This is a genomic window from Larkinella punicea (assembly GCF_003334855.1).
Lineage (GTDB): Bacteria > Bacteroidota > Bacteroidia > Cytophagales > Spirosomataceae > Larkinella > Larkinella punicea.
The window spans coordinates 296,529-401,131 of sequence record NZ_QOWE01000004.1 but is presented as its reverse complement, the minus strand read 5'-3'; the positions used below and the strand labels follow the sequence as shown (position 1 = coordinate 401,131).

Here is a 104,603-nt window from a genome sequence, read left to right as displayed (position 1 = left end):
CCGAAGCTAAAACCGACTGACTCTGAATAATTGGTTTATCCATCGCTTTTGAAAATCCAGTAGATCAAAGAACAACAAACTTTTAACTTTTTATCCCGTAAGGCCAAATCCTTCGTACAGTACTGATTCATCATTTTACATTGAGACTTCTTTTCCTCCTTCACTTCTTAATCGTATTATAATACACCTCGAGGTGTTTGTGCATCGCTTTCCGGAACGCTTCCGGTGTTCCGTCCTTGAGAATGTTGAACAGGTCGGCGTGGGAAACCGGGTCGACGAGCACGTAGTTATCTTTCTGGTTGGTCATGGAAGCGAAAACGTGTTCAAAAACCGGGAACAGCAGGCTTTGAAACCGCTGGAACGTCTCATTGCCCGTCATATCGTACAGTTTGCCGTGAAATTCAATCTCATCTTCTTTCGAGAGAACCGGCAGCGTCTTCTGCTTTTCGACAATTTGCTCCAGTTCGTCCAGATCCTTCTGCGTTTTTCGGGCAAATAAAAACTCGGCGATTCCCATTTCCAGAATCAGCCGCAATTCGAAAATATCCTTCTGGTTGCTCTGGCTGAGTATAAACGGATTCAACACTTTTTCGATCCCGGCCAGTAAATCGGGCTGCGACATAATCATGCCGCGCCGGGGCCGGGCTTCAACCATGCCCAACATCCGAAGCCGACTCAGGGCCTCCCGAACCACATTCCGGCTTACGTTCAGTTTCTGAGCAATTTCCAGTTCGTTCGGAAGCGCATCGCCGGGTTTAAAAGCATTCTCCGTAAAGTATTCACGTAGTATATTTTCGACACGATCGGTCATCGAAACACTCTCCAGCGGTTCCAGCAATCCTAATTTACTATTCATGTTTCATTTTTTGGTGCAAATGTAATGCAATGACCCGGTATTTTGGCACTTTTTGAAGTACTATATCTTTTTTGATACAATTTCATTGTAATTAAAATACGACTATTATATTTGTAGGACAAATGTAAAGATAGAATATAATTCGCTCAAAGGCCCTGATTCCATTCCTTTCTTCTATGATTCTAATCATCTACTTCCATGAAGACACTGCCCAAAATCTATTGTAGAGTCCTCGTTCTCTGTTGCTGGCTGGTAATGGGATATGGTGCGAAAGCCCAGGCCCAATCGGTCAGAGGAACCGTTACATCGAGTGCCGACCAGGCCCCGCTTCCTTTTGTTACCGTGGTGGTGAAGGGCACCCAGATCGGGGTTACGACGGATGGGAACGGAAAATTCACGATCAATGCATCCAACGACAAAACGCTGGTCTTTAGTTACATCGGCTACCAGACTAAAGAGGTTGTGGTCGGCAACCAGACAGACGTGAGTGTGGTGCTGGAACCCGATCTGAAAACGCTGAACGAAGTGGTGGTAGTCGGTTACGGTTCCCAATCCCGCGAAACCATAACGACCTCGATTTCCAAGCTGGATAACAAGGTGTTGGAAAACATTCCGTATGCCAATGCCGCTTCGGCCTTGCAGGGAACCTTGCCGGGTGTGCGGGTGCAAACGACGACGGGCCAGCCCGGAGCCGCTCCCCGGGTCATCATCCGGGGCGGAACGTCAATCAACAATCCCGACGGTTCTTCGCCACTCTACATCATCGACGGTGTTATCCGGTCTGATATGAACGACATCAATGCCGACGACATCGAAACCCTGCAAGTCCTGAAAGATGCGTCATCTACTTCCATTTACGGGGCCAGAGGAGCCAATGGGGTGGTGATTATCACGACCAAAAAAGGCAAATCCGGCAAAATGCTGATCACCTTCCGGCAGAATACCACGTTTTCGCAACTCGCCAAACGCTACAATATGATGTCGGCCCGCGACTACGTATACTATGGTCGGTTAGGGGTGCTGAACTCGGCCAAGAAGATTCCGGAACGCATGAACGTGCTGACCCTCGCCAACAGTTTCGGTACCGGAAACGATCTGTCCAACCGTACCTATTCGACGGTTCAGTACCTCACGCCCCAGAATCAGTACAAACTGGGCGAAGGCTGGGAAAGTATTGCCGACCCCGCCGATCCGACCAAAACCCTGATTTTCAAGAATACCGACTGGCAGGATGTGTTGTTCCAAACCGGTATCTCCCAAAACTATTACCTGGGCGCCATGGGCGGCACTGACAAAGGAAGTTACAACCTGGGCGTCGGCTACCTCAAGTCACAGGGCATTGCCATCAATACGGATTTTCGGCGGTTCACCTTTGATTTCAGCGGTGACCTGAAGATTCGGGAAAAGCTGAAAGTCAATGCGTTTACCAACTTTACCAATTCGGGCAACAACCAGGTATTTAACGATAACCAGATTTTTCAGCGTGCGCTGGCCCTGCCGCCCACAGCCAAACTGTATTTTGAAGACGGCACCATGTCGCCCGGTTTTAACCGATCCATTGGCAACCCGCTCTATCAGTTGAACCGCTATGCGACCGATAACCACCTCTACCGGCTGACCCTCGGGGGCGGTTTGACCTGGAATATCTTGCCGGGGCTGACATTTGAGCCTTCTACCTCTCTTTACGTCATTGAAACCAATAATAACTCCTTCCAAAAATCATATCTGAACGGTCCGCTGGCCTTCATCGATTCGCGGGTGGCTACCGGAGCCCGCTCGACGCACTGGCAGCAGCAGGTCGACGCCATTCTGAATTATACCAAAAGCTTCAACCAGCATGGATTGGATTTTATGCTCGGTAGTTCGTATTTCGACCGGAAAATATCGGCATTGTCGGCAACGGGTCAGGGCGCTTCTACGGACATTATTCCGACCCTCAACGCTTCGGCCACTCCAACCGCTGTCAGCAGTTCGGTTACACAGCAGCGGATTCTGAGCTTTTTCGGCCGCGCCAACTACAATTTCGCTCAGAAATATTTACTCTCGCTGAACGCCCGCTACGACGGTGCGTCCAATTTAGGTCAGAACAACAAATGGGGGTTGTTTCCAGGTGCGTCGGTGGGCTGGAATATTCACAACGAATCATTCTGGAAAGAAGCCGGGCTGGCGCGGGTAGTGAACACGCTGAAACTGCGATCCAGTTACGGAGTCAATGGAAATCTGGGTCAACTGGGTGATTTTCAGGCGCAGGGAACCTACAGCGTGGGTTCGCGGTATGACGGCACGGCGGCTATCCAGAATACCGTCATTCCGAACTCGAACCTCAAGTGGGAACAGACCCAAACCTATGACATCGGGATGGACATTGGCTTGTTCAACGGGCGGGTGAATCTGTTGGTGGACTATTTCCGGAAACGCACCGACAACCTGCTCACCAACCTGGAATTGCCGCTGGAAACCGGTTTTCAATCCATTCTAACCAACTACGGCAGTCTGCAAAACCAGGGGATTGAAGTGGAAGTGGCGGGGACGATCATCCGTTCGGAGTCGGGTTTTAACTGGAACGCCAGCTTCAACATTGCCACCAATCAGCAGAAAATTCTGAAATTGCCGGACAACGGAAACGACCGGAACCGGGTCGGCGGAGTGCTGGTCTATGACCCCGAAACGGGAAAAAATGAATGGCGCGGAGGGCTTCAGGAAGGGGGCCGGATCGGTGATTACTACGCCTACAAACAACTCGGAATTTTTGCCACCGACGAAGAAGCGGCTGCAGCACCGCGCGATATTATTGTGCCACTGGCCAGTAAAACGAAGTTTGGGGGCGATGTCAACTGGCTCGATGTGGACGGCAACGGCGAGATCAACTCGTTCGACCGCGTCTATCTCGGCAACATTTATCCGACGGTGACGGGCGGTTTTACCACCTCGCTGGCGTACCGGAATTTCAGCCTGACGGCCCGGGCCGATTACACGCTGGGACACACCATCTACAACTACACCCGGGCGTTGTATAACGGTCAGTTTGTGGGCGAAAACAATGCCTCGACCGACATCCTGCGCTCGTGGCAGAAACCGGGCGATCAGACCGATATTGCCCGCTATTACTACGCCGACCAGCAGGTGCAGAGCAACCTCTTCCGGCAGAATTCCTACTATTTCGAGAAAGGCAATTTTCTGGCCATCCGGGAAATTTCGCTGGGCTACAGCCTGCCATCCGGTCTGACATCGAAGCTCGGCCTGAGCAACCTGCGGCTGAATGTGACGGCGAACAACCTGAAGTATTTTACGAAATATTCCGGACTCAACCCTGAGGAAGGCGGGCAGGACAACGGCCGCTATCCGGTTCCGAGAAATTTCATCGTGGGTCTGAATGTGTCATTCTAATCAAGAAACGATCATGAAAAACAACCTCATCGCCCTGTTGTTCATCTCTTTGCTGTGTTCCTGTGACAAAGAACTGGATGTTCAACCCGAAAGCCAGATTACGGCGGCTTCTTACTGGAAAACGCAGGAAGACGTAACAGGTGCCAAAAGTGGGATGTACGCCCGTTTTCGAAACTTTACCAATTTTAATCTCTACTATCTCGGCGAGTCCCGCAGCGAAATCATGGGAACCGGCATCCTGAATGCCGATTTCCGGATTCCCTACTTTCAAAACCGCCTGCACAAAATTACCGCGCCCGGCCCCGACTGGGGGACGATTTACACGGTGATCCACGACATCAACCTGATTCTGAAATACACACCGGCCATCGCGTTTACGTCGGAAAGCGCCAAAAATACCATTCTGGCAGAAGCGTATACCATGCGGGCGTATCTCTATTTCGTGCTGGTGCGCACCTGGGGCGGAACCCCTATGCTGTTGGAGCCCACGGAATCGTCGGACCCGGAAACGATTTACAAACCGCGGGCTTCGGAAGAGGAGATGTTCAAACTGATCACCGACGATCTGGCCAAAGCCCTGGAGCTTTTCCCCGCCAATACCTACCCGACCCGGCGTGGTGCCTGGTCGAAACCGGCGGCCAATGCCCTGAAAGGCGATGTGTATCTCTGGATTGCCAAACGCAGAAACGGCGGAGAAGCGGCCCTCAACACGGCTCTGGCGGCATTGCAGGAAGTTCAGAAAAGCGACGTCGCCCTGTTGCCGAATTTTGCAGATGTGTTCAGTTATACCAACAAAGGCAACAAGGAAATCGTGTTTGCGGTACGCTACCAGGATCTGGAAGCCATCAACAACTACAGTGGCGATATGTACATCCGCGACAGCGACCTGCCACCGGGAACGGATGCCGCAACCCTCCAGAAAATCGGTCTGGGGGGCGGCATGAACTGGTGGGCGCCCTCCGAAACCATGCGCAAACAGTTTACGACGGACGACAAACGCAAGGACAAATCGTTCGTGGAAATCTACGGCAAAGATGCCCAGGGGAAAGCAACCTTCTACACGTCGATCATGACCAAGTTTAGCGGTTTTATCGATGCGAACGGCCGACGGTTTCTGGACGATGTCATCATTTACCGCTACGCCGACGTGCTGCTGATGATTGCCGAAGCCAAAAACGCACTGGGGCAGGACCCGGCCACCGAAATCAACCTGGTTCGGCAGCGGGCCTACGGCGATCAGTTTGAGAAACACCGGTTTGTGTCGACGACCAAAGCCGCCAACGACGACGCCATTCTCAAGGAACGCCTGTTCGAACTGGCTTTTGAAGGCAAACGCTGGTGGGATTTGGTTCGGTTTAACAAGGCGTTCGATCTCGTTCCTTCACTCGCCGACCGCAAAGGACAAACCAACCTGCTGCTGTTCCCGCTCTCCGAAACCGTCATGAGCCGGAATTCCAAACTTGTCCAGAATCCGGGATATGAGTAACGTAAACCGTAAACTGAATACCGTAAACCATAAATAAAATTCAAGTACACAAACACCATGACGCATTCACCAATCGGTGGCCTGTGGCCAGCCTTGTTCACACCGGTCGATCAGAACGGCAACCCTGATTTTCAGCAACTGGAAAAAATTGTAGAACTCTGTATCAAACAAAAACTGGATGGCCTGTATGTGCTGGGTTCCACCGGACAGGGATTTCTGTTTTCGGAAAAACAGCGGATGGCCATCACCCAAACCGTCATGGAAACCGTCAACGGAGCCATGCCGGTGATTGCCCAGGTGGGCGCACTGAACACGCGGGAGTCGATCCGGCTGGCGCAGGCCGCTCAGGAGCAGGGCGTATACGGGATTTCGACCGTTGGGCCGATTTATTACCAGTCCGGTGTTCGCAATGCGCTGGAACACTACAAGGCCATTGGCTCGTCCATCGACATTCCTTTTTTTCCGTATCACATCGGTAACCACAGTGTGTTTGGGGGCGACGCCCGGCACTACATCGAGCAGATTCTGACCCTGCCCAACATTGCCGGCATGAAGCTCACCACCCAGAATCTGTATGAAGTGAGCCTGATTCATATTCTGTCGCAGGACAAGCTGATTCTGTTCAGCGGGGCCGACGAACTGTTCTGTCAGGCCACCCTGTGCGGAACCGTAGGGGCCATCGGAAGTTTTTTCAACCTATGGGGAGAAGAGTGCAAATTTGTGCGGGAGGAATTTATCAAGGGGAACTTTGAACTGGGAAACCGCTTCATGCTGACCTTCCAGGAAATTATTCATGACGTGTTGCCCAACATCTGGTCGTTCTTCCACCAGGCCATGCTGCTCAAGCATAACATCAACATCGGACTGCCCAACCCGCCTTTGGGCCTGGGCAACGGCGAATGGAACGAAAAAGAAGTGATGGAAATCTGCGACCGGATTTCGGCGGTTAGTGGGTTGGTTAGTAACTAGTTGAGAAAACCGCTAAACCTGTAAGGTCTTCAAGACCTTGCAGGTTTGATACACAGGTTTAGTATCAGAAAAATGACCGCTTTCTTTTTAAATACATCCCTGAAACGGACACTCCGAATTTTGGAGTGCGGTCTTGCCGTGTCTTTTGGGCTGTCATTACAGGGAGGCTATGCTCAAGTTGCCGAAGCATCTGCCGGAATGCGACTGCGTCCGGTGCCGCAGCGAGTAACCAATCTCTACGAACCGGTTAGGGTGACTACCGCACCGGGCAACGAAGCGACATTGATCCGACGGAAAAACGGCGGACTGACGATCTTTTACATCAACCGCCCCGGCGATGCCAATCAACTCCGGTCCATATCATCGTCAGATGGCATTCATTGGGAGCCACCGGTGACCGAATTCAATTTGCCGGGACAGGCGTATTACGCCAACCGGGTGCTGGAAGACCCGCAGGGCGAGCTGCACGGCATTTTCCATCTGTGGGGAACCGGTACCAACGGCTACCGGGGGCGGCATCTGGATGTGTGGTATTGCCGGACAACCGGCGCCGAAAAACCGTGGAGTCAGCCCCAAAAGATTTACGACGGCTACGTGGGTTCGATCCGGAGTTTCATCCGGCTCAGCACCGGACGCCTGTTGGTGTCTTTTGCCAAAGCGGTTCCCGAACGGCAGGAAAAACCGGGGGTAGGGCAGGTTGATTACGGCTGGAACGACATCATTTCACTGCATTCGGACGACAACGGGCAAACCTGGAAACCGTCGGCTAGTTCGGTTCAGGTCGAAATCGACAATGCCATGCCGGTTCGGTATGGCGGTATTGAGCCGGATGTGGTGGAATTAACCGACGGGCGGTTGTGGATGCTGATTCGAACCAACAAAGGGCATTTGTATGAATCATTTTCCAGTGATCACGGCCAAATCTGGCAGGCGGCCCGGCCAACCCGGTTTATTTCGTCGGACTCCCCGGCCGAACTGCTCCGTCTGTCGGACCGCCGTCTGGTGCTGCTGTTGAACAGCAACCAGCGTTGGGACAATCCCCGGAGTTATGCCGCCGGAGGCCGGGAAATGCTGCATGCCGCCATCAGCCGCGATGAGGGCAAAACCTGGCAGGGCTTTCGGGAAGTGCTGACGATGCCTGCGGCCAAACCGGGTCGGGTTGAAAAAAACGACCGGGGCACCGCCTACGCATCGGCAGCAGAAACGGCGGAGGGCAAGGTGGCGCTGGTGGCCGGACAGGGTGACGCCAAATCGGTGGTGCTATTTGACCCCGACTGGCTCGAGCAAACCGAAGCCCGCGATGAGGGGAAAACCGCCCTGAATTCGACAACCGAACACCCGGCCCTGGTCTGGAATTTTCCGGCGACGCGGCAGGGAACGCTGAAAGCCGATCTGGAATTCCCGCCCGATGCGCAGGCGGTTTCACTGGCGCTAACCGACCATTTCTCGGTGCCGGACGACTCGCTGGCGGCTGATCATGCCATAGCCGAATTCAAGATTAAATCCGCCGAACTGGCCAAAACCGGAGCGGAATCGTCCCGGATGATGGTGGAAATCCGGTGGGATTGCCAGAAACAAGAGGCTCTTTTCGTGATGAACAACCGAATCGTAGCCCGGACGAATTTTCGTCGCCAACCAGATTTTGGAGTGAATTACCTGCGAATTGGAATGCGCGACCAACGGGGAAAACCTGTCGGGGTGTCGCTTCACGCGGTCAAAATGACGGGTATAAAAAAGACAAACTGACTATCCTAAACCTTAAACCACCTGCTTTGTATGAAAATAGCGCATCGAATAAAAGTAGCTAGCCTGCTGGCACTGATGGCCAGCGGTTCTCTGCTCGCTCAGATCAATAAAGACGCCGGAAAAACCACCGCGTCGGGGTCCTGGATTGCGGAGAATGTTCAGGAAATACCGGGCCTAAAAATGGGGCCGTTTGTACGGCTGGCCGACGGCAGTATTCTGACCGTCGACAAAACCAAAAGCCTGATCAGCAAAGATGATGGCAAAACCTGGACGGAATACACGATCTTTAAAGACCCGGCGAAATTTGAAATCAGCGACGAACGGGCGTTGATCCGTACCAAACGGAATGTGATCATTCTGGCCTGTATGAACCTGAAAGAGCGGGCCAACTGGAACTGGCAGAAGGAAATCTCGGACTCGCCCGACGCCAAACTGCCGACCTACGCCGTCCGCAGCCTTGACGGCGGAAAAACCTGGCAGGACGCCCAGAAACTGCACGACGACTGGACCGGTGCCATTCGTGACATGATCGAAACCAAAGACGGCAGCATCGTTTTTACCTCCATGATGATGAGGCACAACCCCGGACGACATTCGGTGCTGACGTATTCGTCGAAGAACGACGGCAAAACCTGGACCCGCAGCACCATCATCGACCTGGGCGGAACCGGCCACCACGGGGGCGTCACGGAAGCCACGCTGGAACAGTTGAAAGACGGACGTTTGTGGCTGCTGCTGCGGACCAACTGGGGGACGTTTTGGGAAGCCTATTCCAAAGACGACGGCGTAACCTGGAACAGCTTTAACCCCACCAACATCAGCGCCAGTTCGGCCCCCGGCTTGCTCAAACGGTTGCAGGATGGCAAGCTGGTGCTGGTCTGGAACCGCCGTTTTCCGGACGGCCAGGTGTCGTATAAGCTGAGCGGGGGGGATAACCAATGGTCGGAAATTCCGGCCAGCAACCACCGCGATGAACTGTCGATTGCGTTTTCGGACGATGAGGGCAAAAGCTGGAGCAAACCAGTGGTCTTTGCCGAACGCGGAAAGCAGCCCCGGATTTCGTATCCGTACGTTTTCGAAGAAAAACCGGGCGTGCTCTGGATCACCGTCATGCAGGGCGAATTACGGGTTAAGCTGAATGAAAAAGACTTTTTACGGTAATCATGTTTGAATGAACGGATCAATCGGTATGCAAAACAGTCGAAGAGTAATTCAGATCGGGTTTGAAAAATGCCCCCCACCCCCTAAAGGGGGCTTTAGTCATCCGAGAGAAGCCCCCTTTAGGGGGTGGGGGGCATTTTTGCGAATAACGGTTTTCTGCTTTTTCCTTGGTTTTCCGGTTTTTGCGGCAAAACCGCCGGGCGGTGGTGATGGAAATTTGACCATTGTCGCTTTCGGCAATTCCATCACGGCCACCCGCAAAACCATCAATCAGGTTTTTGCGCAAAGATTGCCCCACCTGCTGGCTCAGAAAGGCGTCAGTGCCACGGTCATCAATGCCGGGATTCCCGGTAGCCACACCGGCCGTCAGACGGACCATAACCTGTTCAAAATCAGGCACGCCCTCGACCGGTTTGAGTCGGATGTGCTGGCGGTTCACCCCGATCTGGTGATCTTCGGGTTCGGCATCAACGACGCCCACATCGACAGCGGAGGAGCTACCGGACCCTCGCGGATTCCGCTGGAAAACTACCGGCAGAATCTGGCGTACATGATCGAATCGTTGCAAAAAACCGGGAGTCAGGTCATTCTGACGGTTCCGAATCTGCTGGGCAAAAAATACGCAGATTACCAGAACGAACGCCTGTTGCAGTACGTCGAGGTGGTGCGGAACTATTCCCGGAAATACCGAACCGGGCTGGTCGACAACTACAAAGCGTTTGTGGATTACCAAAACCGGACGGGCGTCAGTTTCGATTCGCTGATGCTCGACGGTGTTCACCCCAACGACAAGGGCCACGAGTTGATTGCCGGGAACATGGTGGACGAAATCCTGCGGGTGACCAAGCTCAACGGAAAGAACAAGGTCGGTGAAAAAAGCCTGGTGTTGCAACTCAATCCGGGTCCCGACAATCCGCGCAACAGCGAGGGCGATTTTGTTACCCTGAAAGATGGCCGGATTCTGTTCATTTACTCCCGTTTTGCCGGCAACTCCTCCAGCGATTTTGCAGCAGCTACGCTGGTGGGGCGGTATTCAGGCGACGGCGGCAAAACCTGGACGCCGGACGACCAGCTTATCGTTAGCAATGAAGGCGGCATGAATGTGATGTCGGTTTCGCTGCTGCGGTTGAAAGATGGCCGAATTGCCCTGTTTTACGCCCGGAAAAATTCCATGGACGACTGCATTCCGATGATGCGGATTTCGACCGACGAAGCCAAAACCTGGAGCGAGGCCGTTCCCTGCATCACCGACCGGAAAGGCTATTTTGTGTTGAACAACAACCGCGTGATTCAGTTGCAAACCGGTCGACTCCTGATGCCGGTCGCCTTGCACGAAACGCCACCCGGTGGCCGGTTTAATGGAAAAGGTCGCTTATTTTCGTATTATTCCGACGATACCGGCAAAACCTGGAACGTGAGCCAGGAGGTGGCCAATCCGGATGCGATTACCCTGCAGGAACCGGGGCTGGTTGCTTTGAAAGACCGGCTGATGATGATCATCCGGACGGATGCCGGTGTGCAGTATGCGGCTTATTCGACCGATCAGGGGCAAACCTGGAGTCCGTCACAACCGACCACCATTGCGTCGCCGGTTTCGCCGGCCACCATCGCCCGAATCCCGGCTACCGGCGATCTGCTGATGGTCTGGAACAACAATGGCAACCAGGAAGGCAACCCGATCAAAGGCCGACGGACGCCCCTGAACATCGCCGTTTCGAAAGACGAGGGGCAAACCTGGACACACGTCAAAACGCTGGAAGCCGATCCCGATGGCTGGTATTGTTACACGGCCATCCATTTCGTAGGGAAAAAGGATGTTTTGTTGAGTTACTGTGCCGGAAACCGCCCCAAAGGCACGGGACTCTCGGTCACTAACGTCACACGCCTGAACCTGGACTGGATTTATAACACGAAGAAGTGAGACAAGAGAAGTGAGACAAGAGACACGACTAATTGCTAAACCCATGACCAAACCACTGTTCATCCTATCATTCTTATTACTGGCTTTTGGAGCCGCCCGGGCGCAGCCCGATACCGAATCCGTTGGCACGGTTGCCCTGGAATTGAACCCCGGCGACAACAACCCCCGCAACAGCGAGGGCGATTTCATCACGCTGAAAGACGGTCGCATTCTGTTCGTCTACAGCCACTACACCGGCGGAAGCACGAGCGACCATGCCCCGGCCTATCTGGCGGGGCGGTTTTCGAAAGACGGCGGCAAAACCTGGACGCAACAGGATCAGCTCATTGTGGAAAAAGAAGGTGACATGAATGTGATGTCGGTTTCGTTGCTACGGCTGAAAAACGGCAAAATCGCCCTGTTTTACCTAAAAAAAAACTCCGAGCAGGACTGCATTCCCCAGATGCGGATTTCGACGGATGAAGCCAAAACCTGGAGCAAACCCACGCCCTGCATTACCGACCGGGAAGGCTATTTTGTGCTCAATAATAGCCGCGTCATCCAACTGAAAAATGGCCGTTTGCTGATGGCGGTAGCCCAGCACAAATCCCCCGGCGGCAAATGGCAGGGAAACGGAACGCTGTACAGCTATTATTCCGACGACAACGGAGCCACCTGGAAAAGCAGTGAAGCCGTTCCGAAACCGGCGGATCTGGTGACGCAGGAACCCGGTTTGATCGAGCTGAAAAATGGGACGATTCTGATGTTTATCCGCGCCAGTGGCGGTTTTCAGCAGTTTTCGTATTCCAAAGACAAAGGGCAGTCCTGGAGTCACGTTGAGCAAAGCACGCTAAAATCGCCCCTGTCGCCCGCTTCCATTGCCCGCATTCCTTCGACCGGCGATCTGCTGGTGGTCTGGAACAACAACGACGGCAGCATTCCCGCCATCAAAGACAAGCGCACCCCGCTGTCGGTGGCCATTTCGAAAGATGACGGCAAAACCTGGCAACACGTCCGCAACATCGAAACCGATCCAGACGGCTGGTACTGCTACATCGCTATTCATTTTACCAAAAAAGAGGCCCTGTTGAGCTATTGTGCCGGTAGCCAGAAAGCCAAAACCCATTTGTCGACCACCCGAATCAACCGGCTGAATCTGGCGGCCTTGTACCAATAAACCGGTTTTCGCATGAAAAAAGAGTCGGACTTTTCCCGTCGGAAATTCATCAAAATGGCCGGACTGGGTGTTGTTCTGCCGACGGTTTCAGTGTCAGCTTTTTCCACAATGGCGTCGAGCGATGGGAAAAACCGGGCAACGGTTCCGGACCTGGAACGGATTAAAGGGCTGTTTGCTCAAAAAGAGCCCAGTGTCTGGCTTTTCACCGGCGACAGCATTACGCACGGTGCCAAGCACACGCACGGTTTTCGCAGCTACCCCGAAATTTTCGCCGAACGGCTTCGCTGGGAGTTGAAACGGGTGCGCGATCTGGTGGTCAATACGGGCATCAGCGGCAACACAACCAGCAACATCCTGAGTGATTTCGACTGGCGGGTTGCGCAGTTCAAACCGGCGGTGGTGTCGCTGATGATCGGAACGAACGATTGCGCGCGAAAAGAAATCACGACCGCCATTTTTGAGCAAAACCTGATCAGCCTCGTTGAGAAAATCCGCGCGTTGGGCGCGATTCCGATTCTGCATACGCCGAATCCGATCATCATCCAAAAAGCCCCGGAACGTAAAACGCTGCCGGATTACATTCCAGTCATTCGAACCGTGGCAGAAACGAAACAGGTGATTTTGGTCGATAATTACCACCATTGGCAAACCACGACCGGCGTCGATGTGAACCGCGAATGGCTCAACGATCCGTTGCATCCGGGCGCGCGGGGCCATCAGGAAATCGCCCGTCAGTTGTTCAAAGCATTATCCATTTTTGACCCCAAAGAACCGACTTGTGGAGGGGCTTATTATGAAGGGGAACACTAAGATGATTGAGTATAAGCGAATAATCGGAACATCGCCAGGGCCACGCGTCCTGCTTTCGGCGGGTGTTCACGGCGATGAATACGAACCGATGCTGGCGGCTCGTGAACTGATTGGGGTGCTGGAAGGAAAAGTGGTGTCCGGCAGCGTGACGGTTGTGCCGGTGGTGAACGCGTCGGCCTACGCGCTCGCCAGTCGCTGCGGGGAAGACGGGCTGGACCTGGCCCGGATTTGTCCGGGAAATGCCACCGGTTCGGTGTCGGAGCAAACCGCTGACCGCATCAGTACGCTCATTCGGGAAGCCGATTATTACGTCGACATGCACACCGGCGGATTGGCTTACGACATTTATCCATTGGCCGGTTACATGCTTCATCCGTCGCCGGAGGTATTGGAAAAACAGCGGGAAATGGCATTAGCGTATAACCTCCCCATCGTTTGGGGAACCGATCACCGCCCGAACGGACGCACCCTTTCCGTGGCGCGTGACGCCAACATTCCCGCCATCTACCTGGAATACGGCGGAGGAACGGGCCTTCGGGAACTGGTCGTGACGGCCTATCAAGACGGTTTTCTCAATCTGCTAAAGCACTTGGAAATGATCGATGAACCCACTCAAACCAGCCCGGCCACCGAGCGGTATTGGGTGGAGGATCATCGTCCGGATAGTGGCTATCTTCAGGCCAAAATGCCTTCGCCTGCCGACGGTATTTTTATCACCGCCGTAAAACCGGGCGATCTTATCCGGGCCGGGCAGCGTTGGGGGAGAATCATTGATCCGTTTTCGGGAGGTATGACGGAGGTAACTGCGGAAGTCAACGGACTAGCCTTTTTGCTGCGAACGACGGTGAACGTGAAAAAGGGCGATGCGTTGGGCGGGGTTCTGCCCATCGAAAAACCCGGTAAAATTGTGATCCATGAGAGATAAAAAAGTCGTGCTCATCACCGGAGCCGCCGGGGGAATCGGTCGGGCGACGGCCACAAAATTCGCCGAAGAAGGTTTTCGTCTGGTGCTTTCCGACCTTGCTGAAGAATCGCTGAAGGCGTTAGGGATTGAGCTAAAAACCGCATACGGTGCTGACTGTCTGGTGATTTCGGGCGATCTGGAACAGTCGTCCTATCTGCAAGAACTGGTCAATCAGACTATGGAATGGGGTGAGCGGATCGACGCGTTGGTGAACAATGCCGCCTGGCGGACGCTGGAAACGCTGCGGACTATGGAAATTGAAACCTGGGAAAAAACGCTGCGGATTTGTCTGACGGCCCCGGTTTTTCTGACGAAAGGGGTCGCGAGTCAGATGGAAAAACAGGCCGATGGGGGCGTGGTGGTCAACGTATCCAGCGTCATGGCGTTCCGGCCGGCGGGCTGTGGCCCGGCCTACATTGCGGCTAAAGGGGCGCTGGAAAGCCTGACGGCGGAATTTGCCATTACCTACGGTCGGAGCGGCATTCGGGTGGTGGGCGTTGCGCCGGGTTACATTGATACCGAACTCAGCAACGACTACGTCGATCCGGAAGGGGAAAACATCAGCGCCCGCTTGACCGCCGAACTCACCGATTTCATTCCCCTCGCGCGGGGTGGACATCCCCGCGAAGTGGCCGAAGCGGTTTTCTGGCTGTGTTCTCCGCAGGCGTCCTACATCAGCGGAACCACCCTGACCATTGATGGCGGTTTTAAACCGAATTTTAGTAACTATTCAGCCAAGAAAACCCAATTTCCCACCGAGTTTTGAATACGATCTGGAAATACCAAAATCAATTGCCGACGGTGGCACCCCAACACCGCGTACTTCTGGGCGAAGGGCAGACGCCACTCGTCCGTTCCCGGTCGATTGGCGCGTCGCTGGGTCTCAACAACCTGTATTTCAAACTGGAAAACCTGAACCCGACCGGTTCGTACAAGGATCGTTTCGCGGCCGTTTTGGTCAGCGAGCTGAATGCCAAAGGCCAGAAAGTCTGTATTGCCACCTCCAGCGGCAACACCGGCGCGGCTTTGTCGGCCTATTGCGCGGCAGCGGGGATTCAGTGCATTCTGGTGGTGGTAGACGGCGCGCCCTTGCCCAAAATCCGGCAGATGCAGTTGTACGGAGCCCGTATTTTTATGGTCCACGGTTTTGGCAAAGATCCGGCGATCACCACGGCGGTATTTGACGAACTTGAAAACCTCTGCCAAACCCACGGAATCCCGTTGCCGATCAGCGCCTACCGGTATTGCCCGTCCGCCATGCAGGGCGTGCAGACGATGGCGTCCGAAATTCTGGAAACGCTGGAAGGCCGGGTCGATCATATTTTTTCACCAGCCGGTGGGGGCGGGTTGACGCTGGCCATTACCCGGGGCGTTCTGTCCGAAAAACCGGATGCGGGATTCGCAAAAGTCCATTGTGTTCAACCCGAAGGAAACGACACGATCGCGAGTGCGTTGCGGAACCAGGATCGGAAAGCCAGCGCGGTGGCGGCATCCACCACGACGGTCAGCGGTTTGCAGGTTCCGGGGGTGCTGGATGGCGATGAGGTGATCGCAAACTGCCGAAAAACCGGAGGTACGGGCTACGTCGTGACGGACGAACGGGTTTTTGCCTGGCAGAAAGCACTGGCGCAGAAAGAAGGGATTTTCAGCGAACCCGCCGGAGCGGTCGCGTTGGCCGGGCTGGAAGATGCCGTGGCCCGAAATGAAGTGAGCCGCGACGAAACCGTGGTTTGCCTGGTCACCGGCAGCGGTTTTAAGGACATGGCTTCGGTCGAAAGAAACTTTGGCTTGCCGCCCGTGGAGACGGTGGACGTTGGCCGGGCCATTGGGCTGATTCAGCCGTTTTTGTAGGCCTTTTGCCCCTAAATCCCCTAAAGGGGACTTGGACGCGGTATCCTCCGGATTTTAGAAGTCCCCTTTAGGGGATTTAGGGGCAATTAAATCATCAATCTACGAGCTATGAAATTAATGACTCTATCGCGACCGTCTTTTTATCCGTGGCTCATCGTGGGTTTACTCTGTGTGGTCGGCTGTCTGAACTACCTCGACCGGATGATGATTACCACGATGCGGAGTTCCATTCTGGCCGAAATTCCGATGACCGACGGGCAGTTCGGTTTGCTGACTTCGGTTTTCCTGTGGGTATACGGTTTGCTGAGTCCGCTGGCCGGTTTTCTGGCCGACCGGTTTAACCGCAGCCGGGTTATTATCGGGAGCCTGTTTGTCTGGTCGATTGTCACCTGGTTTACCGCCCGGGCAACCACCTTTGAAGAACTCCTGCTGACCCGCGCGCTCATGGGCATTAGCGAAGCCTGTTACATTCCGGCGGCTCTGGCGCTGATTGTCGACTACCACCGGGGTGCCACGCGCTCGCTGGCGACGGGCATTCACATGGGCGGGATCATGATCGGGCAAAGCCTGGGTTTCGTGGGCGGCTGGCTGGCCGAAAGCCGGACGTGGAGCTACGCATTTGGCGTTTTTGGACTCATTGGCGTCGGGTATGCAGTATTGCTGGCGTTGGTGTTGCGCGATCCGGTTGTACCCGAAAAAAATACGCTTTCAGCCGAACCGGAACCGACCATTCGTTTCACGGCAGCCCTTCGGGATCTGTTCAGCCGACGGAATTATGTGGTAGCACTGACCTTCTGGGGACTGGGTGGAATCGTGAGCTGGCTGGTTGTCGGCTGGTTGCCAACCTATTACAAAGAACATTTTAATTTATCGCAAACTGTCGCCGGTCTGTATGCCACGGGCTATTTTCACACTGCCTCGCTGGTGGGCGTTCTGATGGGCGGTTTTCTGGCCGACCGCTGGAGTCGTACCAACCCACGCGGCCGGATTCTGGTGCCTTTTATCGGGCTAGTGATTGCCGCCCCCGGTATTTTTATCGCCAGCAGCACCAGCGTCCTTTCCATCGCCATCGTCTGTTTCATGATTTATGCCTTCACGCGCACGTTCCTGGATGCGAACATGATGCCGATTCTGTGTCTGATTGCCGACCAGCGCTATCGCGCCACGGGTTACGGTGTACTGAATCTCGTGGCCTGCATAGTGGGTGGCGTGGGGCTGTATGCGGGCGGTATTTTGCGGGATGCGGATGTGGATCTGAGCCGGATGTTCCAGTTTGCCGCCGTTACCATGCTGATTTCTGCCGGACTGCTATACACCATCAAACCGAAACCGGAAGATATTAACCCGCAGTTAGCCCCTAAATCCCCTAAAGGGGACTTGGACATAGCTTAAACCGGATGCAAAAGTCCGGCTCCGGCCGCCCGGCCTTTAGGGGATTGAGGGGCTAATAAATAAACCTGTTTTAAAATGAATCTGGAAGAATTAAAAGACAAATTATACGTAGCCGTGCTGTCGGATGTACTCGACCAGTTGGGCTATACGCACCAGGCCACGCGCATTCCGTTTCACGCCTATACCGGCATTCCGAAGTTGCTGGGCCGGTGCAAAACCAGCTTGTGGGCAGACATGTACGACGCTGACTCGAATCCCTACGAACTGGAATTGAAGGCCGTCGATTCCTGCCAGCCGGGCGATGTACTGATCTGTGCTGCAGGCGGTTCTACGCGTTCCGGCATCTGGGGCGAGTTGTTGTCGACGGCGGCCCGCAACAGCGGTTGTCTGGGCGTCATCGTTCACGGCGGGGTTCGGGATATCGATAAAATGCGGGCGATGGAATTTCCGGTTTTTGCCACCTCCAGAAATCCGTACGACAGCCAGAACCGCCAGCGGGTGGTCGATCTGGACGTGACGGTGGAAATCGACGGCGTAAAATTCCGGCCCGGCGATCTGGTTATGGCCGACGAAGACGGTATTGTCGTCGTTCCGCAGGAAGTGGAAGAGCAGGTGATTGCGGCCGCGATTCAGAAAGTGGATGCTGAAAACGTCACGCGTGACGCCATTAAAAGCGGGATGAAAGCCTGGGAAGCATATCAAAAATTTGGGGTTTTATGAGCAAGAAAATCGTTGTAAGCGGGGAAAATATCCCGAAAAGTCACCTCCCTTTTTCGCCCGGTATTGTGTCCGGCGATTACCTGTTTGTGTCGGGACAAGCCTCGGTGGACGACACCGGAGCCATCGTCAATGACACTTTCGAAGGCGAATGCCGCCGGTCGTTCGAAAACCTGAAACGGATTGTGGAAGCCGCCGGAGCGAGTCTGGACGATGCCGTTCAGGTTCGGAATTACGTCGGCAAACAGGAATACCTGGCCGAGTTCAATGCTATTTACCGGGAGTATTTCAACGCCCCGTATCCGGCCCGGACCACGCTCATCGGGTGCCTGGGCGATTTGCTGAAGTTTGAAGTCGATGTCGTGATTTACGTAGGAAAATAAAACCGCAACAATGCGAAAACGAATTGCGCTGCTGGGCATTTACCACGAAACCAACACCTTTATCGAAACGCCCACCACGCTGGACGATTTCAAAAACGGCTACTGGCTGGCGGGGGAAGCCATCCGAACGGAATACGAGGGCGCGCACCACGAAATCAGCGGGGTCATCGACGTGATTGATGCTTGCCCCGACATGGAACTCGTGCCGGTTTTGTATGCCTCCGCCACGCCGGGCGGTTTGATCCAAAAGGCTGCTTACGAGGCTATTCTGGCCGAAATGTGGGCGGCATTTGAGGCCGTTTTGCCCGTCGATGGCTGCGTGGTGGTTCCGCATGGGGCCGGGGTGGCCGAGTCGTATCCCGATCTGGATGGGCATTGGCTGGGTTTATTGCGGGAAAAACTGGGTCCTGAACTACCGATAACCGGCACATTGGACCCGCACGCCAACGTCAGCCCGGCGATGGTTTTGGCCACAGATGCACTGGTTGCCTACGCCACCAATCCGCACATCGACCAGCGGGCTACGGGTCGGAAAGCCGCCCGAATGCTGGTCGAAACGCTGCGGGGTACGATTCAGCCTGTGCAGCACCTGGTGCAACTGCCGATGGCGATCAGCATCGAGCAGCAATACACCTCGCAGGATCCCTGCCAAAGTTTGCTGGCGCATTTGACGGAAACGGGCGAGCAAAACCGGCTGCTGTCGGCAAGTTTGCTGCTGGGTTTTCCGTATGCCGACGTGGCCGAAATGGGTTCGGCTTTCATTCTGGTTGCCGACCAAAAACAGGATGCCGACGCGCAGAAGCTAATCCGGAAAACCGGGCAGCAACTTTCTGACTATATCCTTGACCGAAAAGAAGAATTTAACGGACAAAAAACCGGTATTCAGGCGGTTTTGCCATCGCTGGCGGCTTTACCCAAACCGATTTTGATGCTGGACATGGGCGACAACGTCGGTGGGGGTGCGCCCGGCAACAGCACGCATTTGCTGGAATCACTGGAAATGAAGAATATAGCCCCGGTTTTTATCTGCCTGTACGATCCGTCGGCGGTGAAGGAAGCGAGCCAATACGCTGTTGGTGAATCGTTTCCACTGGCGATGGGAGAAGCCGGAAAACACTACAAAACAGAGGTGAAGCTTATGCAGCTTTCGGACGGAAAATTCACGGAGTCGACGCCCAAACACGGCGGTTTTGTGAATTATGACATGGGCGAAACCGTGCTTGTGGAAACCAAAAAAGGCAATACCGTCATGCTGACCACCCGCCGAACACCGCCCTACAGCCTTCGCCAGATGACGGCTTTTGGCCTGAAACCGGACGCGTTTTCCATCATCATCGCCAAAGGCGTCAACGCCCCGATTGCCGCCTACGCCCCGGTTTGCCCGGCCATTGTGCAGGTCGACACGCCGGGCGTGACCCAGGCCGATATGACGCTGTTTGCGTACCAAAACCGGAGGAGGCCATTGTTTCCGTTTGAACAAACCTACCAGCTCCCCTAAACTTCCTTAAAACTTCGCTATTCGTTATTTAACATTTAGTGTTCGATATTGAAATAAGGTTTGCCCCTCAATCCCCTGAAGGGGACTTGGACACTGAAGTGAAAGGATGCTAAAAGTCCGGCTCCGGCCGCCCGGCCTTCAGGGGATTGAGGGGCAAAAGAGAAAGTCCTGATTCAATGTTCGATATTAAGGCGTAAGTGTCTTTTCGTCAATCAATTAAATATCAAACAACGAATATTGACGGGGCCGCCCGCGCGGTAACGAATAATGAGATACAAATAGGCATGAACTACACCGTCGAAAAGCTTCTTGATCTGCCTTTTTACACCGAAGGCCCGGCGGTGGATCGGGATGGAAACTGGTATGTTACGACGCTCACCGGCGGTGAAATCATTCGGCTGGATAAAGCGGGGGATTACACCGTCTGGGGAAAAACCGCTTGCCCCAACGGGCAGGTTGTTTTGCCCACTGGAGAACACTGGGTGTGTGATCCTGAGCAGGCTGCCATCAGCCGGTTCGGTTCGGATGGAGCGTATCAAGGGTCTGTTATTCAGAAGGTTTGTGCCAGTGTGGATGTGCAGTCGCCCAATGATCTGGTGATCGACTCCCGGCAGAATCTCTACTTTACTGACTCGATTCGAGCCGATGGAAAGGTGTTTTTTGTCGGAGCAGACGGAACCGAACGTCTGGTTGCCGACGGCATCGACTACGCCAACGGGCTGGTGTTGTCGGCCGATGAAACGAAGTTGTACGTTGCCGAAAGCTATCAAAACCGGGTGTTGGTGATCGAACTGACCGAACCGGGAATTCCGAAACGACAGGCGACGGTTCTTGCGAATCTTCCGGCCCATTCCTCCGGGAATCCAACTGGCAATTTGCCGGACGGTCTGGCGCTCGATCATCAGGATCGGGTTTGGGTGGCGCACTATGGGATGCAGGCTATTCAGGTAGTATCGGCTCAGGGCGAATGGCAGTTTTCACTGGATACCACCTTGCCACTGACCAGCAACCTGTGTTTTCTGGAAGATCAGCCGGAACGTCAGACACTGCTCGTAACCGGCGGTTTCGGCGAACCGGGGCCGGGCGGAGTGGTTTTGATCACGGTTTATCCTCAACCCAACGAACATGAAGTTACTTTTTTATCGTTTGTTTTTGCTCATGACAATTGCTTTGAAAACCGTAGCGCAGCCTGCGGTCGACTGGTCGGAATTGCCCCCGCTGCCGGGTGGAAAAGGCTGGGCGGGCATGTTCGCGGGTGTTAGCCACGGCGCGCTGGTTTGTTTGGGCGGGGCCAACTTTCCCGACAAATATCCCTGGGAAGGCGGGAAAAAGAAATGGTACGACGACATCTACGTCCTGGCCGATGGAAAGACCTGGTTGAAAGCGGATGAAAAACTGCCCGAAGGCTCAGGCTATGGCGTGACGGTTTCGTACGAAAATACCCTCATTCTGGTTGGCGGAAGCACGGAAAAGGGTCATCTGAACCGGGTAATCGGGTATGAATGGAATGGAAAGAAACTGATTCAATCGAGTTACCCGGAATTGCCGGTTCTGCTGGCGAACATGGCCGGTACGCTGCTGGGTGATGTGATTGTGATTGCCGGAGGAATCAGCACACCAACCGGAATACCCTTGAAAAAATGCTACGCACTGAATTTGAAAAACCGCTCACAGGGCTGGTTCGAAATCGATGCGTGGCCGGGGCCGGAGCGGCAGTTTCCGGTTTGTACGGTTTATCAAAATCACTTTTATCTCTTTGGCGGGGAAACCGTTGGACTTAATGCCAAAGGTGAGAAATACCGGTCTATTCTGCTGGATGCGTTTCGTTTACGGCTGGAGCAAAAGAACAATAAATGGGTTGGTGTCTGGGAAACATTGTCCCCGATTCCCCGTGGCATGTCGGCCGGTGGAACGGTTTTGCCCGTTCTGAACAACGACCGGTTTTTGTTCTGGGGCGGGGTCGATGCGGTAACGGCGGCTTACAAAACACCGGCGACCCATCCCGGAATTATTCAAAGCCTGCTTTTTTATTTTCCCGACACCGATAGCTGGGAATACATCGGTCAGCAAACCCGGTTCGAAGCCCGGGTAACCTTGCCTGTGGTGTTCTGGAACAGCCGTTGGGTGTATGTCAGCGGAGAAATAAAACCGGGTATTCGGACGCCGTCGGTGGTGAGTATAAAATAATTTTCCATGACGTATCGCATTTTTCGGGATTACCGGTTTTCGCAGTTGACGCTGGGAACCGTTCAGTTGGGGTTGAATTACGGCATCTCGAACTCGGAAGGGATGCCGGATCGGGCGGAGAGTTTCCGAATGCTTCAACTTGCCGCACAAGCCGGGATCAATACGCTCGATACGGCCCGTCAGTACGGCCATTCGGAGCAGGTGTTGGGTGATTTTCTGGAAGAAACCGGTAAGTCGCATGATCTGAATCTGGTGTCAAAATTCAAAATCAGTCCCGCCAATCTCAGTCATCCGGAGCGGGCGTGGGAAGAGGTGCATCGGAGCGTAAAGGAGTCGCTGGCGGCTCTGAAAGTTGATCGACTGCCGGTTTGCCTGCATCACAAAGGCGCGGAACCGATGGCAGAGGTGATCAAAATTCTGCCAACGATGGTCTCCCGGCTGAAAGAAGAAGGGCTGATTGACATCGGTGGTGTCTCGGCGTATGAGCCTGAGGATGTGGCGTATATTCTGGAAGAAGAGGTGCTGGAAGCGACGCAGATTCCGGTGAATCTGTTCGATCAACGGCTGTTGAAAACCGGCTTGCTCGACCAGTTGCGTAGCCAGTCGAAGCTGGTTTTTGCGCGCAGTGTGTTTTTGCAGGGGCTATTCTTTATGAATCCGACGCAGTTGAAAGGCAGTCTGACAAAAGCAGAACACCACCTGGTTGCACTGCAAAAGCTGGCGCAGCGGGCGCAAATGTCTGTGGCCCAACTTGCTTTTTCGTTTGTCAGGGATTTGCCTGCGGTCGATAGCATCGTTTTTGGAGCGGTCAATCAAGCACAAATCCAGCAGAATATTGCGTTTCTGAATGGCCCGGCGATTCCACCCGACGTGCTGGCCGAAATCCAGGACGTGTTTCAGGCGGTGGAGGAAGAGATCGTGACACCGGCGGTGTGGCGGTTTTAAACTTCGTTATTCAATATTCGTTGTTCGTTATTCGATATTAAAGTGTTGTTTGTCTATTAGTTATAGATTAAATATTGAATAACGAATATCGAATATTGAATAACGAAATTTAAAAACGAATAACGAATATCGAAGAAAAAACAAATGAAAAATCTATTTAGCCTTTCGGGCAAAATTGCCATCGTAACCGGTGGAGCGGGCTTTTTTGGGACGCCCATTTCGTGGGCTCTGGCCGAAGCCGGTGCGGAGGTCATCATTGCATCACGAGATGGTGAAAAATGCCGGAAATTTGCCGCCACCATTCGCGAAAAAGGCTGGCGGGCTGAAGGCATGACACTGGATCTGGAAGATGAAAACTCGATTCGTCGCTTTGTGGACGAAGTGAAAAACCGGTTTGGTCGGATCGATGTGCTGGTCAATAATGCGGTTTCCCGCGAAGGCTTTCAGAATCTGGCCGATATTGACAAGGAAAGCTGGGAAAAAGCCCAGCGGATCAATTCGACCGGTCTGGTGCTGATCACACAGGCCGTGATTGCCGTGATGCTTCCGCAAAAATCCGGTAACATCATTAATATCAGCTCGATTCAGGGCGCGGTCGGTCCACATTTTCCGGTGTATGGAAATACCGGTATGACCAGCCCGGTCAATTATACGTACGACAAATGGGGTATGGTGGGCTTCACCAAATGGCTGGCGAATTACTACGGGAAAGACAACATCCGGGCGAATTGCATCAGTCCCGGCGGCTATGGCCCCGGCGTGGAGCAGATGAGTGGCAAGGAAGAATTTATCGAAAACTACAAACGCCTGACGCCCCTGGGCCGTTTTGCCAACGATGACGACATCAAAGGCCCGGTGGTTTTCATGGCCTCTGATGCGTCAGCGTTTGTTACGGGGCAGAATTTACTGGTCGATGGTGGTTGGACAAGCTGGTAAAAAAGAACGTCACTGATTGGCGAGGTCTTTTTCTGTTACATATTGCATGAGTTCGGTGGCGGCCGTCAGGGCCGGACTCGCCAGGGCGTCACTGAATAGAACGTTAATGGGACCTTCGCCAAAATAAAGTCCGTCAGACACCAGAAACGAAATCCGGACATTTCCCTCGACGGGATGAGGTCGACGGGGGCCGTCCCAGGGGCCGATTTTGGTCACGATGTTGATGCTGGCGTTGAATAGGTTGGAAGTCAGAAGGTTGGAGCGGGAATCGGTGGCTTCCCAAATCACCATCCGTTCGGTATGATTGATGTAGCGGGCGGTTCCGTCCTGATACGACGCCAGCACGTCGAGACCAGTATCCAAACCCACTTCGACGACAACCGCCAGCAATTCTCTCTTTTCGATGGGGAGTCCGTTTTCCCGTAACCGGTGGCAGGCAAGGGCTTTGATCCGGGTTTCAACGTCCGGATCAGCCACTACGTTCTGCAAATCGGAAGCGTCTGCGGTATCTGCCAGCAAAACCATCCACGGATATACGTACGGCGACTGAATGCGGTTTTTGTAATAAGCCAATGAGTCACAGAACAACAGTTCGTAAATGACGTTGGTGGATTCCTGAGAATACGGTTGTGGAGCCGTGTCAGATTGGTGTGTAAGGGCCATGCTTCATGTTCGTTAGCGTTTGCTCCCGCTGACCAGGTCGTTGGGATCGGTAGTCAAAGGTCGCAAGGCGGAAGCAAATCCGGTACTCCAAACTGGTAACTGGCTGGATTGGGTACATAACGGGTGCTATTTCAGGATTTGAATACCCGTGAGCCAGCGAATGAAAGCGGCTTCAGCCCAGTTCGAAGGTGGTTACGCCAAAGATGCCGTTCACGTCGATCCGGGGGGCGTTTCCGGTATACATCCGGGCGGTTTCAAAAACCGGCTGCATTCCGTATTGCCGGGCGAGGGCCACGGCTGCCGGGTTAGCCGCCGGAACATCCAAATAAAACCGGGTTTGGGGGGCAATGGACTGAACGAGTCCGATCAGAAGTTGATTGGCGAAGGCGGGCGTTTCAGCAAATAGGGGGCCAATTTTATACCCCTGGCGGCTGGGCCGAATCACGCCATACCCTTGGATTTCCTCGCCAACAACGACCGCAAACGCCTTGGAGTCACGTTGTTGAAGCCATGCCGCCAGAAAATTCGCCCGATCGGCCGGGAAATAACGTCGGTCGTAGGCCAGGAGGGATTCGAAAGGAAGCTGGTCGCCCGGAACGACTGTGGCACCGGTTTCTGCGGAGATAAGCAGGGGCGTGGTGCCTTCGAATCGGATGTTGGTGTAGGCTAACGCAAAACCGGATCGCCGGTAATTTTCCTGCTGTTCGACCACGCCGTCCAGACCGATGGTGCGCCCTTCCAGGTGCTGCATAGCGGCTTTCCAGAGCGCCAGACCGTGGCCCTGCCCCCGGTATCCGGGCCGAACGATGTAGAAACCGATGAACCCAAAATCCGGTGGATAGCGCACCGCCGAGATGCAGGCTATGGGTTGGCCATCGAGCCAGCCTGCCAGAAAACCGTCGGGGTCCGCTGCGTAGAAACAGGCTGCGTCGCCCCAACCGGGGTTCCAGCCTTCGGCAGCCGCCCATTCCACGGCAATGTCCTGTACTTCCGGCAGCGTCATTCGGCGGATTTGGAGGGTGCTCATGTCCGATCAATTGAATTCTAGTAGTCGCCTTCGCCGACGTCTTTTGTTTTCTTCTTGGCCTGCCGCAGTCGGTAATTGAACGTCAGGTTGATTTGCCGAAGCCGCCCCTGCGAGTTGGTTTCGGTGTAGAAATTGGTGCCTTCGGTGATGGAGCGGAACCGGCGGGAATTAAACACGTCGATTACGTTCAGGGTCAGCGTGGCGTTGTTTTTCATGATGTCCTTGCTAACCGCAAAATCCAGCGTGGCAATGGCCTTCCGTTTTCCCTGCGGGGTCAGTTGGGGCGCTTCGTAGTTGGCGCGCAGTTGGACGTCGGTTTTTTCCCAAACCGTCAGCCGGTTGGTGGCCCGCACAAACCAGCTATAGGTATCACTCTGAAAGTTGGCGTCAAGGTTGTCGCCGTTGGTAACGGCGCGGAAGAAGTTAAAGCTACCATCCATTTTCCACCATTTAACCGGCGTGAATGAGCTGGTAAACTCGGCCCCGTAGGAGTCTTCAGTCGCCAGATTTTCGGGGCGCGTATTCGAAAAACCGTTTTCGTCGACCCGGCGGATGCGCACGATTTTGCCGGTGGTATGCCGGTAATACAGCGACGAGCCGATGGAACCTTTCGCGAAGTATTTGATGTGGCCAATTTCGAAAGCATCCGTAAATTCCGGGTTCAGATCGGGGTTACCGCTCCAGAAGTTCCGGTTGTCACTAAAGGTCGAAAACGGGCTGAGGTCGTTGTAGTTTGGTCGGCGAACCCGGCGGCTGTAGCTCAGTTGCAGCGCATTCTGCTGCGGCATGTCGTAGGTGACGTGAACACTCGGAAACAGGTTGGCGTAGCTGCGGGGATTGACCTCGTTGGTTTGTTTCAGCGTCGTGGTGACGTCCGTCCACTCGGCTCGTAACCCCGCCTGGTATGAGAATTTGCGGGTTTTGTTGCCAATCATCCCGTAAACCGCATTGATGTTTTCTTCGTACAGAAAGTCGTTGGTCAGGCCCGGAACCGGAATCCAGCCGCCATCGGAAGTCTGTTCCCGCACCCAGTAGTTGTTGGTCATGTCGCGCGTACTGCTCCGCAAACCGGCCTCAAACTTGCCGTCTTTTGCAAACGGCTGGATGTAGTCGATCTGCACCAGAAACTGCTTCTCGGTTTCGTCGTTGATCGACCGTTGCAGCGAACTCGGGATGCCGGAAGGACCGCCATCGGGCAGAACCGTCCGCTGACCGAAATACTGATCCGAACTTTCCCAATTGTCCAGATACCGCAGGTCGGCGGTCAGTTCGTGTCCCTGGCGTTTGAACGACCGTTTGTAGGTCAGGGCGTATTCGGAATTGGGTTCGGTTTCGGTTTCGTCCTGCGTGCGGTAGGTGATGCTCTGCGGGTTGCTCAGGCTGGCAATGTAATCGCGGTACCGGATGTCCGTAAACCGTTTGCCTTTGCTGATCCGCCAGGTATACGCGCCAGTCAGGACGTTTTTGTCGTTGAAAAAATAGTCGATCCCGGCCCGGGCGTTGTTGTTTTGCCCTTTGAGTTTGCTGGTCGAGTTTTGCTCGGTCAGGAACGTCGAATCGTTGCGGTATAGCTCCTGATACAGGGTGCTGCGGCCCGGGGTGTTGCGGTAGGCCGCGGTATAATTGACGAAAAAATTCAGGTTTTTGCGCCGGTAATTGACGTTGGCGGCCAGTCCATAATTGGTTGGATGGCCGACAATGACGTCAAAGGAGCCATTGAAGCCCTCTTTCCGTTCTTTTTTCAGAATGATGTTGATAATACCGCCCATGCCTTCCGCTTCGTAGCGCGCCGATGGGTTGGTGATCACTTCGATGCGTTCGATGCTGCTGCCCTGCAACTGTTGCAAACCGCTGCCACCCTTGATGCTGACCAGGCCCGACGGTTTTCCGTCGATCAGAATCCGGACGCTGTTGCTGCCCCGCAGGCTGACGTTGCCCTCGACATCTACGGCCACCGACGGCACATTGCTCAGAATATCGGCGGCTGTTCCGCCCGCGTTGGCGAGGTCTTTCCCCACGTTGAAAATCTTTTTATCCAGCGAAAATTCCATCGAACTTTTTTCACCCTGCACCACCACTTCATCCAATGTGCTGGCCGAAGCCGCGAGTTTAAGCGTGCCGATGTCGAGCGGAGAATTGTCGCGGGTCAGGCGGATGGCGGATTTTTTCAGGGATTTGTAACCAATAAATTCCAGAACGGCGTAGTAATTTCCGGCGACAGCATCGACCGAAAATTCGCCGGTTTCGGTGGTGATGGCCCCCGCAACGAATGAACTGTCGGCCTGTTTGAACAACCGGACGCTGGCAAAAATAAGCGGAGCGTTGGTTTGGGCGTCCAGCGCTTTCCCCTTCACTTTCAGTTTGCCATCCTGGGCATAGCCAGAAGAGAAGGTAAAGACACAGAAAATTACCAGTTGACTTGCGTAAAAAATGTATTTTTTGAAGTTTAGGGAAGACATGCCCGGTAGCAGGAAAAGGGTAGTAAAGGTTCGGTTCATTCGCTTATTTCGTATAGACAACAAAGGCCGTTTGGTGCTTTTTTTACTTTAGATACGCATAGATGGTGAGATCGACTCCGGTTGGTTTGGGTCGGCGATGTGATACTGCTCGCAAATCGGGAAGAGATGGCCTTAACTACTTGAAATGGGTGTAGTTTGCGTTCGAAACAGAATGGTCCGGATAGCTTACAACTACCTATTTCTGCAAAAGTAGGATTTTTCTGGCAAAAAAGAGTGAAAAATGATCGATAATCAGTACGTTACTACGATGAAGTGGAGCCTTGTTTTTGGAATTGTTTTGGTGAGTCTACTCACAATTTCCTGTAGTCAAAATAAACGATACGGCAACCCCGTTGCGGAGCCTGCTATCCTTCTGAAAGACATCACGAGTTTTCTGGCTTACCGCGAAAAAAATGTAAAGTTGTCTGACGACTACCAGGCGCTGGATACGCTTGCCAACCCCATGACGCAGGAAAGTTTTTTGAAATCCATTTCCACCGGACGGTATTTTCCCTTGCGGCTGAAATCGGATGATTCGACCGCCGTGTATCAGTTGTCTAAATTGGAGGATGCGGTCAGTCAGGACATTAAAACGACGGTGAAGTACTGGGGACTGGAAGAACTGGAGCATTTTCAGAAGGAAGGGACGGCGCTGCCTGCGTATCAGTTTACGGATCTGGAAGGAAACGTTTACACCAATCAAAGTACAAAAGGGAAAATTGTGGTATTGAAATGCTGGTTTATTGCCTGTTTGCCGTGTGTTCAGGAAATGCCGGCGCTGAATGAACTGAAAAGCCACTACAAAAACCGCCCGGATGTGTTGTTTCTCAGTCTTTGTCTGGATCCCCGGCAAAAGGTCGCTGCGTTTTTAAAGAAAAAACAATTTGATTACGCCGTCATACCCGATCAGGAAAGTTATCTGACCGACCAACTGCAAATCAACGCGTATCCCACTCATTTCGTGATTAACAAGCAGGGACTGATCACCAAAAAAGTAACTGATTATCACGCCCTGGTGTATGCATTGAAGAAAGAAACGGCGCAGTAATACCCGTTCAATCGTTTAGACGTATTAAATATAGGCCGGAAGTCTGTCGGGACGGTTCATACAAAATGAATCATCCCTACGGGATTGGTTGGAATTCTGCGGACACGGTTTCTACAACATGGACCATCCCTACGGGATTTTTGATTTTTCCGTAGAGCCCTGATTTTGCCATCCGTCCCGTAGGGATGGTTTATTTTGTAGAAACCACGGGCATTGATAGGTGGATGAGTCCCGTCGGGACGGTTCATACAAAATGGGTCATCCCTACGGACTCTTTTGGAATTCTGGGGCCGCGGTTGCTACAAAATGAATCATCCCTACGGGAATTTTTGGAATTCTGCGGATACGGTTTCTACAACATGGACCATCCCCACGGGAATTCTTTGATTTTCCTAAAACAAACCCAGCATTTTCCTAAAAGCCAAAACCGTATACTGCTCTGCTTACACCCGCAGATGATCGGGCATCCAGTGGACAACCGACTTTTTGATTTCGTCCGGGCTAAGGTTTTCAGCGATAGCGCGTTGGGTCAAATCCGGTAGTTCGTCGTCCGACGCAAACCGCAGGGCGAGAAGCTGGCCGAACGAAAGTTGGTTTTCGATGGTTTCCAATCGCCGGTTGGTCAGTACGTAATACCGAAACCGCATCTCCAGCCGAACGATTCGGTTCTGATTGTTAAGCGCATAATGCTGCCGCAGCATGAAAGCTAACCAGGTGATCAGGACAATCAGAAGGGAAATGAACGGCCAGATCAAGGTCGGCTCATCGGCTTTGAACGTGTAGTATAGGCTGATTCCCAGCAGAATAAGAACGACCGGGTAAAATACAAAGTGGTGCGGAGGGTAATACCGAACGTGGTTTTCGTAATTTTGTGTTTTCATGGAGGCTATGGGTAAGCGTTCCTACGTAAAGAGTAAAAGAGCCTAAATGGTTTCGTTTATAGAAAAGGATATGACTTTTGAAGAATTAAATCTGAATAAACCGCTTTTAAATGCCTTGACGGATCTGGGCTACACCACGCCTACGCCCATTCAGCAGACGGTATTTTCGGTGGTGATGTCGGGAAAAGATGTGTGTGGCATTGCCCAAACCGGAACCGGCAAGACGTTTGCGTATCTGCTGCCGTGTCTGCGGCAATTCCAGTTTTCGAAAGATCGGCTTCCGCAACTGCTCATCATTGTTCCGACGCGGGAACTGGTGGTGCAGGTCGTGGAAGCGGTGAAGCAGTTGACTCCCTATATGAATCTGGCCGTGGTGGGCATCTACGGCGGGGTGAACATCAAACCGCAGATTGCCGAAGTGGAGCAGGGAATGGATGTGCTGGTGGCTACACCGGGTCGGCTGATCGACTTGTCCATCAAGGGATTACTGAAAACCAAAACCATCAAGCGGCTGGTGATCGATGAGGTGGACGAAATGCTGAACCTCGGATTTCGGACGCAATTGACCACCATTCTGGATTTGTTGCCGGTCCGGCGGCAGAACCTGTTGTTTTCGGCCACCATGACCGAAGAGGTGGAGGGTTTGATCGAAACGTATTTCAACAATCCGGTTCGGGTCGAAGCGGCTCCGGTGGGAACGCCCCTGGAAAACATCAGCCAGACGGCGTATGCGGTTCCGAATTTTTATACCAAGATCAATCTGCTCGAATTGCTGCTCCGTCAGGATGCTGAGATGACCAAAGTGCTGGTTTTTGTGGCGACCAAAAATCTGGCTAACCAGCTTTACGAGCAACTGGAAGCGAAGTTTCCCGAGCAAATTGGCGTTATTCACTCCAACAAGGAACAAAACCACCGCTTCAATTCGGTCCGGCAGTTTCAGGAGGGGAATTACCGTATTCTGATTGCAACCGACATCATCGCCCGGGGGCTGGATGTGGCCGAGGTGTCGCACGTCGTCAATTTCGACATCCCGGAAGTGCCCGAAATGTACATTCACCGGATTGGCCGGACGGGTCGCGCCGACCGGAACGGGATCGCCATTGCGTTTATTACCGAAAAGGAAAAAGAGCAGCAGGCCACCATCGAGCAGTTGATGAATTACGCCATTCCGATCTTGCCGCTCCCCGAGGACCTTGTCATTTCGGACGTGCTGACCGAAGATGAAAAACCGAAGGTGAACATGAAAAACCCGGGCGTTAAAATTCACCTGAGCGATACCTTTGGCGGAGCATTTCACGAGAAAATCGAGAAAAACAAGAAGGTCAATGTGCGCCGGAACCACGCGGAGGAGATGATGAAGAAGTACGGGAAACCGATCAAGAAAACCCGGAAAAATAACTGACGGGAAGGCTACATTTGGACCGGACGTCTTACCTTTGATAGTATCAAATGATACTATCACGTATGAAGCCGCCTTATGAAATAACGAGTAACATCTTGAGTATGACCGCTTCTGTTTCCGAAAAAATAGGAGCGGTTAATGCGGCCCATTTACAAAAACCACCCGCTGAATTGCGGAAAAAAGCCCGGATCAGAACCATTCAGTCTTCACTGGAGATCGAGGGCAATACGCTTTCCGAAGAGCAAATTACGGCCATACTGGAAAATAAGCGGGTGATTGCTCCACAGAAAGATATTCTGGAAGTTAAAAATGCCATTGCAGTTTATGATCAGCTAAGCGAATTCAATCCGTATAGCCTCGCTTCGTTTTGCAAAGCACACCAAGTGCTGATGACCGGACTCGTCGAATCACCGGGACAATTGCGAACAAAAAGCGTCGGCATTGTAAAAGGTTCTGAAATTACCCACGTTGCACCACCCGGCGGCATGGTCAAAGCGCTTCTGAATGATCTTTTTGCCTATCTAAAAAAGGACAAAGAACTGCTGCTCATCAAAAGCTGTGTATTTCATTATGAGCTTGAATTCATTCATCCGTTTATGGATGGCAACGGGCGGATGGGGCGACTCTGGCAAACCGTACTTTTGATTTCTAAATACCCTGTTTTTGAATTTCTCCCAATTGAATCCATCATAAAAGAACGGCAATTGCGATATTATGAAGCCCTGAGTAAGTCTGATAAAGCCGGTCATTCAACGGGGTTTATCGAGTTTATGCTCGAAGTGATCAATGATGCACTAGAAGTGCTTTTAAAATCGCAGGGCACTACCCTTACAGGAAGGGATCGAGTCACTTTATTCAAAGAGAAAATAAAAAACATGGTTTTTACCAGACAGGATTACCTTCGTGAGTTCAAAGAAATTTCAACGGCCACAGCAAGCAGGGATTTGAAATGGGGGGTTGATGAAGGCATGATTGAAAAAACCGGAGACAAGCGGTTGACGCAGTATCAGTTTGTTGAATGATGATGATTCTTGTCGGTCAATCTCATTTTATTCTTTCCAGATTTGATTTTCTCAAGTTCAAATGAGCCTGAACTTCGGATTATAGACGTACAAAACCACCGCCCCGGTATTTAGTGGTATATTTGAAGCCGGAAGCCATTTCTATCCTTCCTCCTTTTAGCAGATTATGTCTTTTTCATCGCTTGGATTATCCGAACCGCTCCTGAAAGCCGTCGCGGAGCAACAGTATACCGAACCCTATCCCATTCAGCAGGAAGCCATCCCAACCATTCTGAAAGGGCACGATGTGCTGGGAATTGCCAAAACCGGCTCGGGCAAAACCGCCGGTTTTGTGCTGCCGATTCTGGAACTATTTCAGCGCCGGAAGACCACCAACGACCGCAATGTAAAAGTGCTGGTGTTGGTACCCACCCGCGAACTGGCCGTTCAGGTGGCCGAAGTGTTTCAAACCTTAAGTGCCAATTTGCCCCGAAAAGTGAAAACCCTGGCGGTGTATGGCGGGGTGTCCATCAATCCGCAGATGATGGCCCTGCTGGGTGCCGAAATTGTGGTAGCAACGCCGGGCCGACTGCTGGACCTGGTGTCTTCCAACGCCTTACACCTCTGGGAAGTGGCGATTCTGGTGCTCGACGAAGCCGATAAAATGCTGGATCTGGGCTTTGCCGGCGAGATGAACGAGATTTTTGAAATGTTACCCAAAAACCGCCAGAACATTCTGTTTTCGGCCACGTTGGGCGATGCGATTCAGGGAATCCGGGAAAATCTGCTGCGCAATCCGATTAAAATTGAAATTGCCGAAGAACCGCAGAATCTGGATCTGATCAAGCAGGTCGCCTACCGGATCGACCCGGAACGGAAAGGGCCGTTGCTGCGGTATTTGATCAAGGAACGCAAAATGACGCAGGTGCTGGTGTTTGTTTCATCGACCCGGACGGCCGACAATCTGGTGGTGAAGCTGCGGAAAAACGGCGTGCAGGCCGAAGCCATTCACGGCGATAAAAGCCAGGGCGCGCGAACCGAAACGCTGAGTAAATTTAAATCCGGAAAGTTGCCGGTAATGGTGGCTACTGATCTGATTTCCAGAGGGATCGATATTCAATTGTTGCCGTTTGTGATCAACTACGAATTGCCACGTTCTCCCAAGGATTACATTCACCGGATTGGCAGAACGGGCCGCGCCGAGGCCGAAGGGGAAGCCATTTCCCTGATCTGCCCCGACGACGAACACCATTTTAAAATCATCCAGAAAAAAATGGGCAAGCGGGTTGAAATGGTCGATACCGAGGAACTGAGTTTGCAGGGGTATTGATTCAACGCGAGACTAAAGAGCAGAGAAGTGAGAGTAAAGAAAAAACGCATGGTTGTTCAGTAGTTAAGTCTTTACTCTCTCGTCTCATCTCTTTCATCTCTCTATCAAAAACCAGGTTCATCCGCACTTGGGCCATAGCTGCCCGGAATCGGAATATTCAGCAGACGAAGGTATACGCCCAATTGCGCCCGGTGATGCACAATCTGACTGAACGAAATGCGGATCATTTCGCCTTTCGAGGTGTCGCTGTAAATTTGTTCGCCCTCGCGCAGCACCCACCGGCCTTCCAGTTGTTCTTCAGTAGCCTGTTCCAGGTGTGCTTTTCCATCGGCCAGCATCCGTTCGAAATAGTCCAGCAACTGGGCCGTATCGTTAATCGCTACGGGCTGATATGGAGTCGTGGCGAAATCGAGTTCTTCGGTGGTCAACGCCAGCGTCACCCACGAAGGCAATTCGGCAATGTGGGTTGCCAGCGCCCGGACGGTCATGCTTTTTTCGTGCGGTTGCCAGTCATACTTATCATTGGGAACGCGGCCCAGCATGTTCCGGGTGGTTTTGGCTTCCTGCTCCATTTCCTTCAAAAGCATTTCGATCTGTGACATAGTCGTTGGGGTTTGTTTACGATACAAAGTAAACGCGACCCGGTGACAGCCCTATGTCAGTAGCCTTTGGCGGCTAGCCGATATATTTACCGGTCCAGTACCACGCCGTCGAAGTCGCCGAGTTTGGCCACTTTCAACTCCACAAAACCGTCTTTCCACGTAAACGGTACCGGTTTTTCGGTCACCATCGAGAAGACTTTCGAGGGCTTGAAGTCCGACTTGATTCTGAAGGTTAGCTCATAAACCGGCAGCGGTTTGAAATACGTGTTTCCGCTAAAACCGGTGAGGTTGACCAGGTGCAGAATCAGGCCGTCGGTGGTTTTCTTCGTGACGTTGGCCGGGATGTTTTTCGTGTATTCCTGCAAAATGACTTCGATTCGTTCGGGCGCGTTGGTCTGAACCAGTTGGTTGGCTTCCGGCAACAGGTAGTCGATGGCGTCCAGCAGAATGTTTTTGTGTTGTTCGTAGCCGTGCATGTAATAGAGCCGACCCAGATTGATCGGTAGGATAACCGCCTGACTTTTAGCGTGTTTTTTGACGCCCATCGCGTAATGCCCGGTGGGGTCGTGACCGCCGATGATTTCTGGTGGGCCGGGGCGACCCTTTGCCAGAATCGGCAGAAAAACCGCATCGGCGGCTTTCAGGTCATAAAGACCCAGATTGAATTTCCAGAAAAGCATCGACTGTTTCTGAAAACGTTTGAAGACGGTTTTGTTTTCGGGGTTGAGGTAAAACCCGGCCCCGTCGTGGTCTTTCTGGATAATTTTGGCCCCGAACAAGTCCTGCAAGGTTTCCGGACTGTCGAACAGCGTCCGGTTGGTGGCAATGAGGTGGGTACCTTGCTGACTCGCTTCTTTCAAAACCCGGATGGCTTCGGCACTCAGGTAGGTGATTTCCGGCAAAATCAAGAGTTTGTATTTTTTGACTTTCTCGGCCAGGTTGCCGAGCTGTGCGTCTTCGATGATGTCGAACGGCAGGTGCGCTTCTTTCAGCATCAGCACAATGCCCCGGTATTCCTGCATGGGTTCGCCACTCGGCCAGGCTCCTGGAGCCACAACGGCGATTTTAGCGACGGATTTGTAGTTCCCGAAATACGGTTCGTGTTTCTTGTGGTGGGCGTAAATGGTTTTGACGATGTCGAAGTTTCGCTCGTCTTCGTAACCCCGCATGTCGCCCATCAGGCTGATATCCAGACCCGAGCCGTTGGCGATGTTTTCGTACAGCCGAATGCCGACTTCTTCCGGCTCCACGGCATTGTAGCGCGACTGAAACGAAATCTGCTGAATGCTGGCGTTGCTGACGATGTGATCGGGAAACGAATGGACGGCATTGCTCACATTATCGGAAGCCGTGTAAGGCCAGTAGGGAAGGCTGGTGTTCGACTGGGATTCGTGCCGGATGATGTCGACGTATTTGTCCATATACGTGCAGATCGCAATCTGGTTATTTTTGGACTTTACCAGTTCGTGCAATCGCTTCGACCAGTCTTCGACCGTGGCTTTTTTAAAGGCCAGGTACTTTTGAAAAACCGGGTCGGCTTTGTTCTCGACGATGGGCAATGTCATTCCCGAACTGAAGGCTGCGAAGGCTTTTTTATCCGCTTCGTTCTGGTCGATGCCGTGGTATTTGCCCTCGTACGGGTTGTTGACCTGATAGCCTGGCATGTTCAGGAAAATACCGTCGATCGGAAACTGGTCGATCACCTCGGCGATGATTTTGAACGCCCGGTCCTGCACATACGGCGCGTTGATCGACACCACGTACATATCCGTGTTGATGATCCGTTCGCCTTTTGGGGAAATATAACACCAGTCGGGGTGGGCTTTGAAGATGCTTTCGTGAACCCGGCTGAAGTCGAACCGTACCACCACCCGGATGCCGTTTTCGTGGCACTTTTTGATGACCTCAGCCAGCGTATTCGGTTTCATGTAGGGGTTGGTATACTGAAAATCGAGCTGGGTGGGGTAGAAGGCCATAATGCCGCCCGCGTTGATCAGCAGCGTGTTGGCCGAACACGCCAGAAGGTCTTTCAGCAGCGAATCCGGGTGGAGCGTAGCGGCTTCGTAGGCTGGCAAATTAGTCTGGATCACGCGCAGGTTGTTGGCTTTCCACCACGGCAGGTTGTCCGGCCATTTTACGGATGGGGCTGGCTGGGCGGTTTTTTGGGCAATTCCGGCAGTAAACAAAAACAGAAAGGAAAGTAAAGAAAAGAGAAATGGCTTTTTCACGGGAACGGGATAGGTCTGATTGAAAGCTGGAAGAATAAAAGTAGTCAGAAAGTGGGCGCAAATCAATGGCTTCTACAAAACCGGAACGTAACTTACCGGTATGAAACTGACCTGGACTTTCTACTCCAAAACGAACCAGCCCATTACGCTGACCGTGATTTACGTGCTGGAATTGGATAAACACCAACTCGAATATGGCGGTTTTCTGGACACCGATTCCAATCGGGCTTATGTCGACTGGGCCACGTTCAAACGCTTCGATGATGCCTCGATCAAGGTGCGGAAAGATGCTTTTGCCCGGTTAAAACGCATTACGAAAAAGGAGGACGGGATGCTCGGCGATGTGCTGGTGCGGTTTACGCCGGAAGGCAACGCCCCGGCGGAATGAGCAGCTTATACCACTATCGACTGAAACAAAGCCCTGGTTCGTCGCCCGGTTTTAGAGCCGGGTAATCATAACAAATCCATAATCTTCCATACGGTGATAAAAACCGGTCAAGCCGTAACTTCGATGAACCAAGTGGCTTTCTTTTATGGCGTATCTGGAAATTATCCTGCTCGTCTTGGCCGGTTTGACCCTTTTCCTGTTTGCCCTCAATTACCTGTCAGACGGTTTGAAAGCGATTTCGGGGGATAAACTACAGGGCTGGCTGAAGACATTTACCCGGACGGTATTCACCAGCATTTTGACGGGCGTCGTGGTCACCACGCTGCTGGACTCTTCTTCTGCGGTCATCATCATGACCATTGCGCTGGTCAATTCCGGGGCGTTGACCTTTCGACAGGCCATCGGCATTGTGTTGGGAGCCAATATCGGAACCACCTTTTCAAGTGAACTCATTGCGTTTGACATCGGAAAATGGGCGGGCGTACCCATGGCGGTTGGTCTGGGAATCATGATTCTGGCCCGGCGCGAAACCCTCACCCAATGGGGGCAGGTCATCCTGGGGTTCGGGATGCTTTTTCTGGGACTATTTCTCATGGAGGAGGCCGTTCAACCGCTGAAACACCTACCCCAGGTGGTGAATTGGATGAAGGGGTTGGCTGAACCGTGGATTGGTGCCCTGACGGGTGCCGGCGTAACGGTTTTGCTACAATCGTCGTCGGCCACCGTGGGGATGTCGGTCGTTCTGGCCGGGCAGGGGCTGTTGACCCTCGGGGCGGGTATTGCCGTCATGATGGGGGCCGAACTGGGAACCTGCGCCGATACGCTGGTGGCATCCGTTGGACGCACGAAAGCGGCTGTTCGTACCGGTCTTTTTCATCTCCTTTTCAACCTGTTGTCCATCACACTGGGCCTGTTGCTGATTGTTCCTTTCACCGAACTTGTGCTTTTGATCAGTAAACAGGCTGCGGTTGGGCGCCAGTTGGCCAATGCCCACGTCCTGTTTAATGTTCTGGGGGTTTTGCTGGCGGCTCCTTTTACGTCCCGCTTAGCCGCTGTGTTTGAGCGGTGGGTTCCGGACACCATTTCACCCCCAAAGCGGGCGGTCATGTCCCATTGATAGTTTTGCGGTGTTAACCTACACAGATATGCACATTTTTGATAAGATTGAGAAACGACTGCGGTTTATTGCCCGGGAAGGGTTGGAGATTGGTCCCCGGCACCGGCAAATCCAAAGTGTTGAGTATTTTTTTAATGGTGAAATCCGGATTTCACTGGGCGATTTTATGGTCTACTTGAACGAGGTCGACTGCGAAATTGAGATCAATTCGGCGATTCTGTTTCTGGGTATCAATCCACCCAAAAGTCAGGAAATCGAATCGACGATAACGCACCTGATCCAACTCGTTGAAAAGGAGATTGGTGCTTTTCGGGTACGAATGGTCACTCCACAGGATCGGGACTAACGCTTTACTTTTCCTGTAAAAGACAACACAGGCATGGTTTCTCGATGCCGGTGTTGTGTCTTTATAGTAAAAGTAAAGCGTCTTTCTTATACTTTATCCGGCTGATAAATCTTAACCGTTCCGTCGCCTTCGCTGCTCACCACCAGCATACTGCGGCCGTTGGGACTGTTTTCGGCTGGCACAAACAGTACACCTTCCGGGGCATCACCGGTTTTGAAAAGCTGGAGAAATTGGGGAGCCGCCGGGTTGGTGACATCATAAATGGCAATGGCATCAGCCCGTTCCATCCCGACAAACGCGATGGGTTTACCGTTGATCATCCCGACGGTAACGCCTTCCGGTTCAACACCCTTGTCGTCCGAACGCCCATCATCATACAGGTTGAGATTGGCGGCAATCACCTGATCTTCCAGACTTTTGCCCGAGTCATACACCCGCGCGCCGGTGGATGCGTTGTAAATGCTGAAGCCCCGGCCACCAAAGCCGTAAAGTTCGGTGTAGACGCCACCACTGTTGCCGGCGGTTTTGGTCACCCGCAGGCGGCCCAGGTTGGCGGGCAGTTTCAAGTCCGCAGCGGTTGGAAAAGCCGTCGCGTCCAGGGTGAGGCTGCTGACGCGTACCTGTTCATCAAACGCTGAATATTCCCGGGCGTCGCCTTCATTGGCCGTAATCAGATACCCATTGCCACTGGCTGAAAAGTAGGAAATCGCGTCGGGCAGGAAAAAGGATTTAACGGGCCAGGTCCCCAGACTAATTTTACTGTCCTGATCGCTGGGATCCATGGCGTTGTTGGCCAGGTTAATGTCCTTGGTTCCCAAGGGGTTAATTTTTAAAATGGTGCCAGTCGCCAGATCAATCTCGGCAATGCCATTGTTTTCCTGGAGCGTTACCCACGCTTTTTGGGAATCCGACGAAATCGCTACGTATTCCGGCTCCACATCCTGCGCAAAAGTAGCATTGGGGCCGTAGATCCGGAAACCGCCTGCCGACAACTGCGGCAACGAAGCCGCAAATGACTCGAAGGTGAGGGTTTTGACGCTGTAGTTATCGGCGACGTTGATGATCGAAATGGAACCCACCGGATCAGTGGTATAGTCGGCACTGGGTTCGCCCTCGTTGGCCGTAACGATGTAGGCACCATTGGGGCTAAAGGTGACCATGTCGGGCAGCGCGCCCACGGTAACCTGTTTGACGGTCGACAAATCCGTCGTGTTCAAAACAATCACGCTCCCGTTCGCCTGTTTGTTGGTGGCTTCGAGGGCGATGGCAAGTTTCCCGCCGTATACCGCCACGCTGTTGGCCACACCGCCCAGGGCCGTCAGATCAATGGGTTGTAATTTGGTCACGGTCGGGTAGGCCGTCAGATCCAGGACATCGACTTTGGGGGTCGATTCATTGTTGACCACAAACAGGCGTTTGCTGATCGGGTCGTAGGTCGCAATTTCGGCGGAGGCTTCCCCGCCTAAATCCGTTGAGGAAATTTCTTTGAAGGTGGCCGGGTTTTCCTGCGACGCCCCGGGAGGCTGGTGATCGTTGATACAGGCGTTGGTCAACACCGCTAAAAGGGCCAGTCCAATCCGCCATTTGTTCTGAATCATGCTCGTGTTTATGAGGGGTGAAAGAAACAAAAATAGGAGCCGATCAGGGACAGAAACCATGCGCCGGAAAAGCTTAATAATTATTTAACAGGCTTTTTAACAGGTATTTATGGTAAGTGTCCGTCGCCTTTTTGACCGAAGCCGTAGTGGTGTTACCGGAAGATTAACAAAACCGTTTCAGACTTGATCGTACCGTAATCTGCTTGTTACGCCCTGCTTTTACCTTTGTTCAGTCCACATCCGGCTCCGCTATCCGACCGGATTTCCAGCCTGGACACGCAACCCAACTCGTAACGACCACCAGGTCATGAAAGGCACTTCAAACAACATCATCAGTCTGTGGTTTGGCGCTGACACGCCAATTCGCCAATTCAAAATTGAGAGAAACCGGCCACTCTGGTCAGCCTGTCAGCGGGTTAGCCAGGTTTTTGTCGCGCCTTCCGGCGCTCTGACGCCCGACCAGTATCGTAAATCCGACCGATCGGCTTTTGCCCGAGCGGTTCTGGAGGAATTAAAATACCGGCGGGTTCCGGAAGAAGCAACCTATGAATTGGTCTGAGGTTGAACCGGATCAAGCAGTACCATTTCAAATACAACCTGATCATTAATAAAACAACTTTTTTCTCTGAGTATGAACAAGTTATCTTTACCTGTTTCGGTCGCTACACTGCTGATTTTGGCGGGTGGATTCGTCGTTACCTCCTGCGATGACCATCGCATTCCGGCGGTTTTCTATCCGGCCTTCGCGGAAGCAACCGACCCCAAAGTTTTAGCGATTTCGCCCAACAATACGGTTATTTCCAACGGGGGTTTTGGCTCCGCAGTTGCCGCCGACCCGAATGATCCCAACGTATTTTATCTGTTGACTGACCGGGGGCCGAATGCCGCCGGATCACAGGCCAATTCCATAATTTTCGGGAAAGCTGATTTTACCCCCCAGATCGGTAAATTCCGGGTAGACGGCGGTAAATTGGTGCTGGAAGAGACTATTTTACTTAAAAATGCGGCAGGCCAGTTGCTGACGGGCCTGCCGAACCCCAGCGGGGAAGGAAGCACCGGCGAAACCGCCTTTGATCTGTTGGGTCAGTCCTTAAATCCGAGCGCAGACGGGCTGGATTCGGAAGGGTTGGTATTGGCTTCGGACGGCACTTTTTGGATCAGCGATGAGTACGGTCCGCACATTGTACATTTTGATGCGACCGGCAAAACCCTGGAACGCATCAATCCGTTTGGCACCGGAACTGGCGGACGCACCCTGCCGCTGGTGCTGGCCCGGCGTCGCCCGAACCGGGGTATGGAAGGACTCACGATGACCCCCGACGGCAAAACCCTGGTGGGGCTGATGCAATCGCCACTCTATAATCCGTCTGCAGTTTCCGGTTCAACGGTTATTCGGGTTCTGACCTTCGATATTGCTACGGGGGCCACGAAACAATTTGTTTACCTGATGGAAAATGCGAGCCTGACCGGGTGCAGTGAAGTGGCCGCGATCACGAACACGACGTTTCTGGCACTGGAGCGGGATGGTGATTACGGCGGTAATCCGGCCAAACCCGCAACGTTCAAACGGATCTACAAATTTGATCTGGCGGGGGCCACGGACATTTCCGATCCGGCCAACGGGATTGGAGGAAAACTGTTTAGCGGGATGACGGTCGAACAACTGAAAGATAAGGCGGGCTTGCAGACGGCCGGCATCGTACCGGTTACGAAAACGCTGGTCCTGGATCTGTTGACGGGAATTTCACCGGTTTATCCGCACGACAAAGCCGAAGGCGTGGCCTTGCTGGGAACAAACGTGCTGGCCATTTCCAACGACGATGATTTTGGGGTGGTCGACAACGGACAGAATGGCTTCACCACCAAGATTTTACCGGCTACGGGCAAAGCTGATTTGAACCGGATTTACTTCGTAACGTTAGCAAACCCTTTGAAATAAGAGCGTACATTTCACAACAACCGATGAAAGTTCTTTTCTTTTTTATCGTTGGGCTGATGCCGGTTTTACCAGCATCAGCCCAACAAACACCCGGTACAAAACAACCCAAGAACATCATTCTGATGGTTGGTGACGGGATGGGAACGGCCCAGATTTTTGCCGGGTTAACGGCCAACAAAGGCACGCTGAATCTGGCTCGCTGCACGGCCATAGGATTTCAGAAAACGCAGGCTGCCGACGCTTTTGTCACCGACTCCGGCGCGGGAGCTACGGCGTTTGCCATTGGGAAAAAGGCCAAAAATGGCGCCATTGGTGTCGATGCGTTGGAAAAACCGCATCCAACCCTGCTGGAAACCGCCCAAAAGAATGGACTCGGCACGGGCATCGTCGTCACCTGCTCGATCACCCACGCTACACCGGCATCCTTCTATGCCCACGTGCCCTCACGCTCACAGAACGAAGACATTGCCGCACAGTTGCTAACGAGCGGTGTTGATGTGTTTGTGGGGGGCGGGCAAAAGTACTTCGATGCGCGGGCTGATGGCCGAAATCTGGTAGAAGCCTTCAAAACCAAAGGGTATCAGGTTGCTGATTCAACGGCGGACCTGGACCAATTCAAGTCGGGAAAACTGGCCGTTTTTACCGCCAAAGGAGAGCCTCGTTCCCTGTCAGAAGGCCGGGGGGATGTCTTGCTTAACGGAACGCAAACGGCGATTCGGTTGCTGGACCAATCGAAGAAAGGATTTTTTATGTTGATCGAAGGTTCGCAAATCGACTGGGGCGGTCATGCCAATAAGACCAGTTACATCATCAGCGAAATGCTGGATTTCGACAAAACCGTCGGCGCTGTTCTGGATTTTGCGGAGAAAGACGGCAACACGCTGGTGGTGATCACGGCAGATCACGAAACGGGTGGTTTGGCCATTACGGATGGCGACATGCAGGCCGGTCAGGCCGAAGGTAAGTATGTTACCAAAGGGCATACGGGCATCATGGTGCCGGTTTTCGCCTACGGGCCGGGCGCAGAAGCCTTTATCGGCATTTACGAAAACACGGCCATTTTTGATAAAATAACGGCGGCTTACGCACCCGGTTTTCCTGCATCCCGGAAATGAAGTTGAAACACGCACTGCTTATCGTTATTCTGGCCAGTTTCATGCCCGTTCGTTCCGCCCTTGCCCAACCGAATGGCCTCTACACGACGGCCCAGGCGCATTCGCACAATGATTACGAGCAATCGATTCCTTTCTGGCAGGCCTACCACCAACAATTCGGTTCAATAGAAGTTGATGTTCACGCCAAGAACGGCGTCCTCTACGTGGCCCACGATGAGACGGACATCGACCCCGCCCGAACCCTGGATGCGCTGTATATTCAGCCCCTGGTTCAGCAGGTGAAAACCGGTCAGGGGAAGATTGAGCCAAAAACAGCCCGCCCGCTGCAACTCCTGATCGATCTCAAAACCCCGGCTCGCCAGACGCTGCCGCTGCTGGTTCAGATGCTGGCGGCTTATCCAAACGTGTTCGGCTCCGGGGCTTCGGTACAGGTTGTGGTGAGCGGCAACGTGCCGGAACCGGAGGACTTCAAAACCTATCCGGATTGGCTGCTTTTCGACGGACGTCCTGAAATAACGTACTCGCCGGACCAATTGAAACACATTGGCTTAATCAGCCAGTCGTTTCTGACCTATACCCGCTGGAATGGTAAGGGGTTGATCGTCAGCTCTGAACGGAAAAAGCTGAACGAAGTGATCCGGAAAACCCACCAGCAAGGCAAAAAGCTGCGGCTTTGGGCAACGCCCGACAACATCAACACCTGGAAAACGCTGATCAATCTGGGCGTCGATTACATCAATACCGACCACATTACGGAACTGGCCAATTTTCTCAACAGCCGCCCGACCGCTGAATACCGCAATAAAACCGTTCACGCCGTCTACCAGCCGACGTACCGGCAAAACGACGCGCTCAGCCGGGTAAAAAACGTGATTCTGCTCATTGGCGACGGCATGGGACTGGCCCAGATCTACGCCGGGATAACCGCCAATCAGGGGCAGTTGAATTTGACGCAGGTGCTGAATCTGGGTTTTTCTAAAACCAGTGCCGCAGATACCTACATTACGGATTCGGCCGCCGGAGCAACGGCGATGGCAACGGGTGAAAAAACCAACAACCGGGCCATTGGGGTAGACTCGACGGGAAAAGCCCGTCCGGCCATACCGGCTCTCATCAAACCCTGGAATATGGTCAGTGGATTGATCAGTGCCGGGAGCGTGACGGATGCCACCCCAGCCGCTTTCTATGGGCACCAGCCCGACCGGTCTTTCGAACGGGAAATTGCGGCTGATTTCCTGCAAAATCCGGTTCAGATTCTGATTGGGGGCGGCTATCGATTTTTCAACGAGGAGAAGGTGCTGGATACCCTCCGGCAGCGGGGGTATGCGGTAGCGGATCGATTCGGCAAACTGGCGCAGTTGAAAGCGCCTTTTGTGTTGCTGGACGATGAATCAGTCGTTTCCGTCGGCCAGGGCCGGAAGGATTTTCTGACCACGAGCCTGCGCAAAACCCTGGCTGAGTTAAGCCCCAACCCCGCCGGATTTTTTGTCATGGCCGAAGGCGCGCAGATCGATTACGGGGGCCACGCGAATGATGTCCGGTATGTGGTTCAGGAAATGCTGGATTTTGATCAGGCCGTCGGCGAAGCCCTGAAGTTTGCCGACCAGAACGGGGAAACGCTGGTGATTGTCACCGCTGATCATGAAACCGGGGGGCTGACCCTGCTCGATGGCGATCTGAAACGCGGGTACGTGGATGGACATTTCAGCACCAATGACCATTCGGGCGTGATGGTGCCGGTTTTTGCGTATGGCCCGCATTCGCTGGACTTTCGGGGCGTCTACGAAAATACCGCCATTCACCATAAGATTATGGCGGTTTTGGGCCGCTATCGGAATACGCAAAAGACCAAATAATTCTTCCGGCGGTTAACAAAAAAAAGAGGAGTCACCACCCGGATGACTCCTCTTTTGCATTCGTGCCGGTTTGGCGGATCAATACCCCGGATTCTGGTACATTTTTTCCGGATTTAACTTGTTCTCATCGAAAGGAATCGGGTAGTAATAATCCTTGGTTCCGAAGTTGGACAGTTTCGCCACCCCAAAGTCGGCCTGCGACTTGGCGCGAATGTACGTAACCAGTTCGGCAGGGGTGAAAAACCGCAGGAGATCAAACCAGCGGTGGTTTTCGAACGCCAGTTCCACGCGCCGTTCGTGCAGAATGGCCAGTTTAAGCGTCGGGAATTTGCTGCTGTAGGCGGCATTGGTTCTGGCGACCTCGTATTTCGGCATCCCGGCCCGCTCCCGAACCTGGTCCAGCAATGAAACCGCCGAGGCTTCGTCGCCCAGGTACAGATTGACCTCCGCCAGCATCAGCATCACATCGGCATACCGGATCAGAATCCAGTCGTTGCCGCCGTAGCCGTTCGTTCCGGCGGCTGCGCTCGCATCCCGGTATTTGGTGATGAAGTAATCTTTCACCGTGGCGGCATTGGCGAATTTGATCGAAAAATCTTTCCGCAAATCCGTTTCCTCGTATTCCTTCACCAGATCGGGCGTCACATTACCGCCGATACCCGTATTGTTTCGCAGCGAGTTGATGGTTTCGCCCTGAGCCTGGTTGTTGGCGGCAATGCTCGACGAATAGTTGATATCGCCCTGTTTGTTGACAATCTGGAAAATGATTTCCGGGTTCGTCGATTTCTTGGCTACATCGAACACATCGGCATACGGGATTTCCTTCAAGGCTCCAAACGTCCGTTTCGTGTAGGCACTGGTCAGGTTCGTTTTGGCGGCATTCAGGTTGGCCGTGCGGTTGGCGGCATCCAGCGTGGTTGCCATCGTCAGATACACCTGCCCCAGCAGGGCATATCCGGCCACTTTCGATACCCGGCCCTTGGATGCCAGCGGCTGATGATCGGGCAGTGGGCTGGTGGTGACTTCGGTCAGGTCGGCCACGATTTGTTCGTACACCTTTTCCTTCTTTTCGCGGAAGGTGCTGGCCGTCACGTCATCCGCCGTCGTCAGCGGTTTGGTCACCAGTGGCACATCACCCCATTTGCGAACCAGGTGGAAATAAATCAACGCCCGAATAAATTTCGCTTCGGCACTGTACTGCGCCTTGGTTTCGGGCTTGCTGAAAGCCACGGTTTCGATCCCCGACAGCACCTGATTGGTTCGGGTAATGCACTGATACAGCGCCAGCCAGTGCGTTTTCAGGTTCGTATTGGAAGGCAGAAGCGAAAAATCATTGAACTGAAACGGTTCGCCCGCGTTCGATTGGTTGTCGTTTCGCCCGGTATTGTCGGAGCGTTCTTCGGAAAATAAGCCACTGCCTTCGCCAATCGAATTGGAGCTGCGGAGCGATTGATAGGCCCCGTTCAGCGCAACGAATACGTCATTTTCCGTTTTGAAATAGTCGGACGTCGCCACGGAATTGGGGTCGGTCTGAACCAGAAAATCATCTTTGCAGGACGCCAGCGGAAGCAGCGCCAGCAGGCAAAGGGCTGAAATGTGTTTATAAGTCATCGTGAATGTCATGTAAGAATTAGAAAGTCAGTTTGGCACCCAGGTTATAGCCACGGGCCAGCGGATACATACCGTAGTCGACGCCGGGCGTCAGGTTGGCTCCGTTGTTGTAGTCCACTTCAGGGTTGTAGCCCTTGTATTTGGTAATGGTAAAGGCGTTGTTGACGTTGGCGTAAACCCGCAGCCCGCCGACTTTGATTTTAGCGAGCCATTGCGCCGGGAGATTGTAGCCCAGCGTGATGTTCGTGCAGCGGAAGAAGGAGCCGTTTTGCAGATAAAAACTCGAAAGCCGGGTGCTGTTGCTCTGCGTGCCACCCCGCGCGGCCCGGTATACGCTGCCGTCGCCCGGCTGCGATTCCGAACGGTAGCGATCCGTTACGCTCACATACTGATTGCCGGACGCTTCCATGTTGTAGACGTAATAATCCTGTCCGTCGAGCACCTGATTCCCCTTCGAACCGTTGAACGATGCGTTCAGATCCAGGGCTTTGTAACTGGCCGACAGCGACGCCCCGTAGATGAATTTGGGATAGGGGCTGCCAATGACCCGCTTGTCGGCATCGGTCACCACGCCATCGCCGTTGACATCTTCGAAAATCAGATCACCCGGTTTCAGCGGGTTGCTGGAAGCCGTCGAGCGCGCGGGACCTTTCAGGACGTAACCGGCGGGAAAGGATTGGGTGGCGGAGTTGTAAACCGCGTTGTCGGCCGCCAGATTCTCCATATCTTTTTCCCGAACCATGCCCACCACCTTGAAACCGTAGAACATGCCGACTGGCTGGCCTTCCTGCGTGATGTGGGTCAGATACGACCGCTCGGCACCATTGGTGATGATCGTGCTGGCACCCCCCATGTCCAGGACTTTGTTGCGGTTGACGGAAATGTTACCGCTCAGGTTCAGCTTGAAATCCGGCGTTGCAATCACGCGGCCATCCAGTTGCAGTTCAACACCCCGGTTGCGGATTTTGGAATCGGCCAGGTTGGTCAGAATGGTCGAAGACCCCGAAACCGCCGAAATCGGCTGGTTGAACAACAGGTTGTAGGAGTTACTGATGTAGTAGTTGGCAATCACGAACAGGCGGTTGTTGAGCAAACCCGCATCCAGCCCGATGTTATACTGCGAAGTCGATTCCCAGCCCAGCCGCTGATCTTTGATGGCGCCTGCCCACAGGGCCGTCTGAATGGTTCCGTTGCCGAAAACCGCCCCGCCCGGCGACGACATCACCTGCTGGTAGTTGTAATTCCCGATGTTGTAGTTTCCGGTCAGACCCCAACTGGCGCGCAGTTTGAGCGAAGACGCCTGTCCCAGCCAGTCGTGGTAAAACGGTTCGTTCGAGATGTTCCAGCCGCCGGAAAGGGAAGGGAAATTTCCCCAGCGATTCAGGGGGCCAAACCGCGACGAACCATCGCGCCGGAAAGCCGCCGTCAAAAAGTATTTTTCGCCGTAATGGTATTCAGCCCGGGCCAGGTACGACAACAGCGATTCTTCGACTTTGCGAGTGCCTGAATTCAGGAAAAAGTTGCTCGGATCGGCTCCTTTGGCCGTAATCTCCTGAATGAGATCATTCTGAAAACCCTGCGACGATACACTGATCAAATCACTTTTCTGCCGCTGGGCCGTATACCCCGCCAGCAGATTCAGCCCGTGTTGACCCCACTGCTTGCTGTAATTGAGGGTGAATTCGGCCAGCACATCGGTGGTCGACAGCGTTTGGGCGGTGGCCTTCGCTGCCGCCAGTGCTTGTGGTGAATACGGCGGGTTGTTGCCGCTGCTCAGGCTCGTGGGCAGGTAATACTCGTATTTCTCGTTGTAGGTTTGCAGACCCACATTGGCCTTGGCCGCCAAACCGGGAATGATTTCGTAGGTCATCGTTCCGTTGTAGGTACCGCGCATGCCCCGGCGGGTGATGTTGGTCTCCAGCGCGAGTGCCACCGGATTTTCGATGGTCTGGTAACCATACAGGGGTTGCTGCGATGCCATTTCATTTTTAATCAGATTCCCGTTGTCGTCGCGGGGCCGGAAAATCGGTGCATAAATGAGCGCACCCAGAATCGAACCCTGGTTGAAACGGCCTTCCTGCGCTTCGCGGTTGTTCGTAGACGTCAAAAAAATACTGGCACCCACTTTCAGCTTTGGGCTTACATCAGCGTCCACATTGGCCCGCAGGTTCACCCGTTCCTGTTTGGTGGCCACGATGATGCCTTGCTGGTTTTGATACCCGCCACTGAGCAGATACCGCAGCCCATTGCTGCCGCCCGAAAACGTCAGGTTGTGCCGCGACATGGGCGCATTGCGATACAGTTCGTCCTGCCAGTCGGTATTGTATTTCGGCTGGATCATCGTTTGCGTTGCAAAATTGTAGAGATCGGCGGGTATACTAACCGAATTGGCATTATTGACTTTGGCAATCCGGGTGGCATTGTCGTCGGAATACATACCGTCGTTCCAGGGCTTGCCGGCATTTAGCGTCAAATCGCGATACGTTCCGTTGCGGGCGTCTATCAACAGTTGGGTAAACTGTTCGGCGTTCAGCAGTTTCACTTTTTTAGCCAGTTGATTGATGCCGTACTGGTATTCATATTCCAGCCGACCTTTGCCTTCCTTGCCGCGTTTGGTCGTAATCAAAACCACACCCCCCGACGCCCGCGAACCGTAAATAGCCGCCGAGGCCGCATCTTTCAACACGTCGATCGATTCGATGTCGTTCGGGTTGATAAACACGTCATTCCCCGCCGGATAGCCGTCGATGACGTACAGCGGGTCCGAACTGGCATTGATCGAGCCAATACCGCGCACCCGGATTTTAGTGCCCACGTAAGGTGCCCCGCTCACCTGGTTGACCTGAACACCCGCCAGCTTTCCGACCAGCGCCTGCCCCAGCGACGGAGCCGAGAGGTTCAATTCTTTGGCTTTCACGTTGGCAATGGAGCCCGTCACATCGCTTTTTCGCATGGTCGAATACCCGACAGCCACCACTTCGTTCAGTTGGTTGACATCCTCTTTCAGCCGGATTGTCAGGGTTGTCTGGTTGCCAATCGCCACTTCCTGCGAAGCAAAACCGATGGACGAAACCACCAGGGTTGCCCCAGCATTGACGTCGAGCGTAAACTGGCCGCTGGCGTCGGTCGCTGTTCCTTTCTGGGTTTGCTTTTCCACAATGCTGACGCCCGGCAGCGGCTGATTGGCCTCATCGGTGACGGTTCCCGTAATTCTGACGAGCAGCCGGGCGGTTTTTGCCTTGTTCCGCCGGTCGTCGGCATACGATACCGACCGGGTGACTAGTCCGGTCGCCAGGGCCAGCAGGAGCAGGCAGCGGAAATACCGGACAAAACGATTTTTGTAGTGATTCATTTCGATACGTTTTAAGCAGGTTGTATGGTGACTTGATTCGGGAAATGCGAATGGGAGAATTTACCAGGTGAGGGGCGTGAAATGCTAAAAGAAGAAGGCTACAGAGCGTCACTAAAAGTCCTGTTTTCATACACCGAGGGTCAATGCGTTAGGGGATAGCCGTTGACCTACAGAAGCAAACAAAAACCGTCGTAGTCGTAGAAAAAGGAAGGAAATCAAGGGTAGCACTCGCTTCGTCACCGGCTGGTAAATTCACCGCAAAAGAAGCGTTTACAGATGTGTTGAGGATTACCGCTGTTTTATGGAATTGTTACGATTGGCGCGTTCGGAATCCCGGAAACGATTCCGGTTTCTCGGGAAGGGATTTAAGAAAGAAAATAGGTAAATATCGAATTTTAAATTCTGTAGAATCGGCTTACCGCCCTGCACTACCGAACGGGAATAAAGCCGAGGGCGTATGGGATTCCGTCATCAATCGCCCTAGTTCGGTGGCTTTCGCGGGGTGTTTGGCCGCCAGATTGGTGGTTTCGGCCGGGTCTTTCGCCAGGTCATAGAGTTCGACAGGCTGGGTGGTGTTCCCGGCGGCATTAAGTCGAACTGCCTTCCAGTTGCCCTGCCGAACGGCCTGTTTGCCACCCTGTTCGTGAAATTCCCAATAGAGAAAGGCGTGTTTTTTCTGAGTGCCTTTTCCCGTCAGAGCCGGAACGAACGAAATCCCGTCGATGCCCGCGGGGGCCTTTGTTCCGGCCAGTTCGGCAAAGGTGGGCAGCAAATCCCAGAAGGCGCCCACGTGCTCATTTTGGGTGCCGGGTTTGATGGTGCCGGACCAGCGGGCAATCATCGGCTCCCGGATGCCGCCTTCGTAGAGGTCGCGTTTGAAACCGCGAAAACCGCCCCCGCTGTTGAAGAAAACCGGGTCGGCACCCCCTTCGCGGTGCGGGCCGTTGTCGCTGGAAAAAATAATGAGCGTGTTCTGATCCAGTCCTTTTTCTTTCAAGGTCGCCAGAAGCTGACCCACGTACAAATCGAGCCGGGTGACCATCGCTGCGAACGTAGCCCGGGGATATTCCTGCGAGGCATAGCCGCCGACATTGGCATTCGGCCCATAATCGGCTCCTGTGTACGGTTTTTCGGCAAACTTTCCTTTGTAATACTGGAAAATGCTGTCGTTGGGAACCAGCAGTTCGGCGTGGGGGAGGGTATACGGCAGGAAGAGGAAAAATGGCTTTTTCGGGTCGTTGTTTTTGACGAAGCCCAGGGCTTGTTGCTGAATCAGATCAGGGCCGTATTGGCTGGTTTTCAACAGGTTCTCGTTTTCGGCCAGAACGATTTTCTGGCTGTTGTCCCAGAGGTGATTCGGATAATACCGGTGCGCCAGGCTCTGGCAGTTGTAGCCGTAGAAGCGGTCGAAACCCTGTTGGTTGGGGTCGCCTTCGGAACCGACCGGTCCCAGACCCCATTTGCCAAAAGCCGCCGTGGTGTAACCCGCTTTCTTCAGAATTTCCGCCATCGTCACCACCGAATCGGCCAGGGGTTGCTGGCCTTCGGGGTCAACGCCTTTGTTGCCCCGGATGTAGGTATGCCCGGTGTGGTGGCCCGTCATGAGCGACGAACGGGAGGGCGCGCAAACCGACGTTCCCGCGTAAAACTGCGTAAACCGCACCCCTTCGGCCGCCAGCCGGTCTATGTTCGGGGTTTTGATCAGCTTCTGACCGTTGATGCCCAGATCGCCGTAGCCCAGGTCGTCGGCCAGAATGAAGATGATGTTGGGACGGGTTTGGGCCGTGACAAAAGCAGGCAGGGAGAACAGCAGCAAAAAGGAAACAAGCAGGGTACGCATGATCGAACGGTTAGTCGGCTTCTTCCTCCTAAAATCGATTCGACGTAAATCCTACTCACAATCCGGCATTTTGTGCGCAATCAACCGGATCATGAGCAGGATTTTTCGCTTCAACTTAGTTCGTCTGGTAGGCGGCTACCAGTTCGTTGCGGGCAAAGTCTTCGAGGGTCGTGGGCGTGGTGTTGTCGGCGTTGCGTTCAAAACCGCCCATCAGGCCGCCGTCGTTAACGCGCTGGCAGAATTCCACGTAGTTATCGGCCATACTGGGTGTCATACCCGACTGAATCATGCCCGCCCGCGCCTGATCGTAGGGGAAAGCGGTCCAGACTAAATCCGGTTTTCCGAGGGCCTGGCCCACAATCTGCGCCACTTCGTCGAAGGTGAGGTCACGCGGTCCGGCGACAAACCGGACGGTTTTTCCTTCGAAATCCAATGCCAGCAACTGGCGGGCGGCCACGGCGGCAATGTCGTCGGTGTGAACCAGCGCCAGCGGTTTATCGCCTTCGATGGGAAAACCCGCCAGCAAACCCGTTGCTTTCAGTAAACCGATGCTGCTGAAGAGGTTCTGGAAAAAGAAACCCGCCCGCAGATGAACGACCCGCAGATCTTCCACCGCATTGAGTTGGTTTTCCAGATAGGTCATACCCTGAATGACCCCGTTCTGGTCGGGCAAATGCGCCCCGAAGCTGCTCAGACTGACCGCGTAGGGAACCTGATTGACCCGAATGGCGGCTGTCAGGGCGTCGGCGACCCGTTTTTGGTACCCCGTAAAATCGGGCGTTGTAAAATTGGGGGGAATGATGGCGTAAACCGCCGTAGCACCCCGAAAAGCTTCGATCAGAAAATCCGGGTCTTCCAGACTTCCGATGGCCGCCTGGGCACCGCTGTCGATGAGTTCTTTCAAATGTTCGGCTGACCGAACGATAACCCTGACCGGTTTTCCGGCTTCCAAAAGTTGCCGGGCAATGGGTGTGCCGGTATGGCCACTGGCTCCTGTGATGACGTACATAGCACTTAAGTTGATTACTTTTTTAGAAATATATCTTGCCAAAGCTAGATCCAATAGTTTATATTTGTCAAGTAATCACTTTAATGTTTCTTAGTATCAAAATGGAGACTATAATTGATAATGAGGTACTTGAAAAAATAAATAGTTTGGAAGATTTAGCGGCTTACGGATTGACGAAGTGTCCGGTGACCCTCACCAGCCTGATTATTGGCGGAAAATGGAAACCGGTTATTATTTACAATGTGTCGAGGGGGATCAACCGATTCGGCGAAATGCAGCGCGCCATGCCCGGTATCAGCAAGAAAATGCTGACGCAGGAGCTGCGGGATTTGGAGCGAAACGGAATCCTGAACCGGAAAATCTACGCCGAAATTCCGCCCCGGGTCGAATACAGTCTGACGGAACAGGGAAATGCCACCCTGCCGGTTTTGCAGTCGATGGTGGACTGGGGAAAAGCGTATGCAAAGACGCTGGGATTGCACTAAGGCGGTTTTCGTCCGACACGAAAACCGCCCCGACCGGGTGAATTTACGGTTTGAGCACTTTCATTGTCGCGCTTCGTGACCCGCTGGTGGCCCGCAGGAACAGCAGCTCTGCGGGTTGATGACCGAGGAACAACGTTTTTTGTTCTACTTTTGCGGCTGCTTCTACCGCCCAATCGGCCACGGCCCGGCCGTTTGCATCCGTCAATTGCAACCGCAGGGGTTGTCCTTCCGCGCCCCGGACTTCCACCCCGAGCGTCGGGCCGAAAACCGGGTTGCCTAACACGATCATTTCCAGATTTTCGGGTTGTTCGGCCCCCTTCCGGACGGGCAGGGGGCAGTTCAGGAGTTTCCCCGAGTTTTTCAATACAAACGTGCTGCCCTGCACCCGCGCCGAAATCAGATGCGGACCGGTTCCTTTCAGCGTGACCGGAACCTCAAATCGGTAGGCATGCGCCCCGTTGCCTTTTCCGGCATTCTTCAAATCATCCCGGTAGATGTTGGCGACGGTGCTGCCCCAGACCGTGTCGTCGGTGTAGAACTCCACCGTCACCGGCGTGTTGGGTTTGTTGCGATCCCACACCCAGCCCCGGATCGTACCGCATTCGACTTTGTCCAGATAACCGTCGAAACTCCCTGTTACCGTGGTGGTTGACGCGGGATTGACGGTTAAAACAAAGCTCACACTGTTGGTGGAACCGGGCTCATCCGTGGCCGAATACGTCAGCAGGAAACTCCCCGGTTCGGTGGGCGTCCCGCTGATCATCCGGTTTGCCGAACCCAGACTCAAACCCGCCGGTAAACCGCTGAGGGCATACGTCAGGGTGCTGCCTTCGGGGTCGGTGAAAGCGGGAAGGGTAGCCGAGAAGGGGACGTCTTCCTGCGCCGTCAGGGGCGCAATCAGCACCGTAGGCAAGGGAGGGACAGGGGGCTGGTTGCCCACCGGTTCGGCGCTGTTCTGGCAGATGAGTGCCTTGGGCGAATTTTTGAGAACAAAACCGCTGCCCGTCACCCGGGCCGACAGGAGGTGGGGCAGGTTGTCTTTGAGCGATTCGGGGAGGACATACCGAAAAGCGTGTTGGCCATTGCCTTTGCCCGCGTCGAGCAGATCCTGGCGAAAATCGCCCGCAGGCAGTGTTGCAATCACCGCATCGCCATCCAGGATGTCAACAGAAACGACGGTATTGATCTTGTCGCGATCCCAGGCCCAGCCCCGGAAGCTCTCGCAGTCGGCTCCGTAAATATAACCGTCGAAACTGCCGCTCACCGGCGTCGGCAATTCTCCCTGAAATTCAAAAGCGCCCTGATCGATGGGGCCGCTGTTGTAGAAACGGGCGTTCCCGGCCAGGTCCGTGGTACCACTGCTTGTGGTGGTGCTGGTGGGATCTCCGGCGTTGATGGCGGGGGAGCCGGGCGTGAGTTGCAGGTCGGTTTCGCTAACAAAAGGCAGGACTGCGGTGGTCAGGTTGTTGGCTCCGCCGTAGCCCGTTACTTCCGTATCGAACAGGCTGTAGGTACCGGTGATGGTGGAACCGTTTGAATTGAAGAAGGTTTGAGAACCACCGTTGTTCCAGATGATGCAGTTTTTAAAAGTAGTCCCACCGCCGGTTTGGTACGCGATTCCTCCGCCCAGGGTTGCCGAGTTGCCCGAAAAGCTGCAATTGGTGAAAAGCTGGATCGAATAATTAACGGATATGCCTCCGCGTGAGGCCGAATTGCCAACAAAGCTGCAATTCGTTACGGTCGGGCTGCCGCCATCGTTGGCCAGTACGCCACTGTTGCCGGTGGAGGTATTGTTGGTAAATTGGCACTGGGTGATCACCGGGCTGCAGGTGCCTCCGGCATTGGTTCCGTTAAAAAGGCTCCCGCCGTTTCCGGCACTATTCAGGGTAAAACTACAGTGGGTCAGCTTGGGGCGGCATTGGCTGCCCAGGTCGGCATAGTTGTACATCGCCCCGCCCGGCCCGTCCGAGATGCCCGCCGTATTGCTCATAAAATGGCAATCGATGAATTCCGGGCTGCAGGTGCCGCCCGAATTGGCCAGATTATGCACCGCTCCGCCCGATTTGGCGGTATTTTCAACAAAGAAACAGTGACGAACTGTGGGGCTGGCGTTGAGATTCGCCATTCCTCCGCCAACCCTATGAACGTCTTCAACGGCATGATCGGCATTCCCTGCTGTAATCACAAAACCGTCGAGCACCGCGCTGGTGGTCAGCGACCCGGTCGAATTGCTGACGACGTGGTAGGAATTGTCGGTGTTGCCAGCTCCCCCGATTTCCCCGCTGAGGGTAGTGCTGGAAGGCGAGGAAAGGTTGAGGGCGGGGCGCTCGCTCAACAGATTTTCGTCGCCTTCAAAACCGCCATACACTGCGACGTGGTTTCGCATGGAAAAACTGATGGTGCGGTCGGCGGTGCCGGTGGGTTTGTAGAGACCAGCCGCTACCCAGACCTGAACGTCCACATTGCCGTTGGACTGGGAATAGGTGCTGGCGGCTTCGATGGCGGTCTGGAGCTGGGTGCCGTCGAAGGCGTTGGCCCACGAAGAACCGTCTTTGGTAACGGCTCCACCGCCCGGCGTAACGTAATAGATCTCCTGGCTGTAAACCGTCAGGCTGGTCAGGAACAGGAAGCCCAGCAACAGCCGTTGGCCCTGATTCGGTCGGAAAATACGTAGAAAAGTTTTCATCAAAACGAAGGTTGAACGGGGTGAGGATATACACCTTAAAATTCCACCTTTTTTTGATAAATACCTGATAATGTACCGACTACTATTGACCGTTCGATAAAAACCGGGTCTTGTCCAAAAGAGATCACTAATCCGGATTAACGCAACTCAGCAGGTTAGACCGATGCGATTTGGCGGGTCGAATTCCGGCCGAATTTACTCTGGCTGTCGTAGGCCAGCCCCAGTCCAACGCTGGAGAGTTTGTTTTCGTCGGCGATGGCCGCATTCGGAAAAAGCCGCTTGAATTCGGCTTGAATCAGCGGTACTTCGGTGGAGCCGCCGGTCAGAATGACCAGGTCGATGTCCTGTTGCCGCACCCCGGCATTCTGCAAACATTCCGTGGCCGAAGCCACAATTTTTTCAACCTCGCCGAAAATGGCCGTTTCAAACAGCGTCCGCCGGATCGGAATCACGAAATCCGTTTCCACGAAATCGAAGGGCGTGGCGTATTCGGCCTGGTCCGTCAGGGCAATTTTGGCCCCTTCGGTAGCCGCCAGAACGGCATGGCCGGTTTCGTTTTCGAGAACACTCAGGAGCCGTTTATACCGCTTTTTGTCGTGCGACTGGAACAGCAACTGCCGGGTTTGCATGATGAGTTTGGGCGTATAGAGGAAGTTGACCTTGCTCCATTCGGCCAGGTCGTGAAACGGTTTCAGCGGAACTTCCAGTTGTTTATCGCCATAGCGGCTCCGGTAACCCAGTTCGGGCATGATGGCGGCCAGGCTCAGGTCTTTGTCGAAATCGTTGCCTCCGACCCGCACCCCGGTATTGGCTAAAATGTCCGACGACCGATCCGTTTTCCGGACGGATTGACGGGATAACCGGATCACCGTAAAATCGGAGGTTCCACCGCCCAGATCGGCCACGATCGCCAGCTTTTCGCCGGTCAGTTGGGCTTCATGGGCAAAGGCTGCCGCGATGGGTTCAAACTGGAATTCGACGGTTTTGAAGCCAATTCGCAACGCAATTTCTCTCAGTTCGGCCTGCGCCTGGGCATCCGATTCGGGCGAGTTGTCGACAAAATGAACGGGTCGGCCCATCACCACATTCTCAATTTCCTGACCCGCCACGGCATCCGCTTTTTCCTTCATCTTTTTCAGAAAAGACGCGATGATGCCGGAGAAATTCATGGTAGTGCCGTTCACGACGGTGCCGTGTTTCATCAGGGGCGTTCCCAAAACCCGTTTCAGACTCCGCATGAACCGGCCCTGCTGGCGGTCGAAAAACAGATTAACGGCGGTTCGGCCATAAAACGCCTTGTTGTCGGCGCGCTGGAAGAAAATAGCACTCGGAATGGTTACGTGCGTCTGTTCAACCGGTACCAGGCTGATTTCGCCGTCGTTGGCAAGGGCAATGCTGGAGTTGGACGTACCAAAGTCGATTCCGCAAGAGAGTGTTGTCATCCCGGTTTTAGCTCAAAATGTAGCGTACAAAAGCCTGTCACCATCAGGAAAAAAGCCTGACCGAAGCAGGAAAGCACGGCTGTGATTGGATAAAGGGGCGCAAAGGTACGAGTAAACTTTTTGAAATTCCCGCAAACGATGATTTTTATGGAGCGGTTTTCTGTATTACGACCCGGAAAGGAAGCCCGCAGGGCTGGCATCTGGATCACCCCGGATGCAATCCAGGGGTGAGGATAGGGATTAGGGATAGACCCGGGGTTATCCACGCGCCAGTCCTGCGGACTTTTTTTGCGTGATTCCAGCGTTGCAAAAGGGATGGAAATCTACGAAAAGCTACAGTTAAAAAGCTGAGTCGCTGATCGAAGCCACTTCTGCGACTTTCGGGAGACTGGCCGACGCCGACGGTTCATTCAGCGCTTTTGTCAGGGTGACGGTGACGGTTGTTCCGTTGTTTTCCTCGCTCTGAATGTCCAGATGTCCCCCGTGTATTTCCACAAACTGGCGGGTGATGACCAGGCCCAGGCCGGTTCCCTGAATGCCGGCGGTGTTGCTGGCCCGGAAGAAGCCCTGGAAAAGCATCGAAAGATCTTTGGCCGGTATGCCGATGCCGCGGTCGATTACCTGCAAAACCAGGCTGTCTTTTCTGAACTGAATGCGCAGATGCGGATCGTCTTTTGAAAATTTAAAGGCATTCGACAACAGATTGACAATCACATGGTTCATCAGTTTTTCGTCCAGATACGCCGGATACGGTGTTCCCTCGACCAGCACCTGGACGGCCCGCTCATCGCTTCGCTGCCGAAAATGGGTGGCAATGATGTCCATACAAACCGCGGTGACATCGACCCACCGGGGCTTGAAACTGACTTTTCCAGCCTCGATGGAACCGATGGTCAGCAGATCGCTGAGCAGTTCACTCACGCGTTCGACCTCTTTTTCGATCACCCTCAAATACTTCCGGATGGCGGAGTGAGTGGTGGTTGCCGGACTGTCCAGGTAAAGCCGGACCAGATCGACGCTGGATTGAATGGTGGTCAGGGGCGTTCGAAATTCATGCGAGGCCGTGCTGACAAACTGCGACTTGAGTTGATTCAGTTCCTGCTCCCGTTCCAGGGATTTCAGCAGCACGATCTCTTTTTCTTTCTGGCTGGAGATGTCGTTGACGATGCCAATGTAGCGTACCGGAATGCCCCGGTTGTCTTTCATGACGAAGGTCCGAACGTGAAGCCAGCGGATTTCCTGGTGGTTGCCCAGCACCCGACACTGGAGCGTCACTTCCTGGCCCTGCCGGTATTTTTTAAATTCGGCTTTGACCAGTGCCCGGTCTTCTTCCAGAATGGTATTCAGAAACGAAGTCGTGTGGGGCGACGAACTGCCAAATACACGTTCATACGCCGGATTGATGTACAGCAATTGGAACGGTTCAACGGAATGAATCCAGAAAACCTCATCGACATTTTCGGCAATTTCCCGAAACCGCTGTTCACTTTCCCGGAGGGCTTCTTCGGCCAGTTTTCGCTCCGTAACGTCCCAGGCGATGCCGATGGCCCGGATCGGATGGCCCTGGTGATCTCGGACCACCAGCCCGTCCTGTTCCAGATACATGATGGTCCCATCCGGTTTTATAATCCGGCAGACGTTCGAGAAACGATCGTCCCGGGTATTCTGGTGTTTTCCGTGCCGGGTTCCTTCCAGAAAAGCGGGCAGATCGTCCGGATGAACCATCTGAATGAATTTCTGAAAAGTCCAGTCGGTCCGGCCTGGTTTCATTCCGAAAATCGTCCAGAGGTGATCATCCCAGATCAACCGGTTATTGACCAGGTCGTCCTCCCAGATTCCCTGGCCGGCGGCCTGCGTCGCCAACTGGAGCCGCTGGTTGAGGTTTCGTAACTGGGTTTCGGCGGCTTTTAGCGCCGAAATGTCGGTGCAGATGCCCACGTAGCCCACCACCGTACCATCCTGCTCCTTTAAAGTAGTGGTGACGAGCAGAATCGGTACCTGTCGGCCATCTTTTCCGACGGCAATGCATTCCTGGTACGAATAGTCCTTGTTCTTTAGCGCCACCTGAAAGAGATCGGCCGGGGCACAGTCCGAATCTTTCAACTCGTAGGTAATAAAGGGGAGGGGGTTGTCGGGCGGGCCGGGGTAGATCTTCGGAACCCGCCCAATGAGTTCATGGCTTTGATAGCCCAGTAATTTTTCGGCAGCCTGGTTCGCCGTCTGAACAACCCCGTTGATGTCGGTAGAGACGATGGCCTGACCGGCGTGTTGCAGCACCGCCTGATGCAGGGCCGACAACTGCCCGATCTCCCGGGTACGTTCTTCCACCCGCTGTTCGAGGTGTTCGTTCTGTTGTTTCAGTTCTTTATCAGCCAGTTGCTGATTCAGCACAAATGCCAACTGGCTCGCTACTTCCTGGGCAATCTGCAGGTGTTCTTCCGTGAAAAAATGAGGAACCGTCGACACGAGGGTGAACGCGCCGATGCATACCTGACGGCGGTAGAGCGGAAGGATTACCAGCGAGCGGAAACCCCGTTCGTACAGGTCAAGTCCCGGCGGAAAACCGTCGTCGTCAGGTTGCAAATCGGGAAGGTACTGAACGTGGCTCGACTGCCGGAGCATATCCATGATAAAATGGCTTGAAAAAGCCAGACCGGGGGTTACTTCCAGCACGCCCTCGGCCAGCCGGTATTCGGCCACGGCCAGGCCTGTGGTTTCATGGAAACGAAAAATGGTTAGCCGTTCACAGGGGACGAGTGCATTGATGTGATGCAGGGCGGTCAGCAGAGGTGACTGTTCGATCGGCTGGTGGCTCAGGAGCGCCTGGTCGATCGTGTGGAGACCCTGTAGCCGCTGATTCGCCCGGCGAATGGCCGACTCCTGCTGCTGACGGTGCCGGGCATTTACGATGAGGGTACTGAACGTCTGGAGCAAATGAACGTCGTTTTGGTCCCAGACTTTGGGTTTATCAATGGCGTAAAAACCGATGAAACCCTGTGTTTTGTCATCCAGAACCAGGGGGACTGCAATCATCGACCGAATGGCAACGGAATCGAAAATGGCTTTTTCTTCTGCTGCCTCGGGAGGCAGTTTGTCGGTGGTCAACTGGATTACGTGCCGGTTTTCTAAGCGGGCGTAGAGCCAGGCGAAAACGGCTCGCGGCAAATTTTGAAATCGGTGGCTGCTGGACGTAATGCCCGGTCCGCACCATTCGTGCGAACAGCTCCCCCGCTGCTGATCGTCTGAATACCGGAAAATCGCGGCCCGGTCGGCACCGTTAAAACGACTGATCTGTTCCAGCGCGTCGGTGATGCAGGCATCGAGTTCAAAGCCGTCGAGGGTGATGAACTGACTCGAAATCGCCGAAATGATGGATTCCATGGACAGCCGTCGCTGGAGTTCCTGTTCGGCGGTTTTTTGCTCCGTAATATCCTGAACTTCAGCGAGAAACTGGTCTTCAATGGGCGTGAGGGTAACGTGGACCCAAACGTCCAGATCTTTGTTTTGATAGTGTTCATCCAGTTGTTGCGGGCGCCCCGACTGGAGAAACGACACCAGACGCTCCAGCCGCCGGTGGACATCGGCCGTTGGCCAGCAACTGCTGACGGTTTTTCCGGTTAGGTCCTCGACCGGAAGCCCGGCTATCTGGGCGAAAGCGGTATTGACCAGGCGACAACGAAAATCAGTGATGGTTTGCTGTTCGTTGCGAATCGGCTCCAGAATGGCCACGCCCTGCTGCGAACGATTGAACCAGTATTGTAAAAGCTTTTCCACATCAGACCGGGTTTAGGAGGGGCGGGCAGGCTATTCGGCCAGCCACTTTTTAAACGAATTATACCGCGCTCTGGGCAGAATGGCTTCCTGGTTTTGGCCATCGATCTGCAAAAACAGGCAGTATTTGCCATTTTCCCAATACGCGTATTTCTGGACGGTTTTCCGATGAATAATGCTGTTTCGATTGGCTCTGAAAAAAAGGCTCGGGTCCAGTTCAGTCGCTAACTTCTCAAAAGGGACATGAATTTGGAACGTGCCCAGCAGGTGTCGTACAAAATTCTTTTTGTTCCGGATAAAAAAATACAGACAGTCCTCAGTTTGGAGCACCATGTGGCCCCGCTCATCGTGCCCCTGAATGGTTTTTATAAATAGAGTCGGCTGGGGAGCTTTTTGTTTCTGTTGCTGCCGTTTGAGCCGGCTCTCGATGGCGGCCACCAGTTCTTTCATCCCAAAAGGTTTGGCAAGGTAGTCATCCGCGCCCAGCGTCATGCCCCGGCGCAGGTCGGCCATGTCGGCTTTTGCGGTCAGAAAAATAAACGGAACATGGGCTAAGGTCGGGTTGGTACGGATCGATTCCAGAACCTTGTAACCATCCAGTTTTGGCATCATAATATCGCACAGAATTACATCCGGGGGCTGTAGAATGGCCTCGGCGATGCCTCCCTGGCCGTTGGCAGCGGCAGTCACTTCATAGCCCCGCATGACCAGCATTTCCTGTAAATTTTTCCGGATTTGTGCTTCATCTTCGATGACCAATACGTGAATCGGCATTTTCAAACGGGTTACATTTCAAAATAGGCTCAGAGAAATCGTAATTTTTAGGTTTGAATCCGCGGCACTACCGGGATGAAAAAGGCAGGATTGCGCTTGACGATCAAACGATTGGCTTATCAATTCTGGATAAAAAGCGTAGAATAGTGTTTCAATGATAAGTTTTTCGTACCATTTCTCCAACTTTTTAACCGCATCTTTGTGTCTGTTTGCAATAAACGGTAACATGGCTTTTTAAGCCGTATCGTTCGATCTCACATACTTTACCCACGCAGTTTTTGCCTGAATCAATGAAAGACGAATCGTTATCGCCCGATGCCGCAGCGAAACGGTCGATGGCCTGAACATCACAACGCTAAGGAAGTGACGCGATGCCATCGCCGGGTTTTTTCGAACAAACTAACCCGCAAGCGGTTCTTTTCGAAAGAACAATCTTTAACGTATGAAAACAAAATCATGGATCTGGGGGCTTTCGCTGGCCCTGCTCACGGCCACCACACAACTGGCCTGTGACTCCAAAACCGAAAATAAAGCCGAGAAAGTCGGTGACGAATACAAGGATGTGATTGAGGCCCAGCAGGAAGGCGACAGCAGCGATGTTCAGGAAGAACAGGCTGAACTGGATTCGGCCCGTCAGGATTACCGGGAACTGAAAAAGGATTCGACGCAAAAATAAAAGACGGGCTGCGAAGCGGTTTCCGGTTTTGGATAGGAACGCGGCCGGGTCGCCGATGCGATGGAACGGATCAAAAACGGATTTTAATCTGCGCTAATCCGTTCCATCCGTCTAATCCGCGTTCCTATTCTAACGACGCTTCGGTTGCTCGAACGATAGATTCGTCGAAAAGAACTGCAACACTTTGGTTCCGATGCGTTCGCCAATCCGGTTGATGTGGTCACCCTCGTACTCTTCGTAGGTGTGCTTGATCTGGTAATCATTCAGAACGCCGTCCAGCACTTTGTTGTTGGCGGCAATGCTGACGTCTTTCGAGCCGGCATCGAAGGCAATGGCGTGCAGCTTTTTCAGGTTCGAAATCGACTGATCGATTCCGGAAAGCGCGGCATTGGCCGCCAGTTTCGCCAGAATGCCCGGCTGGGGCTGCCCGTCTTTCACCGGCAAGTCGAGGTAAAAAGGCGGTTTGGTCGGGTTAGGAGCCCAGGCCGCAGCCGTTGAAAAGGCCGCCTTGGTGCCAAAATCGGCTTTCTCCAGTTCTTCCATGCTTTTGATGGCTTCCATCCGGCCCGCAGCCGCTTCGTTCCGGTTTGGGGAGAGGTTGGCGCTCATACAGCAGGGACTCAGCAGGTAGATGCTGGAAAAAATCTCCGGGTATTTCTGACCGATCCGCATGGTGCCGTAACCACCCATCGAATGTCCGCTTAATCCACGGCTGGCGGCAGTTGGGATAGTCCGGTAATGGCTGTCGATGTAGCCCACCAGTTCCTTCGCCACGTAGTCTTCCCAGTTGCCGGTGGTGACTGAATTGGAGTAAAAACTGCCAAAAAACCTGGTGTAGGCATTGGGTGTGACAATGATCATTTCGCGCACGGCGGGGTCGGCAAAGGCCTTATCGACTACTTCCGGCAGGTTGATCCAGTGTTTGGTAAAACCGTACCACTGGGCGTCATTATCCGTAAAACCGTGCAGGAGATACAATACCGGATACCGGCGGTTTTTGTCGGTTTTGTAACTGGGTGGCAAATAAACCGACACATCGCGGTCGGGCGAATCGCCGGAAAGATTACCTTCCAGGCCTTTGCCGTGAACTTTGATGCGTTCGGCGGTGCCTTTTTTGGTAGCGACGGACTGGCTGGTAGCCGAAAAGGCGATGCAGACGGCGAACAGGATCGCAAGGGCGGAAACTGGTGACGTTTTCATGAACGGTTCAGGAATGCTTTTTCCAGCAACTTACCGATAAGTTGAACAAAGACAAAGCATTCCTGAAGCCGCAAACGAAAAGAAATTACCAGGTATATTGATTGTTCGCTTCCGCAGCGTCGTCGGTCCGGGTCGTGAAAACCGAGCGGCTCAGGGATGATTCGCTGTCTTTTCCTTTGGCCCGTTGTTCGCCAATGCCGCCGGGAGCCGGGAGCAGCAAATTGATGACCGACAGCACTTCGGCCGTCAGCCCCGGAAACAACCCGTGTACGGCGGCCGCGACTTTGGCGGGCAGTGAAATGATCAGTTCGGCGCGACCGAAACGGCAGGCTTCCAGAATTTGCCGGGCGCTTTCTTCCGCGCTTTTCGACAAAACCGGCAGGGAGTCGCCGATCTTGAACCAGGCATATTCTTTTTCATTCTGGCCTTTGAAGAGGGCATTTCGCGGGCTACCGGTTCGCATCAAACCGGGACAGACGGTGGTGACATAAATACCGTCCTTGATCAGTTCGGCCCGGAGCCCTTCCGAATAGCCAACTAACGCAAATTTACTGGTCGAATAGGGCAGCAGGTGCGGAAAAGCCACTTTTCCGCCGAACGATGCAATGTTGATGATGCGTCCCCCCGCCGACCGGCGTTCGCGCATCTGGGGCAGCACCGCGTTGATGGTGTGAAAAGCCGCCCAGAAATTGGTCTCCATCACTTCCCGAAAGTCCGCTTCCGTCGCGTGTTCGATGGGAGTCACCAGAATCGTTCCGGCGTTATTCACCAGCACATCCACCGGCCCCACTTCCTGCTGAGCGGCCTGAATAAAAGCGACAACCTGCTCTTTATCAGTGACATCACAGGCGTAGGTGAAAACCGTGCCGCCGTTCAGTTCGAGGTCGGCTTTGGCGCGTTCGAGTTCTTCCGGGTCGCGGGCGCAAATAGCCAGGTTGGCACCTTCCTGCGCAAATTCCCGCGCCAGCACCAGTCCCAACCCGCGTGAACCACCCGTGATGACGACGGTTTTGCCCCGAAAGTCGGTTTTGCGCCACTGGTCGATCAGCGTTTTGGCCGCCAGCGCGACACCAATGCCCGCCAATCCCCATAGTCCCATTCTATTCGTGTTGGATAATCTCATGGTTCGTTTGTCTTTCAGTCCTTCTTTATTCAACCTGCTTCAGAACGGAATGTTGTTGCCCCGGCGGTATTCCGGCGTACCAGTACAGCGAGAAACCCGTGATAGTGGGATTGGAAATAAAATTAATCGGTTAAAAAATAGAATTCATCGGTAAAAACAGGCCATTGGTCGATAAAAGGCGGGGGTGGAAAGAAATAAATAAAACCGCATTAAACGTTGGGTGGGGTTGCCCCTCTAAGAGGCATATTACAACAAATAAAAACGACCAACCATGAAAACGACCATCATCACCCTCGTCACTTTAGCCTTTTTAAGCACCGGAACTGCCATGGCCCAACGCGGATACGATAACGACCGCTACCCGGCTCCCAACCCGCGCTACGACAACGACCGCAACGGCCGCTATGATAACCAACGCCGGGACGATATTCAGGAAGACATTAAAATTGACCGCCTGGACGCCATCGTCGGCCTGTCGCGTCGTCAGGAACGGGAGTTGAAGCGCATCGAAGACCGGTATGATTACCGCGAAATGGAAGCCGCTCGACGCCGGGATCCACAGGCCTACCAATATACGCTGCGTCGGAAAAATCAGGAGATGATGGCGGTGTTGACGCCGTTCCAACGCGAAAGATTATTTGCGTACCAACAACAATACCGCCGGAACGATCGCGGTTATTACGGTCGCCGGTACTAAGTCGGTTTACGATCCCTGCCATTTGCCGGATCGTTCCCATCGACGAGGGAGTTTACATACCCACCATTTCTTGACTGAAAAAGCGGAGCGATCCGCTTTTTTTTGTTGCCGGGGACGGCTGGTTACGGTTCGTCCAGAATCACGGCCGCCAGCGCGTGAACGGTTTCCCAGGAAAACGGAAGCCAATCCCCGCTGTTGTCATCGTAGACCTCACTGGCCGCTTCGCCGGGGAACAGTTTATAATCAAACTTGGGGTAATTGGTGACAATATAGCCGGGGTAATAAAACTGCATGTGCTGATGCCGGGCGTAGTTGATTTTTTGCAGCATCAGGTATTTTCCCAGGCTGTATTTGCGGTAGTCAGGGTGGTAAAAATTCATGATCCCGGCAATGCTTTGGTCGCCCTTATCGAAAATGCCGACCGCAATCAACCGCTCGCCATCCCGAACTTCGATGGCGTAGGTATCAAACACGTTGTAGGGATAGATGGCCTCGTTAAACAGCCAGAATTCGACTGAATCCGGGGCTTCAAAGTCGACGGTGGCCCGGTAGAGGCTGAAAAGTTCTTCGGCTTCTGCTGTCAGCACAAAAGGCTTCACCGTTAGCGAGAATTTTTCGTTGCGTCGCAGCAAACTGCGTTGTTTGCTCCCGTAATTCACCTTTGCCAGCGTAAACCGCAGCCAGTGAACGGGCAGAATGGAGTCGTAGGAAAGCAAATACCGGCATGTAAACAGCTTCTGATGCATCCGAAAATAACCCAGGCTCAGGTACAAATCCAGTTGACTTCCTCTCATTATTGGGGCGTATAAGGGTGCTGCGCTTGATGCAGTTTCAAAATAACGACGAAAGTGCAGAAAATCCAGCAAAAGAGCGACGGTCTACAGCAGGATGTTTTCAAAATGTGAAAAAGCGATTTTAGCGGTATGGATGGCGCTGCCTCTTTCGCGATCAGGCAGGGGAGTTCCGGTAACCATTTTTCGGAGCCTGAAAACGGTGTCGTTTAAAGAGAGTGTATTTTATTCATTACCAGATTGATTCTGTCGTCGGTCGTTAAATCACCCCTCAGCTCTAAAACCGGTGCGGTTTGTTTTTGCAGCCATTCTTCGTGCGCTTTCAGGGTTCGGTTGGCAATTCCGGTATTGGTATGTAATCGGCGGCCCAGTTGAGAAACGTTTCAAACAGGGCATTTCGCTCAGGGTCGGAAAAGATAATGTTCCCGTAGCGATCCAGTTCTCTCCTTTTGAGCCGTTCCAGCCGGATTTCGGGTGGTATCCACAGAAAAACGATCAGGTCGAAAGTGGGGAAAACCGAATCGCCCCAGTGGAGTACAGAACCGCCCAGAATCCAGTCGTTGTGATTTGATAATAATTTGGATATTAAATGGTTACGTTGATCCGGGTTTCGTCTTTTTGTAAAAGGTGGGTTGGATGCTTCCCAGAAATAGTCATCACTGTCCAGATAAGGAAGGTTTAATTGGTGGGCCAAAGCCGTTCCCAGGGTGGTGACACCACTGCCGGAAGCCCCTAAAATATGGAGTTTCATTTGAAAACAAGGTGTGAAGGAATCGTTCCTTTACTGAATCAGGTGGTCGGCTGGGCCGAATCCGCACCCCGCCGGGCCATGGCCTGGGCCAGCACACTGGCGGCAATGAGTTGAAGAGCGTGGTACATCATGATGGGCAACAGGGCGATGCCGACGACGTTGGCCGGAAACAAAACCGTGACCATCACGCTGCCCTGAACCAGTGACTTTTTGGAACCGCAGAACAAAGCCGTGATCCGGTCGGCGCGGTTGAAGCCGAGCAGGCGGCTGATGCCATTGACCAGACCGTAGATCAGGGAAAATAAACCGAGCATACAGGTGCCCAGTACCAGCAAATCCGAAACCGTCAGACTCTGAAACATCCGGCGCTCGAAGGATTCGCAAAACGAGGTGTAAACGATCATCAGGATGACAATCTTGTCGAAGGTACTCAACGCTTTCTTATACCGCTCGGCCCAGGTACCCAGCCAGCGGTTGAGCAGAATACCGAGGACAACCGGCGCAATGACCTGCAACGCCAGCTTTCCGATGACACTCGCCAGATCGTAATCACCCGACCCGGTCGCCAGGAAAAGGCCCATCCACAAGGGCGTCAGGAAGACGCCGATCAGGCTGGAAATGCTGGCGTTGAAAATAGCCGCCGGAATGTTGCCGCCCGCAATGGACACCATCACCACCGACGACGAAACCGTTGAGGGCAAGGCGGCTACGTAGAACACACCGAGCCACAGCAGGCGGTTTTCGTCGGTGCCGAACACCTGCATGGCCGCCCAGACCACCAGCGGAAAAACCACAAACGTGGTTAGATGGATCGTTGCGTGGAGTTGCCAGTTGCTCAGTCCGGCCCGGAGTTTGTCGCCACTGAGTCGCAGGCCGTAGAAAAAGAAAATGACCGAAACGCCCAGATTGGCCAGATTCGACAGCGAAAGTGGGCCTTCCTGAATGCCGGGGGTGGGCCACAGATACGCCAGACCGATCATGCTAAGCAGGGCCAGCAAAAACCAGTCTAAACCCGCCCGGGCGGCTGCCGAACGAAGGGTGGCAAATGAAAAGGAGCGGTTTTTCACAACGCGTCAGGATGGTTGAATTATTCGTAAATTACAGCCCCAAATTCCCTCTTATGATGATTCAGGTTGTTGTCCGTGCGTTAGAAATTTTGGAGTATGTGGCCAAGAAAGAGAATGACCCCACGACCCTGACGGAACTGGCTGCGGCTGTCAGCCTGAATCAACCTACCTGTGCAAATATTGTAAAGACTTTGGTCGATAAAAAATATTTAGATCACGTGGGCCGCAGAAAGGGCTACCGGCTGGGTGCAATGGCCTATCAACTGACTGATAATGTAGCGTATAACGAGCATCTGGTGCTGGCGTCCAAAGACATTATGGAGGAGTTGACGGACCGGCTTAACGAGACTTCCCTGCTGGGGATTCTGCGAAACAACAAGCGGTTTTTGCTCCACATTGCCAACAGCGACCAGGATTTGCAGGTACGAAGCCGCACCGAATCGGATATTTACTCGACCGCTACCGGCCGAATTCTGGTGGCTTTTTTGTCCCTGAAGGAAATTGACGCCCTGATCGAAGCCATTGGATTGCCGGCTCCGCTGGTCTGGCCGAACGTCGAAACCCGGGAGCAGTTTCTGGCGGCTCTGGACGCGATTCGCCGGGAAGAAATCGTCATCACCCGCTCACTCAAACACATTGTCGGCATTGCCGTTCCGTTGTGGAAAGGTGGGCAGGTGGTCGCTAGTCTGAGCGTGTTTTTGCCCGAAAGCCGCTACACACCCAACCGCATCCCCATCATCATCAATGCCGTTCGGGAAGCTGCCGGGCAGATTAACAAACGGCTGGCGGGTTGAACTAAATGTAGCTGGATAACGCATAAAGCCTATGAAAACCATGAGTGTAGGGGAATTGAAAACTCATTTTTCCAAAGTCCTTAAAGAGGTTGAGGCCGGTGAAAAGGTAGCCATCACTTTTGGTAAAAAGAAAGAGATCAAGGCCTTTCTGGTTCCCAAAGAAGCGATAATGAAGCCAAGAAAATTAGGGCTATTGCATGGAAAGAAATACTTTCTTCGGGACGATTTTGGGATGACAACCGCTGAAGAATTTGAGACATAAAGTATCTATTGGATACCCATATTCTGCTTACACATTTATTAGCGACGATGAGAATGTGAAAAAATACGGTTCAGAAGGGTTGAAAGTGATTAGCTAACCCATCTTTACCGCGTCATTTGCCGCTTGAAAAACGCCCAGGCTTCCAGATAGACGTTGATGTCGTTGGGGTAATCGTGCTTGCCGCCCAGCACTTTCAGCAGCGTTACTTCCGGTTTTCCATTCTGCCTGTAAGTATATTGCTCAATGGTTTTCCCGTCGGTCGGGTCGGTATCGGGCAGGCGGTTTTTCTTCGGTTTTCGGTCATAACCGGCCAGTTCCGACCAGTAATGAAACGTCCGGTCCGTCGACCGCACCATTCCCAGACTGATGCCGTTGGCTTTGACTTCCCCGCCTTCGTACGGATTCGTTTGGTCTGCTGTTCCGTTTACAATCAGCACCGGAACCGCCATCCGTTTTTCCGGACAATCCAGGTTGTTCGTGTCGGGCAGGTTGGCGATGAGGGCGGTGATGGCCCGGAATTGTTCGGGCATCGTCAACGCCAGTTTGTAGGCCATGTGGCCACCGCCGGATGTGCCGACCGCAAAAACGCGTTTGGGATCGATCTGGTAGTTTTTCCGGAAGTACCCGATCATCGTCTCAAAAAACGCATTGTCGTTGATATTCTCCTGATTGGCTGCCGATTGCGCGGTTTTTCGGCACTCATTCCAGTATTTTTTATAACCGTCGGGATACACCAGCAGGATGTTTTCATTGGGCGCAATTTCTTCCAGTTTCTTTGCGCCATTCCGAACACCCTGCCCGTTTCCGCCTGAACCGTGCAACACAAACACCAGCGACGCATTCGGCCGGGCCGGTTTCAGAAAGTGGAAGGTTCGGGAATGGCCTTCGATCGACACGGAATCACTCACGAGCTGGCTTTTGGCCAGGCCAGCCGTTAAAACAAGAGCAAGAACGGCTACCCATCGCTGCACCGGAGAAGGAAAGAAGATACTCATGGTTTGGTTTTCAGGAGTTTATGCTGAATGAAAACGTCGGCATACCGGCGACCCAGCGTTCGGGCCGAAGGCGTGTCGAAGTGCGTAGAATCGCCCTTGTGCGTCAAACCGGTGGCAACGGCATAGTACGAATGGGGGATGTTTTTGGTGGCCTGTTGCAAGGCTTCATTGATAAGTCCGGCATTCGGATTTCGCTTCACGACAAAATCCCCCAGCGTTCCGACGACAAATGGCACCTTCGGCGCGTTCAGTTCTTTCCGCAACCGCTGCACCAGTTCCGCCAGTTTTTCGCCATACACCGCCGTGTTGCCCGGTTTGGAATCCGACTCGCCCTGATGCCACAGAATACCGGCCAGTTGACCGTTTTCAAGCGCTTTTTTCGCCCGGCGTATGGCATCGTCGTACGGATAGGAATTCGTGGGTTCGTAATAAGCCCCCGGTTTCCAGACATCGATGCCCGACCCGCCCACCGCACAGGGAATCAGCCCGATGTTCAGCTTGGGAGCGGTTTCGGCCAGTCGTTTCGCGAAGGCCAGCCCCGGCCCAACGCCAATCACCGCCGGTTTGTCGAAGTGCATCGGATCGCGGGCCGGAACCCAGGTTTGCTCTTTGGTCAGCATCCAGATGTGCGGATTGGGTTGCTGGTCTTCGGCTTCGGGAACTCCGCGACCCGCCATGTTCGACTGGCCGATGAGCAGGAAAAGCTGCAAACGGGGCGGAGCGTCCTGCCTGAATGCCAGAGCAATACCGAGAACCAGCGCGAAAAACGCGGCTTTGACGAATGTTTTCATGGAGCTAATTTGAGATAAAACTCACATTGACACCAGTTATACTGTATTTTTCGTTTGAAACGCTCATTTGTTTCCAGGATGACCCAACAGAAAGGGTACGGATTCGTCTGATCGACAATCCGTACCCGGCAGCTTTTTCGGTGGTCAATTCAGGACTAAGCGTCACATTGCAGCAGGTATTTCATCCCGGCCGGATTGTGGTCGATCGTTTCAAAAACCGCCTGCGCGTCGGCTAAGGGAGAAACCTGCGTAATGAGCGCGTCGAGGGGCAGCGATCCGCTGGTGGCCAACGCAATGGCTTCTTCGAAGTCTTCGGGTTCGTAGACCCGGGCACCGATGAGCTTGAGTTCGCGCCAGAAAAACCGGAACAGATCGACGGCTTTGGGTTCGGCGTGAATGGCAACCATCACAATCCGGCCCCGCACCCGCGCCAGCGCGGTCATGGCCGTTACCCCCGCCTGTACGCCCGAAACCTCGAAAACGACATCGGCCATCGCGCCAGTCGTAAACTCCGCCACGCAGGCCACCAGATCGGTTTCCTTGGGGTTCACCGTCGCCAGTTTCAGCGATTCAGCCAGTTTCAGACGCGTCGGATTGACTTCGGAAATCAGGACGTTGGCTCCCTTCTCTTTGGCGACCAGCGCGACCAGCATACCGATGGGGCCACCGCCGATGATGACGACGTTTTCCCCCGGTTTTACGTCGCCAAGCCGCACATCGTGGCAGGCCACCGCCAGCGGTTCAATCAGGGCACCGATCGGGAGCGGCAACTGGTCGGGGAGCCGGTGGAGCGTGTAAGCGGGCACGTTCCAGTATTGCTGCATCCCGCCCGGCGTGTCGATACCGATGAATTTCAGGTTCTGTCCGATGTGCCGAACGCCGTTGTCGACGGACATTTCCGGCCCCGGTTTGAGGGGTCGAACCGTCACCCGGTCGCCCGGTTGCCAGCCGGTAACGCCTTCGCCCACCGCGTCGATTTCGCCCGAAACCTCGTGGCCGATCACTTGCGGCAGCGAAAGGCGCTGGGCCATTGCGCCGTGGTAAATATGCACGTCGGTTCCGCAAACGCCACAGTAGGCCACTTTCAGACGAACCTCGCCGGGCAAAACCGGCTGATGGTCAACCTCCTGTAAATCAAATGTTTTATTTCCGGTAAAATGGAGTGCTTTCATCCTTCAATGAGTGAATGAGTGAATGTGTGAATGCCATATAGTGTCACCCAGGTATTCGCTCGAGAATCTGGAGCATGTTGCCGTCGGGGTCGTAGAGGGTTCGGACTTTGCCGCCCCCGATGGCGTTGATGACCGATCCGCCCCACACGACGTTTTTGGTATCTAAAAAAGCAATGGCTTCCTCCAGATTGGCCACCCGCAGGGCCAGGTGCGACCAGCCGGGTGTCCAGGTCGTGCGTTCGGGCCGGGCAGTGTCGTCTTTGGGCATCACTTCGAGCAATGTACCGTCGGGAGCTTTGAGCATCCAGACCGGGTTGAGCGGTCCGGCGTTCCGGTGGCGAAACCATTTTTCGTAGCCAAAGACCTCACAGTACCAGTCGGCCAGTTGTTCAACATCGTTGGCCGCTACGCCGGGGTGATCGATGCCCGTAATTTTCAGACGGTTAGCCATGTGGATATGGTCGGGTTAAGGTATATATTTCATCGTGTTGCTGAATGATCCACGGTTGCTCCTGTCCCGAAGTCAGCGAGAGTTGGCTGGCGGTTTCGTCCAGAATCCGGAGCGTCCAGTGCTGCGGTCCGTTGGTCAGCGTAAAAGCCGCATCGTTCGATTGTAACTGCCACTGATCCAGTTGGAAAGCGTCATCGAGGGCTATCGCATGAACTACGGTTCGGTTTAGGGCTGGTCTTGTTTCCGTCCAGCGGTACAGCAAACCGCTTCCCGGACGCCCTTCGCCCAACTGATCGGGTTCAACGTGATAAGCGTCGTGAACATAACCATAAACCGGATGACCCGACCGGCCCGACCCCGTGTGGAACAGTTTCATCCCGGCATCATTCCGGCAAACCGTCAGGCCATTGCCCGGACTGTCTACCTGGGCCTTTCCATCGCGGTTGTTGACGAGCCAGTTCCAGACCGTCGTAACGGGTTGCGTCGCTTCGATTCGGTCCACGACGAAGAAAACGTGGCTACCGGCCAGCAGCCAGAGCCGCGTAAACCGCTGAATGGGTGAGCCGTAAGCATTTCCGACCTCCGAGCCGATGACGGAAACCGGTCCGTCGCGTTCCACCACCCGTCGCCGGTTGCCCCGGTCGATGGGTGGGCCGGGTATGCCGTTGACGAGCAACCGCCGGGGCAGCACACTTTTCTGTTCGAGCAGGGACGCTTTCGCGAGGTCTTCCTGCAAACCCAGCGATTCGCTTTCCACCAGAAACGTACAGGTATTGTGGGTTTGCGTGCTGCTTTCCAGCCCATGAATCAGGTTTCGGTAGCAGCTATGACCCGGATCGACCAACAGCCGTTCGCGATTGTGAACCAACATGAAACTGTTCAGATCGCCGTGGAGGTGGCCGGGGCCGTGCAAAGCGTCGCCCCCGCCGTTGATGGCAACGACCGTGCGGCCATCCCAGGCATCGCGCATAAACGCATGACCGTTGCTGAACGAGGTTGTCAGGGGCAACCCGGTTTTCTGCGGACTGATGGCTTGGCTTGGTGGAATCAACAGCGGCAGGGTCAGAAATCCCCAGTCGTTCCGCATACCGAACGTCGCCAGATCGTGCGGTCCCTGCGTCGGGCAAGGTTCGTAGTATTCCTGAAACAGCCAGCGCGCCAAACCCGCCTGCACCGGATCGCTGGAACGGACGGCGACGTGCAGCAGTAAATCGCCCGAGGGCCGAAATAAAGCCGCCGAATCATTGAAGTTGACGGCCCGGGCGCGGGGTTCGTCACCCCAGTTTTCCATCGGTTTTCTATACAACATGCTCTGCACCAGCCAACTCATGCCCCGGCCATAGGCGTCGATATCCAATTGCCGGGCGTGAACCGGGTACTTCCGAACCAGCGACTCGTAGGCCAGCATCAGCGCATTCGCCAGGTAGTTTCCGTATTGCAACGACTCGCCGTACGAACCGTCGGGCTGAAAGGCATGTGCCATCTGCGCCAGTTCGGGCGTCAATTCATCGAGCCAGTCTTCCCGGCCCAAAGTAGCCGAAGCCACCAGCGCCCCGGATGCCAGAATGCCCCGCCAGTTGGCCAGGTGATTGTTTTTTTGCAACCACCGGCGGCATAAAACGATGCCTTTTTCGGACAAGGCTTCGCCTACTTCCTCCCATTCCGCTGCGGTGAAAACCGTTCCGGCCAGATCCAGCACCGCCGACACGCCCCAACAGAGGTGAGCAGTTTCCAGATGACCCGTAAACGGCTGGGAATGATCCCGAAACCACGGGCCGACCCAGTCGTTGGCAGGACGGCGGGCGATGTACAGCGTCGCGCTCCGCAGCCAGTTGGCCAACTCGTCGGTAGGGGTGAGGGCATACTGCATGGCTGCGTCGGACAGGTATTCGGCCGCCGGATACCACCATCCGAGTGCCGGGTTTTTAGCTTGCAAACCGGACGTTACCAATCGCTCCGTGACCCGCCGTTCGAGCGCGTTCCGAAACCGCTTGACCGTTGCGTCGGTGCTGGTCAGAATCGCTTCCTTTTCAGAGTCGGTCAAAAACAGACGCAAGGTGTCGACGGTTTCCATCAGAAATAGCCGCCGTTACGAACCACCTCCGTCGGTCGCATGCCGCTTTCGACCATCTCCTTGATGTTCACCTCGTTGTGGACAATGTCCTCGGCTGCCAGCAACACATCGTAGGCAATTGCCTGCGGAACCGAAATGACGCCATCGATGTCACCAAAAATCCAGTCGCCGGGCTGTACCACCACTTCACCCATCAGGATCGGTTTCTGGTAATGATACATGCGAAACCGGCCCAGCATCCCGGTATTGGCCTTATACTTGAAAAATACCGGAAAGTGCTGTTCCAGAATGGCTTGCGTGTCCCGGATGCCGTTGATGATGGCCCCCCGACACCCCGCGCGAATGGCCGCCATCGTCATCACTTCGCCCCACTGTGAGGTCACGGTATCGCCGGTGCAATCCCAGACGACGACCGAATCCTGATGCAGGGCTTCGAGCATTTCGGCGCGGGTTTCCATCTCGCCGTCGGTCGTAATGTCGGGCCCGCCTTTGATGGTGAAAGCCTGCCCGGCCAGCTTCATTTCTTCCCGCAACGGCGCAAACTGCGCGGGAAGACTGCTGGCCTGCATGGTGTAGCGAAAGCGGAGGACGTCGTTGACCGCTCCGGTATAGAGTTTCAGATACCGCTCCCGCATTTCGGCAATGGAAATGGGATAAATCGACCCGGTTTTTGCCTGGTTATGTCCGTTGGATTCGATGGTGTTCATCCTGCTAAAAATTTCATGTTGTCAAAATTGATTTCCCGAATGACGACGTAGTCCGGCTGGTTGAGCACGAAGACGATGACGCGGGCGACATCCTCCACGCTCAGGAATTTTTCACGGGCCACTTTCCGGTCGCCCCAGTAGTTGCTGTCGGTTGGGCCGGGGTTCACGTCGGTGACTTTGATGCCTTCTTTCAACACCTGATCGGCCAGGCCGCTGCTAAGACCCCGCGCTCCGAATTTGGACGCACAGTAGATCGGTGCATTCGGATTGGTGCGGTAGCCGGCCATCGAAATAACCGTTACGATGTGGCCCTGTTTTTTGGGTTTCATCAGCTTCAGGGCTTCGCGGTTGCACAGGAAAACGCCCCGAACGTTGGTGTTCATCATTTGTTCGTAGGTGTCGAGGTCGGTGCTGGAAAGGTCTGTGGAAAGCAGCCCGATGCCGGCGTTGTTAATCAGCACATCGACGGTTCCGAAAGCGTCGACACAAGCCGCAAAACCGGCCAGCACATCGGCTTCCTGGCTGACATCGCCTTTGAACGACCGCAGATTTTCGTGACTGATTTCGTCGGCTAGCTGGTGTGTCCGGCTGAAGTCGAACACCTTCGCTCCCTGTTCAAGGAGTTCCAGAGCCGTGGCTTTTCCAATGCCGCCGGATGCGCCGGTGATAAAGATGGTTTTGTCTTTTACGTTATTCATAATCAGTTGATTTCTGTTTTATTCTTGATTGCCCCTAAATCCCCTAAAGGGGACTTTTAAATCCGGATATTTAAGTGTCCAAGTCCCCTTTAGGGGATTTAGGGGTAAAGGTCCGTTCATTTAGATTTAAAATCGGACTGGACTTTGGCTGCGGATTTCAAATCCCGATCCTCCGACAAATTCCGGGTTCGATACCACATCAGCGGGGCCAGCAACAGGCAAAGCAAACCGGCACCACAGGCCACCCGGCCGCTGGTTTCGGCCAGCGAGGGGAGGCTCATCACGAGGAAAAGGGCTCCGGTAACCGTCAGCGCCACGGCGTACAAGCGGTTCATGACCTGCATGAAAGCCGGGTTTTCCTGCGGTTTTTCGGCTTCGGTCAGGGGGGTATTCAATCGTCGGAAAAAAGCTTCCACGCGAAGGCGGTACGCGTCGGTTTGGACGGAGGTGATGCCCGAAAGCAGGAAAACCAGCACGCAGGCTACGATCTCGATGAACGTCGCCCATTCCCACGAAACTTGCGGCATGGCGTTCAGAATCAGCCCCAGTCCCATGCCGACGATCAAGGTTGCGAAGGCGCCCCAGGGTTGCGGTTTTTTCAGAACAATGCCCAGCACCAGCGGTAGCGTCATCGGAATGGCGAACAGGCCCGTGAACAGTTTGTTGGCTTCGAAAGCCCCGCCAAAACCGCCGACGTACAGGGCACCAATCGTGATGAGCGACCCCAGCACCACCGTCATCAGCCGACCCACCCAAAGCATTTCTTTGTCGGCCGCTTTGGGATTGAACAACCGCTGGTAAATGTCGCGGGTCAGCACGCCCGCCGTCACGTTGTATTCGCCACTCAAAACCGACATCGTAGCCGCAAACATGGCCGCCACCATCAGCCCCATAATGCCTTCCGGCAACAATTTCAGACACACACTGACGTAGGCCATTTCCGGATTTTCCAGGTTGGGAATCAGGGCTTTGGCGGCAATGGACGGGAAGAGGAAAATGATCGGAAACAGGAAAAAGAAAACCGCCGTCAGCATACCTTGCTTCTGACTGGCCCGCTCGTCGCGGACGCTGTAAAACCGCTGGATGAACGTCCAGTTGCCGCTGTATTTCACCAGAATCATGAGGTAATACACCATCAGGTAGAGCGGCATGCCTTTCGGGCCGTTGAACCAGGTAAAATGCTCCGGAATGGTTTCCATCATTTTGGGCAATCCCCCGGCGGCCTGAATGGTCAGCGGCACCAGAATCAGCGTGGCGACGATGAGGATAATGAACTGAACGACGTCCGTGACGACGACCGCCCACAACCCGCCGACCACCGTGTACAGCGCGACGATAATGCCGCAAACCAGAATCGACGTTTCGAGCGAAAGCGAGGTGGCGGCTTTGACAAACAGCCCGAGCGCGTAGAGCCGAACCATGTTGTCCAGAATTTTGAAGAACACGCCCATCCACGAAAATACCTGCCGAACCGGCGCGTTAAACCGGGTTTCGAGGTATTCCAGGGGCGTTAAAACCCCGGCCCGGCGCCAGCGTTTGGCAAAAATCGCGACACCGACCAGCGCGGGTAAAACCGTACTCCAGATCAGCGTCAGGGCCACAAAACCGTGTTGGTAGGCAATCCCGGCGTAGGCCACAAAAATGAACGTGCTGAACTTGGTCATGAAGTTGCTGATCGCGCCCGAAACCCACGGAATCGCGTTGCCCCCTTTGAAATAATCACTGATGTTCTTGACGAATTTGCCCAGAAACAGCCCGATGCCCGCCATCAGCAGCATGTAAATGGCAATGGCCCAGTAGTCTAGGGATTGAAGGGTTTGCACGGTTAGTTGGGTTTAGGAAGGTTGGGGGAGTTTCTGACGTTTTTCAGTTGCACCAATTCCGGCGTCTGGGCCACACGTTGCGCTTTCAGTCCCCGAATTTCCACCTCCTCCGCACTGTCGATGACCAACGCGGGCCGGTGATCTGGTTTGACAAAACGCAGGTGAATCTGATCGAATGTGATGTTTTTGACGTGTCGAACGTAAAAACCGTACGCGGGCAGGGTAGGGCCAAACATCGTTCCCACCGGATAGGCATCGACCTTTTCCGGCACCGGCGCGTCCGGTTTTACGTCCGTAATCCCACCCTCAAATTCAAAATTGATCGATCGGATTTGCACATTTTCCAGCGTATAGTCGGCCAGGCCGGTGATCGAACAACCCAGCGACGCGAGTCGACTTCCCTGAATGTTTTCGATAATAATGTCTTTCAGAACCGGTTTGTTGACCGTGCCCGGTTGGCCGAATTGCTTATTGCGGGTGTTGAGCCGGATAAACAGCGCCGATCGTTTGATGTTTCGCAGCGTAATGTTCGAAATCGTGACCCGTTCGATCCGCGCCCCATCGACGGTCATGATGGCAATTCCTTCGCCCCAGGTGTCGAAAACCGTGCAGTTCTGGATCGTAATGTCCTCGAAAGCCCCGGCGGTTTCGGTGCCGATTTTGATGCCGCTGGCCCCGCAACTGACAATGCAGTTGGAAATGGTAATGTTCCGGCAGCCGCGGTCCGGCGAAAAACTCTTGAGGCAAATCCCGTCGTCGCCACTGCTGATCAGGCAGTTGGCAATCCGAACCTGTTCGCAATCGACTACGTCCAGACCGTCTGTGTTGCGGTGGCGAACGGCGTGTTCCCGGTTCGGGTTGTCGACGTCCTTGTTCTCCCGGGTGTCAACGGTGATGCCATCGATGACCAGATTTTTACACGCCTGATACGTCTGAAGCCAGGAGGCCGCATTGCGCAATGTCAGGTTTCTGACCTGAACATTTTCGCAGCCGCGCAGGTGGATGATGCGGGGGCGGTATTTGAACGAGGGCCGTACATACGGATCGGTCAGCTTGCGGTTATCGATCAAATCACCCCGGCCGTCGATGGTTCCGCGCCCTTCAATCGTCACATTTTGGCTGTTTTCGGCGTAAATAAAGGCTTTGCTGGTCAGTGGATGTTCGTCGTAGGTGGGATACTCTGACGCCTGATCCGGGTAATCGGATGCCTTTTCGCTGCCCAGTAAAACCGCCCCGGCTTCGACGTACAGCGTGACGTAACTTTTCAGATAGATCGTTCCGGACAAAAACCGCCCGTTGTGCAAATACACCTTTCCTCCCCCAGCCGCGTGGCAGCGGTCGATGGCGGTCTGGATGGCTTTGGTATCCATCGTTTTGCCGTCGCCTTTCGCGCCCGTGTCGAAAACATCCCACACCCCGGTCGGTTTTTGGGCCAAACCGGTGGTGGAGAAAACCAGCCAGAGTAGAAGGGGTTTTAGTAAATATTTCATTTTCAGGTGGTTTAGGAATAGTCAGGCCGGTTATGGTTTCCCCGGTTGAACCTGGGGCTACACAATGCGTCATCCCTACGGGATTTTGACCCTGTCTCGTTCGTTTCCCCCGGTTCAACCGGGGGCTACAAAATGGGTCATTTCAATGGGATTGTTAAATCCAAAAATCCCGTAGGGATGACCCATTTTGTAGGAAGTTTTAATGAGCCCCATGCAACCAATCCCGTAGGGATGACCGATTTAATGCCCGAGAATCATTCATTTTTTGAAATCCAATGAACCGTTGAATTGCCGGAATATCGACTGATTGGCATTACACTACTTTGCTCTTTTCCATAATCAGCATCGGATAATCCTGCAAAGGCAGTTGCCGGAAAAGCTGGGCTTCCGATCCGACGCGGTATTTGTCGTTGTCGAAGAGCTTTTCATGCCCCGTTAATTCGAGAATATCACCCGTGATCAAATCCACCAGAACCGGTTCCTGGAATCCCGGACCTTCCCAGTCCCAATGATACAGGTGGACGCTGTCGGCGGGCTTGCTGTCGGCGGCTTTCTCGCCTGACCAGTAGGCCAGCACCGGGCCGTTGTCGGTATTCAAAACCGTTGAACACATGCCCGCAAGGCTCTTTTTGGTGCCATCGCCAAAAAGCTGGTAGTCCTTCTCCGCAACCGGATCTTTGCCCGACACCGCATGAACGATGGAGCCACGGGTATGGACCTCACCGTGAACCAGACTTCCCAAATGTTGCAACGCTTTATAAGCGATTTTGGGCTTGATTTCCGGTTTTTGCCCCAGAATCCCCTTGTAATTCACTTTGCCGGAACCCTTCGGATAATCGTGCAGATCGACAATCAGAAACCACAACGTCATCGGCAGATCCAGGGAGCAATCGGTGAGTAACCGACGCAGCATCACCTTCGCCTGAATGCTTTCCGTCCACGGCCCTTCGCCCGAAAAACCGGTGCTGTTCGGGTCGGATGGAAAACCGTTTTCGCCCTGCCAGATCTTTATTTTGGGGTTGTAATGGTCGATCAGTTTGCGCAACGCCAGCGTCCGCTCCGAGTAGCTTTCGGGAATGGTGGTGTAGGGGTGGAAGGAAAAAATATCGATCAGATCGGCAAGACCGGCTTCGAAAAGCTCCCGGATGTATTTGGCGGGCATCCTCGAAACCACCCCGCCGACGATGACGGCATCGGGGCAGTTCTTCCGGATAATCGGCGCGGTTTCCCGGACCAGTTGTACGTACTTTTTGGCATTGGGTTTATCGGGTGCCCAGAATCCCCCCAGATTCGGCTCGTTCCAGATTTCGTAATGCTTGATTTTGTCCTTGTAGCGTTTGGTCAGGGCGGTTACGTACCGTTTCCAGGCTTCGTTTGCCACCGGAATGTCCAGCGGATGATGGCCCACTTCGCCAGCCGTGTAATTGGTATTGCCATAGCCAACATTGAAAAATGGCTTCACACCCCGGCTGACCAGTCCATCGACGCTTTCGTCGAGCCAGGCCCAGTCATACTTGCCTTTTTCGCGTTCTACGCGGCCCCAGCCGGTTTGCAAACGTCCCCATTTCACCGGCAGGTTATCGATCCACGGATACACTTCTTTCGGTTTCCACAAGTCCCGGTCCAGCGTTTCGCAGCCAATCCCGAACGGCGAGCTTTTGATCTCCGACGGTTTTTTCAGCCGAATGGAACCGAGTTTCTTGAGCGGGTTGGCGGGTTCAGAAACCACCGAAACCGGTTCTACAGCCATTGTGAGGGATGTTGTAAACGGCAGGATGGATAGTGTTTTCAGGAAATCCCGGCGGTTATTTTCCATAATCAGGGTGGGTTTCAGGGGTTAGGAATAACGCAATGGCTCATTGAACACATTGCAGACGTGTAGCGAGTGGCTGTTGAAATGATAGGGGCCTTCGTATCCGGTATCGCCGAGGAAGTGACTAACGAGCGCAATCGAAAGCGGATAAAACCAGGAACCCAGCATGATGTGCGTGCGGTTTGGATCTTCATCCCGCAGTTCTGCCGAGGCTGTGGTTTCGCCTTCTTTCCAGATCCAGTGCGGGCGCGGCACCCAGTCGGCGGGTTTGCTGTCCCGGCGGTGCAACAGCCAGCCGACACCGTCGGCACTTTCATGCTGTAGCGCGTGAGCCAGATACCGTCGGCAGGCGGCTTCGACATCGTCGCGCCGGTAGTCGGTCAGGGCCATCAGGTTCACCAGTTGGTAGGCTCCGTCGAAATCCGGGCAGTCGGAACCGCCGGGCCAGAACGAGCCGTCGGGCAACTGACACGCCAGCGTCGAATCGACGGAACGTTCGAGGTGGCGCAGCGGCCAGCCCAGCGCAAAATAGATCGGGACGACGTGGATAGTTCCGAACAAGCCGTTGGCCGGATCAGCTCCGAGTTGTGTTCCCCAATAGCCGGTTTTCGGGTCCTGCAATTCTTCCAGCGCCGGAAAAACCGCCTTTTCCATCAACGAATCCACTTCCGACGCGCCGAACCAATCGCGTAGCGCAAATAAAGCCGTAGCCGCTGCCAGTACCTGATTCCCAGCCGCCCACGAATTACGCCAGTCGTAATGCTTCACCCAGCGATACAGCCGGTCGGCGTCGAGCATGGGGTCCAGAAACCGCAGTTCGCGTTCGGGCTGGCGGTTGAGCATCCGCAACGCCCAGATGTTACCGCGCGTGTAGTGCCAAACCGGTTCCAGTTCGTCCAGCGTCCGGATGCGCCCGAACTCGGCGGGTTTTCCCGAAAAATACCCTTGCTCAGTTTGGCGACCCTGGAATTGTTCGGCCCAAATGTCGAGGTCGGTGGCCGGGCGGTTTTGCAATTCGCCGAAAAGATCGAGGACGTGGGCGGCATGGTAGGAGCCGTAAAAACTTTCGCCTTCGCCCCGTTCTTTGCGATACACGCCCGGCGTGTCGCCGATTTTCATGGCATCGACAAAACGCAGTGCCGATTGTTTAATCCGTTGATAGCCTGGTGTTTCCATGGTTGTATGGTTATCTCGTCGGTTTGGTAAATTACCGCCTTTTCTTATTGGTTGACCGACAGATTAATCAGCGATTTGTCCGCAATCAGAATGGGAGAATCATACAGCGGAATTTGCCGGAATACGTTCTCTTTTTTCGACCAATTCTCTTTCGGGATTTCGTACACCGTACCGGCGATGAGATCCACCCAAACCGGATTTTTAAACCGGGCGTTGGCGAACGTAAAATCACACAAGGTTTGCTCGTTGTTATCGGAAGGAACGTTGTCTTTTATCCAGACCGTTACGGCCTGAAGCTGATTGGCTTTATCGGCGTACGCATACAGCGAAAGCGTATTGTTCTCTTCTTTTTTTACGGAATACGGATACGTTTCGAGCCGCTCCAGCTTATCGTCGAAGACGGAAATCAGATTTTGAAACGCGTAATACGCCGGTTTGGCATGCGCCACAGTCAGGTCTTCATTCGCTTTCAGCAGCCCTTTGTGATTCCATTCCTGGGGCGTTTTGGCGTCCATGATCGTGAAGCAGCACGACTCCTTGTCGTGTCCCAGATCGGTCAGCAACCGGCGAAGGATGTGCTTCGATTGCGTCAATTCCGTCCACGGGTACTTGTTCAGGGCGAAATTGTTGTTCCATTCCGACGGGCAACCGGCTTCACCCTGCCGAATGCGAATGGCAGGGCTGTATTTGGCGACCACTTTCTCCAGTTCTACTTCCGAATCCCGGTTGTCGGGGTTTGGAATGTGCCGGTGGTGGCTGATTTGGTTGATTAAACCCAGTTTTCCTTTCTCCTGAATAATTTTCAAGGCACTGTCCGCAAACTTGTAATCGACCCCACTGCCCGGCGCGAAGGCAATAATTTGAGCCTTCGGCTGCACTGAACGAACGGTTTCAGCGGTTGTAATGAAGAAATCGGCGTAATCGGGAATAGAAATTTTGTAGTTCGGTTCGTTCCAGATTTCCCATTCTGTTACTTTATCACCATACCGGGCCACAACGGCGGCTACGTAATTTTTCCAACCCGCCAGGGCTTCACCCGAAAACGGAATGGCGGCATTCAGCGTGGTTCCGCCACCGCCCGAATACAGCGGATTGCCGTAACACAGATCGATCCAGGGCGTCACGCCCTGTTTCACCATGTCGAAAACAATTTCATCGAGCCATGCAAAGTCATAGTGTCCTTTCACTTTTTCACACTTTGCCCAGCCCGATTGAATGCGGGCTTTTTTGACGCCGAGTTTGCCTAAATAGTCTTTCCAGTTTACATAAACCGTATAATCCCGATCCATGTATTCGGCTCCCACCGACCAGTTTGACGATTGAATATCACGTGAATTTTTGGGTGCAATTTTTCCCAGGTATTTGAACGATGGATTGGCCGATTGTCCGGTGGGCGTTAGCAAATGCAGGGCGGTTTTTTCGGCGATTAAAACCGGATAATCCGGCACCGGAATGGCCGTAAACGTGTAGCTATCGCCCGATTTTTTCCACTGGTTTTTCGGAATTTCGTATACTTTACCAGACACGAGATCGACAAAAACCGGCTGGTCGAATTTCCCCTTGATGGTTACATCGGTGGGTTTTGGTTCGTAGGTTTCGGCGGGCCGGGCTTCGGCGCTCCAGAGCGTGACGAGGCTCCCGCTGTTTTTCCGCTGGCGGTATTGAAACGCCGAAACCGTAGCCTGACTGACGGTTGGTTTGGCCTGATCGAGCAATTCGAGTTGATCGTCAAAGGTTGAAAAAACGTGCTGGGCGGCTTTGTAGGCCATTTTTGGACGTTCGATGGTTTTGTCAGGATTGGTTTTCAGCAAGCCTTTCGTGTTGACGCCCGTCATGTGGTCACCGGCGGCATAGTGGATGTCGCTGATTGTGAAGAGGTTGGTGGCAATGCCGCGTCCGTGGTCGGCCAGCATCCGGCGCAAATCCCATTTGGCCTGACTCAGTTCGGTCCAGTCGTATTGCCGCAAAGCCCCGATCGTGACCGCACTGGCGGTCGAAGGTGCCCCGTTTTCGCCCTGCATGAAGGTGATTTTTGGGCGGCCGGCGCTCCGGTTATAACTCCAGACCAGCTTCCGCATTTCCTCAATCTTCGGATATGAGGTGTCGGGGTTTGGCGCGTAGCCGTGATACGTCAGAATATCAACCAGATCAAGCGCATTTTCCTTCTTCAAATGATCGAGGAACGGGCGCATGAAAGCCGTTGCCGGAACCCCGGCGACACCGAGGGCAATCAGTTTGGCGTTGGGCTGGATGGCCTTCACCAGTTTGGCGGTGCGGATGTAGAAAACCGCTACTTCCTCGCCGGTATTCAGCTTGTTCAGGTCCGGTTCGTTCCAGATTTCCCATTCCGTCACCTGGTTTTTATAGCGGTTCACCATCGCCCGAACCCAGTTGTCCCAGGCTACCAACGCTTCTTCAGATGTGGGAATCCGTCCGCCCAGTTTGGGTTCGCCACCACCGGGATAAATCGGATTGCCGTACGACAGCTCCACCCAGGGCGAAACGCCCCGCGAATAAGCATCGGGAATGACGGCATCGAGCCACGCAAAATCGTATTGCCCCTTCACTTTTTCGCACTTCGACCAGCCGCCCTGCAACCGGATTCGCTTGGCACCCAGCGGCCCGAGGTAATGCCGGTACGATTGGTAGTCGGTATAATCCCGGTCGAGGGTTTCGCCCCCAATCGACCAGGTCGATGACTTGATTTCTTTGGTGGAACGCGGCCGAAGCTGCGCTACTTCCCGGAAACCTTTTGGCTCTAAAACCGTTAGGCCTGGTGCCGGATTTTGGGCCGATGCTGTTGGTAGCTCGACCGAGATCAGACTGATTGACAGAAGGAAAGGGGTTAGGAATTTCATTTTCTTTTCAGGATTAGGGAACGGTTGGCCTGTAAATAACCGGCAATGTAAGCGGCTTGCAGCTGCATTGCCGAGTCGTCGTAATGCACGTGATCGACAAAATGCTCACTACCTAAACTTCGCGTAAAGGTGTACAGATCGATAACCGGAACGGCGTGTTTCTGCATCACTTCGTCAGCAATCCGGTTGTAGTCATCCAGATCGCGGGCATAGCGTTTGAAGGCTTTCGAGCGGGTGTTGTGCCGTTCGTCTTCCACGGAGGTGGTTCGCATCCAGACCAGCCGGATGTTGCGTTTTTTCAGGAGTTGGTAAATGGCTTCCAGATTTTTCCGGTAACTGGCCGAATCAACCTGAATGACATTGGTTTCCGGGAGCCGTTTGATGTCGTGCAAACCGCAGTTCAGGAGCAGCACATCCGGTTGGAAGGTTTTGTCGGGGGTTTTCAGTTTCAAATATTCGAGCACCATGCGCGAATCCCCCCCGTTGGCTCCCACCGGCACATCCAGGTTTTTGGCCGCCTGTCCGTCGTCACTTTTTCGGTCATACTGCCAAACGCCCTGAACGTATTTTTCCAGAAATGGACCATACCGCATCGAAATGCTGTCACCGATGACGTACAATTTCGGCAGGGGTTGTACGGCATTAATCAGCAGCCAAATCGCTAGAAGACCAACTATACCGGTTGTTTTTTTCATGTTCTAATTACGTTTTCATGGCCACCAGAAACTGCGCCATTAACCCGGCGGCATACTGTGAAATGACCCGATAACCACTTCGTTGTAATTCGACACCGCCCCGGTTCGACTGACAGGCTCCCGTCAGAAAACCGTCGGGTGTGAGGTACTGAAGCAAGGTTTTTTTCGTGATTTCGAGTGTTTTGAGCGTTTCGGAAGGTAACCAGCCGTACTGGGCCGCCAGGGCCAGTGCTGCCGCGATACCCGCCGTGGCCGAGGTGTCGATACCGGTTTGGGGTTCGCCCACGAAGCCGTGCCAGCCACCCTGCGGGTCGCGGTCTTTCAGCATCCGTTCGGCGGTTTGCAGGAACGTGGCCTTCAGGTTTTGCAGAACCGCCGGGTCGAGCTGAGCCGCCAAAGGGTTCAGTTCGTTCAGCGTTCGCACCGTGCCTAGCAGATACCAGACCAGCCCGCGCCCCCAGTTGGGATACGCATTCCATTCTCCCGCTTGACCTCGTCCCTGATACACCACATCGGGCGTAACCAGTGCTTCCTGACGGTGCTGTAGATTGGCCAACGCTAGCCGCGCCAGAGCGAGATCCTTGCGTTGCCGGGCCAGCACCGCCAGTGGATACGCGAGTGTATAACAGCCTTCGGTCGTCAGACTTTGATCCCGAATAAGTCCGTTGGGCTGGCTTTTTTGCCGGGCAAACGAAACCAGCAGATCGAGTGCGGGGTGATTCGGTTGCAGGTGCGCCAAAGCCGCCAGCGGCAACGGACATTCGATGCCGTAAATCGTTCCGTCGGCGGGTTCACTCCGGGCGTTTTCGTACACCAGCCGCTGTTGATCGTCAAAAAACAAAGCAAAATGCGCTTCCAGTGCCTTTTTTGCTTCAGGGGAGTGGTCTTGCCGCCACCAGTCCAGCAAGCCGTCGGTGACACAGCCCTCCATCCAGCTAAATTGTTGAATCGACCGGAGCGATGCCAGATTGTTCCAGAAAACCGTTTCCGGATTAGCGGGAGCAGTATCGGTAAGGACGTGCGGTTGCAACCCGGCATACGCCGGATTTTTAGCCGGTGCCAGAAACCAGATGGGGGAGGTGCCGCTGGTCATCCGGAGCCGGATGCCTTCCTTTTGAAGTAAAGCGGCTTTTTCAGTGGAAAGTAAAACCTCGTACAATTCGGTCGCGTACGAAAACCGCAAATCCAGTTCCCCCAGCCATTGATTCGTTTGAGCCGACCGCACTTCCACTTTTTTCGCTTCCCGGGTGTCGATGGCGACGGTCAGCCGCAGGCGCAGCGGTTTTTGGAGAATCGGTTTCGGAAAATGCAGAATCACGTCGTCTCCGGATTGGTTGGGCAAAACCGCAAAGGCCGGCCAGCCAAACGGCAATCGTTTTCCGGCGGAAAGTTCCAGCTTAGGCGCTTTCACGTCACTGGCTACCCAATAGGGGTTTGGTTCCAGCCCGCGAGGAATGGAAACCGCCAAAGCGTAAAAAAGGGTCCGTTGTGTGAATTCCCGCCGATTCATAGTTGCTTAATAGCCAGGGTTTTGGGTCAGCGACCGGTTCAGGTCCATTTCCCGTTGCGGAATCAGGTAGAGGGTGTGGAAATCCTGCACAGTCAGCCCTTTGCCGTTCATCACCGTCGTATACCGTCCCGTCCGGACCAGATCAAACCAGCGGTGGTTCTCAAACGCGAATTCCACCCGGCGTTCCTGTTCAATGGCCAGTCGAAAGCTGCTCTGTGTGGTTGCGGTCGTGGCCGCCAGTCCCGCCCGCTGGCGCACCAGATTCAGATTCGTCACGGCTTCGGGGTTGAAACCCACTTCGTTGAGTGCTTCGGCATACATCAGCAACACATCGGCATAACGGATGACGGGAAAGTCGATGTCCGAATCACCGGCGAGTGCGCCAAATTGCACGTATTTACTGACATACCGCTGCGTCACCAGTTGCCCGGTGGCGTCAAGATAAGAGGATTTCATCGAAAAGGCCTTGCGGAGGTCGCCGGTCTCGTAAGCGTTTTCCATGTCTGCCGTCACATACCGCATGCTCCCGCCCGTAATCCGTGCGCCTTCACTGGCCTGAACCGGTCCAAAATTGCTTCCCTGCCCCGTGTTGCCCGATTTATACTGAACATTGAACAGGATTTCGGCATTGGTCGGTGTGGCAAAACTGAAGACATCGGCGTATTTGGGCAGCAACTGAAACCGGCCCGAGGAAATGACTTCTTTGAGTTTGGTAGCGGCTTTGTCCCATTCCTTGCGGGTCAGGTACACCTTGCCAAGCAGGGCTTTGGCCGCGCCCTGCGGTGCCCGCCCAACATCCGTTGAACCGTAGGTGATGGGTAAAACCTGTTCGGCACTTTGCAAATCGCTGATGATCAGGTTGTAGACTTCAGCGGTTGGGGTTCGGGTGAGGCTGCTGGCACCGTCGGCTTCGGTGATTTCGGTTGTCACCAGCGGCACATCGCCGTACAGGCGGACGAGGTTAAAATACAGCAACGCCCGCAGAAACTGGGCTTCTCCCCGGTACTGCGCTTTCAGGTTATCGGGAATACCAGCGGTTTCGATGCGGCTCAGGATGGCGTTGGCGCGGCTGATGCCCCGATAATGATCGCGCCAGGCCGCGTAGATGATGTCGTTGAGCGAGGTGTAGGAATGATCAATGAACTGGAAGTTATCGACGTTGACAGCCTGCCGGGTCGTTACGCCATAATTGGCGTTATCGGTCGATACTTCACCCATCCAGTATAAGGACGTGTTGTAGGTGCCACCCAGTTTGAGCGAAGCATACGTTCCCACGACGGCATTGTTGAAATCGGCTGCGGTTTTGTAAAAATTAACCGTGTTGCGGTCGGTTTCGGGCGAAAGGGCCAGAAAATCATCCTGACAACCGGCCAGAATGAGCAGGCTGAACAGCGAGAGTATAAGGCTTTTGGCTTTCATGATGTCGGGTTTGGTCAGAAGGTGAGGCTTAAACCAAGGGTGAAGGTGCGGGCGGGCGGATAGCCGAGGTAGTCGATCCCGGCTGCCAGCATGTTGTCGCCGGAGTTGCTGATTTCGGGGTCGTAGCCGGGGTATTTCGTGAACGTGAAGAGGTTGTTGCTCGTCAGGTAAACCCGGCCATTTTGCATCCCCAGCCGTTTCGACAGCCCTTGTGGCAGGTTGTAGTTCAGGGTGACGTTGCGAACCCGCAGGTATGAACCGTCGAAATTGAAGAAGGAACTGTAGCGCAGGTTGTTGTTGAGGGCACCCCGGATAATGCGGGGGGATTTGCCGTCGCCCGGTTCGGTGGGTGATTTCCAGTAGTTGTCGATGACTTCACTGAGGTTGTTCTGCACCCCGTGATACCCGCGCACAAAAACCGCCCCGGCCCAGAACACATCGCGTCCCTGAACGCCATTGAGCAGCACGCTCAGCGACCAGTTTTTGTAGCTGAACGTGTTGTTAAAACCGTAGAATGCGCGAGGTTGCGGGTTGCCGATGATTGTCCGGTCGGCGTCGGTGATGGTGCCGTTGCCGTCCACATCCTTGTACATTAAATCCCCCAGCTTGGCCCCGTTCTGTTTGGCGTGTGTCGAAAGCTGTTCCTGCGTCAGAAAAACGCCTTCCGCTACGTGGCCGAAGAAACTCCCGATGGGCTGGCCAACCTGCGTGATGCTGACATCCCCACGTCCGCCGTCGGAAAAGAGCTGTTCGCCCTCCGAACCGAGCCGCAGCACTTTGTTCCGGTTGAAGGTCGCGTTGAAACTGCTCGTCCACTGAAAATCCCGGGTGGCGATGGGTTTGCCGGACAGCGCCAGCTCGACGCCCTTGTTTTCCAGTTCACCAATGTTGACCCAGGCGGTGGTGTAGCCCGTGACGGCCGGAATGGCCTTGTTGAGCAGCATATCGGTATTCCGGCGGTTGTAATAATCGCCCGTGAATTGCAGCCGGCTGTTGAAAAAGGCCAGATCCACGCCAATGTCGATTTGCTTGCTGGTTTCCCAGCCGAGTTGGTTGTTGGTGAAACTGCCCTGCGAGAGCCCCGGAACCTGGGTGTTGCCCAATACATAATTAGTCGCAGAAAGCAGGCCCAGATAGCGGTAGTTTCCGATGGCGTTGTTGCCCGAAAAACCGTAGCCCGCCCGGATTTTGAAGTCGTCGAACAGGTTGAGGTTTTTCAGGAACGGTTCTTCCGACAGCCGCCAGCCCGCCGAGAACGACGGAAACGTCCCCCAGCGATTGGCCGATCCGAAGCGGGAAGAGCCGTCGGTCCGGATGGTGGCCGTCAGTAAATACCGGTCGTTGTACGAATAATTGACACGGCCCAGGTAGGAGAGCAGCGCCCATTGCCCGATGGTGTAACTCCCGCCCGTAATCTGACCGCCGTTGATGTTTTCCAGCAGGTCGTCGGCAAAATTGGTCGCATTCGTGGTGGTTGCCGTGGTGGTCGATTTTTGGATGGTGAACCCGGCCAGTGCATCGAAAGAGTGGTTGCCGAATGTGCGCCGGTAGTTGATTGTGTTCTCATTCAGCCAGTTGACATCCGCAGTGTTGACGACATTGGAGGTGGCCGGCGACAGCGAAGCATTGCCCGACAGCGTCGAGGGTTTGAAGGTATTGGTGTTGTAATAATTAAAATCGGTTCCCACGCTGACTTTCAATTTCAAACCGGTCGCCAGTTCGTATTCGCCAAAAACATTGCCAAGCATCCGGAATTGGGCATTGGTGCTTTTGTATTCATTGGCGGTTTTGAGCGGGTTCGCAATCGCGCCCATGCCCACATTCGTCAGGTCGAAGGTGTTGCCGTAGGAGCCGTCGGGGTTGTAAACCGGAATCATCGGCGGCATGGAGAGCGCCATCGCAACGATGTTGTATTCACCGTAGTGACCGGCGGACGGAACGTTATCGGTGCTGGTATAGGTCGGAGCCAGGTTCATGCTTACTTTGAGCCGTTTGGTCAGTTGTCCGTCGAGGTTCAGCCGGGCCGAATACCGCTCGAATCCGGAGCTGATCAAAATTCCTTTCTGGTTAAAATACCCCCCCGAGATCGCGTAGCGTAGCTTTTCGGTGCCGCCGGTGGCCGAAACCTGGTAGTTCTGGATGGGCGCATTGCGGAAAATGACGTCCTGCCAGTCGGTGTCGACCTTGGGCAGGTTGTTCAAATCCTGCCATGCTTCGGGAATCCGGTACGACGCGGAGCGGACGCTGTTCGGGTCGGTGATTTTGGCATTGGGGCCACCGTTGTCGAGCCAGCCGTTGTTGTGGCCTTCGATGACAAATTCGGCAAACTGCCGGGTATTCATCATTTTGAGCATCCGGGCCGGTTCCTGCATGCCGACGTAGGCATCGACGGTGATCTGGGCCTGACCGGTTTTTCCACGTTTGGTAGATACGATGATCACGCCGTTGGAGCCCCGCGAGCCGTAAATGGCCGTCGCCGACGCGTCTTTCAGGATTTCAATCGACTCGATATCGGCCGGGTTGATGGTGTTGAGCGGATTGCCGACCCCGGAGTTATTGATCGGAAAACCATCGACCACAAACAACGGTTCGACCCCGCCGGAAACCGAGCCAATCCCGCGCACCAGAATGTTCGTGTTACCGCCCGGCGCACCCGAGGTGGTGGAAATCTGCAAACCGGGCACCTGCCCCTGCAACGCCTGATCGAGCCCCGAAACCGGGATGCGCTGGAGTTCTTTGGCCGAAATCGACGCTACGGAGCCGGTCAGATCCTTTTTCTGCTGGGTTCCGTAGCCGACCACGACGACCTCGCCCAGTTGCTTGGTATCGGGCAGCAGTATCACATTGATGTTGGATCGGTTACCGATGGCCCTTTCTTCGGACGTATAGCCTACGAATGAAAAAACCAGTACGGATTGAGCGGAAGTTGCTTTCAGGCTGTAGGTGCCATCCGTTTGGGTGGTCGTGCCGGACGTACTGCCTTTTTCAATGATCGTTACGCCGGGTAATGGCTGTCCATTTTCTTCAGTGACTTTACCCGACATGTTCACTTGTGCCCATCCCAGGACAGGCCAGGTGCTTACTAAAAGCAACAAGCCTATTTTTTTGAAGTAGAGTTTTAAGGATCTCATAATATTCAATATTATTGAATTATGATTAGGAATAATTTCGTTGCAAGGCTATATAATTTATCGGTTTTTTCAAAATTATTTCTGATATTTTACTATAAAAGATTAGTTTTGACTGTTAATAGAAAATATTTGGCAAGAGATAATAGGTATTTGATTCTATTGAAATGCTTATTATTTATTTATAATTCAATTATATTGAATTATAGCACTACTTATTGATTTAGATAGACGGAATGCAAACCCGCAGGGCCGAGGATGGATAACCCCGCATGTAATCCGGGGACAGGGAGGGGAGGGAGATTCTGGATTGATATGAAAACCGGCTAGCGGTTTTTCATATCTGTTACCATTTGGTAAGAGAAATAGCTGAGTAGAACCACAACCAGCCCAATCGCCAGCCAGATCAACCAGTTGTTTTCTGTAAAAAAGGAGTTGGAGACAACTTGTACTTCTACAAGCGGACCAATGTGACTCGTCTGAATCACAGGGAGATTTGCCGGTATTTTATCTTTGAAAAACACCAGATCATACGCTGGAGCGCCCACCGTGGGGTTGGAAAAAGCCAGGTGATAGGATTCGCCCGGTTTTAGTTTGGCGAGTAATTCCGTGCTTAACTGCTGGGCTTTGATATTCCCCAGCGTCAGCGGAACATTATTCTGATTTTCGATGATCAGGAACAGGTCTTTCGTGGGCTGATTTGGCAGGAGAACGGTGTGCAGACTGTCCATCGAGTTGAGTTCGAAACGCTTCAAGGTTTCGAAAAAACGGTGTCGGCGATTCCTTTTCTTCTTTTGAATCCGGAACTGCCCCAACGCTGCGCTTCGGCGGTATTGATCCGGGGATTGTACTGAAATGGTCAGTTTGTCCGGGCGCGATGGGGTCGGAAAGGTGATGTGGACGTAACTCTTGTGATCGCTACTGTCGCGTTGCGTAAAAGAAATACCGGGAATGTCGGAATAATTGCCTGCTTCGGTGGTCGTTGTATAATACCCGATTTTGAGAATATTCAGCGGGGCGCTCAGTGAGTCGTTGATTTCCAGTTGGTAATATTCGTAATCGCTCAGCGGAAAACCGAGGATTTTGGCTTCGGAGGTCGCCCGGCTGTTGGAAACCGGTTCGAGCCAGTAGTCGTCTTCGATACCGTACCACGTTTTGCCGTCGTTGCTGCCACTCAGCCGGGCTTTTTTGCGCAGGTTTGTATTTTTCAGAATCAGGCCGATGGAATTGATTGGCGTTTTGTTGCCATTGCGCAGCACCAATTGAGTCGATACCGAAGTGGTAGTTTTACCAACCAGCTCATATTCCCTGAATTGAACGTGTTCGCCGGGTTGCTTTTGCGTCAGCAGATACGGTATTTCCCGGTTTTGGTCGTCGTACAGCCGGATGTCGGTTTTGGCCGCATTCAGCCTCCCGACCACGGCGGGGGGCAACGGAATCCGGTAATAACCGGGTTGCGTCACCGGAGGAATCCCCGCCCGAAAGTCAAAGGATTGCGTCCGGCCTATTTCCCAGATCAATACAAAAACCGTCGTCAGGCTAAGCAGTCGGTTCATGCGTCGCATTGGCGTCGTCGGTAAGAATTAGCTTTCTGATTTTCTGGTACATGAACGAAATGATCAGCAGCAGCACGCCCAGCGAAATAAAAGCCGCAATTTTTCCGCCTTCCGAAATGCCCTCGATGTCGTAAATAAACAACTTCAGGATGGTCAGGGCAAACAGGCTGAGCGACAGAATCCGGAGCTGGCGGTTTTTGCGATTCAATCCAATCCACATGAACACGAAGGCGCAGACGCCCCAGAGAATCGGCAGGCCGACTTTATTGGTCTGAATCAGCAGTTCATCGAAACGCACCAGTGCTGGCTGGCCCGCTAAACCAGCGGTTTTTGATCCCGCAAAACTGAAATAGATGACGTGCGCGAACAATTCCGAGGTGGCTACATATACAATGACGTACCCTAGAAACCAGGGCCAGATTCGCAGCAGAACCGGCGGCAGGGGCGTCAGTTGGGCTTTGTTCCGGTCGATGAGCCACAGAATCGCGAGGGTAAAAAGCAGACTGACATAATGGACCGGGAAGCCAATCAGGCTCGGTTCGTCGCCTAAAAAATAATCGTTCAGCAGCGTCATCGTCGCCGGGCTGTAGGTCGACAGGTAGGCGATGAGGCCGAGGAGTCCGAGACAGACGGCGATCCAGAGCGATCCGCGTTTGCCGGAACGCTGGGCATTGAACAGCAAACCGGCCCCGAAAAACAGGTTGTAGCAACCGAGCAAAATGGTCTGGTTGGGACCAAACCCGATCCGTAGTGCCGACTGATAATCCAGTTCGAACAACCCACTCAGGTAGAGCACCACGACCGTGATGAACCGCAGAAACCGGCGATAGCTTTCCACGTCCAGTTGACCAATCCAGAACCGGAAAGGCTCGGTCTGCGTGTTCAATAACCGGTTGACACCGAGGAGGCCAACAATGGAAACCAGGCTGGTTATGAAGGCTTTATTGAGAACAATGGGCAGGGGTAAGGTCGAAACACCACCGTACAGATCCGCCCAGTCCATGCCCAGACTCACGAGCATCAGCCCCAAAACCAGCACCGAAGCGGTTGAAACCAGCGTCAGACCGGATTTTTGGGCCAGCCACAACAGCAACACAGCTTCCAGCGCCCAGAACATCGTAATGAAATTGCCTTCGAGTTGCACCGGAATCGCCAGACTCACGAACGTGATGACCAGGCCAATCAGCAGATAAATCAGCGTGCGGTCCACGGCCTCCCGACGATAGAGGAAAGCCGCCAGCCCAAAGTTGACGACGGCCAGTGCCACCGTGAACAAGCCCTGGTAATTCTGATGGCCGCTATGCAGCAGAATCACCATCCCGGCTGCGAAGAAGAAAGCCGTACTGCTCAGCAACAAACTGATTTCCACGGCCGAAAACCGGGCTTTTTCTTTCAGATTGTTGATCAGATTCATCGCCATGAAGACGACGTAAAACAGGGCTGCGAAAATGAAGGCCCCTTGATAATGCGGTTTGTTTTCGAGAATGCTGTCGGACAGCCAGGCCCCGAAGAGCAGAACCGTGAACCCGTAGGCGACGATATGCACCAGATTCCACTTCTTGAAATAGGCCAGCACCAGCATGCCCACATCCAGAATCAGAATGTAGGTCAGCAGAACCACATAGTTGCCGTCGCCGGAACTGACCATAAACGGCGTGGCAAAACCGCCGACCAGCGACACGACGGCCAGCTCGACACGGTCGTAGGAAATCGCCAGCAGGATGGAAAAACCGGTGATGACGACCATCAGCACAAAAGCCGTCGTCTGGTTGAAAATGTGGTAATCGTGGAAGGCAATGGCAATGGTAAAGTACAGCACCGCCAGACCACCGCCGACCAGCACGGAACTGAAAGCCCCGAACGATTTTCGCAAACGGTGGGCAATGCCGATGAGGGCTCCACCCGCCAACACACCGATGAATACGCGCCCAATCTCGTTGATCCATTCCTGGTCGATGGCAAACTTGACAAAATAGCCGATGCCTAAAACCAGAATTCCAATCCCGATTTTGTTGATGAGGTTTTCGCCAATGAACTTTTCCAGATCGGGATTGTCGCGCAGAAAACGTTGAAAGAACGACAGTTGCGGTTCGGCCGGAACCGGTGGGGGCAAAACCGGAATGGGCGGCAGATCGGTGAGTTGAGGAATCGGCGGAGGAAGGGCGCTTTCGATCCGAAATGCCGGTTGCTCGACCACGGGCGTTGGTTCCGGTTCCGGTTCCGGCGTCGGTATGGGCTCGGGCCGAATCGCTACGGGGGGAGCCAGCGGTTCTACGACTTCGATAACCGCCCCTCGTTCGTCCAGCATCGTGGGCTTCACGGGCTGGTCAGTTGAGCCGACGACGTTCTGAAAGGCTTTGAAATCGGCCCGCAATTGATTGATCTCATCGCTTTGCCGCAGAATCAGTTGCTTGACGTCCGCAAACCGGCTGAAGGCAACCAGGATCAGAATAATGACAATAACCAGTAAGAACGCTTCCATAGGATGGTTTCGGTGGAGCTTATGTCGTCGTAATCAGTTTTTTAGGCGGTTGAGCGAAGGGTGAAAAGCGATTCCAATATACGCGAAGTGATCGCCCTTGACAAACCTTTGCAACCTAAAGTTGGGGGATGTAGACCGCAACCGCCACCGGCATTTGGTAAGTGGTCGGGTTTCGGAAACAACTCCCGTCTACGGCGGACAGCTCACAGGATGCTCATCGGTAAAACCGCCCGGCTGATCGGGAAAAACCAGCTCTCGGTCGAATGCCCGAATGGCCGGTTAAACGCAGCCCCCGATTGGGCTTCTAACCTTCAGTAACGAACAAATAAACAATCACGAACATGAAAAAGACCATCATTGCCCTCGCAACTGTAGCCCTGTTAAGTACCGGCGTTTCAATGGCTCAACGCACATACAACCCCAGCGCAAACCGCAATCCGGCACCATACAGCAACACCAACCCCGGTTCGCGTTACGACGATGTGAAGGAAGACATCAAGATCGACCGGCTGGATGCCATCGTCAACCTGTCGCGGAAACAGGAAAAGGAGCTGAAACGCATTGAAGACCGCTACGATACCCGCGAGAATATCAGCCTGCAACGTCGTAATCCGAAAATGTACCAACGTCTACAGGTCCAAAAGCAGAATGAAATGCTGGATGTACTGAACAAATCGCAGCTTCAAAAATGGATTGCCTTTCAACAATCCAATCGCTCCAATCGTGGTCCGGTATATGGCCGTCGTTAACCGTCCTGATTGTGACCTCAAACCCGCCTTCTCATTGCAGAAGGCGGGTTTTATTTTTTGTGAGAAAAGTCAGTTCGGGAACCTTGAGGGGTGCCAATCTTTTCGGTACTTTGCCATATGACTATACCACCACTGGATTTAATTCTTTTGCTGGGTACGGCGCAGGGTTTCATCCTGGCGGCTTTGTTGTGGTTCAATCCCAAAGGCAACCGGCTCCCAAACCGCTTGCTGGCCGTTTTGGTCGGGCTACTGGCGTCGGCCAGTCTGGCGGTTGGCATTCCGATCATGAATCCGTGGATCAATCTGTTTGTCGATTTTGTTCCGCTGATCATTATCATGCCGTTGGGGCCGCTGATTTATTTTTATACCCGCTCGTTGCTGGACCCCGACTTTCGGTTGGGTAAACGCGAACGAAGGCATTTCTGGCCCGTGATCATCGACTGTGGCAGTCGGCTGATGGCCTGGGTTTTCCTGTTCGGTTTGCTGTTCGGTTTTTTTGAGCACACCGACAACCAGAAAGTGGGCGCCCTAATGGATGCCTACGATAAGTACGCTGACATTCCACGCTGGATTTCCGTAACCCTCTACGGGCTGGTGTCTTATCGCTGGCTGGTGCAGTTTCAAAAAACGCATTTCGACCCGACGGCGCAACAACGGGCGAGCGTGCGCTGGCTGCGGCAGTTTCTGATGGTTTTTGCTGCCTTTCAAACGATCTGGTTTCTGCATCTGGTTCCGTATATCCTTCCCCAAACCAGCAATGCTCTTTTGGATGCGTTTGGCTGGTATCCGCTCTATATTCCGATTGCAGTGATGATTTACTGGCTGGGATTGGGCGGGTATTTCCACGCCCGTCATACGGTTTTGCCTGAACCCATTCGGAAAACCAGCCCGGCGGTTTTGCCCGACGAACTGGTTGTGGAAACGACAAACGGGTTGGTCAAGGCCATGGAAACCGATCAGCTCTATCTCGACCCGGAACTGACCGTCGAGAAAGTCGGGCGGCATTTGCGGCTTCCGGCCAAAACGGTTTCGGCGGTTTTGAACCAACACCTCGGTAAGAGCTTCAACACCTTCGTCAATGAATACCGGGTGGAGGATGTCAAACGGCGGCTGAACGATTCGGCCAGTGCCAACCTGACGCTGACCGGTATTGCCTTCGAATGCGGTTTCAATTCCCAGGCCACGTTCCAGCGGACGTTCAAACAAATGACCGGGCATTCGCCGAAGGAATATTTGAACCGGCAGGCGGTGTAAAGACAAAAACACCTCGAAGAGATAGGATCATTATCCGGACGAATTACCGTACCCTGCGACTGGCCGATATACAAAACACCCTGAAAGGGTGTAATCATTAACCCGCGGTTTTTCCGTGGGTGCTGAATGACCGTACCCTGCGACGGCCTGATCTACAAAACACCCTGAAAGGGTGTAATCATTAACCCGCGGTTTTTCCGTGGGTGCTGAATGACCGTACCCGGCGACGGCCCGATCTACGAAACACCCTGAAAGGGTGTAATCATTAACCCACGGTTTTTCCGTGGGCGCGTCCGCTTAGTCGTTAATCCGATGGGGATCCACCGATGGGGATCCACCGATGGGAATCCACCGATGGGGATCCATCGATGGGGATCCACCGATGGGAATCCACCGATGGGAATCCACCGATGGGGATCCACCATAGAAAAACCCACGGAAAAACCGCGGGTTAATGATCTCACCCTTTCAGGGTGCGTATGCGGCCTGTTCAAGGCCAGATTCGGTTAATATTTCCTCTCAAATCCGGATTTGAGCAGACTGCGATCGGTCATTTGGCTTGTTTTGGTGCAAACAACAAGCCAAATGACGTATTCAGCCAATTTCTGCCTAACCTCCATTTTCGGATTTCTTTTTACCCTTTTTACATTGATTGCCAATGCCCAGTCCGGTTATTTGACGCTTTCCGGGAAAGTCATTAATCAGGAGACCGGCGAACCCATTCCGTTTGCGGGGATTTCGGTGGTGGGGCGGAGCATGGGTACAGTTTCCAATGTAGTGGGGGCCTTTTTGCTGAAGGTGCCGAACGAGTTTGTCCGTGACAGTCTGAAAGTTTCCAGTGTGGGTTATCAGTCCTTTTCGCAACCGATTGTACTGGCCAAAAATCAGAATCTGGTCATCCGGTTAAAACCCGCAGCCATTACGCTTTCCGAAGTGCGGGTGCAGGCCCGAGGCAAAACCGCCGTCGATGTTCTGAAGGAGGCCATTGCCGCCATTCCGCGCAATTACGACACGACTTCGGTGCAACTGACCGCTTTTTACCGGGAAGATACCCGGCTCGATACGATACCGCTTTCCTTCAACGAAACTGTATTGTCGATCTACAAATCCGCGTACAACCGACCGGATGAAAAGGATCAGATCAAACTGATTAAAGGAAGAAAAAAGAAATTTGACACCTCAAAATACAACTTGCCGTCGTATTTGAACCTGAGCAACGGCGCCCGGAGTTCGCTGTTTGGGGACTTTATTAAACTGGCGTCTTCCCGGAATAATGTCATTAATGAACGAAACTACAAATACTATGATTTTAAACTGCGTACGTTGCTGGACGATCGGCCGACGTATGAAATTGACATTATTCCGAAGAAGAACCGCCGAAAGGCGTATGTAATCGGCAAGCTTTACATCGATGTCCGGACGCTCGCTTTTGTTCGCTGCGAATGGACATTAACACCGTCTGGTTTCGACCGGGAAAATAACCGCGACTGGCTGAAGAAAAAGCTGGCGTCAGTAGTATATAAAATGAATTTGAAATTCGCTGACTTTAAGGAAGTTGTTACATTTAGCTCTTATAAAAATAAATGGCATTTGAGCAATGTCGAGCGACGGTACGAAGTGCTTCTCAACAGTCAATCGCGGAATATCAAAGACAAACGCTGGCGAGTGGCTACCAGTTTTACGGTTACCGACGTCGGGGCGAAGGGCATTCCGCCGTTTGCGGAAGGGAACATTGGCGAAAACCAGAACTCGATGAGTACGCTCATTGGTGAGCAGAACGATCCGGATTTCTGGGAAAACTACAACATTCAGAAAGCGGTTTCGGCGGACTCCCTGTCTCAGCAAAAACCGGCCGTTAAGGCAATTGCCAAACCAGACTCCCTGAAAATCCGCGTTGCCAACCGCACCAACGGTTTTACCCGCGCCGACACCCTGCGCGGTAAACTCACGCCTTTGCGCAGTAATTATGACGTGATGTTCTACGATCTGGCAGTCAAGGTCGACATTGAAAACAAGGCGATCAGCGGGCATAACAAAATGCGGTTTAAGGTACTGGCTCCGCTCGACAAACTCCAGATTGATCTGTACGCCAACATGCAGATTCACCGGATTTCGTACGCAGGAAAACCGTTGGCCTACACGCGGGAATTCGATGCAGTTTTTGTGCAGTTTCCAGAAAACCTGAAGCCGGGCAGCGAGCAGGAACTGGAAATTGCGTATTCGGGTACACCGCAGGTGCCGGATTTTTCGGTGCCGATGATGGGCGGTTTTTTGTGGGACAAAGACCAGGAAGGCCATCCGTGGGTGCAGGTGGTTTGTCAGGGGTCGGGTGCCAGCTTGTGGTGGCCCAACAAAGACCACCTCTCCGACGAACCCGACAGCATGCGCATCAGCGTGACGGTGCCGGACAATCTGATGAACATCTCAAACGGTCGGTTACTGCGCAAAACCGCCTTGCCCGGCAACCAGACGCAATATGAGTGGTACGTAAGTTACCCGATCAACAACTACAACGTAACGCTAAACATCGGGAAATATGCCCACCGGCGCGAAATCTACGGCCTGGATTCGCTGACACTGGATTACTATTATATGCCCTACAATCAGGCAAAATTCCACTGGGTTTTCGACGGCGTGAAACCAATGCTGGCGACCCTGGAGAAACATTATGGCCCGTATCCGTTTCCGCGCGATGGGTTGAAGCTGATGGAATCGCTCTATCCGATGGAACACCAGAGCGCGGTTTCGTTTGGGAAATTGCCCGCAGAACGCGCCGATTCGCTGACTTTGGGAGATTCCCTGCGAATTATGCAGTTGGCCTGGCATGAAGTTTCGCACGAGTGGTGGGGCAATAATGTCAGTTGCAGCGATCTGGCCGATATGTGGATTCACGAAGCGTTTGCCACCTATTCGGAGGGATTTTACCTGGACTCGGCGGTTCCGGAAGATGGCGAATTGGGCTACATCGCATCACTGCCACCGCAGGTCATTGGCAAAGAGCCGATTATCGGCATTCGGGATGTGAACCACATTCACTACGACATTGGTGACATGTATTCCAAAGGCAGTCTGATGTTGTATACCTTTCGGCACATGCTCAACAACGACCGGCTTTGGGCTGAGATCCTCAAAGGCATCCAGCAACGGTTTCGGTTTCAAACTGTGACGACAAAGGATGTGGTCGGCTATATCAATGAAAAAACCGGGACAGATTACACCTGGTTTTTTGATCAGTACCTGAATTACCCAACGATTCCAACGCTGGAAGTTCAATTGACGGAAAAGGCGCAGGAATTAGTCGTAAGGTATCGCTGGAAAGCCGACGTTCCCAATTTCCGGATGCCCATTCGGGTAACTAAAACCGAAAACCAATCCGATTTCATCATGCCCACGACCGTCTGGCAAACGATGACGCTCCCCAACCTAACCGCCGATGATTTTGAGGTGGACGAAATCCGGTTTTATGTGAAAGTCGTAGAATTGGAGCCCGACCACCCCGTCAGCGGTCGCAGACCCTGACGGGGTGGTCGGGCTCCAATTCTACGACTGCTGACAGGGTGGTAATAATCGAATCCCCTCACCGCTGTCAGGGTCTGTGACCGCTGACGGGGTGAGGGGCCTCCTGTCAGGGTGTCATTTTACCACAAACTCCGAATCCTTGACGCCATCGTTGATTTTGACTTTATCAACCGTCATCTGCATCTGAAACTGACCGTTTCCCTGCACCATCGTGGAAGGATATTTCAGTCCTTTAAAGTCTTTGTAGTCAAGATACTGGGTGATTTGTTGCATCTCTCCGCGCGGTGACTTCTGGGTCGATTCCGCCTGGGTTTTCAGTCCGGAAGCTACGTCATAGTAATCCGTCCACAAAACCGTTCCGTCGGCGGCCGAATGCTTGACTTTGTAAGCATCTTTTCCGCCCACTTTCTGAGTACCTTCCACGGTGCTTTTTACGCCTGATTCAGCAAAATGCAGTTCTGGGCAGAGTGCGCTCTGGATGATGATTTGCTGGGCGTCTTTGCCTTCCAGTACCTGGCCATTTCCGCGCATCCCGCCCATCGCGACTTTGGTGCCGTCGCTGGTCATTTTGAAAACTTCCATACCGCCGGCAATCATCACCCGGGAAAACTTGTTGGGCGCTTTTTGTTTCAACGTGATTACCATCGGGTTGCCCTGCATCTCCGTCGACAACTCAACGACGAGGTTGTCGATTTTGGACAGGAAATCCTTTCCACCCACGGCCGTCAGATAATTCGCAATAATTTCATCGGCTGTGGGCGTGGTTTGGGCTGCGGCCCAAAAGGAGAGGGAAGGCAATAGAAGGAGGGTGAGGATTGCTTTTTTCATGATTTCATCGAGAAGGTTTGGCGTCAAAACTAACGGAAAAAAGCAGATAGTCAAGCAGAAATACCGTCATCAATTCGAGTCTTTAAACTTCGGACGGGCGATTGGAGTTAGGGATACGCAACAAAACCAAATTCATGGCCACCTGCCAACTTCTCCACGACTGGACCGTAACCCCCGCCGAAGCCGTCGCCCTGCAACAGCAACTGCGGCACGAAATCCGGATTCAACCGCTGATCAAACCGGTAGAGACCATTGCCGGTTGTGATATTTCCTTCAACAAATTCGAGGAGACGGTGTATGCCGGTATTGTCGTTTTACGGCTCGATACGCTGGAAGTGGTTGAAGAAGTGGGCGTGATCAGTTCGGCGACGTTTCCCTACATTCCCGGATTGCTGTCGTTTCGGGAAATACCGTCGCTGCTCGAAGCCTGGTCGAAACTGAAAACCGAGCCCGATGTCGTGATGTTCGACGGCCAGGGCATCGCCCACCCGCGCCGGATTGGCATTGCGTCGCACGGCGGCCTGTTTCTCAACCGCCCCACGTTCGGCTGTGCCAAGTCGGTTCTGGTTGGCCGATACGACGAACCGGCTCCGGAGCGGGGCGCGTGGTCGCCAATGAAACACTACGGCGAAACCATCGGGGCGGCTTTGCGAACCAAAAACAAGGTCAATCCGGTCTACGTGTCGCCCGGTCATTTGATTGATCTGGAAACTGCCATCGCGCTGACGTTGCAGTGTGACGGTGCCCGCCGGGGCTATGGCTACCGGATTCCCGAACCCACCCGCCTGACGCACAACCTCGTCAACGCCCTGCGACGCGGGGAGCGAAAGCCGGACTGACAATCAACGGCCTTCGTAAACGGTTTTCAGGAGTCCGCTGCCGGGCCGTTGGATAACAACCCGGATGGCGGTTTTGCAAAAAGGTCTTTTGCTTAGCGAGTTAGCCGATGGTGGTTTTATTTAAAAAAAATAAGAACAACCATCGGACAGGGGGGCTGTTGGAGTAGAGTATACAAGTTATTCTCACTCTAATTCGCTCCAGTTATGATTTTGAAAATGGATCGGCTGCCAATCGAGCTGCCTACACCCAGCAATCCGTCGCCGAATGATGCGGCCGCCGTTCAGGAACTTCTCGGTGGAAAATTCGGGGAAATGTCGACCCTGATGAATTACACCTACCAGTCTTTTAATTTCAGAGGCCGCAAGAAAATCCGTCCCTTCTACGATGTCATCAGCAGCATTGCCGGCGAAGAATACGGCCATATCGAAGTTGTCGCCTATACGGTCAACCTGCTTCTAACGGGGGCAAGCAAACGCGGTTTCGACCCCACCACGGCCCCCCTGGCCGACGCGGTCAATGCACGCAATACGCACCATTTTATCGCCAGTGGTCAAGCTGCCCTGCCAATGGATTCGATGGGCCATTTCTGGACGGGTGACAACGTGTTCAGCAGCGGTAATCTGAAGCTGGATTTACTGCATAATTTCTTCCTGGAATGCGGGGCTCGTGCCAACAAAATGCGGGTATATGAGATGGTAAGCGACCCAACGGCGCGGACCATGATCGGCTATCTGCTGGTGCGGGGCGGTCTTCACGTGGTGGCTTATGCCAAAGCACTCGAAAAACTGACGGGTGTGGAAGTTACCAAACTGCTGCCAATTCCGAACCTGAGCAACAACG

At 53.7% G+C, this 104,603-nt stretch carries 80 protein-coding genes (1 of these 80 only partly in view); 40 read left to right on the top strand and 40 right to left on the bottom strand.

The window, feature by feature from the left end:
- Positions 1 to 160 precede the first annotated feature (160 nt).
- Positions 161 to 856, bottom strand: coding sequence for a FadR/GntR family transcriptional regulator (locus DUE52_RS06880; protein WP_114405228.1), 696 nt, complete (start codon positions 854 to 856; stop codon positions 161 to 163).
- Between the two features lie 198 nt (positions 857 to 1,054).
- On the opposite strand from DUE52_RS06880, the gene DUE52_RS06875 reads away from it, so the two are divergent.
- From DUE52_RS06875 to DUE52_RS06785, 19 genes are all read left to right on the top strand, one after another.
- Positions 1,055 to 4,243 (top strand): SusC/RagA family TonB-linked outer membrane protein, encoded by a 3,189-nt coding sequence (locus DUE52_RS06875; RefSeq protein WP_114405227.1) that lies wholly within the window; start codon positions 1,055 to 1,057, stop codon positions 4,241 to 4,243.
- Positions 4,244 to 4,256: 13 nt separating this feature from the next.
- Positions 4,257 to 5,729 (top strand): RagB/SusD family nutrient uptake outer membrane protein, encoded by a 1,473-nt coding sequence (locus tag DUE52_RS06870; protein ID WP_114405226.1) that lies wholly within the window; start codon positions 4,257 to 4,259, stop codon positions 5,727 to 5,729.
- A 57-nt stretch (positions 5,730 to 5,786) separates the two neighbouring features.
- Positions 5,787 to 6,698 (top strand): dihydrodipicolinate synthase family protein, encoded by a 912-nt coding sequence (locus DUE52_RS06865; RefSeq protein WP_114405225.1) that lies wholly within the window; start codon positions 5,787 to 5,789, stop codon positions 6,696 to 6,698.
- 198 nt (positions 6,699 to 6,896) lie between these two features.
- Complete coding sequence (locus DUE52_RS06860) at positions 6,897 to 8,444, top strand: sialidase family protein (protein WP_165840879.1); 1,548 nt, start codon at positions 6,897 to 6,899, stop codon at positions 8,442 to 8,444.
- A gap of 30 nt (positions 8,445 to 8,474) precedes the next feature.
- Positions 8,475 to 9,605 carry a sialidase family protein gene (locus DUE52_RS06855; protein ID WP_114405223.1) on the top strand — a complete coding sequence of 377 codons (1,131 nt, stop codon included), beginning with the start codon at positions 8,475 to 8,477 and terminating at the stop codon, positions 9,603 to 9,605.
- Positions 9,606 to 9,744: 139 nt separating this feature from the next.
- Positions 9,745 to 11,526 (top strand): exo-alpha-sialidase, encoded by a 1,782-nt coding sequence (locus DUE52_RS32755; RefSeq protein WP_229312090.1) that lies wholly within the window; start codon positions 9,745 to 9,747, stop codon positions 11,524 to 11,526.
- Positions 11,527 to 11,569: 43 nt separating this feature from the next.
- Complete coding sequence (locus tag DUE52_RS06845) at positions 11,570 to 12,682, top strand: sialidase family protein (RefSeq protein WP_114405222.1); 1,113 nt, start codon at positions 11,570 to 11,572, stop codon at positions 12,680 to 12,682.
- Positions 12,683 to 12,694: 12 nt separating this feature from the next.
- On the top strand, positions 12,695 to 13,492 hold the full coding sequence (locus DUE52_RS06840) for an SGNH/GDSL hydrolase family protein (RefSeq protein WP_229312089.1): 798 nt from the start codon (positions 12,695 to 12,697) through the stop codon (positions 13,490 to 13,492).
- Position 13,493: 1 nt separating this feature from the next.
- Complete coding sequence (locus DUE52_RS06835) at positions 13,494 to 14,417, top strand: succinylglutamate desuccinylase/aspartoacylase family protein (protein WP_114405221.1); 924 nt, start codon at positions 13,494 to 13,496, stop codon at positions 14,415 to 14,417.
- Complete coding sequence (locus DUE52_RS06830; protein WP_114405220.1) at positions 14,407 to 15,222, top strand: SDR family NAD(P)-dependent oxidoreductase; 816 nt, start codon at positions 14,407 to 14,409, stop codon at positions 15,220 to 15,222. Before DUE52_RS06835 ends, DUE52_RS06830 begins: the two co-directional genes overlap by 11 nt.
- Positions 15,219 to 16,307 carry a pyridoxal-phosphate dependent enzyme gene (locus DUE52_RS06825; RefSeq protein WP_222930257.1) on the top strand — a complete coding sequence of 363 codons (1,089 nt, stop codon included), beginning with the start codon at positions 15,219 to 15,221 and terminating at the stop codon, positions 16,305 to 16,307. Before DUE52_RS06830 ends, DUE52_RS06825 begins: the two co-directional genes overlap by 4 nt.
- A gap of 108 nt (positions 16,308 to 16,415) precedes the next feature.
- A complete protein-coding gene (locus tag DUE52_RS06820) occupies positions 16,416 to 17,699 on the top strand; it encodes an MFS transporter (protein WP_114405218.1) in 1,284 nt (427 codons plus the stop codon).
- 75 nt (positions 17,700 to 17,774) lie between these two features.
- A complete protein-coding gene (locus tag DUE52_RS06815; RefSeq protein ID WP_114405217.1) occupies positions 17,775 to 18,419 on the top strand; it encodes an RraA family protein in 645 nt (214 codons plus the stop codon).
- Entirely contained in the window at positions 18,416 to 18,799 is a 384-nt protein-coding gene (locus DUE52_RS06810) for a RidA family protein (protein ID WP_114405216.1), read from the top strand. Before DUE52_RS06815 ends, DUE52_RS06810 begins: the two co-directional genes overlap by 4 nt.
- A 10-nt stretch (positions 18,800 to 18,809) precedes the next feature.
- Positions 18,810 to 20,297: a M81 family metallopeptidase gene (locus DUE52_RS06805; RefSeq protein WP_114405215.1), complete on the top strand. Its 1,488-nt coding sequence runs from the start codon at positions 18,810 to 18,812 to the stop codon at positions 20,295 to 20,297.
- A gap of 284 nt (positions 20,298 to 20,581) precedes the next feature.
- A complete protein-coding gene (locus DUE52_RS06800; RefSeq protein ID WP_114405214.1) occupies positions 20,582 to 21,559 on the top strand; it encodes an SMP-30/gluconolactonase/LRE family protein in 978 nt (325 codons plus the stop codon).
- Complete coding sequence (locus tag DUE52_RS32335) at positions 21,468 to 22,484, top strand: hypothetical protein (RefSeq protein ID WP_165840878.1); 1,017 nt, start codon at positions 21,468 to 21,470, stop codon at positions 22,482 to 22,484. The genes DUE52_RS06800 and DUE52_RS32335 overlap by 92 nt, the downstream gene beginning before the upstream one ends.
- A gap of 6 nt (positions 22,485 to 22,490) precedes the next feature.
- The gene (locus DUE52_RS06790) at positions 22,491 to 23,429 is read left to right on the top strand and encodes an aldo/keto reductase (protein WP_114405212.1); all 939 of its coding nucleotides are present in this window, start codon (positions 22,491 to 22,493) and stop codon (positions 23,427 to 23,429) included.
- 144 nt (positions 23,430 to 23,573) lie between these two features.
- A complete protein-coding gene (locus DUE52_RS06785; RefSeq protein ID WP_114405211.1) occupies positions 23,574 to 24,365 on the top strand; it encodes an SDR family NAD(P)-dependent oxidoreductase in 792 nt (263 codons plus the stop codon).
- A gap of 9 nt (positions 24,366 to 24,374) precedes the next feature.
- Here the strand turns inward: DUE52_RS06785 and DUE52_RS06780 are convergent, their stop codons facing one another.
- The 3 genes from DUE52_RS06780 to DUE52_RS06770 form a co-directional block, all read right to left on the bottom strand.
- Positions 24,375 to 25,028: a hypothetical protein gene (locus tag DUE52_RS06780; RefSeq protein ID WP_114405210.1), complete on the bottom strand. Its 654-nt coding sequence runs from the start codon at positions 25,026 to 25,028 to the stop codon at positions 24,375 to 24,377.
- Positions 25,029 to 25,200: 172 nt separating this feature from the next.
- A complete protein-coding gene (locus DUE52_RS06775) occupies positions 25,201 to 26,055 on the bottom strand; it encodes a GNAT family N-acetyltransferase (RefSeq protein WP_114405209.1) in 855 nt (284 codons plus the stop codon).
- A gap of 17 nt (positions 26,056 to 26,072) precedes the next feature.
- Positions 26,073 to 28,553 (bottom strand): TonB-dependent receptor, encoded by a 2,481-nt coding sequence (locus DUE52_RS06770; protein WP_229312088.1) that lies wholly within the window; start codon positions 28,551 to 28,553, stop codon positions 26,073 to 26,075.
- Between the two features lie 268 nt (positions 28,554 to 28,821).
- Here DUE52_RS06770 and DUE52_RS06765 point away from each other — a divergent pair, with 268 nt between their 5' ends.
- Positions 28,822 to 29,601: a TlpA family protein disulfide reductase gene (locus DUE52_RS06765; RefSeq protein WP_165840877.1), complete on the top strand. Its 780-nt coding sequence runs from the start codon at positions 28,822 to 28,824 to the stop codon at positions 29,599 to 29,601.
- 443 nt (positions 29,602 to 30,044) lie between these two features.
- Here the strand turns inward: DUE52_RS06765 and DUE52_RS06760 are convergent, their stop codons facing one another.
- A complete protein-coding gene (locus DUE52_RS06760) occupies positions 30,045 to 30,482 on the bottom strand; it encodes a DUF6526 family protein (protein WP_114405207.1) in 438 nt (145 codons plus the stop codon).
- A 70-nt stretch (positions 30,483 to 30,552) separates the two neighbouring features.
- On the opposite strand from DUE52_RS06760, the gene DUE52_RS06755 reads away from it, so the two are divergent.
- The 3 genes from DUE52_RS06755 to DUE52_RS06745 all read left to right on the top strand — a co-directional run bounded on the left by DUE52_RS06755 (position 30,553) and on the right by DUE52_RS06745 (position 34,215).
- Positions 30,553 to 31,884 (top strand): DEAD/DEAH box helicase, encoded by a 1,332-nt coding sequence (locus DUE52_RS06755; RefSeq protein WP_114405206.1) that lies wholly within the window; start codon positions 30,553 to 30,555, stop codon positions 31,882 to 31,884.
- A gap of 101 nt (positions 31,885 to 31,985) precedes the next feature.
- Entirely contained in the window at positions 31,986 to 32,906 is a 921-nt protein-coding gene (locus DUE52_RS06750; RefSeq protein ID WP_229312087.1) for a Fic family protein, read from the top strand.
- A gap of 166 nt (positions 32,907 to 33,072) precedes the next feature.
- Positions 33,073 to 34,215: a DEAD/DEAH box helicase gene (locus DUE52_RS06745; RefSeq protein WP_114405204.1), complete on the top strand. Its 1,143-nt coding sequence runs from the start codon at positions 33,073 to 33,075 to the stop codon at positions 34,213 to 34,215.
- Between the two features lie 104 nt (positions 34,216 to 34,319).
- On the opposite strand, the gene DUE52_RS06740 is transcribed toward DUE52_RS06745, so the two are convergent.
- Together DUE52_RS06740 and DUE52_RS06735 are read right to left on the bottom strand one after the other, a co-directional pair.
- Entirely contained in the window at positions 34,320 to 34,817 is a 498-nt protein-coding gene (locus DUE52_RS06740; protein ID WP_114405203.1) for a DinB family protein, read from the bottom strand.
- An 86-nt stretch (positions 34,818 to 34,903) separates the two neighbouring features.
- Positions 34,904 to 37,045 carry an alpha-amylase family protein gene (locus DUE52_RS06735; protein ID WP_114405250.1) on the bottom strand — a complete coding sequence of 714 codons (2,142 nt, stop codon included), beginning with the start codon at positions 37,043 to 37,045 and terminating at the stop codon, positions 34,904 to 34,906.
- A 100-nt stretch (positions 37,046 to 37,145) separates the two neighbouring features.
- On the opposite strand from DUE52_RS06735, the gene DUE52_RS06730 reads away from it, so the two are divergent.
- From DUE52_RS06730 to DUE52_RS06720, 3 genes are all read left to right on the top strand, one after another.
- Positions 37,146 to 37,433, top strand: coding sequence for a hypothetical protein (locus DUE52_RS06730; protein WP_179954869.1), 288 nt, complete (start codon positions 37,146 to 37,148; stop codon positions 37,431 to 37,433).
- A 145-nt stretch (positions 37,434 to 37,578) separates the two neighbouring features.
- The gene (locus DUE52_RS06725) at positions 37,579 to 38,550 is read left to right on the top strand and encodes a Na/Pi cotransporter family protein (RefSeq protein WP_114405202.1); all 972 of its coding nucleotides are present in this window, start codon (positions 37,579 to 37,581) and stop codon (positions 38,548 to 38,550) included.
- Between the two features lie 28 nt (positions 38,551 to 38,578).
- Complete coding sequence (locus DUE52_RS06720) at positions 38,579 to 38,896, top strand: hypothetical protein (protein WP_114405201.1); 318 nt, start codon at positions 38,579 to 38,581, stop codon at positions 38,894 to 38,896.
- Positions 38,897 to 38,982: 86 nt separating this feature from the next.
- Here DUE52_RS06720 and DUE52_RS06715 read toward each other — a convergent pair whose 3' ends face one another.
- Positions 38,983 to 40,494 (bottom strand): choice-of-anchor I family protein, encoded by a 1,512-nt coding sequence (locus DUE52_RS06715; protein WP_114405200.1) that lies wholly within the window; start codon positions 40,492 to 40,494, stop codon positions 38,983 to 38,985.
- Between the two features lie 307 nt (positions 40,495 to 40,801).
- On the opposite strand from DUE52_RS06715, the gene DUE52_RS06710 reads away from it, so the two are divergent.
- The 4 genes from DUE52_RS06710 to DUE52_RS06695 all read left to right on the top strand — a co-directional run bounded on the left by DUE52_RS06710 (position 40,802) and on the right by DUE52_RS06695 (position 45,404).
- The gene (locus DUE52_RS06710; protein ID WP_114405199.1) at positions 40,802 to 41,053 is read left to right on the top strand and encodes a hypothetical protein; all 252 of its coding nucleotides are present in this window, start codon (positions 40,802 to 40,804) and stop codon (positions 41,051 to 41,053) included.
- Between the two features lie 72 nt (positions 41,054 to 41,125).
- Positions 41,126 to 42,433 (top strand): esterase-like activity of phytase family protein, encoded by a 1,308-nt coding sequence (locus tag DUE52_RS06705; RefSeq protein ID WP_114405198.1) that lies wholly within the window; start codon positions 41,126 to 41,128, stop codon positions 42,431 to 42,433.
- Positions 42,434 to 42,456: 23 nt separating this feature from the next.
- Entirely contained in the window at positions 42,457 to 43,548 is a 1,092-nt protein-coding gene (locus DUE52_RS06700; protein ID WP_222930256.1) for an alkaline phosphatase, read from the top strand.
- Positions 43,545 to 45,404 carry an alkaline phosphatase gene (locus tag DUE52_RS06695; protein WP_114405197.1) on the top strand — a complete coding sequence of 620 codons (1,860 nt, stop codon included), beginning with the start codon at positions 43,545 to 43,547 and terminating at the stop codon, positions 45,402 to 45,404. The genes DUE52_RS06700 and DUE52_RS06695 overlap by 4 nt, the downstream gene beginning before the upstream one ends.
- 78 nt (positions 45,405 to 45,482) lie before the next feature.
- Here the strand turns inward: DUE52_RS06695 and DUE52_RS06690 are convergent, their stop codons facing one another.
- The 4 genes from DUE52_RS06690 to DUE52_RS06675 all read right to left on the bottom strand — a co-directional run bounded on the left by DUE52_RS06690 (position 45,483) and on the right by DUE52_RS06675 (position 53,216).
- A complete protein-coding gene (locus DUE52_RS06690) occupies positions 45,483 to 47,015 on the bottom strand; it encodes a RagB/SusD family nutrient uptake outer membrane protein (RefSeq protein ID WP_114405196.1) in 1,533 nt (510 codons plus the stop codon).
- 19 nt (positions 47,016 to 47,034) lie between these two features.
- Complete coding sequence (locus tag DUE52_RS06685; protein ID WP_114405195.1) at positions 47,035 to 50,367, bottom strand: SusC/RagA family TonB-linked outer membrane protein; 3,333 nt, start codon at positions 50,365 to 50,367, stop codon at positions 47,035 to 47,037.
- A gap of 415 nt (positions 50,368 to 50,782) precedes the next feature.
- Positions 50,783 to 52,207 (bottom strand): arylsulfatase, encoded by a 1,425-nt coding sequence (locus DUE52_RS06680; protein WP_114405194.1) that lies wholly within the window; start codon positions 52,205 to 52,207, stop codon positions 50,783 to 50,785.
- Positions 52,208 to 52,322: 115 nt separating this feature from the next.
- Positions 52,323 to 53,216, bottom strand: coding sequence for an NmrA family NAD(P)-binding protein (locus tag DUE52_RS06675; protein ID WP_114405193.1), 894 nt, complete (start codon positions 53,214 to 53,216; stop codon positions 52,323 to 52,325).
- A gap of 146 nt (positions 53,217 to 53,362) precedes the next feature.
- Between DUE52_RS06675 and DUE52_RS06670 the strand changes: the two genes are divergently transcribed.
- On the top strand, positions 53,363 to 53,701 hold the full coding sequence (locus DUE52_RS06670) for a winged helix-turn-helix transcriptional regulator (protein WP_229312086.1): 339 nt from the start codon (positions 53,363 to 53,365) through the stop codon (positions 53,699 to 53,701).
- A 43-nt stretch (positions 53,702 to 53,744) separates the two neighbouring features.
- On the opposite strand, the gene DUE52_RS06665 is transcribed toward DUE52_RS06670, so the two are convergent.
- The 4 genes from DUE52_RS06665 to DUE52_RS06650 all read right to left on the bottom strand — a co-directional run bounded on the left by DUE52_RS06665 (position 53,745) and on the right by DUE52_RS06650 (position 62,374).
- Entirely contained in the window at positions 53,745 to 56,387 is a 2,643-nt protein-coding gene (locus tag DUE52_RS06665) for a putative Ig domain-containing protein (protein ID WP_114405192.1), read from the bottom strand.
- Between the two features lie 155 nt (positions 56,388 to 56,542).
- On the bottom strand, positions 56,543 to 57,829 hold the full coding sequence (locus DUE52_RS06660; RefSeq protein WP_114405191.1) for an Hsp70 family protein: 1,287 nt from the start codon (positions 57,827 to 57,829) through the stop codon (positions 56,543 to 56,545).
- Between the two features lie 339 nt (positions 57,830 to 58,168).
- Positions 58,169 to 61,603, bottom strand: a complete 3,435-nt coding sequence (locus DUE52_RS06655; RefSeq protein WP_114405190.1) for a PAS domain S-box protein — start codon at positions 61,601 to 61,603, stop codon at positions 58,169 to 58,171.
- 30 nt (positions 61,604 to 61,633) lie between these two features.
- A complete protein-coding gene (locus DUE52_RS06650; protein WP_114405189.1) occupies positions 61,634 to 62,374 on the bottom strand; it encodes a response regulator in 741 nt (246 codons plus the stop codon).
- A 442-nt stretch (positions 62,375 to 62,816) separates the two neighbouring features.
- Between DUE52_RS06650 and DUE52_RS06640 the strand changes: the two genes are divergently transcribed.
- The gene (locus tag DUE52_RS06640) at positions 62,817 to 63,050 is read left to right on the top strand and encodes a hypothetical protein (protein WP_114405187.1); all 234 of its coding nucleotides are present in this window, start codon (positions 62,817 to 62,819) and stop codon (positions 63,048 to 63,050) included.
- Positions 63,051 to 63,179: 129 nt separating this feature from the next.
- On the opposite strand, the gene DUE52_RS06635 is transcribed toward DUE52_RS06640, so the two are convergent.
- Both DUE52_RS06635 and DUE52_RS06630 read right to left on the bottom strand, forming a co-directional pair.
- Positions 63,180 to 64,250 (bottom strand): alpha/beta hydrolase, encoded by a 1,071-nt coding sequence (locus tag DUE52_RS06635; protein ID WP_114405186.1) that lies wholly within the window; start codon positions 64,248 to 64,250, stop codon positions 63,180 to 63,182.
- 85 nt (positions 64,251 to 64,335) lie between these two features.
- On the bottom strand, positions 64,336 to 65,373 hold the full coding sequence (locus DUE52_RS06630; RefSeq protein WP_114405247.1) for an SDR family NAD(P)-dependent oxidoreductase: 1,038 nt from the start codon (positions 65,371 to 65,373) through the stop codon (positions 64,336 to 64,338).
- Between the two features lie 271 nt (positions 65,374 to 65,644).
- Here DUE52_RS06630 and DUE52_RS06625 point away from each other — a divergent pair, with 271 nt between their 5' ends.
- A complete protein-coding gene (locus DUE52_RS06625; protein ID WP_114405185.1) occupies positions 65,645 to 66,070 on the top strand; it encodes a hypothetical protein in 426 nt (141 codons plus the stop codon).
- Between the two features lie 122 nt (positions 66,071 to 66,192).
- On the opposite strand, the gene DUE52_RS06620 is transcribed toward DUE52_RS06625, so the two are convergent.
- The 3 genes from DUE52_RS06620 to DUE52_RS06610 all read right to left on the bottom strand — a co-directional run bounded on the left by DUE52_RS06620 (position 66,193) and on the right by DUE52_RS06610 (position 68,679).
- Positions 66,193 to 66,864: a GNAT family N-acetyltransferase gene (locus tag DUE52_RS06620; RefSeq protein ID WP_114405184.1), complete on the bottom strand. Its 672-nt coding sequence runs from the start codon at positions 66,862 to 66,864 to the stop codon at positions 66,193 to 66,195.
- A 319-nt stretch (positions 66,865 to 67,183) separates the two neighbouring features.
- Complete coding sequence (locus DUE52_RS06615) at positions 67,184 to 67,612, bottom strand: P-loop NTPase family protein (RefSeq protein ID WP_222930255.1); 429 nt, start codon at positions 67,610 to 67,612, stop codon at positions 67,184 to 67,186.
- A 38-nt stretch (positions 67,613 to 67,650) separates the two neighbouring features.
- Positions 67,651 to 68,679: a bile acid:sodium symporter family protein gene (locus DUE52_RS06610; RefSeq protein ID WP_262510982.1), complete on the bottom strand. Its 1,029-nt coding sequence runs from the start codon at positions 68,677 to 68,679 to the stop codon at positions 67,651 to 67,653.
- A gap of 53 nt (positions 68,680 to 68,732) precedes the next feature.
- Here DUE52_RS06610 and DUE52_RS06605 point away from each other — a divergent pair, with 53 nt between their 5' ends.
- A complete protein-coding gene (locus tag DUE52_RS06605) occupies positions 68,733 to 69,473 on the top strand; it encodes an IclR family transcriptional regulator (RefSeq protein ID WP_229312085.1) in 741 nt (246 codons plus the stop codon).
- Between the two features lie 31 nt (positions 69,474 to 69,504).
- Complete coding sequence (locus DUE52_RS06600; protein ID WP_114405183.1) at positions 69,505 to 69,735, top strand: type II toxin-antitoxin system Phd/YefM family antitoxin; 231 nt, start codon at positions 69,505 to 69,507, stop codon at positions 69,733 to 69,735.
- A gap of 104 nt (positions 69,736 to 69,839) precedes the next feature.
- Here the strand turns inward: DUE52_RS06600 and DUE52_RS06595 are convergent, their stop codons facing one another.
- The 18 genes from DUE52_RS06595 to DUE52_RS06510 form a co-directional block, all read right to left on the bottom strand.
- The gene (locus DUE52_RS06595; protein ID WP_114405182.1) at positions 69,840 to 70,730 is read right to left on the bottom strand and encodes a CE1 family esterase; all 891 of its coding nucleotides are present in this window, start codon (positions 70,728 to 70,730) and stop codon (positions 69,840 to 69,842) included.
- Positions 70,727 to 71,521: a sialate O-acetylesterase gene (locus DUE52_RS06590; protein WP_114405181.1), complete on the bottom strand. Its 795-nt coding sequence runs from the start codon at positions 71,519 to 71,521 to the stop codon at positions 70,727 to 70,729. The genes DUE52_RS06595 and DUE52_RS06590 overlap by 4 nt, the downstream gene beginning before the upstream one ends.
- Before the next feature lie 155 nt (positions 71,522 to 71,676).
- The gene (locus DUE52_RS06585; RefSeq protein ID WP_114405180.1) at positions 71,677 to 72,693 is read right to left on the bottom strand and encodes a zinc-dependent alcohol dehydrogenase; all 1,017 of its coding nucleotides are present in this window, start codon (positions 72,691 to 72,693) and stop codon (positions 71,677 to 71,679) included.
- A 43-nt stretch (positions 72,694 to 72,736) separates the two neighbouring features.
- Entirely contained in the window at positions 72,737 to 73,144 is a 408-nt protein-coding gene (locus tag DUE52_RS06580) for a VOC family protein (RefSeq protein WP_114405179.1), read from the bottom strand.
- Positions 73,137 to 75,218, bottom strand: a complete 2,082-nt coding sequence (locus tag DUE52_RS06575; protein WP_114405178.1) for a heparinase II/III domain-containing protein — start codon at positions 75,216 to 75,218, stop codon at positions 73,137 to 73,139. The genes DUE52_RS06580 and DUE52_RS06575 overlap by 8 nt, the downstream gene beginning before the upstream one ends.
- A complete protein-coding gene (locus DUE52_RS06570; protein ID WP_114405177.1) occupies positions 75,218 to 75,925 on the bottom strand; it encodes an RraA family protein in 708 nt (235 codons plus the stop codon). The genes DUE52_RS06575 and DUE52_RS06570 overlap by 1 nt, the downstream gene beginning before the upstream one ends.
- Entirely contained in the window at positions 75,922 to 76,623 is a 702-nt protein-coding gene (locus DUE52_RS06565; protein ID WP_114405176.1) for an SDR family oxidoreductase, read from the bottom strand. The genes DUE52_RS06570 and DUE52_RS06565 overlap by 4 nt, the downstream gene beginning before the upstream one ends.
- Before the next feature lie 116 nt (positions 76,624 to 76,739).
- Positions 76,740 to 78,446: a sodium:solute symporter family transporter gene (locus DUE52_RS06560; RefSeq protein WP_114405175.1), complete on the bottom strand. Its 1,707-nt coding sequence runs from the start codon at positions 78,444 to 78,446 to the stop codon at positions 76,740 to 76,742.
- Between the two features lie 2 nt (positions 78,447 to 78,448).
- Positions 78,449 to 79,936, bottom strand: coding sequence for a glycoside hydrolase family 28 protein (locus DUE52_RS06555; protein WP_114405174.1), 1,488 nt, complete (start codon positions 79,934 to 79,936; stop codon positions 78,449 to 78,451).
- Between the two features lie 313 nt (positions 79,937 to 80,249).
- Positions 80,250 to 81,752, bottom strand: a complete 1,503-nt coding sequence (locus tag DUE52_RS06550) for a GH39 family glycosyl hydrolase (protein WP_114405173.1) — start codon at positions 81,750 to 81,752, stop codon at positions 80,250 to 80,252.
- Between the two features lie 21 nt (positions 81,753 to 81,773).
- Positions 81,774 to 82,925, bottom strand: a complete 1,152-nt coding sequence (locus DUE52_RS06545; protein WP_114405172.1) for a hypothetical protein — start codon at positions 82,923 to 82,925, stop codon at positions 81,774 to 81,776.
- A 44-nt stretch (positions 82,926 to 82,969) separates the two neighbouring features.
- Positions 82,970 to 85,783, bottom strand: coding sequence for a GH39 family glycosyl hydrolase (locus DUE52_RS06540; RefSeq protein ID WP_114405171.1), 2,814 nt, complete (start codon positions 85,781 to 85,783; stop codon positions 82,970 to 82,972).
- On the bottom strand, positions 85,780 to 86,478 hold the full coding sequence (locus tag DUE52_RS06535; protein WP_114405170.1) for an SGNH/GDSL hydrolase family protein: 699 nt from the start codon (positions 86,476 to 86,478) through the stop codon (positions 85,780 to 85,782). The genes DUE52_RS06540 and DUE52_RS06535 overlap by 4 nt, the downstream gene beginning before the upstream one ends.
- Before the next feature lie 7 nt (positions 86,479 to 86,485).
- Positions 86,486 to 87,988: a glycoside hydrolase family 88 protein gene (locus DUE52_RS06530; RefSeq protein ID WP_114405169.1), complete on the bottom strand. Its 1,503-nt coding sequence runs from the start codon at positions 87,986 to 87,988 to the stop codon at positions 86,486 to 86,488.
- Positions 87,989 to 87,994: 6 nt separating this feature from the next.
- The gene (locus tag DUE52_RS06525) at positions 87,995 to 89,407 is read right to left on the bottom strand and encodes a RagB/SusD family nutrient uptake outer membrane protein (RefSeq protein WP_114405168.1); all 1,413 of its coding nucleotides are present in this window, start codon (positions 89,405 to 89,407) and stop codon (positions 87,995 to 87,997) included.
- A gap of 14 nt (positions 89,408 to 89,421) precedes the next feature.
- Positions 89,422 to 92,538, bottom strand: coding sequence for a SusC/RagA family TonB-linked outer membrane protein (locus DUE52_RS06520; RefSeq protein ID WP_114405167.1), 3,117 nt, complete (start codon positions 92,536 to 92,538; stop codon positions 89,422 to 89,424).
- Positions 92,539 to 92,861: 323 nt separating this feature from the next.
- Positions 92,862 to 94,091, bottom strand: a complete 1,230-nt coding sequence (locus tag DUE52_RS06515) for a hypothetical protein (RefSeq protein ID WP_114405166.1) — start codon at positions 94,089 to 94,091, stop codon at positions 92,862 to 92,864.
- A complete protein-coding gene (locus tag DUE52_RS06510; protein ID WP_114405165.1) occupies positions 94,075 to 96,573 on the bottom strand; it encodes a DUF2339 domain-containing protein in 2,499 nt (832 codons plus the stop codon). Before DUE52_RS06510 ends, DUE52_RS06515 begins: the two co-directional genes overlap by 17 nt.
- Positions 96,574 to 96,914: 341 nt before the next feature.
- Between DUE52_RS06510 and DUE52_RS06505 the strand changes: the two genes are divergently transcribed.
- From DUE52_RS06505 to DUE52_RS06495, 3 genes are all read left to right on the top strand, one after another.
- On the top strand, positions 96,915 to 97,322 hold the full coding sequence (locus tag DUE52_RS06505) for a hypothetical protein (protein WP_114405164.1): 408 nt from the start codon (positions 96,915 to 96,917) through the stop codon (positions 97,320 to 97,322).
- A gap of 117 nt (positions 97,323 to 97,439) precedes the next feature.
- Positions 97,440 to 98,576: a helix-turn-helix domain-containing protein gene (locus DUE52_RS06500; RefSeq protein WP_114405163.1), complete on the top strand. Its 1,137-nt coding sequence runs from the start codon at positions 97,440 to 97,442 to the stop codon at positions 98,574 to 98,576.
- A 585-nt stretch (positions 98,577 to 99,161) separates the two neighbouring features.
- Positions 99,162 to 102,095, top strand: coding sequence for a M1 family metallopeptidase (locus DUE52_RS06495; protein WP_114405162.1), 2,934 nt, complete (start codon positions 99,162 to 99,164; stop codon positions 102,093 to 102,095).
- Positions 102,096 to 102,209: 114 nt separating this feature from the next.
- Here the strand turns inward: DUE52_RS06495 and DUE52_RS06490 are convergent, their stop codons facing one another.
- The gene (locus tag DUE52_RS06490) at positions 102,210 to 102,923 is read right to left on the bottom strand and encodes a hypothetical protein (protein ID WP_114405161.1); all 714 of its coding nucleotides are present in this window, start codon (positions 102,921 to 102,923) and stop codon (positions 102,210 to 102,212) included.
- Between the two features lie 134 nt (positions 102,924 to 103,057).
- On the opposite strand from DUE52_RS06490, the gene nfi reads away from it, so the two are divergent.
- Positions 103,058 to 103,762 carry a deoxyribonuclease V gene (gene nfi / locus DUE52_RS06485; protein WP_114405160.1) on the top strand — a complete coding sequence of 235 codons (705 nt, stop codon included), beginning with the start codon at positions 103,058 to 103,060 and terminating at the stop codon, positions 103,760 to 103,762.
- Between the two features lie 204 nt (positions 103,763 to 103,966).
- Positions 103,967 to 104,603 carry the 5' portion of a manganese catalase family protein gene (locus DUE52_RS06480; protein WP_114405159.1) on the top strand. Its footprint extends 266 nt past the window's final position, so 637 of the gene's 903 nt are visible here — the first part of the coding sequence; its start codon is at positions 103,967 to 103,969; its stop codon lies beyond the right edge, outside the window.

Excerpts from the sequence above, each read along its gene's own strand:
- DUE52_RS06495 (WP_114405162.1), top strand. The coding sequence starts at position 99,162 with ATGACGTATTCAGCCAATTTCTGCCTAACCTCCATTTTCGGATTTCTT.
- DUE52_RS06640 (WP_114405187.1), top strand. The coding sequence starts at position 62,817 with ATGAAAACAAAATCATGGATCTGGGGGCTTTCGCTGGCCCTGCTCACG.
- DUE52_RS06525 (WP_114405168.1), bottom strand. The coding sequence starts at position 89,407 with ATGAAAGCCAAAAGCCTTATACTCTCGCTGTTCAGCCTGCTCATTCTG.
- DUE52_RS06770 (WP_229312088.1), bottom strand. The coding sequence starts at position 28,553 with ATGAACCGAACCTTTACTACCCTTTTCCTGCTACCGGGCATGTCTTCC.
- DUE52_RS06695 (WP_114405197.1), top strand. The coding sequence starts at position 43,545 with ATGAAGTTGAAACACGCACTGCTTATCGTTATTCTGGCCAGTTTCATG.
- DUE52_RS06685 (WP_114405195.1), bottom strand. The coding sequence starts at position 50,367 with ATGAATCACTACAAAAATCGTTTTGTCCGGTATTTCCGCTGCCTGCTC.
- DUE52_RS06510 (WP_114405165.1), bottom strand. The coding sequence starts at position 96,573 with ATGGAAGCGTTCTTACTGGTTATTGTCATTATTCTGATCCTGGTTGCC.
- DUE52_RS06800 (WP_114405214.1), top strand. The coding sequence starts at position 20,582 with ATGAACTACACCGTCGAAAAGCTTCTTGATCTGCCTTTTTACACCGAA.
- DUE52_RS06880 (WP_114405228.1), bottom strand. The coding sequence starts at position 856 with ATGAATAGTAAATTAGGATTGCTGGAACCGCTGGAGAGTGTTTCGATG.
- DUE52_RS06810 (WP_114405216.1), top strand. The coding sequence starts at position 18,416 with ATGAGCAAGAAAATCGTTGTAAGCGGGGAAAATATCCCGAAAAGTCAC.
- DUE52_RS06820 (WP_114405218.1), top strand. The coding sequence starts at position 16,416 with ATGAAATTAATGACTCTATCGCGACCGTCTTTTTATCCGTGGCTCATC.
- DUE52_RS06585 (WP_114405180.1), bottom strand. The coding sequence starts at position 72,693 with ATGAAAGCACTCCATTTTACCGGAAATAAAACATTTGATTTACAGGAG.
- DUE52_RS06515 (WP_114405166.1), bottom strand. The coding sequence starts at position 94,091 with ATGAACCGACTGCTTAGCCTGACGACGGTTTTTGTATTGATCTGGGAA.
- DUE52_RS06765 (WP_165840877.1), top strand. The coding sequence starts at position 28,822 with ATGAAGTGGAGCCTTGTTTTTGGAATTGTTTTGGTGAGTCTACTCACA.
- DUE52_RS06650 (WP_114405189.1), bottom strand. The coding sequence starts at position 62,374 with ATGCCGATTCACGTATTGGTCATCGAAGATGAAGCACAAATCCGGAAA.
- DUE52_RS06540 (WP_114405171.1), bottom strand. The coding sequence starts at position 85,783 with ATGAAATTCCTAACCCCTTTCCTTCTGTCAATCAGTCTGATCTCGGTC.
- DUE52_RS06760 (WP_114405207.1), bottom strand. The coding sequence starts at position 30,482 with ATGAAAACACAAAATTACGAAAACCACGTTCGGTATTACCCTCCGCAC.
- DUE52_RS06555 (WP_114405174.1), bottom strand. The coding sequence starts at position 79,936 with ATGAAATATTTACTAAAACCCCTTCTACTCTGGCTGGTTTTCTCCACC.
- DUE52_RS06535 (WP_114405170.1), bottom strand. The coding sequence starts at position 86,478 with ATGAAAAAAACAACCGGTATAGTTGGTCTTCTAGCGATTTGGCTGCTG.
- DUE52_RS06855 (WP_114405223.1), top strand. The coding sequence starts at position 8,475 with ATGAAAATAGCGCATCGAATAAAAGTAGCTAGCCTGCTGGCACTGATG.
- DUE52_RS06775 (WP_114405209.1), bottom strand. The coding sequence starts at position 26,055 with ATGAGCACCCTCCAAATCCGCCGAATGACGCTGCCGGAAGTACAGGAC.
- DUE52_RS06845 (WP_114405222.1), top strand. The coding sequence starts at position 11,570 with ATGACCAAACCACTGTTCATCCTATCATTCTTATTACTGGCTTTTGGA.
- DUE52_RS06835 (WP_114405221.1), top strand. The coding sequence starts at position 13,494 with ATGATTGAGTATAAGCGAATAATCGGAACATCGCCAGGGCCACGCGTC.
- DUE52_RS06580 (WP_114405179.1), bottom strand. The coding sequence starts at position 73,144 with ATGGCTAACCGTCTGAAAATTACGGGCATCGATCACCCCGGCGTAGCG.
- DUE52_RS06625 (WP_114405185.1), top strand. The coding sequence starts at position 65,645 with ATGAAAACGACCATCATCACCCTCGTCACTTTAGCCTTTTTAAGCACC.
- DUE52_RS06715 (WP_114405200.1), bottom strand. The coding sequence starts at position 40,494 with ATGATTCAGAACAAATGGCGGATTGGACTGGCCCTTTTAGCGGTGTTG.
- DUE52_RS06505 (WP_114405164.1), top strand. The coding sequence starts at position 96,915 with ATGAAAAAGACCATCATTGCCCTCGCAACTGTAGCCCTGTTAAGTACC.
- DUE52_RS06620 (WP_114405184.1), bottom strand. The coding sequence starts at position 66,864 with ATGAGAGGAAGTCAACTGGATTTGTACCTGAGCCTGGGTTATTTTCGG.
- DUE52_RS06870 (WP_114405226.1), top strand. The coding sequence starts at position 4,257 with ATGAAAAACAACCTCATCGCCCTGTTGTTCATCTCTTTGCTGTGTTCC.
- DUE52_RS06745 (WP_114405204.1), top strand. The coding sequence starts at position 33,073 with ATGTCTTTTTCATCGCTTGGATTATCCGAACCGCTCCTGAAAGCCGTC.
- DUE52_RS06630 (WP_114405247.1), bottom strand. The coding sequence starts at position 65,373 with ATGAGATTATCCAACACGAATAGAATGGGACTATGGGGATTGGCGGGC.
- DUE52_RS06790 (WP_114405212.1), top strand. The coding sequence starts at position 22,491 with ATGACGTATCGCATTTTTCGGGATTACCGGTTTTCGCAGTTGACGCTG.
- DUE52_RS06520 (WP_114405167.1), bottom strand. The coding sequence starts at position 92,538 with ATGAGATCCTTAAAACTCTACTTCAAAAAAATAGGCTTGTTGCTTTTA.
- DUE52_RS06550 (WP_114405173.1), bottom strand. The coding sequence starts at position 81,752 with ATGGAAAATAACCGCCGGGATTTCCTGAAAACACTATCCATCCTGCCG.
- nfi (WP_114405160.1), top strand. The coding sequence starts at position 103,058 with ATGGCCACCTGCCAACTTCTCCACGACTGGACCGTAACCCCCGCCGAA.
- DUE52_RS06530 (WP_114405169.1), bottom strand. The coding sequence starts at position 87,988 with ATGAATCGGCGGGAATTCACACAACGGACCCTTTTTTACGCTTTGGCG.
- DUE52_RS06830 (WP_114405220.1), top strand. The coding sequence starts at position 14,407 with ATGAGAGATAAAAAAGTCGTGCTCATCACCGGAGCCGCCGGGGGAATC.
- DUE52_RS06690 (WP_114405196.1), bottom strand. The coding sequence starts at position 47,015 with ATGACTTATAAACACATTTCAGCCCTTTGCCTGCTGGCGCTGCTTCCG.
- DUE52_RS06600 (WP_114405183.1), top strand. The coding sequence starts at position 69,505 with ATGAAAACCATGAGTGTAGGGGAATTGAAAACTCATTTTTCCAAAGTC.
- DUE52_RS06730 (WP_179954869.1), top strand. The coding sequence starts at position 37,146 with ATGAAACTGACCTGGACTTTCTACTCCAAAACGAACCAGCCCATTACG.
- DUE52_RS06875 (WP_114405227.1), top strand. The coding sequence starts at position 1,055 with ATGAAGACACTGCCCAAAATCTATTGTAGAGTCCTCGTTCTCTGTTGC.
- DUE52_RS06805 (WP_114405215.1), top strand. The coding sequence starts at position 18,810 with ATGCGAAAACGAATTGCGCTGCTGGGCATTTACCACGAAACCAACACC.
- DUE52_RS06785 (WP_114405211.1), top strand. The coding sequence starts at position 23,574 with ATGAAAAATCTATTTAGCCTTTCGGGCAAAATTGCCATCGTAACCGGT.
- DUE52_RS06780 (WP_114405210.1), bottom strand. The coding sequence starts at position 25,028 with ATGGCCCTTACACACCAATCTGACACGGCTCCACAACCGTATTCTCAG.
- DUE52_RS06755 (WP_114405206.1), top strand. The coding sequence starts at position 30,553 with ATGACTTTTGAAGAATTAAATCTGAATAAACCGCTTTTAAATGCCTTG.
- DUE52_RS06570 (WP_114405177.1), bottom strand. The coding sequence starts at position 75,925 with ATGAACACCATCGAATCCAACGGACATAACCAGGCAAAAACCGGGTCG.
- DUE52_RS06740 (WP_114405203.1), bottom strand. The coding sequence starts at position 34,817 with ATGTCACAGATCGAAATGCTTTTGAAGGAAATGGAGCAGGAAGCCAAA.
- DUE52_RS06705 (WP_114405198.1), top strand. The coding sequence starts at position 41,126 with ATGAACAAGTTATCTTTACCTGTTTCGGTCGCTACACTGCTGATTTTG.
- DUE52_RS06635 (WP_114405186.1), bottom strand. The coding sequence starts at position 64,250 with ATGAAAACGTCACCAGTTTCCGCCCTTGCGATCCTGTTCGCCGTCTGC.
- DUE52_RS06545 (WP_114405172.1), bottom strand. The coding sequence starts at position 82,925 with ATGGAAACACCAGGCTATCAACGGATTAAACAATCGGCACTGCGTTTT.
- DUE52_RS06700 (WP_222930256.1), top strand. The coding sequence starts at position 42,457 with ATGAAAGTTCTTTTCTTTTTTATCGTTGGGCTGATGCCGGTTTTACCA.
- DUE52_RS06575 (WP_114405178.1), bottom strand. The coding sequence starts at position 75,218 with ATGGAAACCGTCGACACCTTGCGTCTGTTTTTGACCGACTCTGAAAAG.
- DUE52_RS06710 (WP_114405199.1), top strand. The coding sequence starts at position 40,802 with ATGAAAGGCACTTCAAACAACATCATCAGTCTGTGGTTTGGCGCTGAC.
- DUE52_RS06675 (WP_114405193.1), bottom strand. The coding sequence starts at position 53,216 with ATGTACGTCATCACAGGAGCCAGTGGCCATACCGGCACACCCATTGCC.
- DUE52_RS06865 (WP_114405225.1), top strand. The coding sequence starts at position 5,787 with ATGACGCATTCACCAATCGGTGGCCTGTGGCCAGCCTTGTTCACACCG.
- DUE52_RS06590 (WP_114405181.1), bottom strand. The coding sequence starts at position 71,521 with ATGAAAACATTCGTCAAAGCCGCGTTTTTCGCGCTGGTTCTCGGTATT.
- DUE52_RS06665 (WP_114405192.1), bottom strand. The coding sequence starts at position 56,387 with ATGAAAACTTTTCTACGTATTTTCCGACCGAATCAGGGCCAACGGCTG.
- DUE52_RS06725 (WP_114405202.1), top strand. The coding sequence starts at position 37,579 with ATGGCGTATCTGGAAATTATCCTGCTCGTCTTGGCCGGTTTGACCCTT.
- DUE52_RS06680 (WP_114405194.1), bottom strand. The coding sequence starts at position 52,207 with ATGCGTACCCTGCTTGTTTCCTTTTTGCTGCTGTTCTCCCTGCCTGCT.
- DUE52_RS06490 (WP_114405161.1), bottom strand. The coding sequence starts at position 102,923 with ATGAAAAAAGCAATCCTCACCCTCCTTCTATTGCCTTCCCTCTCCTTT.
- DUE52_RS06840 (WP_229312089.1), top strand. The coding sequence starts at position 12,695 with ATGAAAAAAGAGTCGGACTTTTCCCGTCGGAAATTCATCAAAATGGCC.
- DUE52_RS06720 (WP_114405201.1), top strand. The coding sequence starts at position 38,579 with ATGCACATTTTTGATAAGATTGAGAAACGACTGCGGTTTATTGCCCGG.
- DUE52_RS06750 (WP_229312087.1), top strand. The coding sequence starts at position 31,986 with ATGACCGCTTCTGTTTCCGAAAAAATAGGAGCGGTTAATGCGGCCCAT.
- DUE52_RS06500 (WP_114405163.1), top strand. The coding sequence starts at position 97,440 with ATGACTATACCACCACTGGATTTAATTCTTTTGCTGGGTACGGCGCAG.
- DUE52_RS06565 (WP_114405176.1), bottom strand. The coding sequence starts at position 76,623 with ATGAATAACGTAAAAGACAAAACCATCTTTATCACCGGCGCATCCGGC.
- DUE52_RS06860 (WP_165840879.1), top strand. The coding sequence starts at position 6,897 with ATGCGACTGCGTCCGGTGCCGCAGCGAGTAACCAATCTCTACGAACCG.
- DUE52_RS06605 (WP_229312085.1), top strand. The coding sequence starts at position 68,733 with ATGATGATTCAGGTTGTTGTCCGTGCGTTAGAAATTTTGGAGTATGTG.
- DUE52_RS06595 (WP_114405182.1), bottom strand. The coding sequence starts at position 70,730 with ATGAGTATCTTCTTTCCTTCTCCGGTGCAGCGATGGGTAGCCGTTCTT.
- DUE52_RS06815 (WP_114405217.1), top strand. The coding sequence starts at position 17,775 with ATGAATCTGGAAGAATTAAAAGACAAATTATACGTAGCCGTGCTGTCG.
- DUE52_RS06615 (WP_222930255.1), bottom strand. The coding sequence starts at position 67,612 with ATGAAACTCCATATTTTAGGGGCTTCCGGCAGTGGTGTCACCACCCTG.
- DUE52_RS06660 (WP_114405191.1), bottom strand. The coding sequence starts at position 57,829 with ATGACAACACTCTCTTGCGGAATCGACTTTGGTACGTCCAACTCCAGC.